50 protein-coding genes, 2 tRNA genes and 3 rRNA genes (2 of these 55 only partly in view) are annotated in these 115343 nt (G+C 37.1%); 34 read left to right on the top strand and 21 right to left on the bottom strand.

Annotated features, from left to right (window positions below):
* Window positions 1-1649 carry the 5' portion of a potassium-transporting ATPase subunit KdpB gene (gene kdpB / locus AC3IS6_RS10360; RefSeq protein WP_489164799.1) on the bottom strand. The gene continues 385 nt to the left of window position 1, outside the view, so the window shows 1649 of its 2034 coding nt (coding positions 1-1649); it begins with the start codon at window positions 1647-1649; the stop codon falls past the left edge of the window.
* An 86-nt stretch (window positions 1650-1735) separates the two neighbouring features.
* Between kdpB and AC3IS6_RS10365 the strand changes: the two genes are divergently transcribed.
* Window positions 1736-2077: a four helix bundle protein gene (locus AC3IS6_RS10365; protein WP_489164800.1), complete on the top strand. Its 342-nt coding sequence runs from the start codon at window positions 1736-1738 to the stop codon at window positions 2075-2077.
* Window positions 2078-2197: 120 nt separating this feature from the next.
* Here AC3IS6_RS10365 and kdpA read toward each other — a convergent pair whose 3' ends face one another.
* The 8 genes from kdpA to AC3IS6_RS10405 all read right to left on the bottom strand — a co-directional run bounded on the left by kdpA (window position 2198) and on the right by AC3IS6_RS10405 (window position 11621).
* On the bottom strand, window positions 2198-3916 hold the full coding sequence (gene kdpA / locus AC3IS6_RS10370) for a potassium-transporting ATPase subunit KdpA (RefSeq protein WP_489164801.1): 1719 nt from the start codon (window positions 3914-3916) through the stop codon (window positions 2198-2200).
* Window positions 3917-4009: 93 nt separating this feature from the next.
* Window positions 4010-4087 carry a K(+)-transporting ATPase subunit F gene (kdpF, locus tag AC3IS6_RS10375; protein ID WP_073075461.1) on the bottom strand — a complete coding sequence of 26 codons (78 nt, stop codon included), beginning with the start codon at window positions 4085-4087 and terminating at the stop codon, window positions 4010-4012.
* A 221-nt stretch (window positions 4088-4308) separates the two neighbouring features.
* Window positions 4309-4590 (bottom strand): DUF7674 family protein, encoded by a 282-nt coding sequence (locus tag AC3IS6_RS10380; protein ID WP_173964278.1) that lies wholly within the window; start codon window positions 4588-4590, stop codon window positions 4309-4311.
* Between the two features lie 303 nt (window positions 4591-4893).
* Entirely contained in the window at window positions 4894-6237 is a 1344-nt protein-coding gene (locus AC3IS6_RS10385) for a sigma-54-dependent transcriptional regulator (protein WP_489164802.1), read from the bottom strand.
* Window positions 6238-6365: 128 nt separating this feature from the next.
* Window positions 6366-9905, bottom strand: a complete 3540-nt coding sequence (locus AC3IS6_RS10390; RefSeq protein ID WP_489164803.1) for a M1 family aminopeptidase — start codon at window positions 9903-9905, stop codon at window positions 6366-6368.
* A gap of 4 nt (window positions 9906-9909) precedes the next feature.
* A complete protein-coding gene (locus AC3IS6_RS10395) occupies window positions 9910-10788 on the bottom strand; it encodes an ABC transporter ATP-binding protein (protein ID WP_489164804.1) in 879 nt (292 codons plus the stop codon).
* A gap of 108 nt (window positions 10789-10896) precedes the next feature.
* Window positions 10897-11103 carry a helix-turn-helix domain-containing protein gene (locus tag AC3IS6_RS10400; RefSeq protein WP_489164805.1) on the bottom strand — a complete coding sequence of 69 codons (207 nt, stop codon included), beginning with the start codon at window positions 11101-11103 and terminating at the stop codon, window positions 10897-10899.
* 2 nt (window positions 11104-11105) lie between these two features.
* Window positions 11106-11621: a DUF2975 domain-containing protein gene (locus AC3IS6_RS10405; RefSeq protein ID WP_489164807.1), complete on the bottom strand. Its 516-nt coding sequence runs from the start codon at window positions 11619-11621 to the stop codon at window positions 11106-11108.
* A 174-nt stretch (window positions 11622-11795) separates the two neighbouring features.
* Between AC3IS6_RS10405 and AC3IS6_RS10410 the strand changes: the two genes are divergently transcribed.
* The 6 genes from AC3IS6_RS10410 to rrf all read left to right on the top strand — a co-directional run bounded on the left by AC3IS6_RS10410 (window position 11796) and on the right by rrf (window position 19023).
* On the top strand, window positions 11796-12797 hold the full coding sequence (locus AC3IS6_RS10410; RefSeq protein WP_489164808.1) for an LLM class flavin-dependent oxidoreductase: 1002 nt from the start codon (window positions 11796-11798) through the stop codon (window positions 12795-12797).
* A gap of 936 nt (window positions 12798-13733) precedes the next feature.
* Window positions 13734-15247 (top strand): 16S ribosomal RNA (locus tag AC3IS6_RS10415).
* Between the two features lie 127 nt (window positions 15248-15374).
* Window positions 15375-15448: transfer RNA gene (locus AC3IS6_RS10420), tRNA-Ile, on the top strand.
* A 168-nt stretch (window positions 15449-15616) separates the two neighbouring features.
* A tRNA-Ala gene (locus AC3IS6_RS10425) sits at window positions 15617-15690 on the top strand.
* A 153-nt stretch (window positions 15691-15843) separates the two neighbouring features.
* Window positions 15844-18729: ribosomal RNA gene (locus tag AC3IS6_RS10430) — 23S ribosomal RNA — on the top strand.
* A gap of 184 nt (window positions 18730-18913) precedes the next feature.
* Window positions 18914-19023: ribosomal RNA gene (gene rrf, locus AC3IS6_RS10435) — 5S ribosomal RNA — on the top strand.
* The 16S, 23S and 5S rRNA genes sit together here with 2 tRNA genes alongside, the layout of an rRNA operon.
* 694 nt (window positions 19024-19717) lie before the next feature.
* On the opposite strand, the gene AC3IS6_RS10440 is transcribed toward rrf, so the two are convergent.
* The 4 genes from AC3IS6_RS10440 to AC3IS6_RS10455 all read right to left on the bottom strand — a co-directional run bounded on the left by AC3IS6_RS10440 (window position 19718) and on the right by AC3IS6_RS10455 (window position 25111).
* A complete protein-coding gene (locus tag AC3IS6_RS10440; protein WP_489164810.1) occupies window positions 19718-20944 on the bottom strand; it encodes an ATP-grasp domain-containing protein in 1227 nt (408 codons plus the stop codon).
* A 27-nt stretch (window positions 20945-20971) separates the two neighbouring features.
* On the bottom strand, window positions 20972-22375 hold the full coding sequence (locus AC3IS6_RS10445) for an ATP-grasp domain-containing protein (protein ID WP_489164811.1): 1404 nt from the start codon (window positions 22373-22375) through the stop codon (window positions 20972-20974).
* 16 nt (window positions 22376-22391) lie between these two features.
* Window positions 22392-23648 carry a radical SAM protein gene (locus tag AC3IS6_RS10450; protein ID WP_489164812.1) on the bottom strand — a complete coding sequence of 419 codons (1257 nt, stop codon included), beginning with the start codon at window positions 23646-23648 and terminating at the stop codon, window positions 22392-22394.
* Window positions 23649-24091: 443 nt separating this feature from the next.
* A complete protein-coding gene (locus AC3IS6_RS10455; RefSeq protein WP_489164813.1) occupies window positions 24092-25111 on the bottom strand; it encodes a proline-specific peptidase family protein in 1020 nt (339 codons plus the stop codon).
* Between the two features lie 284 nt (window positions 25112-25395).
* Between AC3IS6_RS10455 and AC3IS6_RS10460 the strand changes: the two genes are divergently transcribed.
* Window positions 25396-26232, top strand: coding sequence for a helix-turn-helix domain-containing protein (locus tag AC3IS6_RS10460; RefSeq protein WP_489164814.1), 837 nt, complete (start codon window positions 25396-25398; stop codon window positions 26230-26232).
* Window positions 26233-26319: 87 nt separating this feature from the next.
* Window positions 26320-26865 (top strand): YbhB/YbcL family Raf kinase inhibitor-like protein, encoded by a 546-nt coding sequence (locus AC3IS6_RS10465; RefSeq protein WP_489164815.1) that lies wholly within the window; start codon window positions 26320-26322, stop codon window positions 26863-26865.
* An 80-nt stretch (window positions 26866-26945) separates the two neighbouring features.
* Here AC3IS6_RS10465 and AC3IS6_RS10470 read toward each other — a convergent pair whose 3' ends face one another.
* The 7 genes from AC3IS6_RS10470 to AC3IS6_RS10500 form a co-directional block, all read right to left on the bottom strand.
* Window positions 26946-35498: a hypothetical protein gene (locus AC3IS6_RS10470; RefSeq protein ID WP_489164816.1), complete on the bottom strand. Its 8553-nt coding sequence runs from the start codon at window positions 35496-35498 to the stop codon at window positions 26946-26948.
* 10 nt (window positions 35499-35508) lie between these two features.
* Window positions 35509-37047: a hypothetical protein gene (locus AC3IS6_RS10475; RefSeq protein ID WP_489164817.1), complete on the bottom strand. Its 1539-nt coding sequence runs from the start codon at window positions 37045-37047 to the stop codon at window positions 35509-35511.
* A 6-nt stretch (window positions 37048-37053) separates the two neighbouring features.
* Window positions 37054-40551 (bottom strand): hypothetical protein, encoded by a 3498-nt coding sequence (locus AC3IS6_RS10480; RefSeq protein ID WP_489164818.1) that lies wholly within the window; start codon window positions 40549-40551, stop codon window positions 37054-37056.
* A gap of 108 nt (window positions 40552-40659) precedes the next feature.
* Window positions 40660-41058, bottom strand: a complete 399-nt coding sequence (locus tag AC3IS6_RS10485; RefSeq protein ID WP_489164819.1) for a hypothetical protein — start codon at window positions 41056-41058, stop codon at window positions 40660-40662.
* Between the two features lie 107 nt (window positions 41059-41165).
* On the bottom strand, window positions 41166-41549 hold the full coding sequence (locus AC3IS6_RS10490; RefSeq protein WP_489164820.1) for a hypothetical protein: 384 nt from the start codon (window positions 41547-41549) through the stop codon (window positions 41166-41168).
* A 179-nt stretch (window positions 41550-41728) separates the two neighbouring features.
* Window positions 41729-42058: a hypothetical protein gene (locus tag AC3IS6_RS10495; RefSeq protein ID WP_173964614.1), complete on the bottom strand. Its 330-nt coding sequence runs from the start codon at window positions 42056-42058 to the stop codon at window positions 41729-41731.
* Window positions 42059-43153: 1095 nt separating this feature from the next.
* Window positions 43154-43912, bottom strand: coding sequence for a response regulator transcription factor (locus AC3IS6_RS10500; RefSeq protein ID WP_489164821.1), 759 nt, complete (start codon window positions 43910-43912; stop codon window positions 43154-43156).
* 307 nt (window positions 43913-44219) lie between these two features.
* Between AC3IS6_RS10500 and AC3IS6_RS10505 the strand changes: the two genes are divergently transcribed.
* The 6 genes from AC3IS6_RS10505 (at window position 44220) to AC3IS6_RS10530 (ending at window position 66236) form a co-directional block, all read left to right on the top strand.
* Window positions 44220-44852 carry a hypothetical protein gene (locus tag AC3IS6_RS10505; RefSeq protein WP_489164822.1) on the top strand — a complete coding sequence of 211 codons (633 nt, stop codon included), beginning with the start codon at window positions 44220-44222 and terminating at the stop codon, window positions 44850-44852.
* A 251-nt stretch (window positions 44853-45103) separates the two neighbouring features.
* Entirely contained in the window at window positions 45104-45637 is a 534-nt protein-coding gene (locus tag AC3IS6_RS10510; RefSeq protein ID WP_281925271.1) for a UpxY family transcription antiterminator, read from the top strand.
* Between the two features lie 176 nt (window positions 45638-45813).
* The gene (locus tag AC3IS6_RS10515) at window positions 45814-55149 is read left to right on the top strand and encodes a non-ribosomal peptide synthetase (protein ID WP_489164823.1); all 9336 of its coding nucleotides are present in this window, start codon (window positions 45814-45816) and stop codon (window positions 55147-55149) included.
* 179 nt (window positions 55150-55328) lie between these two features.
* Window positions 55329-61748 carry an amino acid adenylation domain-containing protein gene (locus AC3IS6_RS10520; RefSeq protein WP_489164824.1) on the top strand — a complete coding sequence of 2140 codons (6420 nt, stop codon included), beginning with the start codon at window positions 55329-55331 and terminating at the stop codon, window positions 61746-61748.
* A 44-nt stretch (window positions 61749-61792) separates the two neighbouring features.
* Window positions 61793-65098 carry a non-ribosomal peptide synthetase gene (locus tag AC3IS6_RS10525; protein WP_489164825.1) on the top strand — a complete coding sequence of 1102 codons (3306 nt, stop codon included), beginning with the start codon at window positions 61793-61795 and terminating at the stop codon, window positions 65096-65098.
* Between the two features lie 376 nt (window positions 65099-65474).
* Window positions 65475-66236, top strand: coding sequence for a ThiF family adenylyltransferase (locus tag AC3IS6_RS10530; protein WP_173966686.1), 762 nt, complete (start codon window positions 65475-65477; stop codon window positions 66234-66236).
* A 251-nt stretch (window positions 66237-66487) separates the two neighbouring features.
* On the opposite strand, the gene AC3IS6_RS10535 is transcribed toward AC3IS6_RS10530, so the two are convergent.
* Complete coding sequence (locus tag AC3IS6_RS10535) at window positions 66488-67246, bottom strand: response regulator transcription factor (protein WP_173964613.1); 759 nt, start codon at window positions 67244-67246, stop codon at window positions 66488-66490.
* Between the two features lie 307 nt (window positions 67247-67553).
* Between AC3IS6_RS10535 and AC3IS6_RS10540 the strand changes: the two genes are divergently transcribed.
* From AC3IS6_RS10540 to AC3IS6_RS10630, 19 genes are all read left to right on the top strand, one after another.
* Window positions 67554-68186, top strand: coding sequence for a hypothetical protein (locus tag AC3IS6_RS10540; protein WP_489164822.1), 633 nt, complete (start codon window positions 67554-67556; stop codon window positions 68184-68186).
* Between the two features lie 251 nt (window positions 68187-68437).
* Window positions 68438-68971: a UpxY family transcription antiterminator gene (locus AC3IS6_RS10545; protein ID WP_489164826.1), complete on the top strand. Its 534-nt coding sequence runs from the start codon at window positions 68438-68440 to the stop codon at window positions 68969-68971.
* A gap of 263 nt (window positions 68972-69234) precedes the next feature.
* A complete protein-coding gene (locus AC3IS6_RS10550) occupies window positions 69235-80343 on the top strand; it encodes a non-ribosomal peptide synthetase (protein ID WP_489164827.1) in 11109 nt (3702 codons plus the stop codon).
* Window positions 80344-80474: 131 nt separating this feature from the next.
* Window positions 80475-87044, top strand: coding sequence for an amino acid adenylation domain-containing protein (locus tag AC3IS6_RS10555; RefSeq protein WP_489164828.1), 6570 nt, complete (start codon window positions 80475-80477; stop codon window positions 87042-87044).
* A gap of 20 nt (window positions 87045-87064) precedes the next feature.
* Complete coding sequence (locus tag AC3IS6_RS10560; protein WP_489164829.1) at window positions 87065-90112, top strand: type I polyketide synthase; 3048 nt, start codon at window positions 87065-87067, stop codon at window positions 90110-90112.
* A gap of 105 nt (window positions 90113-90217) precedes the next feature.
* The gene (locus tag AC3IS6_RS10565; RefSeq protein ID WP_489164830.1) at window positions 90218-96232 is read left to right on the top strand and encodes an amino acid adenylation domain-containing protein; all 6015 of its coding nucleotides are present in this window, start codon (window positions 90218-90220) and stop codon (window positions 96230-96232) included.
* A gap of 19 nt (window positions 96233-96251) precedes the next feature.
* Window positions 96252-97877, top strand: coding sequence for an MBL fold metallo-hydrolase (locus AC3IS6_RS10570; protein ID WP_489164831.1), 1626 nt, complete (start codon window positions 96252-96254; stop codon window positions 97875-97877).
* Between the two features lie 83 nt (window positions 97878-97960).
* Entirely contained in the window at window positions 97961-100333 is a 2373-nt protein-coding gene (locus AC3IS6_RS10575; RefSeq protein ID WP_489164832.1) for a TonB-dependent receptor, read from the top strand.
* Between the two features lie 28 nt (window positions 100334-100361).
* A complete protein-coding gene (locus AC3IS6_RS10580) occupies window positions 100362-101084 on the top strand; it encodes a thioesterase II family protein (RefSeq protein WP_489164833.1) in 723 nt (240 codons plus the stop codon).
* Window positions 101085-101247: 163 nt separating this feature from the next.
* Window positions 101248-102900 carry a cyclic peptide export ABC transporter gene (locus AC3IS6_RS10585; RefSeq protein ID WP_489164834.1) on the top strand — a complete coding sequence of 551 codons (1653 nt, stop codon included), beginning with the start codon at window positions 101248-101250 and terminating at the stop codon, window positions 102898-102900.
* Window positions 102901-103055: 155 nt separating this feature from the next.
* Window positions 103056-105431 (top strand): penicillin acylase family protein, encoded by a 2376-nt coding sequence (locus AC3IS6_RS10590; protein WP_489164835.1) that lies wholly within the window; start codon window positions 103056-103058, stop codon window positions 105429-105431.
* The gene (locus tag AC3IS6_RS10595) at window positions 105431-105802 is read left to right on the top strand and encodes a hypothetical protein (RefSeq protein ID WP_489164836.1); all 372 of its coding nucleotides are present in this window, start codon (window positions 105431-105433) and stop codon (window positions 105800-105802) included. The genes AC3IS6_RS10590 and AC3IS6_RS10595 overlap by 1 nt, the downstream gene beginning before the upstream one ends.
* Window positions 105803-106033: 231 nt before the next feature.
* Entirely contained in the window at window positions 106034-106192 is a 159-nt protein-coding gene (locus tag AC3IS6_RS10600) for a hypothetical protein (protein WP_489164837.1), read from the top strand.
* Window positions 106193-106499: 307 nt separating this feature from the next.
* Window positions 106500-107198, top strand: coding sequence for a 4'-phosphopantetheinyl transferase family protein (locus AC3IS6_RS10605; protein ID WP_489164838.1), 699 nt, complete (start codon window positions 106500-106502; stop codon window positions 107196-107198).
* Window positions 107199-107620: 422 nt separating this feature from the next.
* Entirely contained in the window at window positions 107621-108652 is a 1032-nt protein-coding gene (locus tag AC3IS6_RS10610) for a helix-turn-helix domain-containing protein (protein ID WP_489164840.1), read from the top strand.
* Between the two features lie 515 nt (window positions 108653-109167).
* Entirely contained in the window at window positions 109168-109746 is a 579-nt protein-coding gene (locus AC3IS6_RS10615; RefSeq protein ID WP_489164841.1) for an RNA polymerase sigma factor, read from the top strand.
* Window positions 109747-109963: 217 nt separating this feature from the next.
* Window positions 109964-110812, top strand: coding sequence for a FecR family protein (locus AC3IS6_RS10620; protein WP_489164842.1), 849 nt, complete (start codon window positions 109964-109966; stop codon window positions 110810-110812).
* 148 nt (window positions 110813-110960) lie between these two features.
* Window positions 110961-114191: a TonB-dependent receptor domain-containing protein gene (locus tag AC3IS6_RS10625; protein WP_489164843.1), complete on the top strand. Its 3231-nt coding sequence runs from the start codon at window positions 110961-110963 to the stop codon at window positions 114189-114191.
* A gap of 845 nt (window positions 114192-115036) precedes the next feature.
* Window positions 115037-115343 carry the 5' end (the start) of a hypothetical protein gene (locus AC3IS6_RS10630; protein WP_489164844.1) on the top strand. It continues 1001 nt past the right edge of the window, so 307 of the gene's 1308 nt are visible here — the first part of the coding sequence; the start codon lies at window positions 115037-115039; the stop codon falls past the right edge of the window.

A 115343-nucleotide genomic window follows, 5' to 3' on the forward strand; every position in this document is an offset into this window, starting at 1 on the left:
TTGTCAAGGTCAACCATGTTTCCGGCTTCTTTGGCAGCCTGCGTTCCGCTGTTCATGGCAACACCTACGTTGGCTTGCGCAAGGGCAGGAGCGTCATTGGTTCCGTCACCCATCATGGCTACCAGTTTACCCAGATTTTGCTCATTTTTAATGTAGTTCATTTTATCCTCAGGCTTCGCTTCGGCAATAAAATCATCCACACCGGCAGCTTCGGCGATAAACTTCGCAGTAAGCGGATTATCTCCGGTCACCATTACCGTTTTAACGCCCATTTTTCTCAAACGGTCAAAACGTTCTTTCATTCCCGTTTTAATAATATCCTGTAATTCGATAACCCCTTGAACCTGATTGTCTTTAATAACTACCAGTGGCGTTCCTCCTTTAGACGAAATATCAATTACCTTTTGAGCAATATCTTCAGGGAAAGAGTTTCCGGCTTGAAGTGCGATGTTTTTTGCTGCATCTTGAGCTCCTTTTCTAATATTGGTACCGTCTTTTAAAACAACTCCGGAAGTCCTGGTTTCTGCGGTAAATTTAATTAAAGTAGCACCTTCAATAGATAATTTATTGGCAAGTTCGGCTCCAGCCAATTCCACGATACTTTTTCCTTCCGGAGTGTCATCTGCCAATGAACTTAGCACGGCAGATTTTATAAAATCTTCTTCTGAAACACCTTTAGCAGGATAAAAATTTGTTGCTTTTCTGTTTCCAATTGTTATGGTTCCGGTTTTATCCAAAAGTAAAACGTCAATATCTCCGGCAGTCTCAACCGCTTTTCCTGATTTTGTAATTACATTGGCACGCAAAGCTCTGTCCATTCCCGCGATTCCAATGGCAGAAAGTAAACCACCAATTGTAGTTGGAATTAAACAGACAAACAAAGAAATGAAAGCCGCAATCGTGATGGGTGCATTTGCATAGTCGGCAAACGGTTTTAGCGTAACGCACACAATCACGAAGATTAAAGTAAATGCGGCTAGTAAAATGGTTAATGCAATTTCGTTTGGTGTTTTCTGACGGCTTGCACCTTCTACCAGAGCAATCATTTTGTCCAAAAAGCTTTCGCCTGGTTCAGACGTTACAATTACTTTTATCTTGTCTGACAATACTTTTGTACCACCGGTTACAGAGGATTTATCACCTCCGGCTTCCCGAATTACAGGAGCACTTTCTCCTGTAATGGCACTTTCGTCTATAGTAGCCAATCCTTCGATAATTTCACCGTCAGTGGCAATTAAATCACCCGCTTCACAAATGAAGATGTCTCCTTTTTTCAATTCAGAAGAACTGATGTTTTTGATTTCTCCGTTAGCTAAAATCTGTCTGGCCGGAGTTTCTTCACGTGTTTTTCTTAAACTGTCGGCTTGTGCTTTTCCTCTCGCTTCAGCAATAGCTTCAGCAAAATTGGCAAACAAAAGTGTGGCCAGTAAGATTAAAAATACAATTAGGTTGTAAATAAAACTACCCTGATCCTGAGCTCCCATTAAGATGGAAACACAAACAGCAAACATAATGGCGGTTCCTATTTCTACGGTAAACATTACCGGGTTTTTGATCATCAATTTTGGATTAAGCTTTACAAAAGATTGCACTAAAGCTTCTTTTACCTGCTTACTTTCAAACAATGATGTGGATTTATTATGAGTCATTTTTCTTTGTGTAAAATGTTAAATGTTAAATGTGAAATTTCCTACTTTTGTAAATAATTATTTTAAATATGAAACCACACAAGAAATTGAATTCATGGATTAAAAGTTTTGAATTCGTTAAAGAAATTTATTTAGCTACCAGGCAATTCCCTCCTGAGGAAAAGTTTGGAATTACTTCCCAAATCCGCAGAGCTTCTGTTTCTGTACCTGTTAATATTGCAGAAGGTGCAGCAAGAAAAGGAACAAAAGAGTTTATCCATTTTTTACATATTTCACTAGGTTCTTTATCAGAACTCGATACTTTAATTTTATTAAGTAAGGAGTTGGATTTTTTCAATGAAAAAGAATGCGAAGAATTGATTGAAAAATTAGATGTCATAGGAAAACTTATTTATGGATTAATCAAGAATCTTGAAGCACGTTTATGATTTGTTATTTGTGAGATGTTATCAGTAAGATGTACGATGTTAGTTGTGAATATGATTTTATTTTACTTTTCACATTTTGTATTTCACAAACAACATTTCACATCTTACAAATTACATTTTTCACATTGAAAAATACTCCGCTAAAGGTCCAAGTGCCAACGCTGGGAAGAATGATAAAGCAGCGATAATTGCGATTACGGCAAAAACCATTATTCCAAAAATTGTAGTATCCGTTTTTAAAGTTCCTGCACTTTCCGGGATGTATTTTTTACCTGCCAGTAAACCTGCGATAGCCAATGGCCCAACGATTGGAATGAAACGGCTTAACAATAAAACAATTCCTGTAGTGATATTCCAGAACGGATTGTTATCTCCCAAACCTTCAAAACCTGAACCATTGTTGGCAGCACTTGAAGTATATTCGTATAACATTTCTGAGAATCCGTGATGTCCCGGATTGTTGAGCCAGCCTGTCGCGTTTCCGCTAAACCACCATCCCATAGCTGTGTCATTTGCAGCAAAATAAGAGGCTAAAGCTGTTCCTGATAATATTAATAAAGGGTGAAGAATTGCGATGAAAGCGGCAATCTTAACTTCCCGTGCTTCAATTTTCTTTCCTAAAAATTCAGGTGTTCGTCCCACCATTAATCCGGAAATAAATACCGCGAGAATAATGAAGATGTAAAAGTTTAGAATACCAACACCGCAACCGCCATAAAACGCATTCACCATCATGGCAAGCAATTCCATAGCACCAGAAACCGGCATTGAACTATCGTGCATACTATCTACAGAACCTGTAGAAATTACAGTTGTGGCAATACTCCAGAAACCTGAAATGGCTGGCCCTAAACGAACCTCTTTTCCTTCCATTGCCCCGGTTGTTTGAGCGATTCCCATTTTCTCAATAGCAGGATTTCCGTTGATTTCACTCATTACCGTTGGGATAACCAGTAACAGGAATCCAACCGTCATAACACCAAAAATGACATAAGATAATTTTCTTTTTTTCAGATAAAAGCCTAAGGCAAAAATCATGGCAAACGGAACAATTAATTGTGCCCATAACTCAACCGCATTACTAAAGTAAGTTGGGTTTTCTAAGGGATGTGCTGAATTGGCTCCAAAAAAACCACCACCATTGGTACCGATATGTTTAATTGCAATAAATGCTGCGGCAGGTCCGCGGGAAACTTCTACGGTATCACCTTGTAAAGTTGTAATCGCATCTTTTCCTTCAAACGTCATAGGAGTTCCGCTAAACAATAGAGCAACTGCTACAATAGCCGAAAGAGGCAATAAAATACGCGTACAGCTTTTGATAAAATAATTGTAAAAGTTACCTAGTTTTTCGGTTGTTCTTTCCTTCATTGCAGTGAAAACCATCGCAGCAGCGGCAAGTCCTACACCGGCAGAAACAAATTGAAGGAACATTAGGAACATTTGTGACAGATAAGAAACACCGCTTTCGCCAGAGTAATGCTGTAAATTACAATTGACAACAAATGAAATGGCTGTATTAAAGGCCAGATCAGGACTCATTGACGGGTTGTTATCGGGATTTAAAAACAACGATCCCTGGAATAATAAGATAAAGAAGCAAAGAAAGAACCAAATCATATTAATACTTAAAAGGGCTTTTAAGTGTTGTTTCCAGTTCATTTCTTCAGTGGAATTGATACCGCTGATTTTAAAGATAATTTTTTCAATTGGATTGAAAATTGGGTCAAAAAGCGTTTTGTCACCTAAATAAACTTTAGCAATATATTTTCCTAAGGGAATGGCTAAAACTATCGTGAGGATAAAAATACCAATGACGCCTAATAATTCTGTATTCATAATTTTTTTTAATTTTAGTGAAATGTCAGATGTGATTTGTAAAAGGAGATCGATGTATAACATCTAACATCTCACTTGTAACTTGTAACATCATTAAAATTTTTCAGGTTTAATTAATACATAAACCAAATAGCCAAAAACGGCAATCGAAACAATAAATAGTGCAGTCATGATTTATATTTTTTCAAAAAATTCAACTGATTTAAAACAGATGGCAAAGAGTAGGGCACCCAGTCCGAGTAAAAGAAATGTGATTAACATAGATTATTAGATTTTAGATTTGTGAAGTACTATTTGTGAAATGTGAGATGTTAGTTGTGGATATGGTTTCATTTTACATTTCACCTTTTACAGTTTACATTTTACATTTTACATTTTACATTTTACGAAAATCAGACTCCCGAAGTATTAACTTGTCGGATATATTCTGCTTTAAGTGTTTGTGGAAAAAGATGTGAGATATTACAGTGACGCATTTCCATAAAAGAAGAAACCGAGAAAACATACACATTCGAAATGGCATTTTTAGTTTCGATACTTCCGTTGATGAATAGGCGCTCAGCAAGTGCCAGGCATTTTTTTGCGCGAACAATATTGCCGGATATTATTGATTTTTTAGTTATCTCAGCAAAGCGATCAGCTTGTTTGTAGATTGAAGTGACTTGATTTTTCATGAGAATGAATTTTTGTGTTCTTCCCTCTTATGCCAAAAGTTAGACCTAAATTACAGGACAATAGCTAAAGCATTGCTGATAAGTGAATTATGGTTTTGTGCCAAAAATAAGGCACAAAAAAAGCCTATCATAATGATAAGCTTTTATTGAAATGATAAGGTGATTTGTTATTTGTAGAATGTGAGATGTGGCTTGTTAAAAGTGGCTTGTTAAAAGTGAAAAGTGAAAAGCGTTTTGAAAAAACTCAAAATTTCGCATCTAACATCTAACATTTCACAAGCCACATCTCACATTGTCACATTACTACTGAATCCCATACTCGTCTAATTTTCTATACAGAGTTGCAATCCCGATTTCGAGTAAGCGTGCTGTTTCGGCCTTGTTGCCTTTTGAATAATTTAAAACCTTCTGAATGTGCAGTTTTTCAACACTCTGCATCGAAAAAGCCGACATCTGTTTGGTGTTTTTTTCTTTTTCATGTTGCATTTCATAAGGTAAAACATCAGAAGTCAGCGTATCGTTGCTACTCAAAATAACTGATCTTTCGATAATGTTTTTAAGCTCACGAATATTTCCCGGCCACGAATAATGTTCTAATTTTTGAATGAAATCATCGGTTACCTGCAATGTTTTTTTATTGGTTTTCTCAGAAAATTGCTTGACAAAAGAGTGTGTCAAAAGCGCAATGTCTTTTACCCTTTCTCGTAATGGCGGTAGTGTAATCTCAAAAATATTGAGTCGGAAATACAAATCGGAACGAAAACGGTGTTCTTCGCTTTCTATTTTTAAATCTCGGTTTGTTGCGGCAATCAATCTGAAATTTGATTTTTTTGGAGTAGTATCACCAAGCGGAATGTATTCGCTGGTTTCTAAAACACGCAACAATTTAGCTTGTAGTTCAATGGGCATTTCTCCAATTTCATCCAGAAATAAAGTACCACCATTGGCTTCTTCGATAAAACCTTTTTTATCTTTTAAAGCTCCGGTAAAAGCACCTTGTTTGTGTCCGAAGAGCTCACTTTCCAGGATTTCTTTGCTGAAAGTACTGCAGTTTAAGGCCACAAAAGATTTACCAACACGGTTACTGTTTTCGTGAATGGCTTGTGCAAAAACCTCTTTTCCGGTTCCGGTTTCGCCTGTTAGTAAGACAGTTGAATCGGTTTTGGCTACTTTTTTAGCTAAATCAATAACCTGCTCGATGCCTTTCGATTTTCCAATAATTGTATTAAAAGAATATTTGTCGCCAATGCGTTTTTCGAGTTGTTTTACCTTTTTTTGCAAATGTACTTTTTCGACAGCCTTGTAAAGTAGCGGAATGATTTTATCATTATCGTCGCCTTTTACGATATAATCGAAAGCACCATTTTTCATAGCCTGAACACCATCCGGAATATTTCCGAAAGCCGTTAGTAAAATAACTTCAATCAAAGGAAAACTTGCTTTTATATGCTGCAGAAAGTCAACACCATTTCCGTCGGGTAATTTTACATCACATAAAACGACGTCAATATCGGTTTGTTCGAGCTTCTTAAAGCCGGATTTTAAATCTTTGGCTTCAATAACTTCAAATCCTTCCGATTTAATAATGCGTGCCAACAAATTTCTTAGTTTTTCTTCGTCGTCTATAATTAAAATTTTATGTGTCATTTGGGGATATTGTTAAATCGAGTAGTGCATTTCGAAATACAAATTTAGTCTTTAAATCTTTTGACTTACAGATTCTGTGCAAAATTCAGGAAAAAACGCTCTGCGTATAGTCGTAGAACGTTTTGAGTTTAATTGATTTCCTTCTGATTATCAGCTATAAAAGTGTCTGTGGTTTTTAAATAAGGATCTACGACCATGAGATGAGGTTTGTTTTTAAGTTTAATTTTTCCTCTGACCGTATTATTCCTGATCGGAAAAGGAAAACAGGATAGTTTTCCACTCTCATCATAAATACCAATATCTATTGTAGGATCATGAACAATGGCTGTTCGTTTTCCTGTTGTATTTTCAGTATGTTTTTTTGAATTTACAAGGAAGGAAACTTCATAAAATGCATTCTTTTTTTGACTTTCAACAGTCACAATTTTCGAAGAATAAGTCACAATTTGTTTGAACATTTCGTTTATTTTCGGATGAAGCTTATGATCAGCCACTTGATGAATTTCGTTTATTAAATCTTCTGAATCAGGCGCCTGATTGGGAAATTTGTAATGGTTTAGGAAATTTCTCAAAGCCAGATTTAATTTTTGTTCCCCGATCAGCAGGCGCAATTGGTGCATGACAAGCATTCCTTTATCATAAGCTAAATAAGGCGTTTCATAATTCGTTTTATAAAGAGGCGTTTCAGGTTCGTAACTGCGACTGCTCAAATACAAATCCAGATGAATTTTCAGTGTTTCTAGAGCTTTTTCCAGTCCATGTTCTTTTTCGTAAAGCATTAGTTCCGTGTATTGTGCCAGAGTTTCGGTCAAAATCAAACTGCCTTCTTTTTGTTCAGGACTAATTTGTGCATTTCCCCACCATTCGTGCGATAGTTCATGTGCCGTTAACTGATTGATAACATCTTCCTTGTCATTGTGATTCAGATCACTGTAAAACCCGAAATTCTCCTTCATAAAAACGGTTGAAGGGTAAGAAGTTGCAGCAAAACCATCGGTAAAAGCTGAAATTTCGGCATATCGGATCGTTTTATAAGGATACCTTCCAAAGTTTTTTTGACAGTAATCCAACGTGTTTTTTACATCTTTAATCAATTTTGCTACATTTCGGGAATGTCTCCTGTCATAATAAACCTCAATAGAAATGCCTTTATAGTTGGTTTTTTGAATTTGATAGGTAGCAGATGAAAACGCAAATCGAAACGGAATTTTCCCATTTGATTTGTAATGAAAATAATTACGATCTCCTTTTTTCCATGTTGCCATTAAATCTCCAACGCCAATTGCTGTCTGGTTTTTTGAAGTAGAGACGATCGTCTCGTAATCAATAAAATCGTAGTCGGATTTAGATTTGTTTTCTAATTTCTTAAGAGGTGTCTGAGGTTTTAAGTGCCTTTTTTTTCGTTCTTTTTCACTGCTGATTTCGTTAGAAATCTGATATCCAAAAGCTGGATAATAGCGACTTATTCTCATAAAGGAGCCATTTTCTATAATCGAATTAAAAGAAGTATGACCTTTAAAAGGCGACCAGGAAGATTCGAATGAAAAAGAAATTTCTATCTTTTGCCCGGACTGCAAAGGCTTTTCTAAAAGATACCAATAATGATGGAATGCCGAAACATCATTTAAAATTTTCGCATTTGGAATAGTTACAGAAGTCAGTTTTGAATTTCGATCTATATATAGGAGCAGGCTATCAATTGGTTTTTGGGTAGTATTGATTAATTCATAGGTTCCTTTTACTTCGTATCTGTTCTCTTCAGGAAATAAGGTTACACCACTTTTTACCGAAAGAATTACCGGTTGTGGTAAACTGGAGAATTTTTTAAAGCTCACTTCGTATTGCTCACTCCAATTATTCTGATCTTCTTTGGTCAAGTACGGGTATTCAATATTGGTTTTATAAAAAAGATAACTTCCAAAACCCAGAAAAAGAATAATTCCTAGTGAGAAAGTTGCTTTTTGAATGGCATTGCATGAATTTCTTTGAAAAGTTTTTACAATTGAAGTATTTCTTTTCCATAAAAATCCTGCCAAAGTAAGAAGTATTAAAGCCAATCCGAAATTGTAGAACATCGAAACATGAAACGGAATGGTATATTTTCCGAATCCATTCAGATCAAAGTATTCTCTTTTGAACGAATCTCCAAACCGAAATAAAGGATGTGAAATACCTAATTGCTCTCCAATTCCTGTACTTATTAAGATTGTGATAATTGCGGCCGCCGAAAGGCCTAAGTATCTGTTTGAAATTGCAGTTTGCACAAAGAGAATTAAAACTGAAATTAATAAAACAGGAAAACCAAGATAATAATACAACGAAAAATAAAGACCAAATTCGATAGCAGCATTTGCATAAAAAATCTGAAAGCCACATCCGATCAAAATACTCAGCGTAATGATCAGAAAGGGAATTGTAAAAAGAGCAATGATTTTAGAGCCTAAAACGATTGTTGGCTGATGAGGTGTTGTGTTTTCGAGTATTTCAAATCGTGCACTGTTAGCGCGATTTACTAATTCATTACTATAAAAAAGTACAATCAGAATTAAAAGAAAAGGCAGACGATCCATAATAGTGGTGATCATTAAAGGAGTATTTGCAATGTTTTGTGCTAAGCGAATACCTACGTCAATTTCATCTGACAGTTCAATCAGGAGCAATCCTGAAATTAAAAGCGCAATTAACAGAAATGGAATTCCTTTTAGAATTAAAGCAATGTCCATCTTGGCGTAACTTTTAAGGACCAGTAAATTATGTTTTAAAGTTCGGAATTCAATTTTTGTTGGATATTGTTGAGAAAAAGCTAAAAACTCTTTTTTTAAGGATCTACCCGGTTTTGTTTTTTCACCTTTCATTTTTCGGAATGAAAAAAATCGATAAGAAATCAGTAACATTAAAATCGAGATACCCATCCAAAGTACCCTGTTGAATAAAAGATTACCGGAAAGATCGATTAGCGTATTGTTTTTTTGAAGAGCTGTCCAATAACGAGTCTGCTCTAAAAAAGCCGCCAGACCAAACGGATCTATTTTTGCAGCAAGTGACATGGCTGCGGCCGACGATGGGGACGCATTGGCCAGAATAGGAGAGTTTGAAAACAGAGAACCTGCGATGTATAAAATATAAACCAGAAAACCTCCTACATAAATAATGAGTTTATTTCGGGTTAACCACGCCAGAGTTGTTAAAACGGAAAGACACAATAAAATATTAGGGATTGCCAAAACCAGATAAGGCCATACATAATTGATGCTATAAAAAGAACCAATTTCTTCTTTTGGAAGCCAGGGCATTAAATGTCCAATCATCATCCCGATAATAAACATGCCAAAGGAAACAAAGGCAATTGTAAATGAGATCAGGAATTTGCTTGCCAAATAATTGAATTTAGAAACGGGTGTAGTAAAAAGGATTGAGTCAAATTTAGTTTCATATTCTTTGAGGAAACTCTGAGCAACTTGCAGCGTAATCGGGAATATGGTAGATAAGGAGATCAAACCAATGGCATAAGTCAAAACATAAGGACTGTTTTTGTAAGTTCCGGAAAAAGAAAAGTGGGCAAAAGAACCAACAAAAAAGCCTAAAACTAAATAAACGAAAAAGGTGGCATAAAAACTCTTGTTTCTGCTGTTGGTATGCCATTCAAACTGTAATAATGAAGTAAGCATATCGTTATTTTTTAAGTTGATTTAAAACATTAAAATACACATCACTTAAATCCGGAGCAATTAAATCAAAACCAGAATTGGGCTGTTGGTCCGCATAAACATGAATATTTAATTTGCCTGAATTTAAATGCGACGAAACAATATTGAAATTGGTCTGATATTCCATTAATTCTGTTTTATGAATCGTTTTCGTCCAGATCTTGTCCTTCAAAGAAGCAATGGTCTCATTAGGGTTTCCTTCTAAAATCAATTTTCCACTTGAAATGATAGCCATTTTGGTGCATAAGTCTCGAACGTCCTCAACAATATGTGTCGACAAAAGCACAATAATGCTTTCGCCAATTTCACTTAACAAATTATTAAAGCGGTTTCTTTCTTCAGGATCAAGCCCTGCGGTAGGTTCATCCACAATAATAATTTTCGGATTTCCAAGTAAAGCCTGTGAAATACCAAATCGTTGCAACATTCCGCCAGAGAAAGTATGAGCGGCTTTGTCTTTGTGCTGCAATAAATTAGTCTTTTGCAATACAGTAAAAATATGGTCGTGCCTTTCTTTCTTATTGACAATCCCCTTTAAAACGGCTAAATGATCTAATAGACGATAGGCAGAGATTTTAGGATAAACACCAAATTGCTGAGGTAAGTAACCCAGATTTTCCCTTATAAACATTGGATTCTTTAAAATATCGACTCCGTTAAAAATGATACTTCCATGGGTTGGTTCCTGCAAAGCAGCAATAGTTCGCATCAAAGTTGATTTTCCGGCACCATTCGGGCCTAACAAACCAAACATTCCGTTGGTGATTTCCAAAGACACATCAGCTATGGCCTGTGTGCCGTTCTCATACGTTTTACCGAGATTTTTGATTGATAAACGATTCATTTTTTGATTGATTTTAGATTGATTGAAAAAAATATTTTGAAAAAAACAGGCAATAGAATTCCTGTCGACATCAAAGAGTCGATTTTTTAATTTAGATGAAAGAAAAGGTTATTCGCTTACGTACTCTAAAATATCACCGGGCTGGCAATCTAATATTTTGCAAATAGCTTCCAGGGTATCAAATCTGATCCCTTTAGCTTTTCCGGTTTTAAGAATAGATAAATTGGCGGGAGTAATATCTAATTTCTCAGCCAACTCTTTACTTTGCATCTTGCGTTTGGCAAGCATGACGTCAACATTTACAACTATTGGCATGATTATATAAATAAGTCTTGTTCGTTCTGAAGGTTTAATCCCTGCTTAAAAATGGCTGCCAGAAAATAAGCAAAAACACCAAGCATTCCGTGCAATACAATAAAAAGAGCGACTTCGTTATCCAGAGGAACAAAAAAGAAAGCCACAAATATTATAATACCAGGTAGTAACAAATTTGATAAATAGAAACGTTTTAAATGTAAAATTCCGGTTGGGGTAAATAATTTGGGTTGAAAAAAAACTTTAAAAACATTACTGCTCAATAAAAAGAAGAGCCCGTACAGACTCAGAGGTATCAAAAAATCAAAAAGAATATAAGGCAGGTTGTAGTCACCAAGCATTACAGGGTGAGAAGTAAAAGGATAACAAACCTGAAAAATCTTTCCATTGTCCTTAAAGGTCAAAAACAATCCCGTTACTAATGTGAAAACAGAGTATAGGGCTAGTGTAAAATAAACAACAGATAAAAACCGCGTAAAGTAAAATAAAATTTTAGAAACAATATGAGCTGTCTTCATGTATAGAAAAGTTAAGTTGATATTGCAAATGTATAATTAATTATCGCAAAACAATAATTAATTATTAAAATTTACTGATTCAAAGTGTTTTAAGAATATTATAATTCTATTAACATTAGAAAACAAAAGGCATCCGTATAAATGAGTTAATTTTGTATCCTAGCATTTTTTTATATGAAAAACCCAATTTCAGTCTCATTATTAGAGCTCGCTATCATTACTCAGGATAGTAATGCCAAAGAAACATTTCAAAAAACAAAAGACATAGCGCAATTAGCAGATAATTTAGGATATAAGCGATTTTGGCTTGCAGAACACCACAATATGGCACATGTTGCCAGTACGGCTACGGTTGTGTTGATTGGTTATATTGCGAGTCAGACCCAAAACATTCGTGTCGGTTCCGGCGGAATCATGTTGCCCAATCATTCTCCTTTAATAGTAGCAGAGCAATTTGGAACTTTAGAAACACTTTATTCGGGTAGAATTGATTTGGGTTTAGGGAGAGCTCCTGGAACAGATCAGCCGACAGCCGAAGCTATTCGAAAAGACTTTTTTGAGCAGGCGCAGCGTTTTCCACAAAATGTAACGAAGCTTCAGGATTACTTCTCGACCGAAAATGCGACAGCAAAAGTAAGAGCATTTCCGGCCGAAGGAACAAATGTTCCAATCTGGATTTTAGGTTCAAGTATGGACAGCGCTGCTCTTGCTGCAGCTTATGGATTGCCGTATGCATTCGCCGGACATTTTGCTCCGCGACAAATGATACAGGCATTTGAGTTTTATCGCGAAAATTTTCAGGCGTCAGCTACTTTAGATAAACCAAAAACCATGGCATGCGTCAATATTGTTGCGGCAGATACAAACGAAGAAGCCGAAAGGTTATCTACAAGTTTGTATCAGATGTTTTTGAATTTAATTCGAAACGATCGTAAAGGTTTGCAGCCTCCTGTAGATTCTCTCGATGCTATCATGAGCGAAGAGGAACGCTTTCATGTCAACCAGATGACAGCTTGTACTTTTACAGGGGATAAAGAGCAGTTGATAACGGATCTTAAAAAGTTTATCAATTATGCTCAAATCGATGAATTGATGGTGACCAGTCCAATCTTCGATCATCAGGCTAAACTTAAAAGTATCCATATTACAAAAGAAGTTATCGATAGTTTAAATTAGTATACATATATAAGTAGAGATTCACACTACCTATATATAAGGAAGAATACCGCTCCATAACCCGGCAGGTTTTAAAACCTGTCGGGTTTGTAGTTTTTGTTCTTATTATATTAAGGAGTCATTTTATCAAGCAAAGTGAAGTCGAAGCTTTCAAGTTTGGAATTTTAGTATTTAGGAGCTTTCTCCCGCTATGCGCTGCAATCTTTTGCTTTTTAAAGGAAAAAGCAAAAGGATTTCCACTTCTATCGGGGCTAGGGCATGGGTTTTCAAAAGAAAATAAGGCGAAAAAGTAAAACTTGGCGTCTTTGCGCCTTTGCGAGATTAAAAAGAAACCAGTAAATAGGACCTTCGCGTCTTAGTATCTTCATGGCAAAACGGCCAAAACGGCCTCAAATGATCAAAACAAGCAAAAGAAGCAAAAAACTTTCCGTTGTAAAAGCTGTCATATCAGCAACTTGAAAAAAAGATTAAAAATAGTTTAAAAAAGCTATTGTTTAAGTGGATAAAGTGTCTACTTTTGCATCCGCAACAGCGATAGACGTTCACTGAAATACTGACAAGCAAAGGAATAAAAGCGAAAAGAGATTTTCAAAAAAAGATTCGAAAAAGCTTGTGAGATTTGAAAATGGATATTACATTTGCACCCCGCAAAACACGGGAAGCTCATTGAGAGATTGGAAGGAGAAAGAAGGAAAAAGGAAATTAAATTTTCTTAAAAAAAACTTCAAAAAACTCTTGCCATTTAGAAATAAGTTTTTTACTTTTGCACCCGCTTTGAGATACAGGCGAGACAATAAAAAGAAATACACGTTCGTAGACATATTGAATTGACAGCCGTTTTAACAGAGATGTTAAAACAAAAGAATAAGAGTAAATGAATCGAGAGATTTGAAAAGAACCGATAGATAAAGCATCGCAATATAATATAAAAAATATACGATGAAGAGTTTGATCCTGGCTCAGGATGAACGCTAGCGGCAGGCTTAACACATGCAAGTCGAGGGGTAGAGTTCTTCGGAACTTGAGACCGGCGCACGGGTGCGTAACGCGTATGCAATCTACCTTTTACAGAGGGATAGCCCAGAGAAATTTGGATTAATACCTCATAGCATAGCAGTCTCGCATGAGATCACTATTAAAGTCACAACGGTAAAAGATGAGCATGCGTCCCATTAGCTAGTTGGTAAGGTAACGGCTTACCAAGGCTACGATGGGTAGGGGTCCTGAGAGGGAGATCCCCCACACTGGTACTGAGACACGGACCAGACTCCTACGGGAGGCAGCAGTGAGGAATATTGGACAATGGGCGCAAGCCTGATCCAGCCATGCCGCGTGCAGGATGACGGTCCTATGGATTGTAAACTGCTTTTATACGAGAAGAAACACTGCTTCGTGAAGCAGCTTGACGGTATCGTAAGAATAAGGATCGGCTAACTCCGTGCCAGCAGCCGCGGTAATACGGAGGATCCAAGCGTTATCCGGAATCATTGGGTTTAAAGGGTCCGTAGGCGGTTTAATAAGTCAGTGGTGAAAGCCCATCGCTCAACGGTGGAACGGCCATTGATACTGTTAAACTTGAATTATTAGGAAGTAACTAGAATATGTAGTGTAGCGGTGAAATGCTTAGAGATTACATGGAATACCAATTGCGAAGGCAGGTTACTACTAATGGATTGACGCTGATGGACGAAAGCGTGGGTAGCGAACAGGATTAGATACCCTGGTAGTCCACGCCGTAAACGATGGATACTAGCTGTTGGAAGCAATTTCAGTGGCTAAGCGAAAGTGATAAGTATCCCACCTGGGGAGTACGTTCGCAAGAATGAAACTCAAAGGAATTGACGGGGGCCCGCACAAGCGGTGGAGCATGTGGTTTAATTCGATGATACGCGAGGAACCTTACCAAGGCTTAAATGTAGATTGACCGGTTTGGAAACAGATCTTTCGCAAGACAATTTACAAGGTGCTGCATGGTTGTCGTCAGCTCGTGCCGTGAGGTGTCAGGTTAAGTCCTATAACGAGCGCAACCCCTGTTGTTAGTTGCCAGCGAGTCATGTCGGGAACTCTAACAAGACTGCCAGTGCAAACTGTGAGGAAGGTGGGGATGACGTCAAATCATCACGGCCCTTACGCCTTGGGCTACACACGTGCTACAATGGCCGGTACAGAGAGCAGCCACTGGGCGACCAGGAGCGAATCTATAAAACCGGTCACAGTTCGGATCGGAGTCTGCAACTCGACTCCGTGAAGCTGGAATCGCTAGTAATCGGATATCAGCCATGATCCGGTGAATACGTTCCCGGGCCTTGTACACACCGCCCGTCAAGCCATGGAAGCTGGGGGTGCCTGAAGTCGGTGACCGCAAGGAGCTGCCTAGGGTAAAACTGGTAACTAGGGCTAAGTCGTAACAAGGTAGCCGTACCGGAAGGTGCGGCTGGAACACCTCCTTTCTAGAGCCTCAAATGTTAGTGGAAACACACGTTGAGGAAAAAAGATGTTAATTTAGAAGGTTCTGAATCACAACATTCACTTACTCTTGCTGTTAATTTAAAAAATAATGAAAATTAAGTAAAACAGAGTCTCGTAGCTCAGCTGGTTAGAGTACTACACTGATAATGTAGGGGTCGGCAGTTCGAGTCTGCCCGGGACTACTTTTTAAAGATTGAAAGCTTTAAGTATTAAACTATTTAAAGATTAAGGAAATAAAAAAGACTGTTAGCTTAAAAAAGGAAATTCTGGAAGTTGGAATTCACCAAAAGAAATTAGAGAAGAAAAAAGAAATCTAAAATCTGAATTCTACAATCTAAGATTTAAGAAATGGGGGATTAGCTCAGCTGGCTAGAGCGCCTGCCTTGCACGCAGGAGGTCAACGGTTCGACTCCGTTATTCTCCACGAAATAATTGACAATTATCAATTGATAATTATTAATTGTTAAAGTTCATTGACATATTGAGATAAGAAAATAATAAAAAGTAGAAAGCGTTTTTTACAATTTATTGTAAAAGACAAAAAAAAACGGTCTTGTTTTAAGTAACAAGATTGGTACAATAAGCAAAATAAGGGCGTATGGGGGATGCCTAGGCTCTCAGAGGCGATGAAAGGCGTGATAAGCTGCGAAAAGCTACGGGGACGGGCACACACCGATTGATCCGTAGATACCTGAATGGGGCAACCCACTATGTTGAAGACATAGTACACCGATAGGTGGGCAAACCCGCTGAACTGAAACATCTAAGTAGGCGGAGGAGAAGAAAACAAAAGTGATTCCGTAAGTAGTGGCGAGCGAACGCGGATTAGCCCAAACCAATGTTGTTACGGCAATGTTGGGGTTGTAGGACCACGATATTTTATGTACAAGGAACCGGAATTGACTGGAAAGTCGAGCCAAAGAGGGTGATAGCCCCGTATGGGTAACGAGTATAATAGATAGTGGTATCCTGAGTAGGGCGGGGCACGTGAAACCCTGTCTGAATTTGGCGGGACCATCCGCTAAGGCTAAATACTCCTGAGAGACCGATAGTGAACCAGTACCGTGAGGGAAAGGTGAAAAGAACCGTGAATAACGGAGTGAAATAGATCCTGAAACCATACGCTTACAAGCGGTCGGAGCCCTTTCGTGGGGTGACGGCGTGCCTTTTGCATAATGAGCCTACGAGTTAACGTTGCTGGCAAGGTTAAGTGGTTAAGCCACGGATCCGTAGCGAAAGCGAGTCTGAATAGGGCGCTTTAGTCAGTAGTGTTAGACGCGAAACCGTGTGATCTACCCATGGGCAGGTTGAAGCTGTGGTAACACACAGTGGAGGACCGAACCGGTTGACGTTGAAAAGTCTTCGGATGACCTGTGGGTAGGGGTGAAAGGCCAATCAAACTCGGAAATAGCTCGTACTCCCCGAAATGCATTTAGGTGCAGCGCTGAGCGTAAAGTTATATAGAGGTAGAGCTACTGATTGGATGCGGGGGCTTCACCGCCTACCAATTCCTGACAAACTCCGAATGCTATATAATGTTTCTCAGCAGTGAGGGCTTGGGTGCTAAGGTCCAAGTCCGAGAGGGAAAGAACCCAGACCATCAGCTAAGGTCCCCAAATATACGCTAAGTTGAAAGAACGAGGTTTGTCTGCCCAGACAGCTAGGATGTTGGCTTGGAAGCAGCCATTCATTTAAAGAGTGCGTAACAGCTCACTAGTCGAGCGGACGAGCATGGATAATAATCGGGCATAAGTGTATTACCGAAGCTATGGATTTAGAGTTTACTCTAAGTGGTAGGGGAGCATTCTAACAGGGTTGAAGGTGTATCGTCAGGTATGCTGGACTGGTTAGAAAAGAAAATGTAGGCATAAGTAACGATAATGCGGGCGAGAAACCCGCACACCGAAAAACTAAGGTTTCCACAGCTATGCTAATCAGCTGTGGGTTAGTCTGGTCCTAAGGCGAACCCGAAAGGGACAGTCGATGGCTAACGGGTTAATATTCCCGTACTACTAATTACTGTGATGGGGTGACGGAGTGATGAAAGCGCCGCGAACTGACGGAATAGTTCGTTGAAGTACCTACCTATAAGCTGTGCAGGCAAATCCACACGGCTTGGGGAAATACGATAGTACTCGGCGTCTTCGGACAAAGAGATAGTGCGCCTAAGGGCTTCCAAGAAAAACCTCTAAACTTCAGGTAATTAGTACCAGTACCGTAAACCGACACAGGTAGTTGAGGAGAGAATCCTAAGGTGCTCGAGAGATTCATGGCTAAGGAATTAGGCAAAATAGACCCGTAACTTCGGGAGAAGGGTCGCCCTGTAGTAATACAGGGCCGCAGTGAAGAGGTCCAGGCGACTGTTTATCAAAAACACAGGGCTCTGCAAAATCGTAAGATGAAGTATAGGGCCTGACACCTGCCCGGTGCTGGAAGGTTAAGAGGAGATGTTATCTTCGGAGAAGCATTGAATTGAAGCCCCAGTAAACGGCGGCCGTAACTATAACGGTCCTAAGGTAGCGAAATTCCTTGTCGGGTAAGTTCCGACCTGCACGAATGGTGTAACGATCTGGACACTGTCTCAGCCATGAGCTCGGTGAAATTGTAGTAACGGTGAAGATGCCGTTTACCCGCAGTGGGACGAAAAGACCCTGTGCACCTTTACTATAGCTTAGTATTGACTTTGGATAAATGATGTGTAGGATAGGTTGGAGACTGTGAAGTGGCGTCGCCAGGCGTTGTGGAGTCATTGTTGAAATACAACCCTTTGTTTATCTGAAGCCTAACCCCGCGTTGTGGGGGACATTGCTTGGTGGGTAGTTTGACTGGGGTGGTCGCCTCCAAAAGAGTAACGGAGGCTTCTAAAGGTTCCCTCAGTACGCTTGGTAACCGTGCGTAGAGTGCAATGGCATAAGGGAGCTTGACTGAGAGACATACAGGTCGATCAGGTACGAAAGTAGAGCATAGTGATCCGGTGGTTCCGCATGGAAGGGCCATCGCTCAAAGGATAAAAGGTACGCCGGGGATAACAGGCTGATCTCCCCCAAGAGCTCATATCGACGGGGGGGTTTGGCACCTCGATGTCGGCTCGTCACATCCTGGGGCTGGAGAAGGTCCCAAGGGTTGGGCTGTTCGCCCATTAAAGTGGCACGCGAGCTGGGTTCAGAACGTCGTGAGACAGTTCGGTCTCTATCTACTGTGGGCGTTAGAAATTTGAGTGGATCTGATTCTAGTACGAGAGGACCGAATTGGACAAACCTCTAGTGTATCTGTTGTCCCGCCAGGGGCACCGCAGAGTAGCTACGTTTGGAAGGGATAAGCGCTGAAAGCATATAAGCGCGAAACCCACCACAAGATGAGATTTCTTTTAAGGATCGTGGAAGATGACCACGTTGATAGGCTATAGATGTAAAGGCAGTAATGTCATAGTCGAGTAGTACTAATAATCCGTAAGCTTATGTACACCCTTTTCTCTCCCGATGCAAATCGGGAGAGAAGAAACTTTCTAAAATAGTAAATAAAAGTACTTTTCTTTATCTCAGTATGTTAAGATATTTGCTCGCGCAAGAGCAGTAATTAGTGAAAAGTAGCTAGTAAAGAGTCTAAGGACTAATTACTATGCACTAAGGACTAATTACTAAAAACCTTAAGGTGGTTATTGCGGCGGGGCTCACCTCTTCCCATCCCGAACAGAGTAGTTAAGCCCGCCTGCGCAGATGGTACTGCAGTTATGTGGGAGAGTATGTCGTCGCCTTTCTTTTAAAAACCCTATCCAAATCGGATAGGGTTTTTTGTTTTATGTATTTTGAGAGATTCCTTTAGGTCTTTTTTATGCTACTTGATAGTGTAGTCCCTACGGGACACCTTTATGATGGGCAGGTTGTGAGTGTTACCTGTGGTTACCAATATTAGACTCCTGGCGGAGTTACTTTTAAAAGTTTAACGGCATCTGATTGAAATGAACTTTCGTGCCATGTTACTGCTAAGGCTCTTTCAGAGCAACAGATTCCAAATACTTGTCTCTTATGGGGTAAGCTGTAAATTATTATTATTAGCAATTAAGAAATTTTAGAAAAATGTAAAACTTTAAAGGATTGCAAAAGGTTGCCACTTTCATTCCTAAAGTCCTTTACGGTAAAGAGAATACTATTTTTATCACTCCACAACTTTTGAACCTGATTCTTTTTAGACCGACTAATACTTATGTCCAATTTTATAAATCCACTGGTTTTAGTATTGATCCTATCCTTTTGCGATACCTGAGTTTTTTTAGGATCATATTATGTTTTTCCATGCTTGAATACAATAGTGCACATTGAGTTTTATATGATTTAAAAAAACGAAATAGGGTTATAATAGGGCGCAGATGTTTTTTCCATCATGATCAAAAAAAACAAAATTGATTTATAGTTGCCAGAATTAGACTTCATTGAAAAAAAACAAAATAATAACTAAACATATACTACATCCAGACTATTAATTGCTGTTTGGGCTTTATTCAAGGCTTCGTCATGATCATCTTCAACAACAATGACATACGCTAGTCTGTCTTCGGATCTTTTTGTAAAATTCTCAAGGGTTTTAAATTTTGCTTGAATTGCTTCGGCTTTTAATACGCCAAAAGTATTATAGGTCTCGGAAATCCCTTTTATATGATCAAGTACTCCTGCTTTGTTTGAATGTTTGAACCAGACTACTCCGGTTTTTTCGGAATGTTTGGATTTTTTAATTTCATCAATGATTGTGCTTCCTAAGAATTGATGAATCCATAACGTTTGAATATCAATATTGTATAATTTTTCAATCAGATAAGGTACATGCGCTCCACATGCCCGTGTATGTGTTTCAACGATTACAGGACCGGAGGGCGAGAATATTAATTCCGTATGTGTGGGTCCATTGGTTATTCCCAAGCCACTTAGACATGAAAAAACATATTTCTTCATCCTAAATAAATCAGAAGAGCTTAAATCAGCAGGAATCCTATGCCCCATTCCAACACAATAAACCTCAGATTTAAACTTTTCAACAACACAAATTAATTCGTGGTTGCCATTCTCTGAGAAGCATTCAAAGCTATACTCTTTACCGAGAATGTATTTTTCTAATAACATTATTTGATTTTTTGCGTTTTTTTTAAACAATTGAATTGCTTTTTTTAATTCCCGGTTATCGTGTATAATGTTAACAGCCAAACTTCCTTGTGATGATAAAGGTTTCATAACCAAAGGATAACCATAATTTTCAATAAATTTATCAATTTCTGTTTCGTCATTAATAATTTTGTGTGGTAAATTATCCAGTCCCTTACTGCTTAAAATATTTCGGGTGACAGCCTTGTTTCTAACCGAGTCACAAACTCCCTGATCATAAGGAAACCAAAATCCATGCATTCGCGCAATTTTACCAGCAATTTCCTGATATTTATCATCAAACGAAAGAATGTGTTTGATGTTTTTTGTTTTAACTATTGAAACAGCCAAATCTATAATTTCATCGTTAGTGAGCGTGTTTACCTCGATAATCTGTTCGTATCCAAAGTCTTTGTACGTAGTGGGTTTGTCGTCATTTTGATCTGTAATCAGATACATTTTACCAATCAAAGGATATAACTTTTTATGTAGATTTAAGCATCGGTCAATTAGCAATACATTATCCATTGTATGATTGTTATTCATCAGATAAAATTTAGGTTAATTATATTTTTATTCTGTGTGTGCTTCAAAATTATTCATTACTTCAAAAAACAACTTCTCAATCTGCTCATAAGGGCTGTCACTATGAAGCCGAATTTCCCAATCAGAAATTTCATCTAGGTTAATATCATGATCGATAATAAAAACGTCACCCATTCCGCGACTGGCTACGGGAGGCAGATATGTATAATCACCAATCGCATCGAAAATATGAAAGAAAGCCAATTTTTCTTTCAGACTGATTATTTTATCGAGTCCAATTAATTTCTTTACAATACCTTCTTTTTGCGCCCATAAATTAATCATGATTCCTGGTTTTCTAAATTTAATGCGTTCATCGTTCTCGAGGCCACAAGCCTGAAGCGCCATTGCCCGAATAGAATTAAAACCTGTCGCATGTTTTAAAGCCGTTTGCATATAAGCGCCACCTGGGCGTAATGCCGTTTCTATTAAGCTTATCTTATAATATTGATTTTCGTATATGACGTCAAAATTATGATGGTCTCCGGATTCGATCCTAAATTCGGTGTGAGAACAGCCCGTTCGGGCACCAATCCCATTGTTTATTATGTTGACATAATGTATTAGTTTTTCCTTAAATAGCATCGGTACTCTGGAATGCATGCGCCATAAAAATTCTTCACCGTATTTTGAGTTATTTCTGAGAAGTTTATCTGTAATTGAGTAGACAAAAGTTTTATTTCCTTGAATAAAACCTTCAACACTCAATTCAAAACATGGAAATTCTACACCTAATAATTGATCGTGAAGAAAATTTGTTCCGCTCAGAAGTTCTTCCATCAGGAGAAAATATTCGCCATTTTTAAATTGTTCTTCAAACAAAGGATCTCCTTTTGTTCTTAATAAGCTTTCATCAAAAATATAGTCCCATTCCCGTTTTAATTGATCTAGGGAATCTATACGCAAACAAAATGAGCTTCCTCCGAGACAGGGTGGTTTCAAAAATAAAGACCCACCATTAAATTCTTCCTGATAAATTACAACGGCTTCTTTTATGGAGGAGGCTTTATAAAACTTGGGTTGCGATAATCCCAATTCCTTAACTTTTTCCCGCATCATATACTTATTCCGGGCAATTCTTGCACTATAGGGCAAGTTACCCGGCAGATTAAGTTTTTGAGTGCAATCTGCCAAAAGGCTTACTGCTCCTTCCGACAAAGTAATCATACCCTGTATTTTTGAATGTTTATTATATTCAATTACCTGATGGATTACATTGTCAGGGGAATGATAATCAGCAACTATATAATGGTCACAAAATCCTTTTAAATACGAAAGATCCATATTGGTGATTAATAGAATCTGGAATTGATTTCTTAAGTCATTCACCAATTCCAGATTGCCGAATCTTGTCGGATTATGCCAATAGAATACTCCAAGTATTTGCTTCATATTCTAAAAGTATATTTTATTGAACTGTTGCTGCTGTTTTATTAAACAAAGTTGTTTTGGCTATTTTTTTATCGAGTAAGTTTTCAACACGCCAGCATGACGGATCTGATCCTACCCAGCTTTCGTATTCCGAAAATCCATTTGATTTTAATGTTTGATAAACCGTTCCCCGACAACCGCCATAACACTCTCTTGACTTGAACAGATCACATTCTTTACAGTCTCCTTCAATGTATTTTTCCAGATTTCGGATAATATCAAGTGATTGAGAATTGAGAACTTCAGCCAATGAAATTTTATTTAAATTACCAATATTTGTTTCTATTCCTGGGCAAGGTTTTACATTTCCATCGGCATGTATGTCAAGTCTGTGAAGATTTTCATAACATGTTCCGCCTATATAGGGAGGTTTTATATCATAATAATTGAATCCATCCGCATAGTCCTCATCTCTCACAGTTTCAAACAACCACTGAAGTTTTTCTTTAGATATCGTGAGATTTGGATTTGCTTTTGCAAACCCCTGAAGTTTTGTTACTTCTATATGGGCGTAAATATTCAGGTTTCTTAATTGTCGTATCAGTTTAGGCATAAACTCCAAGTTAAGGTTTGTAATAACTGATTCTACTCCAAATCTCATGCTTCCATCTGTTTGTTTTTCATTAAATCCTATGTCAATGAATTTCTGAATTAATTCTTTTTGATTTTCGTAGATTTTCGTTTTTTCGCTTTTTAATCCGCTTAGTTCTTTCTGGATATCACAAAACCTATCATAATTTGGGTCTGTACTATCTGCTATCGGTACATTTAGTTTTGTTAACACATTAACGCCAGACTTGTAAAGCCTTTCTATATCATCATCTTTTAATAGTAATCCATTTGTTACCAATGTTGTAGCAAGATTTTCACTTCGACAAAAATCAATGACATTATAAAGATCTTTTGAAGTAGTCGGTTCAAAAGTACCATTTAACGTAACGGCTTTGGCTCCAAGTTCAATTCCTTGTAAAATCCAGCCTTTCATTCTTTCGAACCAAAAGGGATCTTTACTTAAATCATGAGTAACATTGCCTTGATCGTCAAGTTTTTGCGGACGCAATTTTGATTTTTCATCGCCAACATAACAATAGGGGCAGGACCAATTGCAAATATTTGGAGTATTAAGTTTTATACCTAATCTAAATAATTTTTTGTTTTGTGCCATGAAATATCTTTCATCTATTTCAATACTAAAACCACTAAAAGCCGGAATTTTACGATCTAATTTATTCATAGTTAATATTTTAAAATTTTTAAAAGAATAGCAACAGAATATATTGGGAATGATAACTTTCTTAGAATTAATTATTATAAATACTTTTGTTCCTGGTAATATTTTTAATTACCCTTTAACTTTAAAATAACTTTATTTCATGTTAAATGTCAGTTATTTAAGGTTTTGCGTTTTGTATTCTAAATATTTAAAAAGTAAACTTAATTATTTAATACGTAAAAGAGTACAGTATAATTACCTGTTTTTATTTTATTGATTAGAAAAAAAACTTAATATGATAAACAAAATAATTGTTTATTAAATGGATGAGCACCTAAAAACGGTGAATTTGTAAAAGAGAACTATTAATAGAATTGAGTTTGTATAGATGTGGATATTCTGACTCAAAGTGAATCGTTTTTGATGATAATCTTTTAGTTTTACTTTCTTTTACTTCTACAATATTAGAATGTATTGGTATTAACATCATTAATGAATTGTATCACTCCTTTCATGAATATTTGCTGGTCATCCCACATGGCAAGATGACTTCCGTTTGGGCAATATAAGTATCGTCCTTTTTTGACTAATTTACTTTGTTCTTCCATTGCTTTTGGATCCATAGTATCATATTTTGCACCAATCATTAAGGTGGGAACTGTAATTTCATGTAAGCGATTTTTAATATCCCAGTGGGCTAAACGGCCACTAATACCAAATTCACTAGGTCCTTGCATCAATGAATATATATCATTATTAATATGTTTGCTGGCACGATTTAGCCCGTCTGGCCATTCTTTTAGTCTACATAAATGTTTTTGATAAAAATTTGGAAGAAGTAATTCCATATATCTGGGATTGCTAAAATCTTTTTTGGCTTCAAGTGCTCTAATTTCTGTTAAGATTTCCGGTTTCATTTGTTTTGAAAGCACTTCATCAGCATATTTTCCGTAATCGGGTGCACTGGCCATCATGTTTGAAACAAGTAAGCCTTTCATGTTTTGTTGGTATTTCAAGGCATATTCCATTGCTAAAATTCCGCCCCATGAATTTCCCAGGACATAAAAATTACTATTGTCGGCCCCGATAGCTTTACGAACTTGTTCTACTTCTTCTACAAAACGTTCGGTAGTCCATAAACTGCTGTCTTTTGGTTGATCACTATAGTAGGACCCTAATTGATCGTATTCGTAAAATTCGAAGCCTTCACGTTGAAAAAAGGTTTCAAAACATTCCATATATTCGTGGGTCATAGCTGGACCCCCATGCAGTAATAGTATTTTTATTTTCGGATTGTTTCCAAAACGTTTTGTCCAAACTTTAAATTCTCCAATTGGCGTTTTTATCGGAATCATTTTAACTCCTGCAGATTCAACATTGGAGTCCTGATTGTAGGTAAAGTAATTGGATAATATATTGGTTTTTGGCTCATTTTTACAAGACAACAACATCAAAAGACTAAGAAGGGCAATACTATAACGCATAGTTTTGGTTTTAGTGGGTTAGAAATTTAAAAATACGAATATATTTTTTGATATGACTTAATAGGTTTATTATGAGTTGATTATTGCTTTTGTGTGATTTTTTCCGAGATGTCTTCGTATTTGATTTGGATTTTGGGGAGTTAATTTGGAGAGATTTTCCCGAGGTAAAATAGTTTATATTTACACATTGCTTTAAAGTAGTGCTTCAAAAAGCACATTTCCGATTTGGATATTATACAGCAGTAAATAATTTGGGATAAAAATCCGTTTCCTCTTTTATCAATATGAATATACTTACACTTCCTAATGAGTTAAATTTTGAAGGATCAAATCTAATTGAGGTTTATGATTACAATAGCTCTAAAAAGGTTTCGAAGCAGCAAATCATTCTGAGTCAGCATGCAGTTAGTTTTTTAATGGAAGGAACAAAAGAAGTCGTTTTTGGAAATTCGGCTGTAGCAATAGACGCTTCGAAGTTTCTTATGATGAAATCAGGACATTGCTTAATGACTGAAAAACTTTCTGCTGTTTCTAATTACAGAAGTATTATTTTATTTTTTTCAAATGAAATGGTATTGCGATTTATCAGAAAAATGGAATGGAGTAAACTGGAATTAAAAGAATCTAAATCTGTTTATGCTTTTGAATATGATGTATTCCTTAAACGATTTGTAAATAGTCTGGTGGATATTTCGAAATTATCGATAGCAATTAAAAGTAAACTACTGGAAGTGAAGTTTGAAGAGTTAATGCTTTATCTGACGGAGATTCATGGTACAGAATTTCTATATTCTTTAGTTGCAAACCGTAATGATTCTTCACAAAAATTCATTCAGATTATTGAAAGTAGTCATTTGAGTAAATTGTCGTTAAGAGAATTGGCTTTTTTGTGTAATATGAGTGTTTCGACATTTAAAAGAGAATTTGAAAAGCATTATTTGGAATCACCGATTAAATGGTTTCAAAATAAAAGACTTGAATTTGCCAATTATTTGCTTCATCAGGAGCAAAAAAGCCCTTCAGAGGTTTATTTTGAGGTAGGTTACGAAAGTTTATCCAGTTTTACTCAGGCTTATAAATCAAAGTATGGAGTGACCCCAAAACAAGGGCAACTAAAATGAGCTTTTGGCTATAGTTTTTGAGCCTTTACCTCAATTTATTTTTCATCCTCGGGGCTAAATTTGTTTAAAATTTTAAACTACAGAAAAATGAAAAAAGTAAATGTAATTTTGATAATATCTTTAATTTTCACAAGCACAATTTTCGGACAAAAGACTTTTACGCTCAGCAGTAAAGACTTGGGAGGAGAGGCGACTAAAATACAGGAGTTTAAGGGATTTGGCTGTACCGGAGAGAATCAATCACCCGAATTGTCCTGGAAAAATGCACCGGCCGGGACAAAAAGTTTTGCCGTGACGATGTATGATCCTGATGCACCCACCGGAAGTGGTTTTTGGCATTGGATTGTATTTGATATCCCATCAGATATAAATGAACTGGTAACTAATGCAGGTAACAAAGATAAATTTGCAATAAAAGGTGTAATACAAAGCATCACCGATTACGGAATTAAAGGATTTGGAGGACCTTGCCCGCCTGAGGGGCATGGATTTCATCAATACATCATCACTGTTTATGCTCTTAAAACCGACAAACTGGGGCTTGATGAGAATACAAACCCGGCCATCGTAGGGTTTAATCTATGGAATCAGACGTTGGCTAAAGCCAGTATTGTGGCTTATTACAAAAGATAGATACAAATTGATGTTGAAATTATAAAGCAGGATGTTTTGAGCATCCTGCTTTTTTATAAGGTATTGAATTAATTAAATGATTAAGAGGTTGTGATCGCTGTTAGTGATAATGTTAATGGGATTTGCAATATCGGTACATAACTATCGGTTACAGAATAAGCAGTCAACATGAAGGTATAGGCTCCGGCATTAGTTTGCGGACTATTGCTTTCTATCCAGTTGTTTATTCCTCCGGACATCAAATCGGCCATACTTTTTCCGTGGTCTGAGACTGTCAATTCGGTAGGAGTAACGAGCAATACAGGTATGTCTACAGGGAAAGTGGTTCCCGGAATGACATAACTATAATCACATTGCATTTTTATCGTAAACCCGGTAATCGCAGGATCTATGTTTTCGGTTAAAGCGTCAAACAAGGCCAATAGCTGTACATTGAGTGTACGGGTTGACTGTACTGGATAAGTAGGGGTTGCAATGGTGTTAATGTCTATAGCATTATTCGCATTCAATAATGGAATAAGTTTGTTATAGAACATTACCTGCGGCGTTTGATAGATAAATGATTTATTGGTAGTTTGCCATGTACCATCCTCGTTTTGCAACAGTTCTTCGTTTCTTATTACCGCTACGCTGCTCCATGCATTTTGTGCATTCAGAATATCCAGATCATTAAGCTGAACGGTTCTTGATGGATCATTATTTCGGTTTTCATACAACAGATAGACGCGATTTCCTTCATTGTCAGTAGTGTAATACAAAAATTCATTTGTTTTACCTTCTATCGGTTCGCTTGTATAGTCTGTAATTGATACGTCGATCGTAACATTCGCAGATTGTTGGTTCGTAGAATCAATAGTGACAATTAAGTACTCCGTTTCTTCCTGAGCGCTTTCGGTAATCGTGTAAGACAATGTAAATGGTGGCGCAGGAGCGGTCGAGAATGCTCTTGCTCCTAACGTCGTTTTTCTAGGGTTGACCTGATTGGTAACGGACCATTGATCGGCGACCTGATTTACGATATCGATAAAAGCCAACATCGCATAGCGGGCATTAATAGCCAAAGTTGAATCGGCTTTTAAAGTTGCCGGAGTAAGAAGGGCAAGGCAATTATCGAAATCGGCATTAATTAACGGATAAGAATCAATGAATTGAGCAAATGCCTGATACAGCCCTAAATTTGGTGTATTTGCACTGGCATAAAAACTCTGATTTTGATCCGTAACATTAAACTGAATTTCTGTTACGATAGTATCCTGTGCCGCCGAAGGGTTTTGGTACGTATAATAATACTCCCATTGGCGCGCTTTTGCTATAGTGACCGGTTGTGGCTGAGTCGATTCGTTTGCCGGATAATCAAAGTTCTGTGCCGATATCGAAGGAGGTGTTGGGTAAGCACGCAACGGAACGGGTATTGCAGTTTCTCCAACATCGCTCATATTGGCAAGCGGACTGTCTTTATGATCTATTTGACCGTCAAGCGGAACGATAAAAGTCAGCCACGAAGAAGCAAGGTAATCTGCTAAATCCGGTATTTGGGTAATGTCAAATTCGAGGTGACTCACGTTGTATTCCATGTCACTAAAAGAAAAACTACGACTTTCGGCTGCATCTTTGGCTTCAAACATGTAGGTCAACCAGGAATTACCGTTGGCAGTTGGAACTTTTGCGGTGGATAATGAATATTCAGTCGATTTCAGAATGGTATCAGAGCCGGCGGCAGTAGGATCAAGACCTAACATTTTTCCGTAAAGCGAAGGAACATAAGGTTGCTGTGGTGGTACATTGTTGGAATTGGCGTATTCCGCACCTTTATAAGCCGAACTTATGCTGGCAGTAGTTTGTACAGAGGCGATATAGCGATAAGCATTTGCCAGTTGTATAAGGATCTGTTGTTTCCATTTTTCCTGTGCGTTACCAATATTTGAAGGTTCTTTTCCGGCACTTGGCTCAATAATAAAATCAATCGTTCCTTCAATAGCTTCAGCCAGTTTTTGTTTGGCGTCGAGTATCAACTGTAAATAATCAGGATCTCCGGCAAAAACATCATTTGCGGTCAATAAAAAGGCAGGAACGGAATAAGAAGGGCTAAGAAATTTGTCTACAGCCTGTAAAAACTGTAAGCCCCAGCTGTCCATATCGATACTAGTGTAATTTTTGGTGATGCCATTGTCTGCGGGGTAAGGTTTCCCTTGCTGATACGTATTTATCTTAGCAGAGAACGACTGTAAACTTGTTGCCAACGGAATAGGAGCGAAGTAGTATACCTGCTGATTGTTAAATCCGAATTTAAGACCATTCACCCCGGTGCTGTCAAAACGAACCATCCAGAGTGGTGCATTTGCAGTTGTATCGCTGTTCCCTTTGGTAAGATTGGCTCCGGTAGCAGCTTTAAGTACGATGCCGGTATTAGGCTGATTGATAAAAGCAGCTTCAAATTGCTCGGCAAAATAAGTAAGTGCCAGCATAGCATTTACACCGTTCTCAGATAAAGGCTGAATAACAGTGCTGGATAAAGCGACTCCCGCAACATTAACGAAATTAGGATCTAAGTTCGCAACACGTTTCATCGTCAGACTTGTGGATACCAATGAAATTTCGGGCAAAGTGATGATATTGGCGGTTGATACGGCTGAATTTATGGTATACGTTTGAACCGCAACCGGCGACTGACCAGCTATGATCGCATTTAAATACACGATAATAGGATTGATAAAATGATTCAATAAATCACTGTTTGCAATACTATGATCTGTTGGAGTAATCACTCCTTGTGTATTAGCCTGATCTTCTACTGTTGTGGTGTAGTGAATAACCATATCGCTATTACTAAGCTGATAATAGATGTTCATAAACGTAATGATATCGATCTGAGCATTATTCTGTGCTCCTTCGCCTATATAACGTACCGTATTGAAATTAAAGTTAAGACTGATGTTTGGTTTACCGTTAACCGGGCTGAACAAATAGGAAACTGATACTGATGGCCATTGACTTAGTGCAATGATCGCATCTGCATATAAAAGCTGCATAGAAGCATTTAACGGTGTTGTGCCCTTTGGCGGCACATTTCCAAACATATCCTGCCAGTTCATTACCATTTGTACAGTAGTTCCTATACCTGCATATGGATTCGGATATTTAGGATCTGTTCCTTGCGGTTGTACATATTTGTAATACGGAATAACAGCGCTGTAATTCCAATCTTCAACATCGTCATTGGCCGAAGCGTTTCCGTTTTTGGTATTTTGAATGGCCTCATCGTCCATTGAATCTACAGGACCTGCCGGTGTTGGATTGATATAAGCAGGTATGGCTGGCACAGTTAATCCGATAAGATTGAATTGCGTTTGCAGGTATATCTGATCCTCAGCTAATGTTGGTACCGGTTGTGTAGGCACATAATCCCCAGGGTTTTTACGCGATACTTCGTAACCTACTGTTCCCGGTAATAAAGTAGCCACGCGGGTTGTGTATTGTTGTGCTATTGGAGCAGTATCCGGTGACTGAACGTAAACGGAAGTATTTGTCGTATCAATGGTATCACCTATAACAACACTGTTTACAAACGGGCTTAATATTAAGTTATCGTAAGTAACAACCAATGCTATATTAGCGATTCCGTTACCGGCAAAAAGGGTATCCGGTAGTCCTTTATTCTCACTGTTATTGTAATAGAAATAGAAACCGCCGCTGCGAACAATACTGCATTCCCATAACAACTTGATAAAGTCACCTGCGTTATTGAGGGTATTATAATCTCGCTCCGGAATTTCAGCTATAAAACTTCTCGCGAACATTGCTTCTGCCGGATTGGTTTCTGTTGACAGATTGGCCTGAACGATGGCCGTTTTATAACCTCCATTTAGATCTGAAATATAACCTCCATTGCCATTTTCAGTCGGATCCGGCTGATACAATATCTGAATTTGCTGAATGGTTTTGGTTCCGTCACTATCGCCATGCGTATTCAGATACGTTAGTAATTCCTGTAGAAAAACAGTTCCTGCGTCATCGGCACCTACCAAATTGTACATGTTGTTTGATAAAGGTGTAATTTGACCATCAACTGCGGTTATCTTTTGCAGCGAGAAATTAACGACTGTACCCCAGGTATAATTTTTTACTGTTGACTTGGTAGTGCCAGTATCGTTGGTAGTTAAAGTTTTAACATCAAAAAGCCAGTTTCCTTCTTCGGCAAAAATGGTCGTTAAATTGGATGGTAATTTCCATATCACAGGTTGATTGGTTATACCTGAATAGAAATCACCAGGATATTGCCATAATGCAGGAGCTCCTAATGAGAAGGTTTGAGGAGTATCATTGTAGTTGATTAGTGCCGTTGGTCCGTACGAAAGTGTTGGCGACAAAGTAATCGTTGTTACATCATGGATGTGCTGTATTTCACTGTCATCAATGGTTATGGTAAGGGTATTATTGGTCCCTGAAACCATCGTAATCCAGGATGCATTTGGATTTTGCAACAGCACCGAATATTTATCACCTGCTTTTAAGGCTGAAGGTATTGCAATCTGTTGTCCTGTTAATACATACAATGGCTGTGTTACTCCTTTTGAAGCGTCAGGCGGCTGAGGCAATCTCAGACCATGAAGCATAAACCTTGATGCCATACCGCCAATTCCCTGTACGCTGTCGGTAACCGCATTCGAAACAACATCGCTTACTTTGGCCGAAAGAGTTTCCTGTTTGTCCAGATAATCGGCTGCGGCTTGGAGTGCCTGTTTGGCCAGCAGTGCCACAAAATCGGTAAACATAAAGGTAGGGAAGGACAGGTTGTGCTGCTCTTCGTAAGTTGGATCGGATACGTTACTGCAATCAGAAGTATCGTAATATTCTGCGGTAATATTGGATTGATAATCAACAGCAGATGAGGCAAGAAGTACAGTTATATCACTGATATAATTTTGAGTACCCGTCATGTTTTGGGTAGCAAAATTAACAGGAGTACCCGTAGCACCATTTAGATCGGTATTCAGAATTAATTCCGGTACTACAGGGAAAACCGCCGCATCCATACTTCCTTCTTGTGTGGCGTCAACAGCACGTATGTTTAGCTGGAAATAAGTACTGAAGAAAGTTCTAATGTCATTGTTTGTCGCATTTATATAGTTAAATGGCGCAACATGATTTGGTCTTGTGTTAAAGTAGCAAAGCAACGTACTGATTTGATCGGCTGTTATAGTTTGCTCTTTTAGCCAGTTCAGACCTGTATTTTCGCTCGTATTTCCAATAAGTGCATTAAGAGCCCAGTAAAGTACACCTTCGGTTAAGGCTGCAAGACTATTATCATTAGGATCTGTGTTGATGTACAGCATCGAAGCATATTGAGGACCTGCTGATCCGGATTCTCCTGATACTGTAAGCTGTGGAAAAAACAATAAGTCAAGTGGTACTTTTGTCGCGGGTTGAATAGGCTGCCATTTTAGATATACCGGAGCGGTATCCAGACTCATCGCATTTAAAGTTCTGCTGGCCATATCTAATGATAGTCGCTCTCCTGATCCTTTTATCGGACAAATATTCCATGGTGCAGAGGCTGATGTGTCGCTGCCGATGACAAATGAAGCACTGATGGTAGCGCTAAAGTGCAGCGATACTTTGATAGAGAATAATCCGAGATTAATTTTAACGGTAAGTTTAACAGAAACTCCGGCTTCAAAAGTGATTGGTATCTTTTTGTAACTTTCGATAATCATGGTAATATAGGCGTAGGCCATAATATCAAGTCTGGCAGAGATAATAGCAAAATTAATCTCCCCATAGATATGACCTGTTAACCCAAAGGTTCCCTGAATTTTAAAATAAGTATCGTCATGCGTCTCCAAAGAAGTGTTGGCCGTAAAAAAGCCCAATACCCCCTGGAAGATACCAACGGCCGTAAGTGAAAGCCCAGCTTTTAAGATCCCCTGATCGACGGTTTTACCAACGCCTAACGAAAGTCCTAAACCAAATTCGATAACAGGATTAAATACACCACAAGTGGTAGTCGGCACACTACTGGAGGTTGCTCCGCTAAGGTATCCGAAATAGAATCCTCCGAATCCTACAAACGGAAATACCTGTACCGAGAAGGAACGCGAGAAATCGGTTATGCTGGCCGGGAAACCAAAGTCCAGATAAAAATTACCATTGGTATAGACTTTTACGCCAATAATTGGAAGTGTAATCGAAACGGCTCCAAATTCAAGGTGCCTGAACTGATCCGGTAATTGCAGATCGATCTGATACATTCCGATCGAGTCGTTTATTTTTTTATAAAGAATCTCAAACTGAAGATTTTTAAAAGCGCCTGCATCCTTACTTACTCCAACCAGTAATCCGTACATATTAGGGTCGTTGAATACAGCGGCAATACGATAAAATTTGGCTACTGTAAAATCGGTTCCTATCAGCCAGTTGCTGTCCTGATCGAATACCAGGGTTCCCGGTTTTGTGGTTGCTGTTGCTGCGGGTACTGGTATCGTAGTTGAATCCTCATTGGATGAGGTAGTAAATGCGGTCGATAATGCTGTAATTGCGGCATCTACCGAATTCAGACTTGGAACGTCATATAGGGTAACGTGTTGTCCCATAGCCAGTAGTCTCAAGTCGAAAAACTCGCTTCCCATTCCCGGTACAGCCGGCATTTTTGTGGCATCACTTCCCTTGCCGTCTTTTTGCAGAGGGGAATCACTTCCGATAGGAAGCCCTAAGAAGGTACCTTCAATAAAGATGTAAACACCACTTCCGGTAACCGAATCGTCTTTGGTAATTTTAAGGGATTTTATATTGATGAAACCTAAATCTACTTTTATCGGAATGGTAGCTACAATGCTGCTCTGTGCTGAATCTTTGTATCGGGTGTAGGTAAACTCAAAATCGGAAAGATCTATACTGTTTAAGATGTTCCAGGGGGCAGATAAACTGAAGCCGGGACTGAAGGTACCCACCAATGTAGAAACAATTTCTCCGAGTGATATTTTATCAAATTTAATATCAATGATATCGTATTTGGTATTGCTGGTATACGTAATCGTACTGGCAAATTCCGGTATTTTTAAATAAACCTCGGTATCCGGTGTGCCAAATTTATACCCTACTATAAAAGTCAATCCGAGCATTTGTTTGGCGTCGGCTGTACCGGTAATGGTTCCTGATGTTTTGCCATCAGTATAGGTAATATCAACGTTAGCACTGAGGTCTAAGTTAAAAGAGCTGTATTGCAGGTGCCAGGCTACATCACCTTTTACATTGTAAATTGATGATTTAGCTTTGTCATTGGGTAGCGTGTCTTTAAAACTGACATTGCGGATGCTTGGTAAATTGTCTTTTACCCAACTCGGTATGGTATCGTACCCCATGCCAAAGGCCTGTAAAAAAGTAACTGCGATATCGCCCAATGAAATTACCTGATCGGTTCCGGTGCTGGCACCAAAAATCCAGGCATCTTCATCATAGCTTGCATATATATTTAAATCAACCCCAGAATCGGGAGTTGAAGGTCCAATGTGAAAAACTCCGTTAATCTGTCCAGTAGAAGTTCCCTGTAAACTACTTATTGCAAAACCTAAGCCGGTCATGGTAAAGCTTAGATCGGGACTTTGTAAAGTAAAGAAAGTCCAATCGGCAACAATTTCGCAACTTAATGTATATTCTTTTGAGGTTGGCTCAATACTCATCTGAAATGCAGTAATTTCCGATTTCAGATCGATTTGTACGCTCGGGAGAAATAGGGTCAGTAAGTCTCCCAACTGAATAGTACCTTCTATTAATTGCACGCCCATGGCAAAAGGAGCATAATAAGCAGATGCCGCAATCGTATTTGGGTATTGGTTTGTTGTAATGTTTTTATCGCCTATATTAAAATATCCGGTTACCTGTACATTCGTATCACGTTTTGTCGAATCTCCCGGATAGGAAACATTAAGTCCTATCTCGAGATTATTTAAAGTTAAGTTGCTTAACAACAACCAGGGTTCACTTGTTTTTGCTGTTATGCCGATCGAAGAGATGGCTTTTTCAGCTGCATCATACACCATGTTTACCTGACTGATTCCTAGATCAGTAAAAGCATTTATTGGTGCGGGTAACACACTGGAAATATTGATACCGCCTATTAGCTGCGAAAAATAGGAAATACTAGGGTAATCGGTTTCAAAATTAGCATTTAGTACCCATTTGTTTAGCGTAATAGGCAAATCCATTGCTAATTTTAATGGGATTCCAATATTAATTTCTCCACCCATGCTTCCGGTTACCGGTGTTTCATCGTTGGCAGCATTTACCAGTACAAAAGGTTTTCCAATCGAAAACCAGCTGACTCCTGCGATATCCCACGTTCCATCTATTAATAAACCGTTTAACTCCGATAGTAAGGTGTTATTGGGTTCTGTGAAATCCATTTCCACAGGAAAGTCAACAATACCTAAGATGGCTGCGGTACCATTTTTGATCGAAACCGTTTTCCCGTCAACAGATTTTTCAACTGTACCATTATTGATTATGAAGGGTTGACTGGCGGTGAGCTTTAAATAAAAATCAGCAATAGGACCACTAGAAAGCACTCCCGGTACCAGATTAAGGTGTCCAGATGAATTGGCATTTACCAACTCGGTATATAGTTCATCAAGTGTCATTAGTCTGCTGTTAAGGGTTAATAATGTTACTGTTCAGGTATATTAGGGCATCTAGTAATTTGTCATATTTTTCATCATGAAAATAAGTTCCTATTTCCTTAAAGTACCTGGTTTGCATATTATCGGGTTTAGGTACTAAAGTATCATAAGCATATTTGCCAAGAACATAGGCGGGAGTTAGTTTATCTATCGTTTGTGGCCTGCTTAATCTTTCGTCCGCACTAGTGACTTTGGTACTGGCATTTATTCTCCAAAGACGTGGCAGGGCATCCATTTTAGAGGATATCATGGTAGCAATCTGTCCATTTAAGTTATTGTGGGGAATATTGCCAGGAGGCAAACCAGGAAAAAAAACTTTATTGAAGTAGGATCCCGTGGGGCCTAATTGTAGGTATGGGCGACCAAAGTTCATAGCCAGTGTAGCGGTATTTTGTCCTTCAAAAACAAAGGGCAGGTTGGCCATGTAATAAGTGTAATTAAATATTGGAGCCGGTACCGGACCAATTTGAACCACCAATATCTGTTTTTCGGTTAATCCTTCTATTAAAGCACTTAATTCTTCCGGGTTTGTACCGTAATAGTATTGTACTCTGGAGGCTAATTTTGAGGACGCGAGATAGGATTCGCAAAAGCTGTCTGCTTCATATAAATATCCCTTATTTGGATATTTACCGGTATCGATAAATTTTTTTAAAGTATCTAAATTAATGTAATTATTCTGACCTTCCTGACTATAAGGTGAAAAGCTAATTATGACTGCTTTTCTTGGATCTCCACCGCTTTGTTGGTAAGATATTCCACAGCACATATTAAAAAGAGTAAGTATCGGATCTATTGATCCTGTGTTGATTCCATAGACTGGAGATAATAAAAATTTTTTGTCGAGGCCATACAAATCTAATAGGGCAGTTGTTAAATTTACAGTAGTGTTCCATGAAGGTAATGCAGCAGGAAATTGAGCCCAAAAAGCATTATCCCTGGTGGGATTTTCAATATAAAAGGCCTGTTTATTAAAGTCTGTAATTTGTTGATCCAGGTTTATAGTTAAATTTGTAGCTTTTACGTAAATCGCATTCTCGCTACCTGGTTCATTCCAATCATAAGGCTGTAGTTCAATAATGTATTTTGCGTTTAAAGCTTTTAAGGTAGTGACAGAATCATCGTATCCACCTGTTAGAGCCAAATCACTTTCTACCGGATCTTCTGTAAAAGGTTTAAAAGTTACGATAATATCACCTGTATTCGTCGAATTACGAAAAGTAAGAGGTTGTGGATTGGCGGGATTAATGGGTAAGAGTACTTTTAGTTTATTAAGCGCATCTTTGTCCTGATAAACAATTACAAAATTAGCATTACACCCTAATCTTATCATGTTAAACAGAATATTAATTGAGGAAGATTGATGTCCGAAATTTCGACTGGTAGCAATAAATATTTTTACCTTAGTTAACGTACCAAGATAAGTTTGTACCTGTGCTTTAGCTCGGGGAAAGCGGTCATCATTTTCGTCGCCGATGGTTGCTATCAGTTCATTAAGATTTAGTGCCATATTTATTTAACTTTTTACGTATGATCCGTACCAGCCCAAACTCTCAGGTTTTGCATTGGCAGCTGGATTGCCAAATAGCATAAAACATATATTTCCTCCCGGAGGAAAGGATAAACTAAATACCTCTAAGGCAATATTGTTGATTTTCATCAAATAAGCCGTGCTTTCTGTACCGGTTGCTTTTTGCAACATAATTGAACCAATATTTAGTTTAAGCACACCCTGTAAACTAAAAGAAGGGGCTTGTGGGTTAACTCCTGGTAATTTTACTCCTGCCCAGGCACCTTTTGCTCCCACACACCAGGCCATCATAAAGGTGGAGGTAAATCCGGCTGAACTGGCCAGTGACCCTAGGGTTCCCATATTTAGATTAAACACTAAAGCATACCATTGACCGCTTACACTTTGCTGCTGTTGCAACGCAGGTATAGCTACATTCAGAAAGCCCTGAGATGTTGGACTATTGGTAGCGTCCCCGTTGGTAATTCCGGACAATTGCAGAGGGAAATGCGAATACAAGCTGTCTTTTCGCGGCGTACTTTGTCCAACATCAAATGACATCTGACTGATATCAAAGAGAAAAGTTTTAGTAGTAGGAGTTTCCAGCTGAAAGGTAAGATCGACATACATATTAGAGTAGGATAGCCCTCTGAAATTGTTTGTTGTGCTATCGGGTTCCGTTCCAAAAGAGAACAAATCAAAACCTTCCAGATCATTATAATTGATAAAACCCCAAAAAGAGAATTTAGCATTAACCGTGTCACTGGTCACATCGTTTTGGGATACTGTGGTGATAAATGCTGTTTTTATAATTTCAATGTCCGTAATAATATTTGTATTTACCGGATTTAGGACATTATCGGAGGTATTGGTAAAAGCATAGGTTGGAACGCCATTATTGTTTTCATAAGTACCGGTCAGTACAATTAAATTTGCCCGGTTGGCGGCATCAATTTTTTCTCCAAAAAGTTTATTGACGGTTAAAGCCAGATAACTATTGTAATTGTATATTTTACTGTTGGTAAATACAATTTTTAATTGCAACACTACAAAATCATAATCTACAGTACCGTTGATCGGAGCATTCGTTTTATAAGCTACAGGATCGGCACCCATGCCTTCAAAAGTAGCATCTTCATAATCTATAAGGGCAAACATTGAACTGGTAGGCTGCATGGATACGGTTCCCTTATCATTGTTTACAATACTAATGTCAACTCCGAAATGATGGGCGTAAAAATTATCCAAATCGATACCTGCCAGTAACCCTTGTAATTCCTTCGGAAAGTCCTGTACGCTGATGTCAACTCCGAGAGAGAGAATACCTTGCCAGTTGGGGTTTGTGGCTATATTGTAAAAATTGAGATAGTCATTGTCGTGTTGTACCGTATATTTATCCATCCCGCTTTGTATGTACTGTTCTAACCACATACTCAGATTGGGAAGTCCGTTACTGCTGGTATTATTAAAGGTATTCGGCGAGTTCCAGCCCTGAATGTTTTTTACTTTATCGGTTAGTGTGCCGGTACAGAATTTAAATATCAATACATTTTTATATTTGCCATTTGTTTGTTCTTTTGGAACATTCAATATAAAAGGCCATTCAGTAATTTCCATTTCATTACTGAAATTATCCAGTACATAAGTGCCGTCGCTCAGTTTTTGATTGTAAGAAATGACCAAAAAAAGCTGATTCGACTGCAAAGCCGTTTGAAGTGTAGCACTTGGCGGTGTAAATTGTAAATTAAAGATCTTAGAAAGTGTACCGTCAGAAGTTAAAAACTGATTACTGGCCAGCTGTAAAGTATTCCATTTTCCGTCAGTAGAATCAACATTAACATAAAATCCTTGTGGAGTGGTCGAAGATATTCCACTGGCATTTTCGTTTAGGTTTGCTCTGGCATTTAATAAACGGCTAACCGTTGGCGGAATATTTTGGGTACTCATTACATTGGCTATAATGGCTTTTCTGGTCGGGTTGAGTATTTGTTTCTCAAATAATGAAAAATCAACATTCTTGGACGGAGTTGCGATTGTTGCTCCATAAGGTACCAAAGGAAAAAAGATGGTTTCACTGGCGGCCGATAACACACCTGATCCGGTTGTGAGATGACTGAATAAAGGGGATTGGGAATCTTTATCGGGAGAGAAAAGGGGTGAACCCTGAGGTTGCGCGTGATAAACTACCGGAGTCTCATTTTGATTGGCCAGAACAACGCCATTCCATCCTGTGATGTAACTGTTCGAGAGTTCTTGTTGAGAGGTATTACTGCCCACTATATTCTGAGTTGCCTGAATAGGGAACTGGGGAGCAAAAGCATTTTGGTTGGTTTGATAATAAAGCCAGTCTCCGCTACCAGTAACTACATTATTGGAATCAATAAACTGAGGCGTAAAACTGATCGTTTCTGTAGAACCCAGTCCACACATCAATTGCACTTGATTATTAACATCAATATTTTTCTGATACGAAATGTCAAGGGTAAGTATTGATGCTCCCTCAGGCGTCATATACCACACGGCATTTGGATCGTTCGGAGTCTGTTCGCTAAATACAAGTAGCGAACTGTTTTGTGTTGGATAATTTAAAGAAACACCGTTGTTTATAAAATTGGTATAAGGAATTAGAATTAAAGGATAGCCGAAATTAGTGAGGTAATAAGACGGCAGAGCCGAAATTCGGGTTTGCTGTGTAAAAGTATTATAGGTCAGCCCCAAATAGGCAAAGTAGGTATTGACACCAGCTTGGTTTAACAAATCACAAGGATAAATACTGCTTTGCATGCTGATGAAATCATTTAAACTTCCCTTTTGTATCAGAGAGTAGGTGACTCTTGTGAGTATACCCTCATTGGCATTATTTTTAAAGCTGTATTGATTGCTGACATTAAAACCACTAAAATCTGAAGAAGCATTAAAACCCAGTATAAATCTGATACGTCCTTGTCCGGCTCCAGTAAGTGGTATTTCGATGTTGCCTTGAATTTGACCTGAAGAATCCAGATTGTTAGACGAGAAAGTATAATTAGTTGCTCCTTGCTGACCGGAAATAGTCATCGCATTATTGGTTGTATCAAGTGTCAGAATAACACTGTTGTTGCTGATGAACAAGGTGGCATAGTTGTTTCCAAAACTGTAGTTAAAGCCGTTTAGAACAGAATAAATCCCATTGGCTCCTCCTGTTAAAACGAGTTGAGGTGTATTGATTTGGGTCAGCGCCGTGTTAGGATTTGTAAACCAAACTACTGATGCCGACTGATACGTTTGCAATGGCCCAAGAAAGGTATATACATTGGTTACAAATGTATTGATGTCAAGGGTTGGTGCATGTAATGAAAATAGAAAATAACCATTGTAGGCGGAAAGTTCATCCAGCCCAATTGAACCACTTGCCGGTCCTGTAACACCATTTGCCAGAAGATAGGCACACCAGTTACTATCTTTTGCAGCCAGATACAACGAACTGTTGCCTGACGAAGTATTTGTGAATTGTAAGGTTGCCATAAAATCTACTGGGTAAAGTTTAACAAAAGTGTTTAATTACAAGGATTTTATAAAGTCATCTTCATTCTGAAATGTAAAATGTAAAATGTAAAATGTAAAATTTAAATTTTATTCATAAATATACCAGCCGACGAGATCACCTTTAAAAGGAAAGCTGGTGTTGTTTGCTTTAACCGAATACGTCAGATCTGCTTTGAGGGTTGAAACTAATGGCGAGAAATTGAGATAAATACTGAGACTTCCACTCGTGGTACTTTCACCTGATTTCAAGTCAAACTCATAAATCGGACTGGTCGGAGTTAAAGATTGTACTCCTACAAAAACAGTTGCTAGATATAAAGTACAGACCACAATTTTGCCTGTTGGATCAATCGCATATTGTATTAGTAAATCACCAAAATACCGTTCTCCGGTAGTACCGCTTTCGACTATTGGAGCAGTTATTTTTTCAAGAGGCAGAGGGATTGTATCCTGTGAAAAAGCCGTTATAGGAAATGTTACAAGCATAGCTATAAATATCACTTTTAGCAGGATATTTATAGGGTATATTCGATTTGTATATGCTGTTTTTGACTTCATATAGAGTTAACCGCGGGATTTTACGCTGCATTTTTTTAGGACCAGGCCGCAATTTGTTTGGCAAAAATAGCTTCGTTTTCACCATTTAGATCTGTTGCTTTTCCACGACAAATAACCTGACCGGTATCAAGTCCGAACTGAGCTCTGAAACTAATAAGATCTATTTGTATTTTTTGTGAGCCCACTGTAAATTTGATGTCGACAGCTTTTGATTGTACAGGTGAAAGAGTGATCGATCCTAAGGTTCCTCCTGATATAGTTGCCGGTTGTGCTGGAGAAAGAGTAGTTGATGCCTGAGCTCCTAAGGCAGAAGTAAAAGTAGTAACGGATACTTCCATACCTTCTACAAAAGAGACTATAGTCGTCGCTATGATGCTGTTTACTAACAATGCATCTTGTGAATAGGGATAAATTGCCATAATTTTTAGTATAGTATAGAGGAATTTTCCTGGGTTAATTTTGTATTAGGAAGTGTAGTGCATACCTGTAAAGATCACTTTGTAATACAATCGTTTTTGTTGGTGATTTGGGTTTTATAGGGGGGCAGTTTTTGGCTTCATAAGTATGATTTACCCAGGAAATTACCCTGATGTTTTACTTAAGACCAAGCAGCAATTTGTTTCGCAAAAGCAGTTTCGTTATTACCGTCCTGATCTGTTGCACGTCCGCTTGCCGTAACCTGTCCGCTGTCAAGTCCGAATTGCGCTCTAAAACTGATAAGGTCGATTTGCAGTTTTTGTGATCCAGCTTTAAATTCTACATTCGTAGCTGTTGGCTGTACAGGTGAAAGGGTGATTGAACCTAAATTTCCTGCTGGAGAACTAAAAGTAGTAACGGATACTTGCATTCCTGATACAATAGAAACTACAGTTTTTGCATTGATGCTGTTTACTAATAATGCATCTTGTGAATAAGGATAAGTTGCCATAATTTATTTGTTTGTTGGTTTTCCTACTCGTAAGGCTTTTCGGAATACGCCTCGTTTTTTTTTGTAAGTGGGTTCTGACTCCACTTTTTTAATGGTATACAATATTAGGAAAATTATAATTTTAAAGAACACGTATAAATACTTGTTTTCTAGTTGTTTACTATTTTTTAACAAGAGAATGCTTTATTGTTTAAATAGCATGTAATTTCTGTAGGATCTAATGAAAAAGACTGCACAATCTGCAGGAAAAAACATTTACCACATGGAGACACGGGTTTTAGTGAAGAGTGAAGAGTGAAGAGTGAAGAGTGAAGAGTGAAGAGTGAAGAGTGAAGAGTGAAGAGTGAAGAGTGAAGAGTGAAGAGTGAAGAGTGAAGAGTGAAGAGTGAAGAGTGAAGAGTGAAGAGTGAAGAGTGAAGAGTGAAGAGTGAAGAGTGAAGAGTGAAGAGTGAAGAGTGAAGAGTGAAGAGTAAAGAGTAAAGAGTAAAGAGTAAAGAGTAAAGAGTAAAGAGTAAAGAGTAAAGAGTAAAGAGTAAAGAGTAAAGAGTAAAGAGTAAAGAGTAAAGAGTAAAGAGTAAAGAGTAAAGAGTAAAGAGTAAAGAGTAAAGAGTAAAGAGTGTCTAATAGAGGCATATTTCTCTCGCATAGCACTCTGCGTTTTATTTGAAGTGAAAACGCCTTAATTTCAGCTGGAAAAGCTATGTTTCTATGTGTTTAAGTAATCGCCCCTGATTAAGTAGATTATGAGATTGTAAGACACAAGATTATTAGATTAAAAAATCTGCTTAAATCTGTAATATCTGCGTGAAAAAATATTTAAACACATAGAAACATAGATTTTTTTTAAGTGCGAAAAGGAGTTTATAAAAGAAACTCATTTCTTTCACATAGTGGTATGTGTTTTATTTGAAGTGAAACGTCTTTTATTGCGTTAGAGAGGCTATGTTTCTATGTGTTGAATTAATCGCCCCTGATTAAGTAGATTATGAGATTGTAAGACACAAGATAATTAGATTAAAAAAACTGCTTAAATCTGCGTGAAAGAATATTTAACACATAGAACAACTTATTCTTCTATGTGTTAAAGAATGTGATTTAAATCAGTTTGTTACTGGTTGCATAAGCTATTGCCTCTGCAATATTACCGACACCTAGTTTGGTGAACAACTTCCTTTTGTGAAATTTGATAGTATCAGCCGAGACAAACATACTTTCGGCCATATTGGCAATGGTAAAGCCTCTAATCGAATATTGCAAAACCTCCTTCTCGCGGCTGGTGAGTTCTATTTTTTTCATCATCTTCCAAAAATCTCCTTCCAGATCATAGCTATAGATCTTATTCTCCCCTTTTTTATAAATCTTAATATTTCCGGACTGCAGTTCAGAAGAAAGTGAAATAATACAGATCGACTTCCAGATCTTACCGTCATTAGTTAAAAAAACGGGAGTCAGCTTTTGATTCACCAGAAATGTCTTTCCACTGGGATTCTTTAATCGAAAGTCATAGGAGATCGTATGATGTATGCGCTCTTCTACTGGGATATTTTGATAAAAATCAAACCCTATGGTGTTGATCTTCAGTAATAAATCTAAATCTTCTTTCACCACGTACTTAAAGTAAAAGGCATAGCCTAATTCCTGAACTTCTGCAGGAGTGTGATCGCATAAGAACAATGGATTTTCAGACACATACTCAAAACCTTTTTTTTCGTAGTCAATAATATAAATACTGCTGTAAGTAGTTCTGGCAAATGCCCTGACCAATTCCAAATAATTTCCAAGTCTGCCTTTTTCGTCTTCAGAGATCTTTTGAACGGTGTTGTTTGAGGAAAAAAAGTCGTTTTCAATTACCATATTTTAGTATTTTTTTAACAGGATGTGAATATAGGAAAAATTGAACAGATGCTGTTAAAATATTTTTATTTCTATACGAATTTAACTTCATTTCGATAAGAATGTTAATTCGGTTTTTGGCACTTTTTTGGTTAATATACTGTCGTTTTAAAAACTACACTTAAGGGTAGTTTTTTCTTAAAATACTGGGAACTAGTATTTTGTGTAGCAAGAAGCGTAAATTGTGGTGATAGTTTTGGAGAAAACAAATACTATGAAACTCGCCAAAAACCACCACACAGAAATTAGTCAAAATGACATCTTACTTATGTCAAAATTTGTAGTAACAGAAAACTTCAATCACCATTCCAATGAAATCCTTCCTGGTCATTATCAAAATGATATTGATGCGGTTTACAAAGAAGAAATGGGCTACTTAGAGAACTCTAAAATCTTCGCTTTCAAAAACGACCTTGGAGATTTTACAGGAACCATCAGAGTTTTGAAATGGGATTTCATTACCCCACTTCCAATTCAGAAAATGTTTGGCATCAATCCTTTTATTTGTGCTGAAGGAAATGCAATAAATGAAATATGGCATATTGGACGTTTTGCCATCAAAAAAGGTGTTCGTGACATTAATCTGCTAAAAAAACTATTGGTTTGCGCCATTGCTCCGGTTTGCGAACACAAAGACAATATGGCTTTTGCCGAAATCGATGCCAAATTGCTTCGTGTATTGACTCTAATGGGTATTAAAGCAAAGGTTGTTGGAAAATCTATTGAATACCTGGGTTCTGAAACTATACCGGTATCTATGTCCTATAATGGGCTTATTGATTTCTACAACGAGAACAAACATTTGGTTGTAGCAGAAGATTTCGAGCTTTCGACTCCAAACTCCAAACTACCCAATAAGGTAGTATTTGATGCTAACAAGTTGAACTACACTTTGGTGTAGTAGAATTTGAAAACCTGTATTGTAAATTTACTTCAGTAAAAATAAGTAGTTGAATCCTCAACATTCCGATTTTTACAACACTCTCAAAACACAATATAATTTGCCTTGAGAGTTTCAACAAAAACATTATTACCAAAGTTACTTTAAAGTAAAAAGGTAAAGCTATTAAACCAAAAAACGTATCTCTAAAAAAAATAACCATGTGACTGGTAATAGCGCAGCTATGTCCGGTGACGAAAAAACCAAATAGTATGGATCAAAAACAAGGTTGGCATGTTCTTTACGTAAGGTACAGACATGAGAGTAAAGTCTATAAAGAGTTAATAGAAAGAAATATTGAAGCTTTTTTGCCTATGGCCACCAGTATTAGAAAATGGAGTGACAGAATCAAGAAAATAGAGATTCCATTATTTCCCAGTTATGTCTTTGTCAAGATCAAATCCAATAAAGACTTTCATGATGCCTTAAATGTAGAGAGTGGCTGTTCTTATTTGTCTTTTGGCAAAGAATACGGAAAAGTTTCCGAAGAAGAAATTGATCACATCAGGCTTTTTACCCAGGTAAAAGACATCACAGATGTTCAGATTGAACCGGCACTACCCAAAATTGGAGATAAACTTAAAATCGAGCATGGTGAGCTTTCGGGTTTGGAATGTGAAGTTTTCAGAGTCGACAATCAGCATAGAATCAGTGTAAGACTAAGTTCTTTGCGTCAGAATATCTCAGCCATCATTCCTTTGTCATATCTATCCAATCCAACAGAAAACGTCTTTGCGAAGGCGTAGTTTTTAGACTTCTAATTCCCTCGTTCTCAGAGAAAAATACCATATAAATCTTAATACAACATCAATTCCACCTGTGTTAAATCATGGGTGCGGTTGTTTCTACCTATACTAAAAATCAAAAAAGGTACGATAACGTTACGTTTTCGCTATTTATTTAAATTATAAAAAGCATACTTATGAAAAATAATGTCACAAATGTGCAGAAATATATCTGGCTTGATCAGATACTTGACAATGAGTCACCAAAATACAACATCGGCGGTTATGCCTTTATTAACGGAAGTATTGATGCGGAGCGTTTTAAAATAGCATTCAATATTCTGATTAAAGAGAACGATATTTTTTCCTTTGTTTTTGAAGAAAAGAGTGGTTTTCCTGTATATACCATTCAGGAAGCAGACAGTAATTTGGCATTAACCTGTATCGAAGAGTCAGAAGAATCAAAAGCGATTCAGATGATAGAGAAAGACTTTATACTTCCTTTTGATATCGAGAAGGACAGACAGCTTTACAAAATGTGGCTTATTAAAGTTGCTCCGGAATCGTATATCTGGTATTCTAAACTTCATCACATCATTTCTGACGGTTTTTCGTTTCAGTTATTGTTTAATAAAGTAAAACGAATTTATGAGCAATTGGGTACCAATGTTATATATGATGATTTATGTATCGGAAAAAACAAATTGTCTTACGAATCTTTTATAGCATTAGACAATGCATATAGAGCTTCTGAAGATTTTTCTAATGATAAAAACTTTTGGTTGGGACGTTATGAAGAGTTGCCTTCTTTGATCTATACCGGTACAAATAGATCAGCAGATCACTGTAATATAGAAATAGCCCTTACGGAGGAAGAAAACGAAGCTTTATGGACGTTTGTAAAAACAGAAAGGCTGAGTATTTTTCATTTATTGATTGGTTGTTTCTCTATTGTATTGTCAAAATATTACAATAGAGGAGAAGTTAATTTAGGGATGCCTATTTTGAACCGAAAAAATGCTGCCGAAAAAAATACTTTCGGACCGTTTTTGAGCATGTTACCGTTAAAGTTGACGTTAGAGACAACATCATCTGTAAGCGATTTCATAAAAGAAATTAGGAGCACTCTTTTTATGTGTTACAGACATCAGCGTTTTCAGCAGGCCGATATATTGCGTAACCTGCCACAGGAAACCTCAAAGCTGTATGATGTGAGATTGTCATACGAGCGCATGCAGTACGAATCTGAATTTTCAGGAAATAAAGCTACTATACATCCACTGTCTAATGATAGTGAAGAAGATCCTATTTCTATACATGTTTTTGAGGATGTAGAGGGGCAGCTTAGTTTTAGATTTGATATCAACGAAAAATATGTTTCAAAATTTGAAGCCAATCAGCTGATTACCTCATTCAGAAAAGTATTAACAGAATTAAAAGAGACCAGCAATACACCTATAGCCGAGATTCAAATTTCGAGTAATGAACAGTTAGAAGAAGTACAGGCAATTTCAAAAGGACCTGTTGTAAATAGGCCTGAAGAGACTTTTTTAGATCTTTGGAATGCGTCTGTAGTTAGCCATACTTCAAAAACAGCAGTTTCTTGTCAAACAAACATTCTGACTTATGAAACGCTTGAGGCACATGCCAACACAGTTGCTTCTTATCTACAGTTTAATGGCGTTAAAAAAGGAGATAAAGTAGGTGTAATGCTTTCGAGATCAGAAAAAAGCATTATCGGAATTCTTGCTATCATGAAAGCAGGAGCTGTTTATGTGCCTATTGATAATGCGTATCCGGAGGAAAGAAAACGCTACATTATAAAAGATGCCGGCTTAGATTTTATTGTGACAGATTCGTTTTCGAATTCTGTTTTAGAAGGCATCGAATATAATATAGATCATATATTGGAAGAGGATTCGACATCAGAAAATTATATTTCTGTTGATTTGAAACCTGAAGATAAAGCTTATATTATTTATACTTCCGGTTCAACGGGAGATGCTAAAGGTGTGGTTATTAATCACCGTTCTTTATATGATTATGTCCTGACATTTGGTGTTTATTTTGGTCTTACTGAAAAAGATATTGTATTGCAGCAGGCTTCCACTGCTTTTGATACTTCAGTAGAAGAAATTTTCCCGATTCTGTCTGTAGGAGGTAATTTAGTAATTGCTCATGAGACTAAGGATTTTAATGAATTGCTTAAAGACTGTGAACGTTTTGGCGTTACTTTATTAAGTACCAATCCTTTTGTTTTGCAATATCTTAATGACAGTCACAAAAGTTATAACTTAAACATTAAAACACTTATAAGTGGAGGAGATACATTAAAACCACATCAGGTAGATCAGCTGATTGGTATTTATGATATTTATAATACTTACGGACCAACAGAAAGTACAGTATGTGCGACATATTATAAAGTTGGAAAAACTGATACTCAATTTCCTATTGGAAAACCAATTACAAACAGAGGAGTATATCTGTTGGACGGAACAAAAATATTACCAAAAGGCGCCATTGGAGAAATCGGACTTTCAGGTGTAGGTTTGGCAGTTTCTTATCTGAATAAAAAAGAACTTACAAACAATGCCTTTATTAATATAAATGGAGAACGTATTTATAAAACGGGAGATTTAGGAAAGTGGGGTATCGACAATAACTTAATTTTTTATGGACGAAAAGACAGTCAGTTAAGTTATAAAGGATACCGTATTGAAGTAGGAGAAATAGAATTGGCCATACAAAAAGTAAACGCATACATCGTAGACAGTTATGTGTGTATTAACGAAGTTGGCGGGATGCCTATTTTGATTGCTTACCTGGTAGCAAACGAATCTTTTATTAATATATCTTCTTTAGTTATAGATTTAAAAAAGCATTTACCGGAATTTATGATTCCTACACATTTTGTAATTATAGATGCTATTCCTTTAATTCCTAACGGGAAAATCGATATTAAGAGTTTGCCAGAACCTAAAACTGTCAATATTACCGAAGCAGTTCAGTTACCAACAACACAGGAAGAAAAAGAGATTGCTGCTATCTGGCAGGAATTATTGCGACTGGATCAGGTAGATGTTAATGTTAGTTTTTTCGAATTAGGAGGACATTCTTTATTGGCCAATCAGTTTATTAGTAGTTTACGTGATCAAAAAGGGATTGAATTGTCGTTAAGAGATTTTTACAAATCTCCAACAATCAAAGAAATAAGTGAGCTGGTTCCTACTTTAAACAAGAAAGAAACCCAAAATATGAAAGCTCCTGAGCAGGAACTGTACCCGTTGTCTTTTTCACAAGACAGGCTGTGGTTCTTAAATCAGTTGGATAATACTGATACTTCTTATCACGTATCCAGAGCGATGAAACTAAATGGTTTTGTTGAGGTCGAGGCGCTTGAAGAAACGTTTGCAAAACTTATAGAAAAACATGAGATTTTAAGAACCGTTTTTGTAAACCAGGAGGGGAAACCTTGCCAAAAAATACTTCCTCCATTTTTTTATTCCATTCCTGTTATCGATTATACCGGTATAAAAAATAAGGAAAATAAAGATAAAGTAATTGCTGATTGTCTGGAAAGAGTAGAGAGCCGTGCTTTTGATATAGAAGAAGGGCCACTTTTTAGAATCGAATTATTGAAGTTTTCAGAACAGGAAAGTGTAGTACTATTTTCTGAGCATCATCTAATTTTAGACGGATGGACTCAGGGCATTTTATTCAGAGATTTTGTTGATATCTATAATGAATTAAAAAGAAATCCGGATTTTGAGGTAGAGCAACCGGAAGTTACCTTTAAAGACTATGCTTATTGGGAAAAAAATAGCCTAAACGAGAGCGTTATTAACGAGAAATTAGACTTTTGGGAAAACAAATTTGAAGGTTTTTCAAACGAACAGTTAGTGCCTTTAGATTTTGAAAGAAATGAAACCACTGTAAAAAAAGGCGGCACTATAGAACATGTTTTTTCATTAGACTTTTCAGAAAAATTACGTCAGTTTTCAGAAAAACAAGATGTGTCATTGTTTATCACCATGCTCACAGCTTTTAAAATAGTGTTGCATAAATTTAGCAATCAAACTGACATTTCGGTAGGGACGGCTGTTGCGAACAGACGTTATAAAGAATTTCAGGAAGTTCTGGGTATGATTGTCAATACAATCGCATTGCGCACCAATTTTAGTAACGATGATTCCTTAATGACTGTATTAAACGAGGTGAAAGAAACTTGCCTGGATGCCTATGCCTATGATGATACCCCTTTTGGGAAGGTAGTAGAAAGAATAAATCCGAAAAGAAGTTTACACTTACATCCCTTATTTCAATACATGTTTAGTTTTGTGAATGTTCCGATACAAAGCATGTCTTTGTTGGATGCAGACATCGAGATTTTAAAAGGACACAATAAGACATCCCGATTTGATATTAGTGTTGTAATAAATACCGTATACGAGCAAATCGATTCTTTAACAGATAATCAACCCGACCGAAGAATTTCAGTAGAATGGGATTATAATGCAGCCATCTTTAAATACGCGACAATGAAACGCGTTTTAAAAGCGTATCTAAAGGTTTTGGATGCTCTTGTAGAAAATCCTACGCAATCTTTAGCCACATTAGATTATATTTCTGCTTCAGAGAAAGAGACTCTTTTACAGGATTTTAATACTTCAAAAGCAGAGTTATCTTTAGATACCACAGCAGTTGCGTTGTTTGAGGAGCAAGTTGCTAAAACTCCCGATGCAGTAGCACTGATATTCGAGGACAGATCCTTGACTTATAAAGAACTGGATGGAGTATCCAATGAGTTGGCACATTACTTATTAAACAATTTTGAGATCAATGCAGAGGACTTAATCACCGTAAAACTGGAGCGCAGTGAGTGGATTTATATCTCCTTACTGGCCGTTTTAAAAACCGGCGCAGCGTATCTTCCAATCGACCCGACCTATCCGGAGCAAAGAATCGCTTACATCGAACAGGACAGTCAGAGTAAAGTTATAATTGACGAACGTTTGTTAGCAGACTTTAAATCTAGTCAGGAGAATTATCCAACAATATCACCTGCCATTGCTCTGGATCCAAATCAGCTGATGTATGTAATTTACACCTCAGGCTCCACAGGACAACCTAAGGGAGTTATGATCGAACATAAAAGTTTGGTCAATTACATCATCTACCAGACAGAAGAATTTGGATTGGATCATTCAGATCGTATCCTGCAATTCTCAAACAACGCCTTTGATGCGTCTATGGAACAAATCTTTTTAGCCTTGTTCAATGGAGCATCGCTGGTAGGCGTATCCAAAGAACGTATCATTGATCCGGCAGATTTTATAAATGTATTACAGGAAAATTCTATAACACACTTGCATACCACCCCCGGATATTTGGCAAATTTAGAAGACCTGTCCACGTGCAAAACACTAAAAAGAATCGTTGCCGCAGGAGAAATCTGTCCTAAAAACTTAGCAGAGAAAATGGTTAAAATTGCCGCTTTCTACAACAAGTACGGACCTACCGAAGCCACTATCAGTGCTACCATGTGTAGAGTGGACACAAGTCATTTAGAAAGTAATCTCATTCCCATCGGCAAACCCTTAAAAGGCAGTGAAGTTTATATCTTATCCGATGATCAGGCCTTAAAACCTATCGGAGTCTTCGGAGAAATATGCATCTCAGGGGATAGTCTTTCCCGAGGTTACCTCAACCAGGAAGAGTTAACAGCAGAGAAATTTGTTCCAAATCCTTTTATCAAAGGAGCTAAACTATACAAAACAGGCGATTTAGGCAGATGGCTAGCCGATGGAAACATCGAATTTTCGGGACGTAAAGATCATCAGGTCAAAGTAAGAGGACACCGTATTGAACTTGGAGAAATCGAACATGCCCTTTTAGCCCAAGAAAACATCAATCAGTGCGTAGTAACCGTGCAGGAGATAGAAACAGAAGCCGTAATTGTTGCCTATCTGGTTGGCGAGAAACCAGTAGACAAACAAGAACTCCGTTCACTGTTAAGTCATCAGCTGCCAGATTATATGGTACCGGGTTACTACGTTCAGGTGGATGCCATCGCCTTAACCTCTCATGGTAAAATAGACCTCAAAGCCTTGCCGGCGGTAGGCACAAACAACCTTGTACAGCAAGAATACAGCGCTCCGGTAACTGCCTTAGAGAAACAACTGGCGGTGATCTGGGAAGAAATACTGGGCATAAAAAACATTGGCATCACAGACAATTTCTTCGAATTAGGTGGTCACAGCTTAAAAGTCATCTTAGTGGCCAATAAAATCAACCGTCAGTTAGGCTATCAAATCAGCGTAAAAGACGTGTTTTTGAACCCTACCATCACAGGAATAATTTCCAAACTGGAAACAGGAGCTTTCATCGCCATACCCAAAGTAGAAGAGCAGGAAAACTATATTTTAACCTCGTCTCAGCATCGTTTATGGATACTGAGTCAGTTTGAAGGCGGGAACGAGGCCTACAACATTCCGGCTTCGTTTGAACTCGAAGGGCTTCTAAATGTAGAGCACCTGGCCGAAGCCTTTAAAACAGTTATTAGCCGACATGAAATCTTAAGAACCTCTTTCAAGCGAAATGAAGAAGGAGAAGTGCGCCAATTCATCACCGAGGCTTCAGCCGTAGACTTTAAAATTGATTATGCCGATTTCACTACAGTGGAAAACCAACAGGCGACAGTAGAAAAAAGAGTAGAAGAGTGCTACAAACATCAATTTGATTTAGGACAAGCACCATTAGTAAATTTGCATCTGCTTAAATTAGAAGAGAACAGACATTTGTTACTTTTTAACATGCATCATATCATCAGCGATGGCTGGTCTATGGGGATCTTAAGTAATGAACTCATCACGATTTACGATCATTTAGTTCAGGGCACAAACAGCAATTTACCGGAACTGACCCTACAATACAAAGATTATGCAAGTTGGATGAGAAGCGAAGAGCAAACCGCTAAACTAAAAAAATCAGAAGCCTACTGGCTTAACATATTTAGTGGAGACTTGCCGATACCGGAACTTCCGACAGACAAAATGAGACCTAAAGTGAAGACTTACGCAGGCGACTCAATTAGTTATAGATTCTCTAAAGAAGCAAGTAACAATTTACAATCCTTTTCAGAACAGCACCAGGCCAGTCTTTTTATGGTCTTAATGGCGGGAATAAACGGATTACTATCCAGATATTCCAACACCAGAGACCTTATTTTAGGAACTCCAGTAGCCGGGAGAGAGCATAGTGATTTAGAAAATCAAATTGGATTGTATCTAAATACTCTGGCCATTCGAACCAGTTTTGAAGACACAGCCAGTTTTGAAACCCTGCTGGAAACACAAAAAGAAACCCTATTAAATGCCTATTCACATCAGGAATATCCGCTGGATAATCTGGTAGAAGAACTAGGTCTGGGAAGAGATACCAGCAGATCAGCACTTTTTGATGTACTGGTTGTATTGCAAAACCAACAAGATCTGTTTGCATCAGATCAGCAAATAGAGGGATTAACCCTAACACCCTACAAAGGCTATCAAAGAAAAGTAAGTCAGTTTGATTTAAGCTTCATTTTTTCAGAAAACGAAGGTCAGTTGTCGCTGTACATCGAATACAACACCGATATTTATGAATCAGAATTTGTAGCACGCTTAGCCGAGCATTTGGAAACCTTTTTAACCGAAGCTATCCAAAATCCAAGTCAAAAAGTAGACAGCGTAAACTATTTAGGCACTGCTGAAAAAGCACAATTGCTGTATGATTTTAACGATACTACAGTGGAGTATTCCAACACCACGATGGTCGATCTGTTTGTAAATCAGGCAAGAAAAACCCCAGAACAAATTGCTCTGGTAACTGACGATAAAACTTTTACTTACCAAGAACTCGATGAGTTGTCGAACGAACTCTCGCATTATTTGTTGAGTAATTATAATTTAGGAATAGAAGATCTGGTAGGCGTAAAATTAGGCCGTACAGAATGGCTTCCTCTTGCTTTACTGGCAGTTTTAAAATCGGGCTGTGCTTATGTTCCAATCGATCCAAACTATCCGGCGCAGCGTATTGCTTATATTGAAGAAGACAGTAAATGTAAAGTGACCATAGACGAGGCTTTTATAAAAGCATTTAACCAATCGGCATCCATTTCAAAAGCACTTCCTCAGATTACTTTTAGCCCTGATAACCTGGCGTATATCATTTACACCTCAGGCTCAACGGGCAAACCAAAAGGAGTAATGATCACCCATCAGAATGCTTCAAAAATGCTGCACTGGTCGGAGAGAGAATTTAGCGATACCAACTTTGAGATTCTCTATGCGGTAACTTCTCATTGTTTTGATTTATCGGTCTATGAGTTTTTCTATCCGCTTAGTATCGGAAAGAAAATACGCTTATTAACCAACGGATTGGCCATTGGAGATTATATCCAAAACGATCAAAACGTACTAATCAACACCGTTCCTTCTGTGGTTCACACGCTTATCGAAAAAGGCACTTCCTTTGAAAATGCGGTTGGAATTAACCTTGCAGGGGAAGCTTTTCCGGTGAGTATCGCCAATCATTTCAAAGATTCAGGGATTGCTCTGAGAAACCTATACGGTCCTTCAGAAGATACCACTTATAGCAGTTATTACAGAGTTGAAGGTTCTTACGAGAGTTCAGTTCCTGTTGGAAAAGCGATAGACAACACTCAGTTTTACATTCTCTCAGATGCTTTGGCCTTACAGCCAGTGGGAGTCATTGGAGAAATCTGTATTTCGGGGGATGGATTGTCCAGAGGCTATTTGTACCAACCGGAACTAACGGCAGAAAAGTTTATTGAAAACCCTTTCAAAGAAGGCACTAAACTATACAAAACCGGAGATTTGGGTAAATGGTTACCCGATGGCACCGTCGTATGCATTGGCAGAAAAGACAGTCAGGTAAAAATCAGAGGCTATCGCATTGAACTTGGTGAGATCGAGCAAGTATTGCAGGCTCAGGAAGGCATCGACCAGTGTGTTGTTGTTACAGCGACCCTTCAGGGTGATCCTGTAATTGTGAGTTATCTGGTGAGCACTTCGGCAGTAGACAAACAACAGCTTCGATTGGCACTGGGACGTGAATTACCCGATTATATGGTACCGAGTTACTTTGTGTTTTTAAACCAATTGCCACTTACACCTAACGGTAAGATCGATAAAAATGCTTTGCCGGAAGTGAGTTCAGCTGATGTTATTCAACTCGAATATATAGCTCCAACTGATGAAATAGAAGAAAAACTGGTTGCCATCTGGCAGGACATACTAGGACTGGAAAAGATTGGTGTTACCGATAATTTCTTCGAATTAGGAGGGAACAGTTTAAAAGCCACTGTTTTAATCAACAGAATCAACAGGGCTTTCGATACCAGATTTTCGATTCAGGATTTGTATAAAACCCAGGATATTATTGGAGTTTCAAAAAAATTAAAATTTATAGTTTTTCAAAATCAATTAGCGGTAGAAACAGCTGATGATCTGGATGAGATATTGATCTAAAATTTAATCGCGAGTTTCGTTTTAGATCTAAACATGGCTATACTTTATAGCCATGTTTTTTTTGTACTATAGATACATTCAGCCCTTTGTGGAGGCTATTTTGTTGTTAATCACTGAGCGTATAGTATGTGAATTCTAAAAATCATACAGGCGTTTTTCTTTACTTTAAAAATCATATCATGATAGAAAATTTAATACACATTCTACAATCTTTAAATATCGGGCTTAGAATAGAGAATGGAGATCTGAAAATTAATGCTCCAAAAGGAACTTTGACTCCTGAAATTATTGAAGAAATTAAAGCTCATAAAAATGAATTAATCACCTTACTTTCTTCTTCAGAATCTATTCCGAAAGCAGCAGTCAAATATTCTTATGCGCTTACTTCATCACAGCACCGATTGTGGACATTGAGTCAGTTTGAAACAGGGAACTCGGCCTACAACATATTTGATGCCTTCGAATTTAAAGGAGCGCTGAATTTGGAAAAATTGACAGAAGCCTATAAAATCATAGTAGAACGACATGAGAGTTTACGGACTGTTTTTAAAGAAGATGAAGAGGGAAATTTGGGGCAGTATATCATTCCAGTTGCCGAATTCAAGGGAGCTTTACAACTTACAGATTTAACGAATGCTACAGAGGAAACCCTGAGCAATCATGCTGATAGACTTTTAAGGCATGCTTTCGATTTAGAAAAAGGGCCTTTGTTTATTGGTGAGATTGTAAAAGCGGCTGCCGATCGTCATATCCTGATGTTGAACATGCACCATATTATTGGCGATGGCTGGTCGATGGGAGTATTAAGCAAAGAGTTTATGGCCATTTACAATGGATTGTCTACAGGACATGAAGTAGTATTACCGGAATTGTCTATTCAATACAAAGATTACTCAGAGTGGCAAAATAGTGAGGCCAGACAAGCAGTGCTGGAAAAATCCAAAGCATCCTGGTTAGATCGATTTTCGGGAGAACTGCCTGTTTTGGAATTGCCGTCGAGTACAACCAGACCTAAGCTTAAAACTTATAATGGTTCAGGGGTAGATTATTCTTTTTCTAAAGAAAATACTGCTCAGTTGAATGCCTATGCACAGCAAAACGGGATGACACTTTTTATGGTTTTAATGGCAGGGATAAACGGATTGCTTTACAGATACACTAACGCCAAAGATCTTATTTTGGGGACTCCTGTAGCGGGAAGAGAACATAGTGATTTAGAAAATCAGGTTGGTTTGTATTTGAATACACTGGCAATTCGAACCACATTTGAACAAGAAGTTACTTTTGAAGAATTATTGGCCATACAAAAAGAAACCTTATTAACAGCCTATTCACATCAGGATTATCCTTTCGATAGTTTAGTAGAAGAACTTGGGATCAAAAGAGATCTAAGCAGATCTGTTTTGTTTGATGTTTTAGTGGTATTTCAAAACCAGCAGGAGCTATTAAAAGCCGAAGGTTTAGTTTTGAATGGTCTTGAGATAGCTCCCTATAAAAATGTAAAAAAATCATTTAGCAAGTTTGATCTGACCTTTTATTTTTCAGAGATAAAGGGACAATTGTCCTTACGTATCGGATACAATACTGATATTTATGAGGCGGATTTTGTAACGCGTCTGGCTTCGCATTTTGATAGCTTTTTAACAGAAGCAGTCCAAAATCCGAATCAAAAAGTAGCCACATTAGAATATATTTCCTCATCAGAAAAGAAAATCCTTTTACAGGATTTTAACGAGCCCAAAACAGAGAATCCATTAAACATCACAGCCGTTGCCTTATTTGAGCAGCAAGCCACCAGAACACCGGATGCTGTTGCCTTGGTATTCGAAGACCGCTCTTTGACATATAAAGAACTGGATGAAGTATCCAATAAGTTGGCGCATTACTTATTAAATAATTTTGAGATCAATGCAGAGGACTTAATAACCGTAAAATTAGACCGCAGTGAGTGGATTTACATCTCCTTACTGGCTGTTTTAAAAACCGGCGCAGCGTATCTTCCAATCGATCCGACCTATCCGGAGCAAAGAATCGCTTACATCGAACAGGACAGTCAGAGTAAAGTTATAATTGACGAACGTTTGTTAGCAGACTTTAAATCTAGTCAGGAGAATTATCCAACAACATCACCTGCCATTGCTCTGGATCCAAATCAGCTGATGTATGTGATTTACACCTCAGGCTCCACAGGACAACCTAAGGGAGTTATGATCGAACATAAAAGTTTGGTCAATTACATCATCAACCAGACAGAAGAATTTGGATTGGATCATTCAGATCGTATCCTGCAATTCTCAAACAACGCCTTTGATGCTTCTATGGAGCAAATCTTTTTAGCCTTGTTCAATGGAGCATCGCTGGTAGGGGTATCCAAAGAGCGTATCATCGATCCGGCTGATTTTATCAATGTATTGCATGAAAATTCCATAACACACTTGCATACTACCCCCGGATATTTGGCAAATTTAGAAGACCTGTCCACGTGCAAAACACTAAAAAGAATCGTTGCCGCAGGAGAAATCTGTCCTAAAAACTTAGCAGAGAAAATGGTTAAAATTGCCGCTTTCTACAACAAGTACGGACCTACCGAAGCCACTATCAGTGCTACCATGTGCAGAGTCGACACAAGTCATTTAGAAAGTAATCTCATTCCCATCGGCAAACCTTTAAAAGGCAGTGAAGTTTATATCTTATCCGATGATCAGGCCTTAAAACCTATCGGAGTCTTCGGAGAAATATGCATCTCAGGGGATAGTCTCTCCCGAGGTTACCTCAACCAGGAAGAGTTAACAGCAGAGAAATTTGTTCCAAATCCTTTTATCAAAGGAGCTAAACTATACAAAACAGGCGATTTAGGCAGATGGCTAGCCGATGGAAACATCGAATTTTCGGGACGTAAAGATCATCAGGTCAAAGTAAGAGGCCACCGTATTGAACTTGGAGAAATCGAACATGCCCTTTTAGCTCAGGAAAACATCAGTCAATGCGTTGTGGTGGTTAAGCAAATAGAAGGAGAGCTTGCAATTGTATCTTATCTGGTTGGAGAAAACCAACTGAACAAACAGGAACTCCGCGCCAAATTGAGCCATCACTTGCCGGATTATATGCTGCCTTCTTATTACGTACAATTAGAATCTATTCCTTTAACCTCACATGGTAAAGTCGATACAAAAGCCTTTCCGTCAGTGGGTGCAGGTGACATTGTGCTGCAGAAATACATAGCTCCGACAACAGCCTTAGAAAAAGAACTAGTGGCCATCTGGGAAGAAATACTGGGCATAAAAAACATTGGAGTAACAGACAACTTTTTTGAATTGGGCGGTCACAGCTTAAAAGTCATCTTAGTGGCCAATAAAATCAACCGTCAGTTAGGCTATCAAATCAGCGTAAAAGACGTGTTTTTGAACCCTACCATCACAGGAATAATTACCAAACTGGAAGCTGGAGCTTTCACCGCCATACCCAAAGCAGAAGAACAGGAAGACTATGTTCTAACCTCATCTCAGCACCGATTGTGGATACTGAGTCAGTTTGAAGGTGGTAATCAGGCGTATAACATTCCGGGATCTTTTGAACTCGAAGGGCTTCTAAATGTAGAGCACCTGGCCGAAGCCTTTAAAACAGTTATTAGCCGACATGAAATCTTAAGAACCTCTTTCAAGCGAAATGAAGAAGGAGAAGTGCGCCAATTCATCACCGAGGCTTCAGCCGTAGACTTTAAAATTGATTACGCAGACTTTAGTAAAATTAAAAATCAAGAAGTAGCTCTCAAAGAAAGAGTAGTGGAGTCTTATCAGCATCAATTTGATTTGGGCAAAGCACCTTTGGTCAATTTACATCTGCTTAAATTAGAAGAGAACAGACATTTGTTGCTCTTTAACATGCATCATATCATTAGTGATGGCTGGTCTATGGGAATTTTAAGTAATGAGCTTTTAACACTTTATCATTATCTGGTTCAGGGTATAAAAAGCAATTTACCGGAACTGACCATACAATATAAAGACTATGCGTCCTGGATGAGAAGCGAAAAACAGCTTTCGAAACTAAAAGAATCAGAAACCTACTGGCTGAATATTTTTAGCGGAGACCTGCCGGTATTGGAACTTCCAACTCCTAAAATGAGACCTAAAGTGAAGACTTACGCAGGCGACTCAATTAGTTATAGATTCTCTAAAGAAGCAAGTAACAATTTACAATCCTTTTCAGAACAGCACCAGGCCAGTCTTTTTATGGTCTTAATGGCGGGAATAAACGGATTACTATCCAGATATTCCAACACCAGAGACCTTATTTTAGGAACTCCAGTAGCCGGGAGAGAGCATAGTGATTTAGAAAATCAAATTGGATTGTATCTAAATACTCTGGCCATTCGAACCAGTTTTGAAGACACAGCCAGTTTTGAAACCCTGCTGGAAACACAAAAAGAAACCCTATTAAATGCCTATTCACATCAGGAATATCCGCTGGATAATCTGGTAGAAGAACTAGGTCTGGGAAGAGATACCAGCAGATCAGCACTTTTTGATGTACTGGTTGTATTGCAAAACCAACAAGATCTGTTTGCATCAGATCAGCAAATAGAGGGATTAACCCTAACACCCTACAAAGGCTATCAAAGAAAAGTAAGTCAGTTTGATTTAAGCTTCATTTTTTCAGAGAAAGAAGGACAATTGATTTTACACATCGAATACAACACCGATATTTATGAGGCAGATTTTGTAATGCGTCTGGCTTCGCATTTGGATACCTTTTTAACAGAAGCGACCCAAAATCCAAGCCAAAAAGTAGACAGTCTGAACTATTTAGGCACTGCTGAAAAAGCACAATTGCTGTATGATTTTAACGATACTACAGTGGAGTATCCCAACACCACGATGGTCGATCTGTTTGTAAATCAGGCGAGAAAAACCCCGGAACAAATTGCTCTGGTAACCGACGATAAAACTTTTACTTACCAAGAACTCGATGAGGTATCGAACGAACTCTCGCATTATTTGTTGAGTAATTACAATCTGGGAATAGAAGATCTGGTAGGTGTAAAATTGGGACGCAATGAATGGCTTCCTATTGCTTTATTGGCAGTTTTAAAATCAGGTTGTGCTTATGTTCCAATTGATCCGAACTATCCGGCGCAGCGTATTGCTTATATTGAAGAAGACAGTAAATGTAAAGTGACCATAGACGAGGCTTTTATAAAAGTATTTAACCAATCGTCATCCATTTCAAAAGCACTTCCTCAGATCACTTTCACACCCGATAATCTGGCGTATATCATTTACACCTCAGGCTCAACGGGCAAACCAAAAGGAGTAATGATCACCCATCAGAATGCTTCAAAAATGCTGCACTGGTCGGAGAGAGAATTTAGCGATACCAACTTTGAGATTCTCTATGCGGTAACTTCTCATTGTTTTGATTTATCGGTCTATGAGTTTTTCTATCCGCTTAGTATCGGAAAGAAAATCCGCTTATTAACCAACGGATTAGCCATTGGAGATTATATCCAAAACGATCAAAACGTACTGATCAATACCGTTCCTTCTGTGGTTCACACGCTTATCGAAAAAGGGACTTCTTTTGAGAATGCGGTTGGAATTAACCTTGCCGGGGAAGCTTTTCCGGTGAGCATTGCCAATCATTTCAAAGATTCAGGGATTGCTCTGAGAAACCTATACGGTCCTTCAGAAGATACCACTTATAGCAGTTATTACAGAGTTGAAGGTTCTTACGAGAGTTCAGTTCCTGTTGGAAAAGCGATAGACAATACTCAGTTTTACATTCTCTCAGATGCTTTGGCCTTACAGCCAGTGGGAGTCATTGGAGAAATCTGTATTTCGGGGGATGGATTGTCCAGAGGCTATTTGTACCAACCGGAACTAACGGCAGAAAAGTTTATTGAAAACCCTTTCAAAGAAGGCACTAAACTATACAAAACCGGAGATTTGGGTAAATGGTTATCCGATGGCACCGTCGTATGCATCGGCAGAAAAGACAGTCAGGTAAAAATCAGAGGTTATCGCATTGAACTTGGTGAGATCGAGCAGGTATTGCAAGCTCAGGAAGGCATCGACCAGTGTGTTGTTGTTACAGCGACCCTTCAGGGTGATCCTGTAATTGTGAGTTATCTGGTGAGCACTTCGGCAGTAGACAAACAACAGCTTCGATTGGCACTGGGACGTGAATTACCCGATTATATGGTACCGAGTTACTTTGTATTCTTAAACCAATTACCACTTACACCCAACGGAAAAATCGATAAAAATGCCTTACCGGCGGTGAGTTCAGCTGATGTTATTCAACTCGAATATATAGCTCCAACTGATGAAATAGAAGAAAAACTGGTTGCCATCTGGGAGGACATACTAGGACTGGAAAAGATTGGTGTTACCGATAATTTCTTCGAATTAGGAGGGAACAGTTTAAAAGCCACTGTTTTAATCAACAGAATCAACAGGACTTTTGACACCAGATTTTCCATTCAGGATTTGTACGAGAGTCAGGACGTTATTGGGGTCTCAGAAAAACTAAAATTTATAGTTTTTCAGAATCAATTGGCAGGAGAGTCAACGGATGATCTTGACGAGATAATGATATAGTTCTAAACCATAGAGGTACTTTAATTTATTTAAAAAATCATATCGTGATAAAAAAATTAATACATACGTTACAGTCCTTAAATATCAGACTTAAGATAGATAATGGAAACCTAAAGATTAATGCCCCAAAAGGGGCTTTGACTCCTGAAATTATTGAAGACATTAAAGTTTATAAAAAGGAACTGATTGCACTGCTTTCCTTTTCTGAATCTATTCCGAAAGCCGAAATAAAAGATTCTTATGCGCTTACCTCTTCTCAACACCGATTGTGGACATTGAGTCAGTTTGAAACCGGGAACTCGGCCTACAACATATTTGTTGCCTTCGAATTTAAAGGAGTGTTGAATTTAGAAAAATTAGCCGAAACGTTTCAAATTTTGGTAAAACGACATGAGAGTTTACGCACTGTTTTTAAAGCAGATGAACAGGGGAATCTGGGGCAGTACATTGTTCCCGTTGCCCAATATAAAGGAACTTTGGAACGGACAGATTTAACTAATGTTACAGAGGAAGCCTTGAGTAATCATGCTGATACACGCCAAAGACATACTTTCGATTTAGAGAAAGGACCTCTTTTTATAGCTGAGATTGTAAAAACGGCTGCCGATCGTCATATTCTGATGCTGAACATGCACCATATTATTGGTGATGGCTGGTCTATGGGGATATTGAGCAAAGAGTTTATAACCATTTATAATGGATTATCAATAGGGAATGAAGTGGCATTGCCGAACCTGTCTATTCAGTACAAAGACTATTCGGAATGGCAGAACAGTTCTGCAAGACAAGTTCTGTTGGAAAAGGCCAAGGTATTTTGGCTGGATACTTTTTCGGGAGATTTACCTGTTTTGGAATTGCCTTCGAGTATAACCAGACCTAAGCTTAAAACCTATAATGGTTCGGGATTTAATTATTCTTTTTCTAAAGAGGGTACTGCCCGGCTGAATACCTATGCACAGCATAACGGGGTGACGCTTTTCATGCTTTTAATGGCTGGGATAAACGGATTACTTTCGAGATACACCAATACTAGAGACCTTATTTTAGGAACTCCCGTAGCAGGAAGAGAACACAGCGATTTGGAAAATCAGGTGGGTTTGTATTTGAATACTCTGGCGATTCGGACGACTTTTGAAGAAACAGCCAGTTTTGAAACCTTATTGGCCATACAAAAGGAAACTTTATTAAATGGGTATTCCAATCAGGAATATTCTTTTGACAGTTTAGTGGAAGCGCTTGAACTCAAAAGAGATTTAAGCAGATCTGTTTTATTTGATGTTTTAGTGGTACTTCAGAATCAGCAGGAATTATTGGCGTCTGAAGGTTTAACGCTAAATGGGATTGAAGTATCGGCCTACAAACAGTTGAAAAAACCTTTCAGTAAATTTGATCTGACTTTTGCTTTTTCAGAAAACGAAGGTCAGTTGTCGCTGTACATCGAATACAACACCGATATTTATGAGGCAGATTTTGTAACGCGTCTGGCTTCGCATTTGGAAACCTTTTTAACAGAAGCGACCCAAAATCCAAGTCAAAAAGTAGATAGTCTGAACTATTTAGGCACTGCCGAAAAAGCACAATTGCTGTATGATTTTAACGATACTACAGTGGAGTATCCCAACACCACCATGGTCGATCTGTTTGTAAATCAGGCAAGAAAAACCCCGGAACAAATTGCTCTGGTAACCGACGATAAAACTTTTACTTACCAAGAACTCGATGAGTTGTCGAACGAACTCTCGCATTATTTGTTGAGTAATTATAATTTAGGAATAGAAGATCTGGTAGGTGTAAAATTAGGCCGCACAGAATGGCTTCCTATTGCTTTACTGGCTGTTTTAAAATCGGGCTGTGCTTATGTTCCAATTGATCCGAACTATCCGGCGCAGCGTATTGCTTATATTGAAGAAGACAGTAAATGTAAAGTGACCATAGACGAGGCTTTTATAAAAGCATTTAACCAATCGGCATCCATTTCAAAAGCACTTCCGAAGATCAATTTCACACCCGATAACCTGGCGTATATCATTTACACCTCAGGCTCAACGGGTAAACCAAAAGGAGTAATGATTACCCATCAGAACGCTTCAAAAATGCTGCACTGGTCGGAGAGAGAATTTAGCGATACCAACTTTGAGATTCTCTACGCGGTAACTTCTCATTGTTTTGATTTATCGGTCTATGAGTTTTTCTATCCGCTTAGTATCGGAAAGAAAATACGCTTATTAACCAACGGATTAGCCATTGGAGATTATATCCAAAACGATCAAAACGTACTGATCAATACCGTTCCTTCTGTGGTTCACACGCTTATCGAAAAAGGGACTTCTTTTGAAAATGCGGTTGGAATTAACCTTGCCGGGGAAGCTTTTCCGGTGAGCATTGCCAATTATTTCAAAGATTCCGGGATTGTTCTGAGAAACCTATACGGCCCTTCAGAAGATACTACTTATAGCAGTTATTACAGAGTTGAAGGTTCTTATGAGAGTTCAGTTCCTGTTGGAAAAGCGATAGACAACACTCAGTTTTACATTCTCTCAGATGCTTTGGCCTTACAGCCAGTGGGAGTCATTGGAGAAATCTGTATTTCGGGGGATGGATTGTCCAGAGGCTATTTGTACCAACCGGAACTAACGGCAGAAAAGTTTATTGAAAACCCTTTCAAAGAAGGCACTAAACTATACAAAACCGGAGATTTGGGTAAATGGTTACCCGATGGCACCGTCGTATGCATTGGCAGAAAAGACAGTCAGGTAAAAATCAGAGGCTATCGCATTGAACTTGGTGAGATCGAGCAAATATTGCAGGCTCAGGAAGGCATCGACCAGTGTGTTGTTGTTACAGCGACCATTCAAGGTGATCCTGTAATTGTGAGTTATCTGGTGAGCACTTCGGCAGTAGACAAACAACAGCTTCGATTGGCACTGGGACGTGAATTACCCGATTATATGGTACCGAGTTACTTTGTGTTTTTAAACCAATTGCCACTTACACCTAACGGTAAGATCGATAAAAATGCTTTGCCGGAGGTGAGTTCAGCAGATGTTATTCAACAGGAATATATCGCTCCTTCTAATGAGACAGAGGAAAAGCTGGTTGCGATATGGCAGGACATTTTACAGAAAGACAAAATAGGAGTCGGGGATATCTTCTTTGCGCTTGGCGGACACAGTCTAAAGGCAACGCAGGTAATTTCTAAAATTCAGAAAGAATTCAATATTAAAATTGAACTTAAAGAATTGTACAATGAACCCACTATTAACAATCTGGCGCGTCACATAGAATCCATACAAATCTTAAACAATCAGCCGCTGATTTCTTCAGTGGCAGGAGATGAATTGTTTTTTTAAGATTGTGGTCTCTTCCTAAAAAAGGAAAGAAATGATCAGATATAAACAACTAAATGAAACAGTTACGAGAGTGTTCTTGTAACTGTTTTTTTGTTTTATAGCCTTTCGTAATTTAGTTTGAAACAACAGATACATGTTCTGTAGCGCGTTGAAGTTTAAAAGAAAAACTGTTCTAAACATCAGGGGGTATCTCGCTAAAAATCCAATATGATTATCATCTGTAAATGAATTATTGTCTAATTGACTGATTTGAAATGAATAAGTGTTTTTAAAGACAAGAAATTAGTGTTTATAAGGGTTGAACCGGTAAAAACTACCTTTTTGGTTAAAAGGGTGCCTCTTGTTTATGTTTAATTTTGAATAAAAAATACGTACTATGGATGATCGTTATTCAAAAAATAAACTTTATCTGACAGATGAAGAACAAGAAATTATAAAAAACTTCCCCATTTTGTTGGCAGGGAGCGGCATTGGAAGCGTAATTGCGGAATGTGCGTTGCGTTTTGGTTTTGAAAAAATTACCATTGTTGATGGTGATCTGGTAGAGCGGTCTAATTTAAGCCGACAGAATTACACCGAAGATGATGTCGATTCAAACAAGGTAGATGCTTTGGCCAGACGATTGAGATCGATTAATAAAAATGCTGAAATCAATTGTCTCGATTTTTTCTTAACTGTTGAAAACATAGGAGATCATATTAATGGTCATAAAGCAGCAATCAATACACTGGACTTTTCTTCTCCGGTACCACTCATATTTGATACGGCTTGCCAAAAGCTTGATATTCCGGTTCTGCATCCTTATAATATAGGATGGGGAAGTCTGGTTACTGTTATCGCCAGAGATGGTCTTCTTTTGAATGCGCTGGCCAACCAGGATGAGGAATTTAATGATGCAACTATGATGGATTACGCCTCAAGTTACCTCAGATTCTGGGGAAATCCGCAAAAATGGATGGATAGCATTATTGAAAAATACAAAATCGAAAAAGGATGTCAGTCACCACCACAAATGGCCATCGCTTCCTGGTCGGTAGCAGCCTTATGCACCCACTTGCTATTTAACATTGCGACGGGTAAAAAATTCAAGAAATTCCCTGAGTTTTATCTGTCCGCTATTATAGACGAGGATTTATAGCGTATTAAAGAAAGCCATTGGGTGTGGGTTGAAATAATGACCTGACATTTAGGAATATAGCTTTTATGTTCTTTAAAGAGTGTGAAAGCTATGTTTTTTATATGATTGAGTAATTGCCGATGAATTAAGTTGATTGTGAGATGCAAGATAATAGACACAAGATAATTAGATTAAAAAATCTGCAGAATCTGCGTGAAAGAATATTTAACACATAGAACAACTTATTCTTCTATGTGTTAAAAAAATGTAGGTTAAATCAGTTTATTACTGGTTGCATAAGCTATTGCCTCTGCAATATTACCGACACCTAGTTTGGTGAACAACTTCCTTTTGTGAAATTTGATAGTATCAGCCGAGACAAACATACTTTCGGCCATATTGGCAATGGTAAAGCCTCTAATCGAATATTGCAAAACCTCCTTCTCGCGGCTGGTGAGTTCTATTTTTTTCATCATCTTCCAAAAATCTCCTTCCAGATCATAGCTATAGATCTTATTCTCCCCTTTTTTATAAATCTTAATATTTCCGGACTGCAGTTCAGAAGAAAGTGAAATAATACAGATCGACTTCCAGATCTTACCGTCATTAGTTAAAAAAACGGGAGTCAGCTTTTGATTCACCAGAAATGTCTTTCCACTGGGATTCTTTAATCGAAAGTCGTATGATATCGTATGATGTATGCGCTCTTCTACTGGGATATTTTGATAAAAATCAAAACCTATAGTGTTGATCTTCAGTAATAAATCTAGATCTTCTTTTATAACGTACTTAAAGTAAAAGGCATAGCCTAATTCCTGAACTTCTGCAGGAGTGTGATCGCATAAGAACAATGGATTTTCAGACACATACTCAAAACCCTTCTTTTCGTAGTCAATAATATAAATACTGCTGTAAGTAGTTCTGGCAAACGCCCTGACCAGTTCTAAATAATCTCCAAGTCTGCCTTTTTCGTCTTCAGAGATCTTCTGAACGGTGTTGTTTGAGGAAAAAAAGTCGTTTTCAATTACCATATTTTAGTATTTTTTTAACAGGATGTGAATATAGGAAAAATTGCAGATATGATATTAAAAAAATTAATCCTGCTCTAATATAATTTTAATACAGCAGGGTAATACATTCGTTTTTTTGACACTTTTTTTTGACAATAAAATGTCGTTTCAAAAACTACACTTAAAGGTGGTTTTTATTTAAAATACTGAAAACTAGTATTTTGTGTAATATGAAGCGTAACTTGTGGTGATAGTTTTGGAGAAAACAAATACTATGAAACTCGCCAAAAACCACCACACAGAAATTAGTCAAAATGACATCCTTTTAATGTCAAAATTTGTAGTCACAGAAAACTTCAATCACCATTCCAATGAAATCCTTCCGGGTCATTATCAAAATGATATTGATGCGGTTTACAAAGAAGAAATGGGCTACTTAGAGAACTCTAAAATCTTCGCTTTCAAAAACGACCTTGGAGATTTTACAGGAACCATCAGAGTTTTGAAATGGGATTTCATTACACCGCTTCCAATTCAGAAAATGTTTGGCATCAATCCTTTTATTTGTGCTGAAGGAAATGCAATAAATGAAATATGGCATATTGGACGTTTTGCCATCAAAAAAGGTGTTCGTGACATTAATCTGCTAAAAAAACTATTGGTTTGCGCCATTGCTCCGGTTTGCGAACACAAAGACAATATGGCTTTTGCCGAAATCGATGCCAAATTGCTTCGTGTATTGACTCTAATGGGTATTAAAGCAAAGGTTGTTGGAAAATCTATTGAATACCTGGGTTCTGAAACTATACCGGTATCTATGTCCTATAATGGGCTTATTGATTTCTACAACGAGAACAAACATTTGGTTGTAGCAGAAGATTTCGAGCTTTCGACTCCAAACTCCAAACTACCCAATAAGGTAGTATTTGATGCTAACAAGTTGAACTACACTTTGGTGTAGTAGAATTTGAAAACCTGTATTGTAAATTTACTTCAGTAAAAATAAGTAGTTGAATCCTCAACATTCCGATTTTTACAACACTCTCAAAACACAATATAATTTGCCTTGAGAGTTTCAACAAAAACATTATTACCAAAGTTACTTTAAAGTAAAAAGGTAAAGCTATTAAACCAAAAAACGTATCTCTAAAAAAAATAACCATGTGACTGGTAATAGCGCAGCTATGTCCGGTGACGAAAAAACCAAATAGTATGGATCAAAAACAAGGTTGGCATGTTCTTTACGTAAGGTACAGACATGAGAGTAAAGTCTATAAAGAGTTAATAGAAAGAAATATTGAAGCTTTTTTGCCAATGGCCACCAGTATTAGAAAATGGAGTGACAGAATCAGGAAAATAGAGATTCCATTATTTCCCAGTTATGTCTTTGTCAAGATCAAATCCAATAAAGACTTTCATGATGCCTTAAATGTAGAGAGTGGCTGTTCTTATTTGTCTTTTGGCAAAGAATACGGAAAAGTTTCCGAAGAAGAAATCGATCACATCAGGCTTTTTACCCAGGTAAAAGACATTACAGATGTTCAGATTGAACCGGCACTACCCAAAATTGGAGATAAACTTAAAATCGAGCATGGTGAGCTTTCGGGTTTGGAATGTGAAGTTTTCAGAGTCGACAATCAGCATAGAATCAGTGTAAGACTAAGTTCTTTACGTCAGAATATCTCAGCCATCATTCCTTTGTCATATCTATCCAATCCAACAGAAAACGTCTTTGCGAAGGCGTAGTTTTTAGTTTTCCTTTTCAAAAAGAGTAGCATCCACATCCCATGTGGAGTTATTCACCAAAGTGATCTTTTGTACTTGCAATACAGTATAGAATATCTCTCAATCGGACCATTCCTTACAAAATCAAAATTTAGTTTTTACAACATAGTAAAAACATCACAGCACATTGTCTTTTAGAACAATGTGTTTGGTGTTACAAATTTGCCATTTTAATTATCACAGTTATTAATTCAAAAATACAGTATTTAGAAAACCCTTTTAAGATGAAAGATATCAAATCAATAATTACCAGTCTATCCAATAAAGAAGTACAAATTTTCCTGGATGATTTAGAAGAAAATTTAAGAGTAACAGGAAACACAGCTGCTCTTACAGCAGAAGATAAAATCGATATTTCAACCAACAAAGATCGTCTTATCGCCTTACTTAAAAGCAGTAAAAACAGTTCGAAGTTTAATTTTGAAGTGATTTCATCTGTTCCTGTATCAGAAAGTTATGAGGTATCAGCAGGACAACGCCGTCTTTGGACTTTAAGTCAGTTTGAAGGAGGGTCTGCCGTATACAACATGCCTATGCATACCACTCTGAAAGGGAGTTATGATATCGAACGCCTTCAAAAAGCCATTACAGCGACTATAGAGCGTCATGAGATCTTACGCACTATTTTCAAAATGGAGGAGAACGGTGACATTAGACAATACGTGCAACCAACAGCAGCAGTAAATTTTAAACTGTCTTATGTTGATTTCAGGAATGCTGATGATAAGCAAGCAAGCGTAGCTAGTTATATCAATACAGATTCATACGTACCCTTTGATTTAGAAGAAGGGCCTTTATTCCGCGTAAGCTTATTACAGACAGAAGAGGAAACTTATGTTTTCTATTATAACATGCATCATATTATTAGCGATGGCTGGTCTATGAATGTATTGGCAAAAGATGTATTTGCATTTTATGAGTCTTTTGTCAACGGGACAGCAGCTGATCTTACACCTCTGGCAATTCAATATAAAGATTATGCAAATTGGCAGGCATTACAAATAAATACAGCCGGTTCAACTACAGATAAAACGTATTGGATGGAAAGTCTTGCGGGTGAGCTGCCTGTCTTGGATCTTCCTTCAGAAAAACGCCGACCTTCTGTAAAAACACACAAAGGGCGAAGCTTAAGAGCCTATATTTCTAAAGAAACAACTGCTATGCTTCAGCTTTTTACAAAAGAGAATAACAGCAGTACTTTTATCGGTTTACTAACGACTATCAATATTCTTTTTCATAAATATACCTCAGATTCAGATATTATTATCGGAAGCCCGGTAGCAGGTCGTGATCATGCAGATTTGGCCAATCAGATTGGTTTTTATGTGAATACAATTGCTTTGCGCAACACCATAAATACTCAGGAGAATTTTACCTCGATTTATAAAAGAATTAAAGAGCAGACACTGGAAGCGTTTAATCATCAAATGTATCCTTTTGATAGTTTAGTAGAAAACCTAAATATCAAAAGAGATGCAGGAAGAAGCAGTGTATTTGATGTTTTATTAGTACTTCAGAATACGGGAGCAAATGATGAAACGGTCGAAATACCAGCGGCAAAAAGCGATACAATTGTTGATTTAGGAGAAACAGTTTCAAAATTTGATGTAGAGCTTAATTTCAGAGAAGCCGGAGGGCAGTTAATTTTAGATATTGCTTACAATACAGAAGTGTACGAATATCAAATGATTGAAGGCTTAATAAGACATTATCAACAAATTTTAAAAGAAGTATTATCTCAGCCGCAAACTCCAATTGGTCAATTAACTTACATCAGTAAAGAAGAAGAAAAAGAATTATTGGTGGATTTTAATGCCACAAAAAACAATTACCCTACCGATATTACGATTGTTGACTTGATTGAAACACAAGTTGCCAGTAACCCGGAAGGAATTGCTTTGGCCTATGAAGGAGAAACGATGACCTATGCAGCTTTAAATGCAAGCGCCAATAAGGTTGCCCATTATTTACGCAGTATAGGAGTTACGACAGAGTCTATAGTTGGGCTATGTATGGAGCGTTCTTTTGAAATGGTTATTGGGATGTTGGGTATTATGAAATCCGGCGGAGCTTATGCACCAATTGATCCTCATTATCCGGCAGAGCGAATTGATTTCATCTTAAAAGATACAAAGGCTGAGGCTGTACTTGTAAATAACGGTAGTATTAGTAAAGTTAATTTTCTGGAAGATATTGCAATACTAAATCTGGACGAACAGGATACAATATTTGCAAATCAGTCAGAAGCGAATCCTAACGTGGCAATACCGGTTTCAAACGCAGCTTACGTAATTTATACTTCGGGATCTACAGGAAACCCTAAAGGAGTAGTGAATGAGCAACGCGGTTTAGTGAATCGTTTATTATGGGCGAAGGAATATTATAATTTAACGGCTAACGATGTATTGATACAAAAAACTACTTTTTGTTTTGATGTATCAGTTTGGGAATTTTTTCTTCCTCTGTTATCCGGTTGTAAACTAGTCATTCCAAAACCGGAAGGACATAAGGATAGTGATTATTTAAGAGAATTGATCGCGACACATCAGGTTACAATGATTCACTTTGTACCTTCTATGTTAAGCGCCTTTTTACTGGATATCGATGTTACTAAATGCAGCAGTCTGAAAAATGTGGTGTGTAGTGGAGAGGCTCTAAAAATAAGCCAGGCAGAAGATTTTCAAAAAGCATTACCAAATGTTACTTTGAGTAATTTATACGGACCTACAGAGGCTTCGATAGACGTAACAAGCTGTATTATTCCTTTTAATGCAACTGACTTAAAACGCATTACGATAGGTAAACCAGTGGCCAACACTCAGATTTATATTCTGGATAGTGAAATGAACATACAGCCTAAAGGTGTTACAGGAGAACTTTATATAGGAGGTGTTCAGGTAGCCAGAGGATATATCAATCTTCCGGAACTTAATGCTTTTAGATTTGTAAACAATCCTTTTGGAGAAGGAAAATTGTATCGAACCGGTGACAATGCAAAGTGGCTTCAGGATGGAAATATAGAATACCTTGGAAGAGAAGACAGTCAGGTAAAAGTTAGAGGTTACCGAATTGAATTGGGAGAATTGGATACCGTGATAAACAGCTGTCCGGCTATACGTCAGGGAGTTGTTATTGCGAGAGAAGACGCTTACGGTGTAAATGAACTGATAGCGTATATCGTTCTTACAGCAGGTAAAACAAAAGACGATGTTATTGCCTATTTAAGAGAACATATTCCGGGGTATATGATTCCGGGAATTATGGTAGAGCTGGATGCAATACCATTAACATCAAATGGTAAAGTAAACAGAAAAGCACTGCCGGATCCAGTATTTAGCAGAGAATACGAATATGTAGCACCAACGACAAAAACAGAAGAGGAATTGGTTGTCATCTGGCAGGATCTATTAAAAGCAGAGCAGGTTGGTATCACTGATAATTTCTTCGAACTGGGAGGACATTCCTTATTAGCAGTGCGATTAATATCGGCGATAAAAAACACAATGAACGTTGCGCTTACTATTACAAATGTATTTAGTAATCCAACGATTTCTGATTTGGCTTATTTTATTGAAAAACAGGATGCTAATTCCGTACTTCCTTTGGTGACCAAACAAGATTTACCCGAAGCGATTCCATTATCTTATGCGCAGGAGCGTTTGTGGTTTGTCGATAAATTAAAAGGAAGTGAGCACTATCACATGCCGGTTTTATTAAACTTAAAAGGAGCATTAAATACAGCCTACCTTTCTCAGGCTTTAAAAACCATTGTAGAACGTCATGAAACCTTACGCACCGTATTTGTAGAAAATGAAGGTGTTGCTTATCAGGTGGTACAACCGGCTGATAGCTGGGAACTGAATGTGGTTGCTGCGGATGCCGATTATCAGGATCTTATTGCTGATGAGATAAAAAAACCTTTTGATTTATCAAAAGATTATATGCTGCGTGCTACTGTTATTAAAGTAGCGGAGGCAGAACATATTTTAGTGATCGTACGCCATCACATTGCAACAGATGGTTGGTCTGAATCTATTATTGTTAAAGAATTCAAAGAATTATACGCTTCTTATGCATCAGGAAGAGAAGCCGATTTACCGGTTCTTGATTTTCAATATGCCGATTATTCGGTTTGGCAGCGTTCAGAATTATCTGGTGCTGTTTTAGAAGAGAAACTAGGATATTGGGAGTCCAAATTAAGTGGGGTAGCCCCGTCTGCACTTCCTGTTGATTATGCAAGACCAGCGGTTCAAAGCAATCGTGGAGATCATATCAGTTTTAAATTAGACAATGACCGAAGTGAGGCTTTGCGAGCTTATGCGAAAGAACAGGGCGTAACCTTATTCATGTTATTAGCAAGTGTTTATAAAGTATTGTTGTACCGTCACAGTGGTCAGTCAGATATTTGTATCGGAACTACCGTTGCCAATCGTCCACAACAGGAATTAGAATCTATGATTGGATTTTTTGTGAATGCTTTGGCTCTTCGAAGTGATTTATCGGGTAACCCATCGTTCAATGAGGTGCTGAAATCGGTAAAACAAACCACGTTAGAAGCGTACGATCATATCGCGGTTCCGTTTGAAAAAGTAGTAGACCGTGTAGAAAAAACAAGAGATAAAAGCAGAAGTTCTTTATTCCAGGTATTGTTTGTTTTGAACAACAATCCGGATGCTAAGGTGTCTGAATTTAGCGACATCACCATTGAGCCAATGGGTATGAATTATGATATCGCGAAGTATGATCTGACTATTTTTGCTGAAGACAGCACGGAAGGAATCTCTTTTTCATTCAACTATTGTACAGATCTTTTCAGTTCTGCTACCGTATCAGGATTAAGATCACATTACGAGAATTTACTGGACACGATTTTAGCAAACAGTACTTCATCAATAGGAAATCTGGCGATGCTTAATCCGGAAGAGGAGCAGGCATTAGTAGTAGATTATAATACTGCTGATTACTCTTTAACAGGAGAAGGAACCGTATTGTCTCTTTTTGAGGCACAGGTTTCTAAAACTCCGGATGCAGTTGCTTTTGTGTATAATGATAGCCGCATGACGTATAAAGAGCTGGATGAAGCTGCTACGAAATTGGCATATTATTATCAACAGACTTATGACCTGAAAGAAAATGATTTGATGGGTATCATGATGGATACTTCGAATTGGTCTTTACTGGCAATTCTATCGATTTTAAAATCAGGAGCAGGTTATGTTCCAATTGATCTTTCATTGCCAAAAGAGCGTCAGTTGTACATGGTACAAGAGGCTAATATCAAAGGTTTATTGATCGAATCCAGCAGTTTATTTGATGTGATCGACTTCTCGGTTCCTGTATTTTCTATCGATATTCAGTATGCAGATATAGCGGCACTTCCGCAAGATATTACCTTTTCATCATTGGCAACTGAGGAGACTACCGCTTATGTGGTGTACACTTCAGGCACAACAGGACAACCAAAAGGAGTTCAGGTGAGCCACAAGAATCTGGTAGATTATTACGAAGGATTAGACGCTAAGATTGAAATTAGTGCGAACAAAAGCTTCGGATTGATGTCTTCATTGGCTGCCGATTTAGGAAATACCGTATTGTACGGTTCTTTATTGAGTGGCGGATGTTTACACTTATTCAACAAAGAAACTTTAATGGACGGTGTGAAATTACAAGCGTATTTTAAAGCCAATCCGATCGACTGTATTAAAATAGTACCGAGTCACTGGCAGGCTTTGCGTTTGGATAAAGAACTGTTATTGCCGGCACGCACTCTGATATTTGGAGGTGATGTATTGCCGGTATCACATGTAAAAGATATCGCAGCACAAGATCCTAATGTAGCGATTGTAAACCATTACGGTCCTACAGAGAGTACTGTTGGAAAATTATTGCACCAGATAGATCCTGATTTTGATTATGTAACCATTCCGGTTGGAAAATTATTCTCCAACAGTGAAGCTTATATTGTAAGTGGTGATATGTCTTTATGTCCAATAGGAGTTTCTGGAGAATTATTACTAGGTGGAGCCGGAATCTCAAAAGGATATTTAAACCGTGAGGATTTAACCCAGGAGAAATTTATCACCAATCCGTTTGCAGCAGGCAAGAGTTCGGTTTTATACAGAACCGGAGATTTAGTACGCAGAAATTCATTGGGAGAAATAGAATTTTTAGGGCGTGTAGACGATCAGGTTAAAATCCGTGGATACCGTGTAGAATTAAAAGAAATCAGTCGTGTGATTCAGGGCTATTCCGGAATTGTACAAAGTGAGGTTTTATTTAGAGAAGACAGCACAGGAGTAAAACGCTTGGTGAGTTATCTGGTTGCTGAAGAAGGTTATTCAGAGTCTGATTTGAAATCCTATCTTTCAGGATTGGTTCCTGATTATATGGTTCCTCAGGTATTTGTGGCCTTAGATCAGATGCCGTTAACTTCAAATGGTAAGATCGACAGAAAAGCATTACCGGATCCTACAGTTACAGAAGGACGTGTATATGTAGCCCCTGAAACAGAAATAGAAAAGGTTTTAGTTACTATTTGGCAGGATTTACTGAATGTAGAACAAGTAGGTGTTACAGATGATTTCTTCGAATTAGGAGGTCATTCCTTATTGGCTGTTCGTTTGCTATCGGCTATCAAAACTACACTAAACGTTGCTATTACGATTACAGACATATTTGATTATACTAATATTTCGGCTTTGGCATCTTTTATAGAAAGCCAGGACAATACTGCGGTACTTCCGTTGGTAGGCAAACAAGATTTACCTGCAGATATTCCATTATCATACGCTCAAGAGCGTTTATGGTTTATCGACAGGTTAAAAGGAAGTGAGCATTATCATGTACCAGTGTTATTAAACTTAAAAGGAGATCTTAATATAGAATTTCTTTCACAAGCTTTCAAAACCATTGTCGATCGTCATGAAGCTTTGCGCACGGTATATGTTGAAAAAGAAGGTATTGCCTATCAGAAAGTACAATCTTCGGATCGTTGGGAGCTTAATGTTTTGACTACGGTTACTGATTTAGAAGCCTTCATGGCAAAAGAAGTCAGCAGGTCTTTTGATCTTTCTAAAGATTATATGCTGCGTGCAACAGTGGTAAGAGTGTCAGACCGCGAGTATATTTTGGTATTGGTGCGTCATCATATTGCAACAGATGCATGGTCTACATCGGTTATTGTTAATGAATTTAAAGAATTATATGCTTCTTACGCATCAGGAAGAGAGGCCGATTTACCGGTTCTTACTTTCCAATATGCCGATTATTCGGTATGGCAGCGTTCTCAGGTATCAGGTGCTTATCTGGCGGAGAAGTTAGATTATTGGGAATCAAAGTTAGGTGGCGTAGCCCCTTCAGCACTTCCTGTTGATTATCCAAGACCTGCTGTTCAAAGCAGCCGTGGAGATCATATTAGTTTTAGGCTGGACAACGACCGTAGCGAAGCTTTACGTGCTTATGCTAAGGACGAAGGGGTAACTTTATTCATGTTATTGCTAAGTGTTTATAAAGTATTGTTGTACCGTCATAGTGGTCAGTCAGATATTTGTATCGGAACTACCGTTGCCAATCGTCCACAGCAGGAATTAGAATCTATGATTGGATTCTTTGTGAATACTTTGGCTCTTCGAAGTGATTTATCGGGTAACCCATCGTTCAATGAGGTGCTGAAATCGGTAAAACAAACCACTTTAGAAGCGTACAATCACATCACTGTTCCGTTTGAAAAAGTAGTAGACCGTGTAGAAAAGGCAAGAGATAAAAGCAGAAATTCTTTATTCCAGGTATTGTTTGTTTTGAACAACAATCCGGATGCTAAGGTATCTGAATTTAGTGATATTACGATTGAACCAGTGGCAATGGACTATAATATTTCGAAATTTGACCTGACCATTTTTGTAGAAGACAGCCCGGAAGGAATCTCTTTTTCATTCAACTATTGTACAGATCTTTTTAGTTCTGCTACCGTATCAGGATTAAGATCACATTACGAGAATTTACTGGACACGATTTTAGCAAACAGTACTTCATCAATAGGAAATCTGGCAATGCTTAATCCGGAAGAGGAGCAGGCATTAGTAGTAGATTATAATACTGCTGATTACTCTTTAACAGGAGAAGGAACCGTATTGTCTCTTTTTGAGGCACAGGTTTTTAAAACTCCGGATGCAGTTGCTTTTGTGTATAATGATAGCCGCATGACGTATAAAGAGCTGGATGAAGCTGCTACGAAATTGGCATATTATTATCAACAGACTTATGACCTGAAAGAAAATGATTTGATGGGTATCATGATGGATACTTCGAATTGGTCTTTACTGGCAATTCTATCGATTTTAAAATCAGGAGCAGGTTATGTTCCAATTGATCTTTCATTGCCAAAAGAGCGTCAGTTGTACATGGTACAAGAGGCTAATATCAAAGGTTTATTGATCGAATCCAGCAGTTTATTTGATGTGATCGACTTCTCGGTTCCTGTATTTTCTATCGATATTCAGTATGCAGATATAGCGGCACTTCCGCAAGATATTACCTTTTCATCATTGGCAACTGAGGAGACTACCGCTTATGTGGTGTACACTTCAGGCACAACAGGACAACCAAAAGGAGTTCAGGTGAGCCACAAGAATCTGGTAGATTATTACGAAGGATTAGACGCTAAGATTGAAATTAGTGCGAACAAAAGCTTCGGATTGATGTCTTCATTGGCTGCCGATTTAGGAAATACCGTATTGTACGGTTCTTTATTGAGTGGCGGATGTTTACACTTATTCAACAAAGAAACTTTAATGGACGGTGTGAAATTACAAGCGTATTTTAAAGCCAATACCATTGATTGTATTAAAATAGTACCGAGTCACTGGCAGGCTTTGCGTTTGGATAAAGAACTGTTATTGCCAGCACGCACCCTGATATTCGGAGGTGATGTATTGCCGGTATCACATGTAAAAGAGATCGCAGCGCAAGATCCAAATGTAGCGATTGTAAACCATTATGGTCCTACAGAGAGTACTGTTGGAAAATTATTACACCAGGTAGATCCTGATTTTGATTATGTAACCATTCCGGTTGGAAAATTATTCTCCAACAGTGAAGCTTATATTGTAAGTAGTGATATGTCGTTATGTCCAATAGGAGTTTCTGGAGAATTATTACTAGGTGGAGCCGGTATCTCAAAAGGATATTTAAACCGTGAGGATTTAACCCAGGAGAAATTTATCGCTAATCCGTTTGCAGCAGGCAAGAGTTCGGTTTTATACAGAACCGGAGATTTAGTACGCAGAAATTCATTGGGAGAAATAGAATTTTTAGGGCGTGTAGACGATCAGGTTAAAATCCGTGGATACCGTGTAGAATTAAAAGAAATCAGTCGTGTGATTCAGGGCTATTCCGGAATTGTACAAAGTGAGGTTTTATTTAGAGAAGACAGCACAGGAGTAAAACGCTTGGTGAGTTATCTGGTTGCTGAAGAAGGATATTCAGAGTCTGATTTGAAATCCTATCTTTCAGGATTGGTTCCTGATTATATGGTTCCTCAGGTATTTGTGGCCTTAGATCTGATGCCGTTAACTTCAAATGGTAAGATCGACAGAAAAGCATTACCGGATCCTACAGTTACCAATCAACGCGTGCATGTAGCCCCTGAAACAGAAGTAGAAAAGGTTTTAGTTACTATTTGGCAGGATTTATTGAGTGTAGAACAAGTTGGGGTTACCGATAATTTCTTTGAATTGGGTGGTGATTCTATTATTGTGATTCAGGTAGTGAGCAGAGCGAAGAAAAAAGGACATCAAATTCAGGTTCAGGATCTGTTTGATTACCAAACCATAGCAGAGTTAGCTACAGCCGTAGAACAAAACAGTAAAAAACTTAATACAGCAGAACAAGGTCTTTTAGAAGGTGAAGTACCTTTATCACCAATTCAACAGTGGTTTTTCGAGCGAGGAGAAGAGGCAGTATCGCATTTCAACCAGGCCGTTCTTTTAAGTATAAGTAAAGAGGTTACCAAGGAAAAACTGGAACAAACCATAGACCTAATTGCTAAACGTCACGATTCGCTTCGATTTAAATACACCAAAGAACAAGACGAATGGAAACAGTTTTATGGAGAATCTACTAATCTGTATCGAACAGAAACCATTGAAGAAGGAAACAATACCGGTGAAACTATTACCGCAATTTGTAAAAAATATCAGGAATCACTGGATATAGAAAAAGGAGATTTAGCACGATTTGTTCTAATTGAAACTCCGGATTCTGAAGTACACAACAGATTCTTTATGGTATCGCATCACCTTGCAGTAGATGGTGTTTCCTGGAGATTTATCATCGATGATCTGGAAACTCTGCTGAAAGAAGAAACGGTAGACGAAACCTTGTATTTAGAAAATAAAAACAATTCTTTCAGAGATTGGATTAACAGACTGAAAAACTTTGCAGAGACTGAGGAAATAGAATCTCAATTAGGATACTGGCAGCAAATCAACAGTGATTATACGCCTCTTCCAACAGATTTTTCGGCAAAGAGACCAACCAGAGAGACCAAGAAAACCCATGAAGTTATCCTGAATCAGGAGTATACAAAACGTTTATTAAAAGAGGTAAATGTCGCTTACAATACCGAAATTAATGATCTAATGTTGAGTGCTTTACAAATGACTTTTGAAGACATCTTTGACACAAAACGACTGGCGTTAGGTTTTGAAGGACATGGTAGAGAAAATATATTCACAGATATCGATCTTGCCGGAACTACAGGCTGGTTTACCAATAAATATCCAGTAATTCTTTCCAGAAGCGGAGCAAAAACAGAAGGAGATATTATCAAATCGGTAAAAGAAACATTACGTCGAATTCCAACCAAAGGAATGGGGTACGGATGTTTACGTTACCTGCATTCTTCTAAAGAAATTCGCAATTCCTTAAAGGATTGTGGATGGGATGTAGTATTCAATTATTTGGGACAGATCGACAATGTATTAAACCAAAAGGGAAGCTTCACAGCGGCATCAGAAAACTCAGGAGTACATATTAGTCCTACGTCATTAATAGAAGAAAAGTTTATTATAAAAGCCATCATTGCCGGTAATGAACTTAGAATTTCCTGGGATTATTCGAATGAGTGTTACCGTCCGGAAACAGTCAAAAAGCTGGCGGATCAATTTATAGAGAATTTAACTCAGCTGATCGAACACTGTATCAATAAAGAAGGCAGGGAAGTAACGCCTTCAGATTTTGGATTAAGTGATGTCTTAGATTTCAAAGAATTTGATGAGTTGTTTGAATCAGAAACACAAGAGAGCCTCGAGGATGAAGGAGTCCTTAGATTTTAGGACCTATAACACCGCTGCATTTAAAAATGGCAGCGGTGTCTCAAATCACAATTTTATAACAAAAGCAAAATAGTAGATCATTAATTGTAAGAAGTGGATTTCACTACGATCAGAAAAGATATTTTAAAATTATGGAAAAGTTTATTCAGGAATTAAAAAAACTCGATTTACATCTTAAGATCAATGGCAGTGATTTACTGCTTATGGGTAAAGAGGGAAAGTTAACGGCTTCCGAACTGGAAAAAGTTAAGCACCATGGCAATATTGTTTCTTTTATAAAGGAGAACAAAAAGGAGCTGTTTGATTTTTTAAAAACTAATAATTTTAGACTTGAAAAAGCCAAAGTATCTTCAATTTATGAACTTTGTCCGGCTCAGGAAGGAATTCTTTTTCACAGTTTATACTTATCCAGTATGGAGGAAGAAGATAACTCGACCAATCATTCGCAAAACTCAGTAGAGTTTTCTTCACAGGTAGATGCAGAAATCTTTAAAAAAGCCTGGCAGCTTGCAATAGAAAATCATACCATACTAAGAACAGGCTTCATAGCGGATAAAGTAAAAATACCGATTCAGTTTGTCAATAAAAAAGTAGAGGTTCCTTATGTCGTTTTTGATTACAGCCAATTGTCTGAAGAAGAGGCAAATGAAAAATTTGAAACGTATCGTATTAAGGATTCCAAGAAAGCTTTTTGCCTTACAAACCCTCCTTTGATGCGTATTACTTTGGTGAAATTTGGTGAATTTAAATATAAAATGATATGGACCAGACACCATCTTTTGTTAGACGGATGGTCCAATCAAATTTTAATCAAAGAGATTTTAACTTTTTATAGCCAAATCTTAAATGGTATTACACCAGCAAGGCAGAAGGAAGATCTTTTTGAAGACCACATCAAATATCTAAAATCAATTGATTCCTATAAAGAAAAAACTTTTTGGAAAAATTATCTAAGGGGATACGAACAGTCTTCCTTAATTCCGTTTACGTCTGAATTATTAGAACGAAATAAAGGAAAAGGCGAGTATAAAAGAGAAACGCTTGTTTTTGATAAAGCCTATACAGAAAAGATAGTAGATTTTTCAAAATCCTTCCAGGTAACAACCAATACCGTTATGCAGGGCGTCTGGGCAATTCTTTTGTCAAAATACACACACCTTCAGGATATTATTTTAGGAGTAACTGTTTCAGGCCGACCGGCAGATTTGGATTATGATCAAAAATTAGGACTATTTATCAATACGCTTCCTTTGCGATGCAAGTTCGATCAAAATGAAAATATTAGTGCGTTTTTCAAGAGAATACAGCAGGAAAATGTTGTCATGAGAAATTTTCAGCACACTGCTATTAATACGATCAAAGAATTAAATGCTATTAAAGAAGAGTTATTCGATTCTTTGTGGATTTTTAATAATTTTCCGGTAGCGGAGCAATCGAGTGCTGAAAGTAAAGAACTGACCATTGAGGATCAAACCTCTCTGGGAAACACCAATTATTTATTAACCATCCATGTGGTGTTGCAGGAAACGCTGAGTTTGCACTTTTCATACAATAGCGATCTGATAGACGAGAGCTATATTAAAATGATGTGTACGCATATCAGAGTATTGTTAGACCAATTGCTGGAAGGACGAAGCACTATTTCTTCTTTGGATATTATTTCATCACCGGAACAAACTGTATTATTAGAGAACTTTAATAATACAGTGGTAGACTATCCTACAGATGTTACCCTGGTTGACGTATTTGAAAAACAAGTTGAAAAAACTCCAAATGCAATTGCTTTGCTTTTTGAAGATCAGGAAATGACTTATGCAGAACTGAATTTCAAGTCGAACCAACTGGCCAATTATTTAATTGAAAAAGGCATAAAACCAGATACTCTGGTAGGAATTTGCATCGAGCGTTCTTTTGAAATGTTAGTAGGGATCCTGGCCATTCTAAAAGCAGGCGGAGCTTATGTTCCGATTGATCCGGAGTACCCTAAAAGCCGTGTCGATTATATTTTGGAGGACACAAATACACCGGTTCTTCTGGTTAACAATGTCACTCAGTCTTTAATTGAACAATCAGAAAACAGATCAATAGTAAATTTAGAGCAATGGGAATTGTTATTCTCAGGATATTCCGGAGAGAATGTCCGTACTAAACTAGCTCCTGAAAACTTAGCGTATGTTATTTATACTTCAGGTTCCACCGGAGTACCAAAAGGGGTTATGAACGAACATCTGGGAGTTGTAAACCGATTGTTTTGGGCAAGAGATTATTATAAACTAAGCGAGGAGGATGTTTTAATACAAAAAACGACTTTCAGTTTTGATGTTTCTGTCTGGGAATTATTATTGCCTTTGCAGGTGGGCTGTAAACTGGTAATAGCAAAACCGGAAGGACATAAAGACAGTGATTACCTAATCAAATTAATTAATAAACATAACGTAAGCATGATTCACTTTGTGCCGTCTATGTTAAGTATGTTCTTATTAGATCCAGAATCAGCTTCTGCTGTTGCTTTAAAAAATGTAGTTTGTAGTGGAGAAGCGTTAAAAACGAGCCAGGTAATAGAATTTCAAAAGAAATTGCCTCAAACGTGTCTAAGTAATTTATACGGTCCAACCGAAGCAGCAATTGATGTGACGAGCTGGATTGCTCCTTCAGGATTTAAAAATACAGATCGTGTGTTGATTGGAGAACCTGTAGCAAATACACAAATCGTAATTGTAGATGAGCAGATGAAATTAGTCCCTATTGGTGTAATCGGAGAATTATGCATAGGGGGAATTCAGGTATCGAGAGGTTATTTAAATCTTTCTGAACTCACAAAAGATAAATTTATTGATAACCCTTATTATAATGGAAGACTGTACAAAACGGGAGATAAAGCCAAATGGCTGGCAGACGGAACCATAGAATATATAGGGCGATCTGATGCACAAGTTAAGATTAGAGGATACCGAATAGAATTAGGGGAAATCGAAAATCAGCTACAGGAATTTGAAGATATCGTAAAAGCGGTGGTATTGGTGAATGAAACAGAAGCAGGTGACAAACAGCTAATTGCCTATATCGTATCGCACAAAAAAGAAGAACTGGCAGCGATAAAGAATGCGCTGTTGGATAAGCTTCCGGAATACATGGTTCCCGCACAGCTGTTGCAAATAGAAAAAATTCCAATCACCAATAATGGAAAATTAGATAAAAAAGCATTAAAGCTTTTAAACACTGACGAGATAGTACCGGAAGAAGTATTTGTTGCACCACAGAACGAAACCGAAGAAAAAGTACAAGAAATCTGGAAGAAGATATTAGAAATTGAAACTATCGGAACACGTGACAATTTCTTTAGATTAGGAGGTCATAGTCTTCATTTGATGAGGCTTGTGAATGAATTTAATAAAGTATTCAGTGTCAAGTTAGGGCTTCGACAATTGTATAAAAACCCGACAATAGAAACACAAGCTATAGTAATTAGAGCCTCACAGCCGGCTGTTTTTTCAAGTATTCCTAAAATTTCAGAACGTGAAGCTTATCCGGTATCTGATGCCCAAAAAAGATTGTGGTTATTAAGTCAGTTTCCTGAAGGCTCTGTTGCTTATAATATGCCTGCACAGGTTACACTGGAAGGAAAACATCATATAGCCGACATAGAAAAAGCAGTTAATTCAGTAATAGACCGACACGAAATATTAAGAACCGTTTTTAAAGTTCATCATAATGGGGCGGTATTACAGCACATTCTGACTACGGATGAGCTGTCTTTTAAAGTTGATTTTCAAACTTTAAGCACTGATGAAGCAGCAGCCTATATAAAACAGGATTCTTTTAAAATATATGACCTGGAGAAAGGCCCATTATTACGGGTAAGTGTACTTCAGACTGAAGATGAAAAATATATATTGTATTTTAATATGCATCATATTATCAGTGATGGCTGGTCTATGAATGTGCTGAAAAAAGACTTTTTGTTTTACTATGAAAGTATCAAAAATCAGCGTAATGACGTTTTACCGGCTTTGAGAATTCAGTATAAAGATTATGCCCATTGGCAATTAGAGGCTTTGGAGAATGCCGGAATCAATGAAGATAAAACATTCTGGCTGAACAAACTTCAGGGTGACCTGCCTGTTTTGAACTTGCCTTCTTCAAAAGTAAGACCTAACAAAAAGGGCTATAACGGTACTAAGTTATTGGCACATCTGGGAGAAGAAGAACTCTCTCAAATAAAAGCTTATACGCAAACGAATGGCGGAAGTTTATTTACCTTTTTATTGACTACCTGGAATATCATGCTGTACAACTATACAGCAACTGATGATATCATAATAGGGACACCAATTGCCGGAAGAAACCATGCAGATTTATCAGATCAGATTGGCTTTTTTGTCAATACCCTGGCATTAAGAAATCAGGTTCAGCCTAATAGTAGTTTTGATCGATTTTATAAAGAAGTGACAGATACAACACTCTTAGCTTTTGAACATCAAAATTATCCTTTTGATCGTTTGGTGGAAGATTTGAAAATTAAGAAGAACATTAGCAGAAGTGTCATATTTGATATTATGCTGATCTTACAAAACGCACAGCAATCGAGAGAAGACAACGCGAAGATCAATGCCTCAAACATTGATAGTATCCTGGACCTTGGACAAACCGTAACAAAATTTGATCTGGATATCAATTGCAAAGAGTTTAGCAACTATTTGTCTTATGAAATTTCATTCAACAATGATGTTTACGACAAAGACATGATTTCAGCGCTAATGGGGCATTACAAACAATTAGTAAAAAACATATTAAAGTCTTCAAAACTAGCATTAGCCTCTATTTCTTACTTATCAAAAGAAGAAGAAACCGAATTGCTTTATGCGTATAATAATACTAAAGAGGAGTACCCAGTTGGGGAAACTGTAATGGATTTGTTTAACAATCAGGTTCAGGAGAGACCCGAAGCCATCGCTGTAATTGCAAACAACGAGCGTTTGACGTATAGCGAGCTGGACAAAAAATCAACACAGTTTGCGGTACACCTGATTCATCATGGTGTGAAAAAAGATACTCTCGTACCAATCTGTATGGACCGCTCTGTCGAGATGATTATTGGGTTGATCGGAATTTTAAAAGCAGGCGGAGCCTATGTTCCAATTGATCCGAACTATCCTAAAAAACGAATAGATTTTATCATCGATGACACCAACGCGAAAATAATAGTTACAAGAGAGAAACTATCTTCTTTATTTAACGATTTTATTACTGAAAAAAATGTCATACACATAGATAGCGTATTAACAGAAATTCAGGACTTAAATACGGACAGCTTTACGGCTAAAATTAATCCGGAACAGCTTATCAATGTAATTTATACTTCCGGAACCACCGGCACGCCAAAAGGGGTGATGATTGAGCACAAATCCATACTCAACTATGCCAGATGGAGTATAAAAAAGTATCAGTTTTCATCGGAAGATAATGTGGCTAAATATCTGAATTTTGCTTTTGATGCTTCGGCAGAAGAAATCTATCCCGCGCTTTTATCCGGAGCCACATTGAATTTCATCCCGGAAAATTGTTTGACAGATGTTCCCCGACTGAACGAATATTTAATAAACAACAACATATCGGTCTTGGTTCTTCCTACAGTAATGTTGCAGGAGTTTAGAAAATGTAACAATACTACTTTAAGAATGTTGATCGCGGGAGGCGAAAAGATCGAAGATGCCAACCAAAACAACTTCGAGGTTTTCAACCATTATGGTCCTACAGAAGCGACAGTAACCTGTTTACAGTATCAGCTGAAAAAGGAGGGTAAAAATGTTTTTGCTCCAATTGGAAGCCCGGTCGATAATGCCTTTGTCTATATTTTGGATACAAATGGCAAACTGGTTCCAAAAGGCATGACAGGAGAACTGTATATTGGAGGAGCTGGATTATCAAGAGGATACCTCAACAATCCGATATTAACCAATGAAAAGTTTATTTCGAATCCTTACAATACTGCTGAAAAATTATATAAAACCGGTGATTTAGGAAAACGATTACCGGACGGTAAAATAGAATTTATCGGCAGAAAAGACGATCAGGTAAAAATTAGAGGATACCGAATAGAATTAGGAGAAATAGAACATGCCATTCTGAATCTTGAAAGGATTGAAAATGCAGTAGTTCAGATTAGGAAGAATACGACAGGTGAAAATGATTTAGTGGCATTTATCACCGCCTCAAAAAAGCAAAAATCTTCGAAACTAAGAGCTTCCTTAAAAGAATATTTGCCGGACTACATGATACCGTCTTATTTCATTCAGGTAGATCAGTTTAAACTAACCTCTAATGGAAAAATTGATAAAAATGATTTAGATGCAATCGATCTTTCCACCATTGTAATTGGCGAAGAATATGTGGCACCGAGAGATGAAAATGAGGAAAATATAGCCCAGGTTTTAGCACTCCAGCTAGGAAGAAGCAAAGACAGCATCGGCGTATTTGATCACTTTTTTGACGTAGGCGCGACCTCTATACGGTTAATGACCATTGCAGGTGAGCTAAGCGTGGTATTCGGAATTGAAATAACAGTGGTAACGCTTTTTGAATACACCAATATAGATCAGCTTAATGAATACATCAAAGCACATAAAACACCTCAAATTGCAACTGAAGAAGAGGAAGACGACTTGTCGGCGGTTTTAGATGAGATGATTGATTTAATGTAATTAGAAATACTTTTTTAAACATGAAAAATACTTCAATAAAAAAAGACATTGCCATCATAGGGATGTCCGGAAAATTTCCAAAGTCGGAAAATATTGAGCAATTCTGGAAAAATCTGCAGGAAGGCCGTGAGATGATACATTTCTATTCTGATGAGGAACTTAAAGAGTTGGGGGTTAATATCAAAGAAAAGGATACAAACTTTGTGAGGGCCGCATCCAGAATTGATAATGCAGAATGTTTTGATTATCAGTTTTTTGGCTACACTAAAAATGAAGCTGAAATTATGGATCCGCAAACCAGATTGCTTCATGAGCATATATGGCTGGCTCTTGAGGATGCCGGAACCAAAACCACAGATTATGGAGGGAAAATAGGTTTGTATACGGCTGTAAATGATAATTTTAACTGGAGATTACATGCTAAAGTATCGAACAATAATAAAGTTAATCCGTTTTATGCCAATCAGTTAGCGAACAGGAGTTTTGCCAATACCTTAATTTCTTACAAGTTTAACCTGAAGGGACCAAGTCTTATTGTAGATACTGCCTGCTCCAGCTCTTTAGCTGCAGTACACCTGGCTTGTAGAAATTTATTATTAAAAGAATGCTCCATAGCTGTTACCGGTGGTGTGAAAATACTGACCAGAAAAGAAACAGGTTACAATTATGAAGAAGGAATGATCTATTCTAAAGATGGTCATTGCAGGGCATTTGATGATTCGTCATCCGGAATTGTAAATGGAGAAGGTGTTGGAATTGTAGTGCTAAAAAGACTGGAAGATGCCTTAAAAGACCGCGATAATATTTACTCGGTAATTCGCGCAACAGCTCTTAACAATGATGGAAACCGAAAAGTAGGATATACTGCACCCAGTGTTCAGGGACAATACGAATGTATCAATTTGGCCCATCGAATGGCAGACGTAACTCCGGAATCTATAGGATATATTGAGACACACGGAACCGCCACCAAATTAGGAGATCCCATAGAAATAGAAGCCTTAAACAAAGCTTTTAATTATGATACCAATCATTCTTGTGCCATTGGATCTGTGAAAACCAATATTGGCCATTTGGATTCAGCTGCGGGAATTGCCGGTTTAATTAAAGCCACAATGTCAATTCATCAGAAAAGCATACCGGAATCATTGCATTTTGAGACCCCAAACCAACAAATAAATTTTAAAAAAGGACCGTTTTTTGTCAATACGAAACTAACGGACTGGAAAACGGAAAGTCCATTACGTGCGGGGGTTAGTGCTTTTGGCATTGGAGGGAACAATGTACATGTGGTACTGGAAGAAGCACCGGAAAGAGCCGTGTCGGAAACCAGTAATCCGTATTATTTACTTCGTTATTCCGCTAAATCGCAATGGTCATTGGATAAGTTTCAGGAAAATCTGAAGACATTTTTGGCCACAAAAGAGGATAGTAAATTATCTGATTTAGCCTACACATTGCAAACAGGAAGAGATCATTTTAAATACAGTAGATTTCTGGTATGTGAAAGCAAAGACGATGCGATTAAAATATTGGAGAGCGAAGATCAGGAAGACGTATTCTCCGGAAAGTTAAAGAACGCCCAAAAAATAACCTTTATGTGTTCTGGATCCGGATCTCAATATTTAAATATGGGGAAAGACCTGTATCGCGATAATCAGTTCTTTAGAGAATTTATCGACAAAGGTTTTGCCTTTTTGGAAAAAGAAACCGGAAAAGATTACGCGGCTATATTATTTCCGGAAAGTGATACTAAAAAACAAACGATAGATATTAACGAAAACATGCACACGCAGCCTTTAGTGTTTGTTTTTGAATATGCAATCGCTAAAGCATTAATGCAATTAGGACTCAATCCGGATTACCTGATTGGCCATAGTACAGGCGAATATGTAGCGGCTTGTTTAAGCGGAATTTTCACTTTTGAAGCAGCCTTATCCTTATTGATTAAAAGGGGAGAGTTAATGTCGGCAGCTCCAAAAGGTGGGATGCTTAGTGTAGGACTTTCAAAAGAAAAACTAACGGCTTATTTAAACAGTCAGGTAAGTATTGCAGTAATAAACTCGCCGGAATCCTGCGTAGTGTCCGGGACCATTGAAGGTATCGACCAACTTAAGGATCTTTTGGAAGAGAAAGATATTGCCTGTTCCCGAATTAGAGTATCGCTTGCTGGACACTCCTTTTTGATGGATTCTATTTTAGAAGAATTTAAAGAAGTATTCTCCAACATAACCTTATCAGAACCAAAAATACCAATATTGTCCAATTATACAGGAGAAGTACTTACGAATGAAGAGGCTACTTCAGTATCCTACTGGGTCAATCACTTGCGAAATACAGTTCAGTTTTCTAATGGACTGCAACAATTACTGGCGATTAAAAATATGGTGTTTTTAGAAATTGGACCCGGAAATGTACTAACCAGCGTCTTTAAACAGCATAGTGAAGAAAACATACACGAGCATATTGCCCTAAATATGGTGAGGCACCCAAGTCAGGAAATAAACGACACCAGGTTTTTTCTACAGCGATTGGGAGAGCTTTGGTTTCAGGGTATTGATATCAATTGGGAAAATTATTATGGAGATCATTTACCGAATAAAATTTCAGCTCCCGCTTATGTTTTCCACAAAACTAAGTTTTTGGTACGTGTTAATCCTCTCGATAATTTAGATGTTACTTCAATGGGTACTGTTCAGTATAATGTGGGCGATACTCTTAAAGAAGACGAAGAAATCTACGAAGAAGACGCAGACAGGGAATTAATGAACAATCCCTACAAAGAACCTTCAACAGCTACCGAAAAAGAACTGGTAGAAATTTGGCAGGACTTTTTCAGTATCAATAAGATCGGAATTCTGGATGACTTTTTTGCTTTGGGAGGAAATTCTCTAAAAGGAGTTACCATGCTGAAGCTGATTCAGAGAACATTTGAAATCGACATCAAAATTAAAGACTTTTATAAAAAGTCTACCATAAAAGGACTTGCCGCCGAAATCGATTTGGCATTAAAATTTGTTACGGTTCAGGAAGAAGAAAATACGAGTAAAACCGTAATCACGATCTAAAAAGAATAAAGTCTTTTGTTTCGCTTTCAACGTAAAACCACACCACATTACTTTTTATTAATGATTTGAAGGCAACTGCTTTTGCTTCTAAAAAAACACTCTGTCATGGTTGATTTATTAAACGAAATACATCAGAATAATATAACACTCTCTCTGGATGGCGAAGATCTTAAACTTGGTTTTAAAGATGATGTGATTGATGAGGGGCTTATCAATAAAATAAGAAACAACAAAAAAGAAATTGTTTCATACCTGAGTAAATACACACTTCTGAATAAGGAAAGCAGGATTCCAAAAATAGAAGTCGGCGAAAGTTACGAAGTTTCTTCCAGCCAGCTCCGTATGTTATCCTCCATATTGATCGATACCGGCACCAAAGGGTATAACTATTCTGTACCTAATGCTGTTCGTTTGCAGCAAAAAATAAACGTCGGTAATTTTAAACAGGCAGTGTACAATACGATCGATCGACATGAATCATTGCGTACCGTATTCAGAATCGATGAAGAGGGGCGAATTAGGCAATATGTTCTCGAAAAGGAAGCCATAGATTTTCAGATTGACTTTTTGGATTTCAGGACACTGGAAAATAAAGAAGAGCAAGTAAAAACGATCACCAAAAATGATAAAGAAAAACCTTTTAATATCGAGCACGGGCCATTATTAAGAATTAATTTGTTTCAATTAGGAGACAGTGAATTCATCTTGTATTGCAATATTCATCACGTAATAAGTGATTCCTGGTCGCTGGACGTTTTATTCAAAGATATTTTTGCTTTTTATTCCGCTCTGGAATCGGGTACTTCACATCAGCTGCCGGAGCTGAATATTCAGTATAAGGATTATGCGGCCTGGCAAAACAGGCAGCTTGCGAAAGGTCTTTTTAAGAAACAGGAAGACTATTTTAAAACGACGTTTTCAGGAGAAATTCCCGTACTTAATTTTACCAACAATAAAACAAGGCCGGCCGAAAGAACGATAAACGGATTTGCTCTTAAATCTTACCTTTCCAAAGAAACAACCACATCGTTTAAAACCCTTTGTACAGATAACGGAGGAAGTGTTTTCATGGGGTTATTGGCCGTATGGAATGTACTGCTTTACAAATACACCAACAGTAAAGACATTATTATTGGTACAGCCGTAGCTGGAAGAGATCATGCCGATCTGAAAGGGCAGGTAGGGTGTTATATCAACTCATTACCATTGCGCAATACAATAGACCCTGAGCAAACTTTTAATGCCTTTTTTAATAGTGTAAAAGAAAATACCCTTGACGCTTTAGACGGTCAGTTCTATCCGTTCGACCGCCTGGTGAAACTGATAAACTATAACAGGGAAAGATCAAGATCTCCTTTATTTGATGTCATGATTTTATTGCAAAATGCACTGGACCATGGTTCTGTTATTTTGGATGAAAAACAAATAACATCCATTAGAGAAGTAGGAAAGACTTCAGCATTAACGGATCTGGATATTAATTTTATTGAAGAAGGAGATTATTTATCCTGTCACTTAGTATACAATACAGATGTTTTTGAACCGGAATATGTGAGCGGTCTGCTGACACATTTTAAGCAGCTGACCGAAGCCATCGTTTTAAATCCGCAAACAGCAATTCAGGAACTGGAGTATTTGTCTGAAAAAGAGAAAGAACAACTCCTATTTGATTTCAACAATATTACACTGGAATATGCGCCTGAAGAGACTTTGGTATCCCTGTTTGAGAAACAGGTAAAACAAACTCCGGATGCCATTGCTCTGGTTGCTGCCGGTAAGGAATTTACATACGTGGCTTTGGATAAAATCGCAACCAATTTTGCCCGTTATATTCAGAAACAATATCAGCTGGCAAAAGGGAGCCTGGTTGGAATACAACTAAACCGGGACGAATGGAGTGTTATCTCTATGTTGGGGATTATGAAATCAGGATGTGCTTACGTTCCTATTGCACCGGATATGCCAATTCACATAAAAGAGCATATTATTTCAGACACACAGTTAAGGTTATTGATTACGACTACTTCATACCTGTCTGACCTGGATTTTTACACGGGTGACGTAATGAAAGTAGATACCGGTTTTGATGCCGGTGATGATGAAGCAGCAGCGATTGAGGTAACCCCTTCAGATCTTGCCTATATTATCTTTACTTCCGGCTCAACCGGACTTCCAAAAGGAGTCATGATAGAACAGGGTCAGATTGTAAATACAATACTTTCTCAAATTGATTATTTTAATTTAAACGAAAACAGCCGGGGCTTGCAGTTTGCACCTTTTTCTTTTGATGCCTCTGTGTGGGAAATCTTTATGATTCTGTTATCGGGCGGAAGCCTGTATATAGTGGGTGAAGAGACACGCAAGGATGTTAGTACGCTGACCGAATACATAAAAGAAAATAAAATCAGCATTGTTACATTACCACCTTCTTATCTGGCTTTAATGAACATTGATGCGCTACAGCTGGTCGAGCACCTGATCACTGCAGGAGAAGCACCTGATTATGAAATTATAAAATCGTTCTTAGATTTTGGTACCTATTATAATGCCTACGGTCCTACAGAAGTTAGTATTTGTGGTACCATATTTAAAATGCCAAAAAATAGTAAACCGGATTATGATATCATCCCTATTGGAAAACCGATATCTAATGCTAAAATTCATATTCTGGATGCAAATAATCGATTGGTTCCTGTAGGAGTAGTTGGGGAAATATGTATTGGTGGAACAGGGGTTGGGAGAGGTTATCTCAACAGAAAAGAACTGACACAAAGTAAATTCATACCAAGTCCGTTTCATGCAACTGACAGGCTTTACAAGACCGGAGATTTAGGAAAATGGACAAAAGATGGAAATATCATTTATATCGGCCGTAACGACGAGCAGGTAAAAATAAGGGGACATCGTGTAGAATTAAGTGCCATTGAGCATCAATTACTTTCGCATGAAAAAATAGACGAAGCTGTAGTAAATGCACAAAATGACGAAAGGGGAAGCAAGGAACTTGTGGCTTACATTGTTATGACGGCTCCGTTGAGTATAGAAGAACTAAGATCTTTTCTATCTGAAATTCTCCCGGATTATATGATTCCGACCAGTTTTATCTTTTTAGATAAAATACCGCTGACGCTAAATGGGAAAGTGGATAAAAAAGCACTCGTAAAAACGGCCGGTGTAGAGTTGTATAGTGAAGTTGAATATGTAGCACCAGCTACAACCGAAGAAAAGATTCTGGTTCAGGTTTGTGAGCAGGTTTTGGATAAAAAGAACATCGGTATAAAAGACAACTTCTTCAGCTTAGGAGGAGAATCTATAAAAGCAGTCATGTTAATTGCAAGTTTAAAGCAAAAAGGATTAGTACTCAAAGTAGATCATATCCTTAGAAATCCGGTACTGGAAGATCTCGCAAAATTAATGACTTTAAATACGAGAAATATTGACCAGTCAGAAGTTACAGGCGAAATTTTACTGACACCAATTCAATATTATTTCTTTACCAATCCTGCCATTACAGAAAAACAGCATTACAATCAATCGGTTCTTCTAAAAGCAAAAAATGGAATTAATTCGGTAACACTAATAAAGGCACTGACACAGGTTATCAATCATCATGATGCCTTGCGTATTCATTTTGAAAAAGAAAATGAAGTCTGGAAACAACAGAATCTAACCAGTGCCGCCTTTAATTTTGATATTGAACTATATGATTTAAGGGATGAGGTTGACGCACTTCCTGCTATGAAAATAATAGGAGAAGAGGTTCAGTCCGGATTTAATTTAAAAAAGGAGAGACTTATAAGAGCTGTCGTTTTTAAACTAAAAGAGGGTGACAGACTGGCTTTATTTGTTCATCATTTAATTATTGACGGAGTATCATGGCGTATATTGTTACAGGACCTATCTGAAGCATACACACACCATGCAAAAGGAGAACCGTATCAGTTGCCATTAAAAACAGATTCGTATCAATATTGGGCGAAGGGACTGCATCAATATGCTACGGGCCCGGAATTAGCAAAGCAAAAGTTATTCTGGGAACAGCTTTGTTTGACAGATATCCCACCAATGCCTACCGATTTTGAATATACGGCTGCCGTGCACTATCACGATCAGAAAGAGAGTTTTGTATTGGATAAATCCTATACCAATAAATTACAGACTCAGATTTCGAAACAGTACAATGTTGAAATCAATGAAGCTTTGATCACCGGTTTAGGGCTCGCATTGGAAGAAGTTCTTGAAGTAAAAAGAACCGTTCTTAAAATGGAAGGCCATGGCAGGGAAGAAATTTTACCGGCCATGGACATCAGCAGAACTATTGGATGGTTTACCTCTGTTTTTCCTTTTGTTTTAGAAGTATCATCATCAGATCCTTTAGAAAACATTCTTAAAATTAAGAAAGACCTGAACGCTATACCTCAAAAAGGAATCGGATATGGAATACTTAACTTTTTGGATGAAAAATCAAATCTGGAAAAAGAGACGTGTATTGAATTTAATTATCTGGGAGATTTTGGAAACAAAGTAGGAACGAATGAAAATTCCCTTTTTGATTTCTCAACCGAATCAATCGGAGCCTCTTTCAGCGAGAAAAATGGCAGCGATGCAAAACTAAGTATCAACGGAATCATTTCATCCGGACAATTAATGATCACTGTGGGGTATTCTTCTGAGGTTTATAAAGAAGCAACAATTAAACGTCTTGTAAAAACGTATCAGACAAAACTGGAGCAAACCATTGATGACCTGATCCAATCCGAAAAAGAACCGAAAAGGACTCCAATAGCTGATTTTCAAAATGAAGCATCGGAACAATTGCAGGTTCAAAAGGAATGGCTGGATATATCAGAGAATCAGAAAAGGATTCTGCAATTCCCACAATCACATGGAAGGTTTGGCCCGATCGTTATTTCAGATTTTGTAAAAGATAAGTTTGAAGGTACGTTCAGAGAATTTTTAGAGCTTTTCCCGTTTTTAAATGTCAAATTCAAAAAAGATACCGACGCTTTAATTTCTCAAAAATATGTAACCGCTCAGGAGGTGAATTTGGAGGTAAGAATCATTGAGGATTACCATGAAACCAAAAGAGAGAAAACGGAAGCAGAACTGGATGCTTTTTTTATAGAGCCATATGACTTGTTTGATACCAGTAGCCTTATAAGATTGTTCTTAATAGCCGATACCGCTGCTGATAAAGCCTATCTTTTTGTAAGCATTCATCACGCTGTTACAGATATGTACACGAACTCGATTGTACATCAAAATCTGCAAAGTTTTTATGCTAATAAAACGATAGAAAATAAATACAAATCGAATTATGAATTTGTAGCATGGCAGAAACAATTTTTGAAATCAGAAACAGCCAGGGAGCAACGCCAATACTGGAAAGATTATTTGGATGGTTTTAGCATTACAAAACAAAATGAGGTTCAGAACGACTTTATAGAATGTGTGACGCAAAAAATGACCATTAAAGGAGAGGATTTCCAAAAGCTAAAACAAAAAGCAGATAAGGCAGGTCTTCCAATAACAGCGGTATTTATTGCGGCGCATCAAAAATTGTTAAGTAAAGTAAAGAAAAGCGATAAGAATTTACAGCTAACAATCGTCAACGGAAGAGAAGAGGTTTCGCAAGAAATTGAAGTGGATCAGATTCTGGGAGTACTTAATAATTTTTTACCTCTGGGAGTTTTGAACCCTTCTGTTTATCAATCCAACAAAGATTTTATCCTTGCGGTATATACTGATTACATCCAATCGCGTCTTTATCAGACCATTCCTTACGAGATTATCAGACAGGATTATAAAGAAATGGCAGCAATTGATATAGAAGCCGCGATAGGAGGGACATTTAATTATCAGGTACTTGCGAGCAAAAGAGTTGAAGATACAACTTCCGGAGCAGTAGTCACTACTTCCTATAGTAAGAATAATTTCAATACCGGTTTAGACCTTAAGTGTTTGCTTTATGAAAACGGACTATTGTTAGACCTAACCTATCCGGTTAGCTACAGAGAAACTTCAGAACAACTGTTTGATCTCGATTTTTTCCTTAGTTCCTGTTTGCATCCGCTCTTAGAAGAATCCTTAGTAACCATTCAAAATTTTAATCATAATTAATTCAACAAATAACAATATCATGGAAATTAGAAATGAAGATCTTGTATATATCAAACGTAATTTAGCAATCGAACCTTTAGTAGACAATTGGTATGCCTGGCCTCACCTGGTATCACCTGCAACTGCTGCAATGAATATTAAAGACAGGCATTTGAAAATTATGACGTCGTATGTTCAGAATCCGATGATTCATGCCGCAGCCGTAAAAACACCTAAAATGCTAGGCGGTCCTTTTATCGATTATGACGGAAAAAGGGTAGATGAAATTAAAGGGCTTATCGATAATACCAACGAGCAATGTGCTCCTCTTTTAGAATTGCGAAAAGATATATTTGCTCTGAATGATATCCTTAAGAATGAAGCGAAAGGATATGCATTGACATCACTATACGATAAGGTACCGGAGAGCTTGCAAGGGCTTGTTGAATTGGTTTACGACATCAATAACAATCCTTCTTTTCGTTTTTTTGAATCTTTACTATATGAAACAGAGTTTTATAATGAGTCACTTCAAAGTTTCAACTTGTTTTTAGTGCATGACGACGATTCAAGATCTTTTGTACTGAGCACACCAAAACTTCCGGGAGAAGGCATCCTGCGTGTAAACTTACCTTTTAAAAGTGAAAAAATTGACCAACTGTTTGAAATGGAAGACCATCCTAAAACATTTGGCGAAATCGCAAGAATATTTGAGGTAGAACCGGAAGACATTCCTTTATTTAAATCGTTCTTCACCACAGAAAAATCTAAAAAATACGAAAGATATGCGGGAGACGGTGTACTAACAAGATATTTTGGACACGCCTGTATCCTGACCGAAACCAAAAGCACAACCATATTGGCAGATCCTTTAGTGAGTTACGGTTACGAGTCGGATATATCAAGATATTCCTATGATGATTTACCGGAATCGATAGATTACGTTTTAGTAACGCATAATCATCAGGATCATATTCTTTTTGAGACTTTGTTGAGATTAAGACGTAAGATTAAAAACATCATCGTTCCAAAAAGCAATGGCGGTTTTCTGCAGGATCCAAACCTGAAACTAATGTTCGAAAGAATAGGATTCAAAAACATCATAGAATTGGGAGAGATGGAAACCATTCATTTTGAAGATTGTTCGATTACAGGATTACCATTTGTTGGAGAACATTGTGATTTGGATGTAAGAAGTAAACTATGCCATCATGTAGCTTACCAAGACGGATTAAAAGTCCTGTTTGCAGCAGATTCTTGTAATGTTTCTCCAAAATTATATGAGCGTATCCATAAAGTAATGGGAAATATAGATATTATTTTCTTAGGAATGGAATGTGAAGGAGCACCGCTTACCTGGTTATACGGACCTTTAATGCCGGAAAACTTAGCCAGAGATAAAGACGAATCCAGACGATTGGCCGGATGTAATTTTGAGCAGGCTAAAGCACTGGTAGATGTATTCAAACCTAGTGAAGTTTTTGTATACGCCATGGGAATGGAACCTTGGTTAAAATACATAAGTTCGATCAAATACACAGATGAATCTATTCCAATTGTAGAGTCAAATAAGTTATTAGAATATTGTTTGGCAAATAACATAGAGCCGGAAAGACTTTATGGAGAAAAAATTGTCGAATACAAAAGAGATCTTGTCCTTAGTTAAACAAAAGGGAAGTAATACGGACATTTTTATAAAAAACAGTAATGTCAAGAAATAATCATTGTAAATAATTAATTAAAGATATCATGGTAAAATCAACATTCATATATGCATTGGTATTGTTATGTATGTGTACCCTATCCGCCCAATCACAGACTCAAATATCAGGAACACTTTCAGCAGAAGATCCAAACGAAAAATTAGCCTATGCTTCTGTTGCTATAAAGCAGGACACAGTTATTGTCGAAACTGTAATTACAAATGATAAAGGAGAGTTTAAGATTGAAGGTATAAAAGCAGGGAAATATACCGTTCGATTCCAATTTATAGGTTTTAAGGATGAAGTCAAATCCTTAACTGTAGAGAGCTCTAAGGCTATTAATCTTGGAAACATTCAGTTAAAATCGGATATAACTTCTCTTAATGAAGTTGTGGTTACCGCAGAGACTTCACAAGTATCTTTAAAACTGGATAAAAAAGTTTTTGATGTTGGGAAAGATTTAATTTCCAAAGGAGGTTCTGCAACTCAGGTGCTGGATAATGTTCCCGCTGTTAGGGTTGATCCTTCCGGTAGTGTAAGTTTGAGAGGTAATAGTAACGTGCTCATTCTTATTAATGGAAGAAAATCGGGACTGACTTCACTTCAGGGTTTAGAACAAATTCCTGCCGAATCGATAAAATCTGTAGAAGTAATTACCAATCCGTCATCACGTTATGATGCGGCCGGGTCCGCGGGAATTATAAATATTGTTCTGAAAAAGAACAATAAAGAAGACCTTAGTGGAAGTATGACTCTGGTAACGGGAATTCCTGACGATTACAGGTTAATGGGAGGAGTGAACTATAAAAAAGGAAAATTTAATTTGTTTTCTAATTTTGGAATTCGTTATACGGATTATGTAGGACTAAATACCAGAGATCAGCAAAGTACATCAAATGGAAATGCTCTTTATATCAGTCAAAGGGAAGATCAGAAAAGACATGATGACGGAGGATTAATGTATGTAGGAATGGATTATTTTATAAATGACAGCAATAGTATTACCTCTGCTTTTTTTAGAAATGACACCAAAGACCGCGATAAGAATACCCTGAATTACAACTTATCCGGAGAGAATATGCAGGACACCTATATTCAGACTATAGGAGACTCCAGAGAAAATAGAAGTTACAATCAATTGGAGTTCAATTATACCAAAACGTTTAAAAAACCGGAAAGAAAATTTACAGTAGACTTCCAGTATGATTTTTGGGATAGTACTAAAGATTTTGACATCCAAAGAAGAACCCTTGTTCCTGCTACAGGAGATCAGTCCATTATAAACACACAGTCAAAAAGAACAAGTGACGATATTGTATTACAATCGGATTATGTAACTCCTTTTGGTAAGACGGCCAATTTTGAAGCAGGAGTTAAGCTTGAAAACAGAGTCGTATCGACAAAATTTGCAGCAGATGAAGATGTTGACGGAACAGTAACGCCAATAGCCGGTTTTAACAATGGATTGGATTACAAAGAACAGATCTTAGGAGGATATGTTCAATATGGCAATAAGATAAATAAATTCAGTTATCTATTAGGATTGCGAACAGAGTATACCCATATTGAAATTAAAGACCAGAATACAGGAGGCGTTTTAACCGACAGTACGTATACAAGATTGTTTCCATCCGTAAATTTAAGTTATGCACTGACCGAAAAAACAACGGCTCAATTAAACTACAGTCAGCGAATCAACAGGCCGAACCTGGACCAGTTAAATCCTTTTCCGGAACTTCTGGATTTTAACTCCCGTATTTTTGGAAACATTAACCTGTTGCCTTCTTTGACCGATGGTGTAGAGTTAAGTATTTTAAGAAAAGTAAAAGGATTAGTGCTTAATCCTTCGATATACTATTCGAAAACAAAAAATAGTTTTCAATACTTTACATCGCAAGATGATGAAGGTATTTTTGAAACCGTTTTAATCAATCTTGATGATGAAACCCGATTTGGTATCGAAATCTCGGCTCAGTATGCTCCGATAAAATGGTTGTCTCTTAATGCAGAGATTAATGCTTATAGCTTTAATCAGAAAGGAAGCGTAGGCGCCACTAATCTGGATTTTTCTAATGAGACCTGGAAAGGAACTTTATTAGCTCAGCTTAAGCTTCCTAAAAGCTTCACGTTTCAAAGTAAATTTGAATATCAGGCACCGGTGAGTGATGCCCAGACCAAGACTAAATCTTACTATTATCTGAATGTGGCGTTAGGAAAATCATTATTCAAAAATAACGGAACACTATCGTTGGCTGCAAGTAATATTTTTAATACCCGAAAAATAAGAGAGACCACTGTGGGTACTGATTTTGTAGTACACCAGATGACCAATTTTAATGCAGCCCGATGGACTCTTAGCTTTAATTATAAATTCAATAAGGGTAAAAACAGAAAAGAGCATCAAAGTAACAGAGAATAACAAATACGTTGGATTTAAAAAAAAAGCTATGTATTCCAATCAAAAAATACAGATATTTTTATTGCATTTTGCAGGAGGAAGTTGCTACTCTTTTGATTTTTTGAAAAATGACATTCAGAATAATTTCGAATGTCATGCCTTAGAACTTCCGGGAAGAGGAAAAAGAAATCAGGAACCGTGTGTTCTCAGCAAATCAGCTGCGGTTAAAGACTATGTCTCCCAAATTAAAAAAAGGAGAAGCAATAATCAACCCTATATGATCTACGGTCACAGTATGGGAGCCACTTTAGGACTATCCGTTGCCAAAAAAATGGAGGAACTTTCAGATCCTCCTACTGCATTAATTGTTTCGGGTAATGCAGGTCCGGGTGTTTATGGCAGCGATCTGGAAAGACATACCTTAAGCGATCCCGAATTCAAAAAAGAATTGAGGTCTTTAGGGGGTGTTCCCGAACAAATTCTGGAAGACGAAGATTTATACAATTATTTCAGCCCTATCATGAGGGCTGATTTTGAAATCCTGGAAAAAGAGAAACATTCAGAAATAGGCCTGATTCTGAATACCCCCATTTTTGCTGTTATGGGAGATGAGGAAAAAACAGCTCCGGAGATTGAAAACTGGAAACAGTATACAAATCGAAAATTTGATTACAGGGTAGTACCCGGAAATCATTTCTTTATTCACAGGCAGGTCAAAACATTAACCCAGATTATTACGGAATGCGCTGCTGATTCATTGGTCAGCCTGTAACAAAAGAGTTGAGGTTATAGCCAACACCTTTGTTGGATTTATAGAGCTGCCTTATTACGATTTTGCGAAAGCAGGATCATCCCACCGCAAAATATATTAAAGTAAATAGATACCCCCTGCGTTGTGGGGCTGGGGACTAATTATAATTTTTTAAAAAACAGACATGAAAAATAATGTATCAGAAAACAGCCCTTCTCAACTTATCCCTTTAAGGCCTTTAATTGGTTATTCTTTACTGGCTATAATTTCAGGATTGTCAGGGTTTGCATTTATAACGATTATTAATAAAATTATAAGTAATTCTATTACAGCTACCGAAACCTTATCGATGCAAAATTATCTCTATTTGTTTGCAGGTACTATTGTTGTCTTTTTTATTTCACGCAGGTGGCTGGCAGGCGGAATTATTAAGTTATCTCAAAAAATATACTGGGACATTCGAAAAGACGTGATAAAACTTATTCTGAAAGCCCCTTATCGAAAACTTCAGGAATATAAAGAAGAAGTATATGCTACATTAACAACAGATGTGAACAATATTTCAAATGCGTCATTAATGATCATTACCTTTTTTTCTTCACTTATTCTTATAGTGGCCTGTTTGATATATATGGCTTTTTTATCCTTAAAATTATTGGGAGTCAGTGCTATAGTGATTGCAATGGGAGTATTAATATATGCATTAAGATCAAAGAACAGCAATAAGCAGTTGAAAGAAGTAAGGGAAATGGAAAAAACCTTTATCGGTATTTTCAATAGTATATTGAACGGAGCAAAAGAAATTAACATCAATCCTGCTAAAGGAACTCAGATCTATGATCAGAAGCTGATGAAAGTTGCTACGGCCGGTGAAACCAAATATGTAAATGCACTTTTAAAATACCTCAATAGTGAGATCATAAGTCAGGTATTATTCTATGGTCTGATATCTTTTATCCTGGTGTTTTCAGGATCGGTATTTCAAACTCCGACAGCGATTAAAGTGAGTTTTACCTTTGTTTTATTGTACCTGATGGGACCAATTGTGAGTGTAATGACCATTATTCCGGTTATAAACAAGGCCGTGGTATCCCTTAAAAAAATGCAAAAACTAAAAGAGGATCTTACAAAGCTTGAACAGTTACCACAAGTAGAACACAAGGGACAGTATCGAAATTTTTCAGATTTAAAAATACGCAACTATGCATTTTCTTATGGGAAAGATCAATTTTCGGTAGGGCCCATTAATTTTGATATTAATAGAAATGAAGTTGTTTTTGTGTATGGAGGGAATGGAGAAGGAAAAACGACATTTATCAACACCGTTTTAAATCTCTATAACCTTGATAATGGTGAAGCCTATATAGACGGAGAATTAGTTCCACTGAAAGAACAGGATAAAATTAAAAATCTTTTTGCTCCCGTTTTTAGTGACTTCTATTTGTTTGATGCTTTTTATGGAATAGCAGACGTTGATTATGATAAAGTAAACAAATACTTAAAGTTGTTTGAACTAGAAGGGAAAGTAAGTATAAAAGACGGCTATTTTTCAACCACTCATTTATCTACAGGACAGCGTAAACGAATGGCATTAATCAGCACCCTGTTAGAAGACAGACCTATTATTGTACTCGACGAATGGGCCGCAGATCAGGATCCTCATTTCAGACATAAATTTTACACAGAAATTTTACAAGTACTGGTTCAGGAGGAAGATAAAACAATTATTGCCATCACCCATGATGACCGATATTACAACAGGGCTGATACACTGCTTAAAATGGAGTATGGTAAACTGGAAAAAACAAATATTTCAGAACTTAGCGCGATCTTTTAAAACTATCCCAAAAATACAATAACGTCTTCTTTTATTTGCCCTGCATCGTTTTTTTATGCTGCAGGGTAAAAGGAGGTGGACCTTATGCGCTTTATAAAACAACATAATCACTGGTCAACACCAATTTTATTATTTAAAGCTATAATCTTAAGAAAATGAAAAGAAATAAAACAATTAGAATAGTACTCTTTGTCCTATTGTCGGCAGCCTGGATCTTTATTACTACTTTTAAATTGGGGCCATTTGGCTCTCTGGGTAAATTAACCACTTATAAAACAGGTTTGTTGTCTGTGCCTTTACAAAGTGATGGAACACAAAAGATTCATAGTGATCAAAAATTAGATATTTATGTAGATAATGTTGGGATTCCTCATATTTACAGTGCTACAAAAAGTGCTGCAGCTTATGGACTAGGATATATGCACGCCAAAGACCGTTATTTTCAGATGGAGATGGTGTCAAGAATTGTACAGGGAAGGCTCTCCGAGTTTTTATGGTCAGGAGCACTAAAATCAGATAAATTCTGGAAACCTTATGAGTTTGAGAAAAAATCGGAAGAAATCCTGCAAACCTACAAAAAAGAAAACCCTGAATTTTATGCCTATCTGCAATCGTATTCTGATGGAGTAAATGCTTATTTGGAAAATAATGAGAATACAGATCCTTTCTATAAAGCTTTAGGAGCGACCCCTAGAAAATGGAAAACAGAATATTCTTTATTATTTACATGGTATATGAGTTATACCTTGACCTATTTTGATCATCATATCGATCAGCAGGAAATTTTCGAAAAATTACCGGGAAAGGAAATCACTTATTTTTATCCTTTAAAACCAGCAGGAATAAATACTATTTTGCCTTCGAATTTGGTGCCTTCCAGTATAAATACACCTCATTTAGAAGTGCATTCTTCGGGGACAGCTTCATCAGAAATCACTCAAAAAGAATCGCCTCTGTTTGATTTAGGAGCGAAATTAATGACAAATAACAAATTTTATCAGGGTGTAGGAAGTAACAACTGGGTCGTAAACAACACTAAAACAAAGAGTAAAAATAATATTCTGGCAAATGATCCTCACCTGTATTTGACACTTCCGGAAGCTTTTTATGAAGCCCACATGGTAACAGGAGCTTTCAAAACCTATGGCTTTACAATACCAGGTGTTCCTGTAGTAGTGAGTGGTCATAATGATAAAATTTCATGGGGAATTACAAATGGAGAATGGGATTTGGTTGACCGATACAAACTTCAGGTAAAGAATGACAGCCTGTACCTTTATGAAGGAAAATGGATTCCTTTCAAGGTTAAAAATTATACCATCAAAGTAAAAGGGAAACCTGATTACATAGAAAAATACAGAAGCACCGTACAAGGTAAAGTTATAAAAGAAGAAAACGGTCAGTATTATGCACAACATTGGTATGCGGCAGAAAAAAGCAACTCCGTAAAAGCCATGTATGAAGTAATGAAAAGTCAAAATTGGGATGGCTTTTCAACAGCCTTAAAAGATTATAGTTATCCACCTCAAAATTTTGCTTACAGCGATGTAGAGAATAATATTGGAATTGTATGCGCGGGCGAACTGCCAGCCAGAAATGCTGACTATGTGGGGCAGGTATTAGATGGTACTAAAAAGTACATTCCGACGAAGCCTTTAAATGCTTTTTGGTCTGCCTTTAATCCGGATAAAGGATTTTTGTTTTCAGCGAACCAACAGCCCATCCAGAATAATGTTTATTTCGGAGCACATGGTTCCAAAGATGATTATCGAGCAAAACGTATTTATTCTGTTTTAGAAGGAAAGAAAGACTGGTCAGTTCCGGAAATTCAGAAGATGCAAAGTGATGTAGTTGATATTTCTCTCGATGATTTTAAAACATTAACCAATAATTATCCGGTAAAAGAGAAATACAGTAGCATTGTAAAAGAGCTAAAAAACTGGGACGGAGATATGAGCGGTGACGGAAATCAGGGATTGGTTTTTGAAATGTTAAGAAAGGCCACAATAGAAGAAGCAAAACAATTTGCAAAGACTAAATTACAGGTAAAACAAGAACCTTCTTTACAGAATTTCTTAAAATATTTAAATGATAAAAAATACACCGTTCCTGGTGGTGGTAATAAGCAAAAAATAGTAGATGCCATTTTTGAAAGAACATTAGACACCTTAACTCAAAGTTATGGAGATCAATGGAAAAAAGTTACCTACAAAAACATGTCTAAGTTTAGTATAAACAACATCCTGTTTGTACCTGGACTAGGAGAAAAAATTGATAATATAGGAGGTAATATCAATACGATTAATATCAATACAGATAAGTTTCATCCGGTTTTTCGTGCTGTATATGAAGTGAAAGACGGCAACATACAGGCCCATACAATTCTTGCTGGAGGTCAGAGCGGTTTGATCAACTCTATACATTATAAAGATCAAATTGAATCCTGGAGAAAAGGCAAGTATAAAAAAAGTCAATTTGTTACGAATCCTGCTAAACTGGAAAAAATTATAAACACTATAAAATTTAACTAATGAAAAAGATACTGAATTACTTGCCTTATATAGTTGTATTATTAGCACAATTTTTTATAAACAACTATACCATTATAGTACTATTTACAATTTTAACGGGCTTTATTGCTGCATTTAAAATTGAGCATAAAAGAGTTTTTTTAAAGTGTTTTATAATCGGGGTGATCGTATTTACCATTGTATTTCTTATCTACGAATCACGCGTAGAGTATGTAAAAGACCTTCTTGTTAATCTCGGGTTGTCCAGTCTTTTCATATATGTATTTTTTCCGGTTTTTAACGCTTTAAACACTGCAATTCTATTCTTTTTTGGTTATAAAATTGGTACGCTGGTTGTAGAAAGAAAGCTTGCAAGAGCCAGTCATGTATAGGTGAAAAACTGTAAAATTTTGGCAACCGCACGAATATTTGCCTTAAGAGAGCCGTATGCAGGACAGCTTTTTATTTAGGATTAAAATCCAAATAATACTGGTCGTCTTTTTCTAAAAGTGACGACCAGATCTGTGAGCGTAAGCTTTGAGATCTGACAGGTTTTGCCCGTGCAGATAAAGTCATCCTCTTATTCTTTAAAAACACTATTGATAACCTAAAATACTAAAAAGATGAAAGATCGTAAACCGAAATGTAACTGCGCTAAAAATGGAGTAGTGTGCGCACTTAAATTAAGTTTAATCAAACAAGGAGCGTCTCTATCTGATGCTACTGCAAAGAATAAGACAATTTGCCCTTTAAAAGCAGCTGTGTTTAGTAATGCTTCTTAAACCGAAATAAGAATTTCTAAAAATATATTTAAAAATAAATAAATCATTCAGAACTAGTCTTTATATGGATTTTTAGATAGCTTGATTTAGATCAGATCCGTATATATTCCGTGAGAATATGAAACAGTTTAAAAAAATGTCATCGTTACCCGTAATAAATTATGACATTATAAATAATACTGAGAGCATCATTCAATAGTACTTACTGTATCATTGAAATCAAAAAATATAAAATATTGGTAAAGTCAAATGCAAAATATATAATGAAAAACCTCATTGTAAATTTTTTATATAAATTAATAGTATTATGCAAAATTCGACACATTACTTAGCCTTTAGTGATTTTGAATCTATTCCTAAAATAGATTTGAAAGAAGATGAATACTATTTGTTTCAGTATTCAAGTGATTGTAATTTCGATCAGGGTATCCTGGAGTATTACCTGCAATTTTTACCTCAAAAATTTAGACAGGAAGTGCTTAAATACAGAAGGTGGGATGACAGATACAATTGTTTGTTTGGAAAACTAATGGTATGTATGGGATCTCATATATTGGGAAACCAATCGTTTGAATTTGAGAAAATTGTAAAAGACAATTATGGGAAACCATATATGTTAGGAAGTAATTTTAATTTTAATATTTCCCATAGTAGCAATACAGTCGTATGTGTTTTTAGCAAACAGCAAATAGGAGTAGACATTGAAGAGATCAATGACATAGATTATTCTTTATTTGAAAATGTTTTTTCTGCTGAGGAATTTGCAGAAATCAATCGTGACGGGCTGGATAAATTTTACGAATTCTGGACTAGAAAAGAATCTGTTATTAAAGCGATAGGAAAAGGAATGTCGATTCCACTTACAGAAGTAGAAATCAATACAGGGTACACAACCTATGGAGATGATACCTGGTACACAAAGAGTTTTAAAATTGATAACAAGTACTGCTCGATTACCACAAAGTGTGATCAGATAAGAGCACAGGAAACGCATGTCATATTTTAACAACCTGCAACAACATTTTAGTAACGAACAAAAAAATATAGAAACTATGAAAAAATAATTAAAATCGGATTAAACTCTTAACGAGCTTTTAAAAGTATAAACCTCCCAAGTCTTTTGATTTGGGAGGTTTTTTTGTTTAAGGTAAATCTTTCTTAGTTTTTATCATCTCTCTTTCAAATTGTCGTTTTTACCAGGGTAGGTATTTTTTCTTCACGAAAAAAAATTATCTTGGCTGAGGAAATAAAACTTACTACTATCGTAATTTTGATTGGTTATCTAAAATCAGCTGATACATCATAAATGCAGATTAAAAATTAAAACCTGAGAAGCTGTACAAAAAGAAGGGTATCTGCTCCGAATTAAAAGAAAGACTTTTACAAAGCGTAAAGTTAAAATAAAAGCAAAAAAAAACAGATATAAAAATGGCATCACCAAATGAACTATTATTTTTCTTTAGTGCCTTAGGGGCTTTTAATGGTTTCTTGCTTTCCTTATATTTTGCGATAAATGCTAAAAAGAAAATTTTTGCGAATTATTTTTTATCCTTGTTATTACTGGTTTTAAGTATCAGAATTATTAAATCGGTATTCTTTTATTTTAATCCTCACCTATCGAATATTTTCATTCAAACCGGACTTTCAGCCTGTACTCTGATCGGTCCGTTTCTTTTTTTATACCTCAAATCATACTCAGAAAATGATAAACCAAATTGGGGCAGACATATAATACCATATTTGGGTATAATGACTGTTTTAGGAATCTTTTATCCTTATGTCGAACATCAGGAAATTTGGAGCAGATGGATTGTAAAATCAATCTATTTTCAATGGTTCGTCTACATCGTTTTGTCTTTTAAATACATTCAGCCAATCATTCAAAAAATCAAAGAAAAGGAAAGTTTAAAAAAACTGGAGGTGTGGTTCTTAAGTATTTATTTTGGGGTAGCATTTGTGTGGTTTGCCTATACTTTTGCAGCTTACACTTCCTATATAGTTGGAGCTTTGTCCTTCACATTTATCTTGTACCTGATAATATTACTTTTAGTTTTTAAAAATAGCCAGGAAACTGCCTTTTTTCAGGAAAAAGAGCGATACAAAAACAAGACTATTGAAAAAGAAACATTAGACTTAATCAGTCAAAAAATGACGATTATAGTCGAAAAAGAACTGTTTCTAAATTCCAATTTTACGCTTGAAGAAGCTGCAAAAGAGCTTAAAGTGCCAAAGTATATATTATCACAATATGTAAATGAAGTATTAGGAAAATCCTTTTCAAATTTGATTAAAGAATACAGAATTGAAAAAGCTAAAAAGTTATTAGAAACCGAAAAAAACTTAACCGTTGAAAGTTTAGGTTATGATAGTGGTTTTAATTCTAAATCAACTTTTTTTACTGCATTTAAAAGACAAACAGGTTTAACCCCCACAGAGTATCAAAAAAGGCGCTCTAAATGAGTTCTAATTTATAGAAGCATACTTCAGCTGACGAGTATTTTATTCATTTTACAAATGCTGCAGCCATTGTAAAAAATAAAATCAGTAAAGCAAAACTACTATAAGTAGACGATTTCAATTTCCCGGAAACAAATCAGGGCTGGCTTAATTTGGGCATCTGCTGATTTATCTTTGTCTACAGTAATTGTCATTTCATTAGCCTTTAAACCTTCCTACACCATACCTTCCCACAAAACCATCCCCAGAATTAAGTGTCGCAATCTCAAGCTTATTTGATTTAACCTTAACATTAAACAAAGCTACATACTTACACCTCCACAAAAAATAATTAGAGTAAATGAAGGGTGTTAAAGTGTTAGAATAGAAACTAATACAATGTGGTTTTTTAATCAATTATAAAAATTAAAACAATATCGCAATATTAATAAATTATTAAATGACCAGCTGATAAAAATATCAATATAAGGTTTATTATACTTTTGTAAGGGTCTTCTTTAACAGTTTAAAATTACGTTATGAGTTCTAATTTGCTAATTTGTTTACGTGCCGGTGATGATTCCAGCTTTAAAGAAATCTATGATCTGTATCACTATAAAGTATTTTGTTTTGTAAAAAAATATACTGCACAACTTGCCGATGCAGAAGATGTTACGCAAAATGTATTTATCCATCTTTGGAAATACAGAAACAAAGTAGATCCCGCTATAGATTTAGAAGCCATTTTGTTTAAAAGTTCTAAGCAGGAGATTTCTAAGTGGTATAAAAAACAAAACAGAATTTTTTCTGTAGAAAATGATCAGTTAATCAAAGAGCTTGATATTGTATCCGAAACAGATGATGATATTACTTCAAAACTCGAAGAAATAGAGCATCTCTTAAATCAAATACCGGCAAAAAGAAGAAAAATTTTTAGCCTTCATAAATTTGAAGACCGAAGCTATAAAGAAATTGCTGTCGAAATGGACATGTCCCAAAGTGCTGTCGCCAACCAAATTTCAAAGACATTACAGTTCCTTCGAAAAAATGCTGTAAAAAACCATGAGCTCTATTGGTTTGCATTATTTTTTATAAGCCAGTCAGAATTGGTCTCTTAATTCTGTTTTTTATTTTTTATTTGATCTTTTGTCTGTTCGCGTTTTTCTTCTTTTCGAACTTAATTTACTTCAAAATTAAAAGGACGATAATCTTCTGTTGGATTAAGAAAAGGTTAACAGTAATGTTGTGCCGTGATATTTAATAAACTGAAAATCTAATGTAGTTGAATCGATAAAATTCATACCTGATTTTTAAACATTAAATGTTAATTGTAAAATGAAATCCAGAAAATTAAGAGAAGAGTGGAATGCAATACCTAACAGAGGAATTCTTCCAAACGAAACTAAATCGCGTATGTGGGATAACATACGTATTGCAACAATTGACCGATATAAAAGCTTTTATAATTGGACAGCGGTTGCCTGTATTGTATTTATTTTTTCTATTACAAGTTATCAGATATTCACGCAAGTCAATAAAAATAAGATTGAAGTTGCCGTTACCAAAACATTCAATGACGATATCCGCCTTTTATGTTTATCAGACGGAACGAGAGTATGGCTTAATGAGAATTCAGAAATTGGATATCCCATTCAATTTGCAAAAAATGAAAGGTTAGTAACTTTAAAAGGGGAAGCTTTTTTTGAAGTCAAACGTGATCCTTCCCGACCATTTATTATCACATCTGGAACAATAAAAACCACTGTTTTAGGAACATCATTTAATGTAAAAGCATACGATGATAACAAACCGGAAGTAAATGTAAGAACCGGTAAAGTGCAGGTTGAAAGTTTGAAAAATACGGTTTTACTGGAACGAGGAGATCAGGCAGTTTACGGATCGGATAATTTGTTACTTCACAAACAAAAAGCGAAAGTATTAGAACCGGAATGGAAAAAGGTTTTGATATATGTGGATGGATTGACCTTAGAAGAAGTTTTAACCAAACTAAAGACAGATCACCAATTTGAGATAAATTACCTCACAGATGATTTAAAAAACCTTACAATCAAAGGAACTCTTGATACCCGACAAGGCTTGTATGAGATGCTTCAAACCATTGCTTTTGCTCTCGAAATTAAAATCAGGTCGACGGGCAACAATACTTACTTAGTTAGCAAATAAGCCAGCATAAATTTATTGAAAAACGATTGTCGCTCAAACAAGTCTTCCAAACTTACATTTTTAGCGACAGGACGCCTGCTGAATTCCTGCAGCAACATTACCCTAAAACACAAATTAAATTAATTACATAAACTAACAATCATCAATTATGAACAATTGCATTTCCAGGCAATTTGCCTTTTGGATTTTATTTTTTGGATTTTTTCTCGGAATAAACACAATTTACGCACAAACCGGAACAGTATCGGTTGATTTTAAAAATTCATCACCTCAAAAAGTTATCGATAACTTAAAATCCCGAACACCTTATCAATTTGTATATCAAAAGGACCTCGATTTAAGTTTACCTCTTATTACACTTAAAAAAGAAAATGTTTCAATAGATGAAATTTTAAGTGATTTGCAAAATCTGACAAACTTAAATTTCAGAAGAAATGAAAATAATATAGCCGTAAACAGTAAAGAATCGGCTAAAAAAAAGAAAGGAAAAATCACAGGTAAAGTAGTAGATGTCAACGGACTTTCATTACCCGGTGCCAATATTAATGTTACCGGAATGGGTTTAGGAACACAATCAGACATAGATGGTAACTATATTTTAGAATTGGAACCAGGCGAATATACGATTGAGATTAGTATTATATCGTTTCAAACGCAAAGAATCACCGGAGTTAAAGTAAGTGAAGGGTCGGAAACTCCTTTAGTAGTTTCTCTGAAAGAAGATGCACAATCGCTTAACGAAGTAATTATCATCCAAGACTATAAAAAGGCAACAGCATCGGTTCAGGGAATGCTTTTACAGCAAAAAAAAGCAGCTCAATTCTCTGACGGAATTTCCTCAGAACAAATTGCAAGAACTCCGGACAAAGATGTGGGAAGTGCGCTAAAGCGTATAACAGGGGTAACAACGGTGGGGGATAAATACGTGGTGGTGCGTTCTATGGCAGAACGATGGAATCAGGCTGTCATGGATGGGATCACGCTGCCAAGTACAGATGCTTATCAGCAAAACTTTTCTTTTGATATAATTCCGACTGCCATCGTTGAAAGTATTGTCGTAAGTAAATCTGCAACTCCCGATATGTATGCCAATTTTGCCGGAGGATATGTAGAGGTAAAAACCATGGATATTCCAAAGGAAAACTTCACCAATTTCTCTATCGGGACTTCTTATAATAGTGAAAGTACTTTTAAAGAAAGACTAACCAAAAAAGAAGGGGATCATGATTATTTGGGTTTTGATGATGGAAGACGCGATTATCCCCACAATATTAAGGGATTAGAAAAACCTACAAACGAAGCAGAGTCAGGACCTTTTATCGAGCATTCGAAACAATTTACGCAGGATAATTTTAGTACTTATAAAACCTATGGCGCCCCGGGAACAACGCTTCAATTTGGTATTGGACGAAATTATAAATTGAAGGACGATAACAAGTGGGGATTTGTTGGTTCGTTGATCTTTAAGAATACACAGGAAAAATTAGCTATTGAACATACAGAAAGAGGGAATTACAAAAGTAATTCACAGTTTTTAGCGGAAACAAAAAAGACACCCTATTCCACTTTTACAAAATATGGGTTCAAGAATTCAGGAGCAAATTACAACTACAATTCCACTTTAGGCGGAATGTTCAATGCGGCGATACAATTGGGCAATCATAAAATTACCAGCCGTAATACGGTAATGCACATTTACAACAATCAATTGAACCAAATTTCTGGTTGGGATAATGCTCAGGAGACTGCGGATATCTTAGGTGGTACGGATTTGGGTTCTGTAGATGAATCTAATTATCCGGTTTACACGACTTTTATTCAGAATAAAATTGAAGGAAGTCACAAATTCAACAAACTGGAAATCAATTGGTATGGTGCTTACGGAAACGTAACTAAAGATACCAAAGATGCGACATTTTTAGAAATCATGAAGAAAAAAGTCGGTGATGATGAATTGTTATATTACACTGTTTATAATGAAGGAACAAGATTGCCGTTTAGCAGAAGTAATTTTACCAATGACGAGCTTAATTATAATGCTGCTATTAATTTCAAATACTCTTTTGACTTTAATGATTCTTTTACAAACGATATAAAGGCAGGTTATTTTGGAACCTATAAAAAAGCAACCAATCAACAGGAATCAGCAAAATTAGTTACCGTGGGACAAACCTCTGACAGAGCAAATATTTATGAACCTCTGACAAAATTTTTAGACGGATCCAATTATTATTACGGTGGTTTTGGGTGGCAGAATTTTGGAATTTATGGCAATAAATATGTTGGAGATGTAAAAATACATTCCCCATTTTTAATGCTCGATGATAAAATAAGCCGCTTTGCAAGATTGGTTTGGGGAGTAAGAGCCGAAAGTTATGTTTATACACAAATTGAGAGCCAGTTTGAAACTCCGGACGGATTTTCTGAAGTTGAGGGCGATGATAAAGTTTGGCAATTTCTGCCATCAGCAAGTTTAATTATTAGTCCCACAAATAAAACGAATGTAAGATTGGGTTATAATAAATCGGTTTTAAGGCCTCAATTTGCCGAGCGTTTGACAATTCCGTATTACGACCCAATCCGTTCTGCTAAAATTTATAACTATACAGGAGGATTAGTTTCCAGTATTGCCAATAATTATGATTTAAAATTCGAATGGTTTCCTTCAGGCGGTGAGATTTTATCTTTTGGAGTATACCATAAAAAGATCGATGATCCGATTGAAGCTGTTGGTTATTTGAATCCGTCAGGAGTTAGGGATATCTATAATATCAATTCAAATAATGCCAAACTTTGGGGGGTAGAATTAGAGTTTTACAAAAGTCTTTCTTTTTTAGGTGATGGCGATATTTTAAAAGATTTATTTGTTTATGGGAATGCTTCCATAAACGATACAAAAGTGACATCGTACGTAAATTTAGATGGAACAGGCGGACTTTATGAAGCCAATAGACCGCTTTACGGCCAATCACCTTACACCTATAATTTAGGTTTAGATTATGTAGGGGAACGTTTAGGGTTTAGTCTTAGGCATAATGCAATTGGAGATCAGTATATACTGGTAGGCTTTGAGTATTTCGCTGAGGAAATCCGCAAACCTTATGCGGTAACAGATGCTCAGGTGAGTTATAAATTTTTTAAAGAAAGAAACCTGGAACTAAAATGCAGTATGAAAAACATGTTTGATGCCGGTATAGAAACCTATAACAACGCCAACAGTTACAGTAAAATTGAAAATGTTCCTGAAGGAACAAATCCAAGAGCGAGATTCAGTCTGGGGGCCGGTGCTACTACAAAATTTGATCAGGATATCGACAGAGAAGTATTTAAAGCTAAAAACGGAAGAACAATAAGTGTATCAATCAATTATTCATTTTAAAATGGGTTTTTAGAGCTATCGTGTAGATACAAGTATAAAAAATAACACGAATTGTCACTAATTTGTTTGTACAATTCATTTTAACACATAGTAACATAGGTGCTGCATCTACAAAAAGGTGTTTCACTTTGTCTAGATACACATATCCAAACTCTGTAAAAGAAATATATTTCTTTTTGTATCCTCTCTTAATAATACAAATCTATGTTTCTATGTGTTAAAAATTTTGGCGTTCCAATCATCGAAACATCAATTACAGCTATAAAAATGGGCTATAATTAGTTATCGTGCGCATACAAGTATAAAAAGTACCATGAATTGCTTCCAATTTGTTTGTGGAATTAATTTCACAACGAAGGTTAGCCTATTAAAATTTGTGCAAATTAGTGTAATTCGTGTTCAGGCGGTAGGTTTTTAGCGGCTCTTTTACTTCAAGTTTAACCGATATAGCGGGATGTATTAAGAAACCGTTAACAATAAAAAAAGACATGATATTTTGGTTTTTCAAAAGCTAATGTATGTAGTTGTAAGTCTCAGATTTCTTTTTTGTTTAGTGCATTAATCAAAAATGTAAAAATGAACTTTAAGATGTTCTTTTAAAAATACAAAGTTCTTCTTTATAAGATAAGATTTTAAAAGAATGGAAAGCAAACCTTTTACTGCGTTAAAAAAAACCTATGAGTAAAAAGACGGAATTATAGGTATAAACCTCGATGGTAAAGCGGGATCGTTTATTGAAAAAAATCTTTACCAAAAAAAGAGAAAGACCTAAGGAAAGATATTTTGCTGCTCTCTCCAAAGGCCTAATTTGTAATAGCAGCAAATATAGCATTAATAAAATTATTATGAAAAAAATTTTTCTATGTGCAATGGTAGCTCTGGCTCTGGGCTCTTGCCAAAATGATGATTCATCTGCTGATTCTTCTTTTTCAATGAAAGCTTCTGGTGCTGATTACACAGGATATCCGGCAACAGTACAAACTGTAAGTGGTGATATTACAACAAACACTACTTGGACTAGTGATAAAGTTTGGGAAATTGAAGGAGTAGTACGTGTAAAATCAGGGGCTACATTAACCATACAGCCAGGTACATTTATTAAAGCTAAACCATTAGCAGCTGGAGTTGCCTCAGGAGTTCTTGTAATTACTA

Source organism: Flavobacterium sp. KH_035, assembly GCF_057839565.1.

Excerpts from the sequence above, each read along its gene's own strand:
- AC3IS6_RS10540 (WP_489164822.1), top strand. The coding sequence starts at position 67,554 with ATGTCAAAATTTGTAGTCACAGAAAACTTCAATCACCATTCCAATGAA.
- AC3IS6_RS10475 (WP_489164817.1), bottom strand. The coding sequence starts at position 37,047 with ATGGCACTAAATCTTAATGAACTGATAGCAACCATCGGCGACGAAAAT.
- AC3IS6_RS10385 (WP_489164802.1), bottom strand. The coding sequence starts at position 6,237 with ATGACACATAAAATTTTAATTATAGACGACGAAGAAAAACTAAGAAAT.
- AC3IS6_RS10515 (WP_489164823.1), top strand. The coding sequence starts at position 45,814 with ATGAAAAATAATGTCACAAATGTGCAGAAATATATCTGGCTTGATCAG.
- AC3IS6_RS10460 (WP_489164814.1), top strand. The coding sequence starts at position 25,396 with ATGAATATACTTACACTTCCTAATGAGTTAAATTTTGAAGGATCAAAT.
- AC3IS6_RS10600 (WP_489164837.1), top strand. The coding sequence starts at position 106,034 with ATGAAAGATCGTAAACCGAAATGTAACTGCGCTAAAAATGGAGTAGTG.
- AC3IS6_RS10570 (WP_489164831.1), top strand. The coding sequence starts at position 96,252 with ATGGAAATTAGAAATGAAGATCTTGTATATATCAAACGTAATTTAGCA.
- AC3IS6_RS10495 (WP_173964614.1), bottom strand. The coding sequence starts at position 42,058 with ATGGCAACTTATCCTTATTCACAAGATGCATTATTAGTAAACAGCATC.
- AC3IS6_RS10380 (WP_173964278.1), bottom strand. The coding sequence starts at position 4,590 with ATGAAAAATCAAGTCACTTCAATCTACAAACAAGCTGATCGCTTTGCT.
- AC3IS6_RS10465 (WP_489164815.1), top strand. The coding sequence starts at position 26,320 with ATGAAAAAAGTAAATGTAATTTTGATAATATCTTTAATTTTCACAAGC.
- AC3IS6_RS10605 (WP_489164838.1), top strand. The coding sequence starts at position 106,500 with ATGCAAAATTCGACACATTACTTAGCCTTTAGTGATTTTGAATCTATT.
- AC3IS6_RS10395 (WP_489164804.1), bottom strand. The coding sequence starts at position 10,788 with ATGAATCGTTTATCAATCAAAAATCTCGGTAAAACGTATGAGAACGGC.
- AC3IS6_RS10535 (WP_173964613.1), bottom strand. The coding sequence starts at position 67,246 with ATGGTAATTGAAAACGACTTTTTTTCCTCAAACAACACCGTTCAGAAG.
- AC3IS6_RS10580 (WP_489164833.1), top strand. The coding sequence starts at position 100,362 with ATGTATTCCAATCAAAAAATACAGATATTTTTATTGCATTTTGCAGGA.
- AC3IS6_RS10410 (WP_489164808.1), top strand. The coding sequence starts at position 11,796 with ATGAAAAACCCAATTTCAGTCTCATTATTAGAGCTCGCTATCATTACT.
- AC3IS6_RS10545 (WP_489164826.1), top strand. The coding sequence starts at position 68,438 with ATGGATCAAAAACAAGGTTGGCATGTTCTTTACGTAAGGTACAGACAT.
- AC3IS6_RS10400 (WP_489164805.1), bottom strand. The coding sequence starts at position 11,103 with ATGCCAATAGTTGTAAATGTTGACGTCATGCTTGCCAAACGCAAGATG.
- AC3IS6_RS10550 (WP_489164827.1), top strand. The coding sequence starts at position 69,235 with ATGAAAGATATCAAATCAATAATTACCAGTCTATCCAATAAAGAAGTA.
- AC3IS6_RS10520 (WP_489164824.1), top strand. The coding sequence starts at position 55,329 with ATGATAGAAAATTTAATACACATTCTACAATCTTTAAATATCGGGCTT.
- AC3IS6_RS10490 (WP_489164820.1), bottom strand. The coding sequence starts at position 41,549 with ATGGCAATTTATCCCTATTCACAAGATGCATTGTTAGTAAACAGCATC.
- AC3IS6_RS10585 (WP_489164834.1), top strand. The coding sequence starts at position 101,248 with ATGAAAAATAATGTATCAGAAAACAGCCCTTCTCAACTTATCCCTTTA.
- AC3IS6_RS10480 (WP_489164818.1), bottom strand. The coding sequence starts at position 40,551 with ATGGCAACCTTACAATTCACAAATACTTCGTCAGGCAACAGTTCGTTG.
- AC3IS6_RS10505 (WP_489164822.1), top strand. The coding sequence starts at position 44,220 with ATGTCAAAATTTGTAGTAACAGAAAACTTCAATCACCATTCCAATGAA.
- AC3IS6_RS10530 (WP_173966686.1), top strand. The coding sequence starts at position 65,475 with ATGGATGATCGTTATTCAAAAAATAAACTTTATCTGACAGATGAAGAA.
- AC3IS6_RS10500 (WP_489164821.1), bottom strand. The coding sequence starts at position 43,912 with ATGGTAATTGAAAACGACTTTTTTTCCTCAAACAACACCGTTCAAAAG.
- AC3IS6_RS10440 (WP_489164810.1), bottom strand. The coding sequence starts at position 20,944 with ATGAATAACAATCATACAATGGATAATGTATTGCTAATTGACCGATGC.
- AC3IS6_RS10450 (WP_489164812.1), bottom strand. The coding sequence starts at position 23,648 with ATGAATAAATTAGATCGTAAAATTCCGGCTTTTAGTGGTTTTAGTATT.
- AC3IS6_RS10510 (WP_281925271.1), top strand. The coding sequence starts at position 45,104 with ATGGATCAAAAACAAGGTTGGCATGTTCTTTACGTAAGGTACAGACAT.
- kdpF (WP_073075461.1), bottom strand. The coding sequence starts at position 4,087 with ATGACTGCACTATTTATTGTTTCGATTGCCGTTTTTGGCTATTTGGTT.
- AC3IS6_RS10625 (WP_489164843.1), top strand. The coding sequence starts at position 110,961 with ATGAACAATTGCATTTCCAGGCAATTTGCCTTTTGGATTTTATTTTTT.
- AC3IS6_RS10565 (WP_489164830.1), top strand. The coding sequence starts at position 90,218 with ATGGTTGATTTATTAAACGAAATACATCAGAATAATATAACACTCTCT.
- AC3IS6_RS10455 (WP_489164813.1), bottom strand. The coding sequence starts at position 25,111 with ATGCGTTATAGTATTGCCCTTCTTAGTCTTTTGATGTTGTTGTCTTGT.
- AC3IS6_RS10555 (WP_489164828.1), top strand. The coding sequence starts at position 80,475 with ATGGAAAAGTTTATTCAGGAATTAAAAAAACTCGATTTACATCTTAAG.
- AC3IS6_RS10620 (WP_489164842.1), top strand. The coding sequence starts at position 109,964 with ATGAAATCCAGAAAATTAAGAGAAGAGTGGAATGCAATACCTAACAGA.
- AC3IS6_RS10405 (WP_489164807.1), bottom strand. The coding sequence starts at position 11,621 with ATGAAGACAGCTCATATTGTTTCTAAAATTTTATTTTACTTTACGCGG.
- AC3IS6_RS10595 (WP_489164836.1), top strand. The coding sequence starts at position 105,431 with ATGAAAAAGATACTGAATTACTTGCCTTATATAGTTGTATTATTAGCA.
- AC3IS6_RS10445 (WP_489164811.1), bottom strand. The coding sequence starts at position 22,375 with ATGAAGCAAATACTTGGAGTATTCTATTGGCATAATCCGACAAGATTC.
- AC3IS6_RS10610 (WP_489164840.1), top strand. The coding sequence starts at position 107,621 with ATGGCATCACCAAATGAACTATTATTTTTCTTTAGTGCCTTAGGGGCT.
- AC3IS6_RS10575 (WP_489164832.1), top strand. The coding sequence starts at position 97,961 with ATGGTAAAATCAACATTCATATATGCATTGGTATTGTTATGTATGTGT.
- AC3IS6_RS10560 (WP_489164829.1), top strand. The coding sequence starts at position 87,065 with ATGAAAAATACTTCAATAAAAAAAGACATTGCCATCATAGGGATGTCC.
- AC3IS6_RS10615 (WP_489164841.1), top strand. The coding sequence starts at position 109,168 with ATGAGTTCTAATTTGCTAATTTGTTTACGTGCCGGTGATGATTCCAGC.
- AC3IS6_RS10470 (WP_489164816.1), bottom strand. The coding sequence starts at position 35,498 with ATGACACTTGATGAACTATATACCGAGTTGGTAAATGCCAATTCATCT.
- AC3IS6_RS10390 (WP_489164803.1), bottom strand. The coding sequence starts at position 9,905 with ATGCTTACTTCATTATTACAGTTTGAATGGCATACCAACAGCAGAAAC.
- AC3IS6_RS10485 (WP_489164819.1), bottom strand. The coding sequence starts at position 41,058 with ATGCTTGTAACATTTCCTATAACGGCTTTTTCACAGGATACAATCCCT.
- AC3IS6_RS10590 (WP_489164835.1), top strand. The coding sequence starts at position 103,056 with ATGAAAAGAAATAAAACAATTAGAATAGTACTCTTTGTCCTATTGTCG.
- kdpA (WP_489164801.1), bottom strand. The coding sequence starts at position 3,916 with ATGAATACAGAATTATTAGGCGTCATTGGTATTTTTATCCTCACGATA.